Origin of the sequence: Mesorhizobium sp. ISC15 (assembly GCF_037162615.1) — a bacterium.
In the GTDB taxonomy this organism is placed as follows: Bacteria; Pseudomonadota; Alphaproteobacteria; order Rhizobiales; family Rhizobiaceae; genus Mesorhizobium; species Mesorhizobium mediterraneum.
Map to the genome: position 1 here is coordinate 2,916,485 of NZ_JAVSPX010000001.1, position 115,343 is coordinate 3,031,827.

Genomic DNA, 115,343 nt, shown 5'->3' on the forward strand with positions numbered 1-115,343 from the left:
CCGATCTGATTGCGGCAGCCGATGATATCGCCGGGATTCGCGGCCATACCGGCCGCGTCAAGCCGAGCGTGATTACTTGAGTTTGGTTCACAGCCGGCCGTCTGAGTTCGGCCTGCGTCGCGAGGCTCCCCCTTCTCCCCTTGAGAGACCTTTGCACAGAAGCCGAACGGTGATTCTGTGGTGAAGGTTGGAGCAGGGAGATTCGGGATGGCGGATCGTGTTTTGGGTCAGTTGAGTCTGGCGGACGGTCTGGCGGCGTCGGATGAGACGATTTTCGACCTAGTATCGAAGGAACTGGACTGGGCGCCGATCCGAACATTGCTGGGTCAGCGCAGCGGTCCTGGCTCGGGCAACACCAGCTATCCGGCGGAACCGCTGGTGCGCTGTCTTTTGCTGGGCATGTGGCATGGGCTGAGCGATCCGGCGCTTGAGGCGCAGATCCGGGACCGATTGTCGTTCCGCCGCTTTGCCGGTTTCAGCCTTTCGGACCGCACGCCCGACCATTCGACACTGTGGCGCTTCCGCGAGGAGCTGACGCGTGAGCGACTGATCGACAAGGTCTTTGAGGAGATCAACCGTCAGCTGGAGGAGAAGGGCCTGATCGTCAAGCGCGGCACCTTGGTCGATGCCACGTTCCTGCAGGCTCGTGGCCGTCCGCCCAAGCAGCCGAAAAAGGGCCACCAAGGTCCGGTCAAGCCGTCGGCCGACAAGGATGCGCGTTGGGGCAAGAAGGGCAAGAAGAGCACCTTCGGCTACAAGATGCACATCGGCGTCGACCAGGAGCACACCTTGATCCGGCGTGTCGAGGCGAGCGACGCCTCGGTCACCGACACCGAGCCGGCCGACCAGTTGATCTGCGGCGACGAGAAGGCGGCCTATGGCGATCAAGCCTATTACACCCACGCCCGCCATGCCCGGCTCGCCGCCGCCAACATTAAGGACCGGCTGATGCGGCGGCCCAACAAGCATCACCCCGAGTTGCCGCCGCGCCACAAGCTGCGCAACCGGCTGATCGCCAAGGTGCGGGCGGCAGTGGAGCGGCCTTTCGCCGTGTTCAAGGAGCGTTACGGCATGCGACGCCTGCGCTTCTTCAACCTCGCCACCAACCGCACGCAGTGCATACTGGCCGCCTGCGCTTACAATCTGCGCACCATGATTGGCGTCCTCTATCCACCCGATGAGAGGCGGACATGAGGGAGGAGTGCGTCCACAATCCGGCAGGATGGCTGCCTAAACCGACAAAGGCCCCGCAAGGGCCGCGGAAAACCGCTCTGCCGGCCTTCAAAAAGGCCCTCACTGACCACCGAAATCCACTTCGCTCCCCGTGCAAAGCCCTCCTTGTGGGAGAAGGTGGCCGAGCGAAGCTCGGTCGGATGAGGGGTGTTCCAGCTTGGCGCACACCTTTGCTCAAACCGCCCACGCCTTGTTTCTTCCAGCACCCCTCATCCGTCTCGGCGCTGCGCGCCGATCCACCTTCTCCCACAAGGGGAGAAGGGCTCGCCGCATGAGCCAGCTCGGCGCTACCATTACCCCCGAAGGTATCCGCTTCGCCGCATGGTCGTCTGCGGCCAGCCGGCTCTGGGTCTCGATCTTTGACGAACGGGGAAACCGCGAGATCGACCGGCTCGAACTCCGGTCGGAAGGCGAGGGCGTTCACGCGCTTTTCGTTGCCGGCCTCGCTGCCGGCACCCGATACGGCTTTCGCGCCGATGGCGACTATGCGCCCGAGCGAGGGCTCTGGTTTGATCCCGACAAGCTGCTGGTCGACCCCTATGCCGTCGAGATCGACAGGCCGTATGTCTATGACGACCGGCTCGCCGCTCGCCGGGGCGAGGGGACCGACACCGCCCCGCTGCTGTCGAAGGCGATTGCCGGCGCCTTGGCAGAGCCGCTGGCTGCTTTGCCGCCGCTGTTCCAGCCCGGTGGACTGGTCTACGAAGTGCCGGTGCGAGCCTTCACCATGTTGCATCCGGACATCCCGAAGCAGCAGCGCGGCACGATTGCCGCCCTTGCCCATCCGGCCGTCGTCGAGCACTTGAAAAAACTCGGGGTCGGCGCGGTCGAATTGATGCCGGTGACGGCGTCGATCGACGAACGACATCTGCCGCCACTCGGGCTCCGCAACGCCTGGGGCTACAATCCCGTGACCTTCATGACGCTCGATCCGCGCCTCGCGCCCGGCGGTCTCGCGGAATTGCGGCAGACGGTCGCCGCACTGCGTGAGGCCGGCATCGGTGTTATCCTCGACTTGGTCTTCAACCACACCGGCGAAAGCGACAGGTTTGGACCGACGCTGTCGCTGCGGGGCCTCGACAGCCGCGCCTACTACCGGCATTGGCCGGACGGCAGCTTGGCTAACGACACCGGCACCGGCAATACGGTCGCTTGCGATCATCCGGTCGTCCAGGAAATGGTCCTCGACACGCTTCGTCATTTTGTCCGCCATGCCGGCGTCGACGGTTTCCGTTTCGATCTGGCGCCCATTCTAGGGCGGGTCGAGGGCGTTTTCGACACCGATGCGCCGTTGCTGAGAGCTGTTCGGAACGACCCGGTTCTTGGCGACAGGGTGCTGATCGCCGAGCCTTGGGATATCGGGCCGGACGGCTATCAGCTCGGCAACTTCCCGCCGCCTTTCCTCGAGTGGAACGACAGATATCGCGACGATATCCGCCGCTTCTGGCGTGGCGATCGCGGCATGATCGGCGCGCTGGCAACGCGGCTCGCCGGCTCGTCCGATGTCTTTGCCAAAGCGGGAGAGCGAACAAGCCGCAGCGTCAACTTCATCGCCGCGCATGATGGCATGGCGCTGGCCGATATCGTTGCCTACGAGCACAAGCATAACGAGGCCAATGGCGAGCAGAACAGAGATGGCCACAACGAGAACCTGTCGTGGAACAACGGCGTCGAAGGCGAAGCCGGCGATGAGGCCATCGCCAAGGCCCGCTTTGATGATCAATGCGCGCTGCTGGCGACGCTGTTTGCCTCGCGTGGAACGATCATGCTGACCGCAGGCGACGAATTCGGCCGCACGCAAAAGGGCAACAACAACGCCTATGCGCAGGACAACGAAATCACCTGGCTCGACTGGGCCGGCCGTGACCAGACGCTGGAGCATTATGCCTCTGGACTTGCCGCGATGCGTCGCGCCGCGCCGGCACTTTCCGACACGCGCTTCCTGACCGGAGAGCCGCGGCCCGGGTCGGAAGTACCGGATGTTGCCTGGCTGACCGAGACCGGGGCGCCAGTCGATGAGAGAAGCTGGCAGAACCCTGAGCGGCATCGCCTGGCCATGGTGCTCGGCGGCACTGGCGACGGGGGCTGCCGTCTTGCGGTCGTCGTCAATGGCGATCGTCGGGCCTGTATGTTCACGCTACCGGAGCGCGAGGGATTTTTCTGGGGCCCGGCCATGGAAACATCGGCTGGCGCTTTCGACATCTCGCAGCCGGTGCCTGGGCGAACGGTCGTTTTCATGATCGAGCGCAAGGTCGGGCCGGCCCGCATCGAGGAGAACCCATGATGGCTGATGACAATGCCGAGTGGTGGCGCGGCTGCGTCATCTATCAGATCTACCCGCGCTCCTTCCAGGACACGACGGGGGACGGCGGCGGCGATCTGCGTGGCATTGCCTCAAGGCTGGCTCATGTTGCATCGCTTGGCGTCGACGCCATCTGGCTGTCGCCCATCTTCAAATCCCCGATGGCCGATATGGGCTACGACGTGTCCGACTATACAGCCGTCGATCCGATGTTCGGCACATCGGAGGAATTCGACGCGGTGGTCGCCGAGGCGCACCGTCTCGGCCTGAAAGTCATCATCGACCAGGTCCTGTCGCATTCGTCCGATCGGCATGAATGGTTCGTCGAAAGCCGCTCAAGCCGCGATAACCCCAAGGCCGACTGGTATGTCTGGGCCGATCCGAGGCCTGACGGCACCGCGCCCAACAACTGGCTGTCGGTCTTCGGCGGCCCTGCCTGGGAGTGGGATGCGACCCGCAGGCAATATTACATGCACAATTTCCTCGCCTCGCAGCCGGACCTGAATTTCCACAATCCGGAGGTTCAGGACGCCTTGCTGGAGACGGTGCGGTTCTGGCTGGAGCGCGGCGTCGACGGTTTCCGGCTGGATACGGTCAACTACTACGTCCATGACCGCTGGCTGCGCAGCAACCCGCCGCTGGCATCGAGCGTCGCCTGCACCAACACCGAAACCAATCCCTACCTCTACCAGGAGCATCTGTTCGACAAGACGCAGCCTGAAAACCTCGCTTTCCTCAGGCGTTTTCGGGCGCTACTCGATGGATATGAGGGTCGCGCCGCTGTCGGTGAGGTCGGCGACGAGGACCGTTCATTGCAGACGCTCGCCGCCTACACCGCCGACGGCGACAAGCTTGACATGTGCTACACTTTCGACCTGCTCGGCCCGCAATTCTCGGCAGCACACGTACGTGGCTGCGTCGAGGCTTTCGAGCGCGCAGTATCCGACGGCTGGGTCTGCTGGGCGTTTTCCAACCACGATGTCGTTCGCCACGTGACGCGCTGGACAAGACCCCACGGCGATCCGGAGAGGGTCGCGAAATTCTCGATCGCGCTGCTGTCGTGCCTGCGTGGATCGATCTGCCTCTATCAGGGCGAGGAGCTTGGGTTGGAGGAGGCGGAACTGGCGTTCGAGGATCTGCGCGACCCCTACGGCATCCGCTTCTGGCCCGGGTTCAAGGGCAGGGATGGATGCCGCACGCCGATGGTCTGGGAGAAAGGCGCCGAGAATGCCGGTTTTTCCACCGGCAGGCCGTGGCTTCCGGTGCCGGATAGCCATCGCGCCCGCGCGGTTGATGTCCAAAACGGCGAGGAGAAGTCGGTTCTAGCCAGCTACCGGGCGATGCTCGCCTTGCGCAAGCAGCATGTGGCCCTGGTACAGGGCTCGATCCGGTTTCTCGATGCAGAGGGTGATGTCCTTGCCTTCATTCGCGAAGGCGGCGGCGAGAAGCTGCTCTGCGTCTTCAATTTCGCCGACGAGCCGGCCAACTGGCCGTTGCCTCAGGATGCAGATGTTGCAGAGACAGTCGATCTTGGCGGCACTGATGCCGTCTTGCAGGATAAGATGCTGTCGCTGCCGCCCTTGGGCTGCTTCCTGGGACGAGCCGGCTGACCTCTCACCTGGCCGTCATTGAACGAGCACGGAGCGCCCGCAAGTCGCGCCCAAGACCCGGACATCGGCCTCGCCGACACGCACGCCCAGTGCCGCAAGCACGTTATAAACCAATTCGTCGACAGGTGCAGTCACACCGTTCAGCAGCGCCACAACTGCTGGCTTCACCGTTCCAAGCAGCGCGGTTACATCAAGCCCGAGGCCCAGCGCACTGACCGAAAGCGACAAATTGTTGACCAGCGACGTGGTAAGAGATTGCGTCAGGTTTTTCGTGGAAGCGGTCTTTATCGTCTTGTTTGCGATTTCGGTGCTGTTGAAGGTCAATGCCGTCGGCTCGGTGTTGGTGATCTCGAAGGCCGCAGAGCCATTCACGCCGATCAGATTTAGGGTGAGAAACAGAAGCTTCACGCTGACCTGCGCGATTTCGGCATTTTGAAACGACTGTGGGTTGCTGAAATCGGCGAAGGCGGAGGGGCTGTTGTCGGCATCGCTGGCGCCAAGGTGCAGCGATGCTAGGCTCGGCCGTGCGGCAATGGAAACCTTCAAACTGTCGGGATGCCCCGTCGGGCAGCTGATGTCGGTCAGCTTGGCTTCGGCAGAGGCCACCTCGACATGCAGCGGCAGTTTGACGGCCAGGAGGCTGATGCCGCCACCGAGAGTCGCATTGCTGCCGCCGACCGACGCCACCAGCTTGATCCGTGTCTGCGCCGTTCGCACCACGGCGCCCTTCTCGCCAATTGTCAGCCATGGCGAGAATTGCGCAGGTTCGCCGATAGCAACGGCAAGCGTGGTGGAGACAAGCCCCGGAATCGTGGCTCCGAGATTGAGCTCGACCTGCTTCGAGCCGTTGGCCAGTGCGGCGGCGGTAGTCAGTATGCCCATGGCGCTAGCGTCGACCGAGAAACCGGCCGACTTTTGCCCGAGGCCCAGTTGGCCAATTGATCCAAGGTCGACAAGATGATTGAGCGGTATCTTGACCGTGCTGGTGGTCCTTGAGGCGATTGTCTGCAAAGCAAGCTTGCTGGTGCTGCCAACGGGTGAAACATCAGCCATGGCCGTCGCTATCTGGCCCACCGTAGCTTTCGAAGCCAGCACCTCCGAATAGCTGACACCTGTCAGCTGCAACTGAACGGCAAGTGCGTCAAAGAACGAAAGCAGGTTGACGTCGGCGGCGATCAGAGCGTTGTAGTCCATGACGCTGAGCGAAATGTTGCCGCCCAGGAGGCCGCTGAGAAGCGAGTTCAGGATGCCGCCATTGACGCTGAGAAGCCTGGACCCGACCGAAAACATCGCCTGCGGCGCTATGCTGGCAACGGCTTGGGTGCCGATCACCGGAGTCGCGATAAGCGAACTCGCGAAATAGCGGGCGGGTATCTTTTGCAGCGCGACATGGACGGCGTTGTAGGGCGTCTTGCCGGCCTCGAAGCGCTTGTCAACGCCGAGCGACGACTCTGGTGAATATCGGCCGGCGGTGACCGACACCACGGTTTTTCCGAGAGTAGGAACGATTGTCTGTCCTGCCTTCTGAACAACAATACCCGGCATTCCGTTATCGCCGAGCGTGGTCACCACCGCGGCCTCTATGTTGTTGATGTTGGAAGCCGCCGTGATCGCGGCAAGATCGACCAGTGACTGCGCCTCCCGGCGCTCCACATAGATCGAACCTTCATCGATGGCGAAGGCAGCCAGCGCCAGCGCGAACGGTGCGCACAGCGCCGTCATGACGGTGAAGTTCGCCTTCGGGTCGCCAAGCATTGAGCGAGCAACCCGGCCGATCCTCCCCAGTAAAGGTTCCGACATTCAGATGCCCCCGACCCGTATTGTCGACTTGCGTGAGATCGTGCTTCCCGGCATGGGCAGCGCCGGGAATAGATTCCAGACGGGCAGGTTGCTGGCATCGTATTGGATGGAGACCACGAACTGTTTTCCGTCGGCCGTGCTGTCTTTAGCCTGATAGGTCAGCTTGTCGGAATCGACAAAGGGATATCCACTGGCGTTGTTGTTGACGAAGCTGGTCACCAGCGCCTGGCGCTCGGTTTCGTTCAGCCCGGCAATTGCCGTGCGTGCGGCATCCGCCGCGATCTGCTGCACGGAGTTGCTTGCACCAAAATAGATACCATATGCAACCATACCGAGCAAAAGCAGGATGAAAATGGGCGAAAGCAGTGCAAACTCGATTGCAGAGGTGCCGGAATTTTCTCTACATAGACGCCAGATTATTCTTAAGTGGAGTGTTTTTTGGCACTTTGTGGCGGCTGCCTTACTTTCTGTGCTGTTCATACCCTTTGCCCGTTGGGAGATGTGTGAGATCTATCGAAGCCCATCGTGCAATGTAACCCATGGTTGCTTAAAGGCGGCTTAAGACATTTCGACAAAGTGGAATCGACGACAGGTTTCTTGCCGGAAACGAAAATCTCGAAGTGAGAAAACGCAGCCAAGCCTATGGTTTCAATTACTGTTCTATCGGCCACGAGGTAGCTCTCGGCGCGCCTTACTTTGGGTGACCCCTAGAGCCTGTTGAAATAAAAATTCTCCACGTTACTGTCTGGCCACCAGCTGCCGGAAAGGGAACCGGCGGCGCGCTCAAAGGGGCCATCTAATCGGTTTCGGGGCGTCAACACTCAAGAGGCGTAGCTGTAGGGCCGTCTCGACAGGGAGAACTTCATGCTGAAAAATATGCTGAAGGCGACGGTATTCGCCACAACCATGACGTTGGCCGCGGGCACGTTCTACGCGCCGGCTTTCGCCGAGGTCGTCTATAACAGAGGCAGCGCCGCCGAAGTGGAGTCGGTCGACCCGCACAAGACCTCGACAGTCTACGAAGCCAATGTTTTGCGTGACCTGTTCCAGGGACTGGTCATGCAAGATCAAAAGGCGAATGTCATTCCGGGCGCCGCCGAGAGCTGGACGGTATCGGACGACGGCACCGTCTATACCTTCAAGCTGCGCAAGGACGGCGTCTGGTCGGACGGCAGCCCGGTGACGGCAGATGACTTCGTCTACTCTTTCCAGCGGCTGGAAGACCCGGCCACCGGCGCCGAATATGCCTCGATGCTCTATCCCGTGAAGAACGCCGAGGAGGTGAACACCAAGAAGGCCAAGCCCGAGGAGATGGGCGTCAAGGCAATTGACGCAAGTACCCTGGAAGTGACGCTGAAGGCGCCCACGCCCTACTTCCTCGAAATGCTGACCCACCAGGCGGCCTATCCGGTCAACAAGGCTTCCATCGAAAAGCTTGGCGCAGATTGGATCAAGCCGGGCAACCTGGTCTCCAACGGCGCCTTTACGCTGGCGGAGTGGGTTCCCAACGACCACATCAAACTGGTCAAGAATCCGAAATTCTGGGATGCTGCGACCGTCAAGATCGACACCGTCAACGTTATCCCGACCGAAGACCGCTCGTCGGCGATGAAGCGCTTCGAGGCCGGCGAACTCGACAGCTACGATGATCTCCCGACCGAACAGCTCGCCGATCTCAAGGCCAAGTTTGGCGATCAAATCCGCGTCGGGCCGTATCTCGGCACCTACTATTATGCGATCAAGACCGACAAGGCCCCATGGGATAATGTCGAGCTGCGCAACGCCATCTCCATGGCAATCGACCGCGACTTCATTGCCGAAAAGGTCTGGCAGAACTCGATGCTGCCCGGTTATTCGATGGTGCCTCCGGGCATCGAGGGTTACACGCCGGCAATGGCCAAGTATGCTGAGATGTCGCAAATCGACCGCGAGGACGAAGCCAAGAAGGTGCTTGAGAAGCTTGGCTACACGCCCGAGAATCCGCTGAAGATGGAAATCCGCTACAACACTTCGGAAAACCACAAGAACACCGCGGTCGCCATCCAGGAACAGTTGAAGCCGCTCGGCATCGAAATCACGTTGCTCAACACCGACACCAAGACCCACTACTCCTTCCTGGAGCAGAAGGGCGACTATGACGTCGCGCGTGCCGCCTGGATTGCGGACTACAAGGATCCGGAAACCTTCCTCGGCATCACCCGCAAGGCCAGTGGCAACAACTATTCGGTCTACAACAGCCCGAAATACGAGGAGGCCATGGACAAGGCGGCAGCCGCCGGCGGCAAGCCCGAAGAGCGCATGAAGGAACTCGCCAAGGCCGAGCGCATCCTCGTCGATGAGGTCGGCAACATCCCGCTTCTCTACTATAGTTATCACGATATCGTTTCTCCGAAGCTTCATGGCTTCGAGGACAACGTCATGGACGTGCATCCGTCGCGCTTCATCTCCAAGGACTGATTTTCCTTGGCCGAACTGCCGCTCTTTTGCAGCGCCGCGCGTCCTTCGGGACGCGCAAAGGACGCTGTAACGCTTTGATTTTGCGCATGGCCCCTTCCGAACCTTCGGTTCGGTTCGGGGTCATGAGTTAGGGCGGCGGTTCCGGTTTGCTAGCAAAGCGGGGAACCGATGCTGCGTTACGTATTTCGGCGGCTCCTGACCGCCATTCCGACGCTGTTCGTCATCGTGACGATGGCGTTCTTCCTGATACGCGTCGCGCCGGGCGGGCCATTCAATCAGGAGCGGGGCCTGAGTCCGGAGATCAAGGCCAATCTTGAAGCGCAGTTTGGCCTGAACGATCCGCTCTGGCTGCAATATGTCCACTATCTCGGCAATCTGCTGCGCGGCAATTTCGGGCCGAGCTACAACATGCCGGATTTCACCGTCACCGAATTGTTTGCCAAGGGGCTGCCCATTTCGATTCAGATCGGCGCCTCGGCCCTGATCCTGGCGCTGCTGCTCGGCAGTCTCCTCGGCACCATTGCCGCGCTCAATCAGAACAAGCTTGCCGACTATTCGGTGATTGCGCTGGCTGCCGCTGGCAGCACTATCCCGACCTTCGTCATCGCACCAGTGATCCAGCTTTTGTTCGGTCTGACCTGGAAGCTGCTGCCGATCGGCGGCTGGGGGGATGGCGCTCTCCTCAACAAGGTCGGGCCTGTGCTGACCCTCGCTTTGCCGCAGATCGCCATCGTCGCCCGCCTGATGCGCGGCTCGATGATCGAATCGTTGCGCTCGCACCACATCCGCACCGCACGCGCGCTCGGTCTGTCGGACTGGTCGGTGGTCGTCAAGCATGCGCTGCGCGGCGCCATTCTGCCGATCGTCTCCTTCACCGGCCCGGCGGCGGCGGCATTGCTCACCGGCTCGATCATCGTCGAGACGATTTTCGCCGTTCCCGGCATCGGCCGCTATTTCGTCGAGGCTGCGCTCAACCGCGACTACACGCTGGTCATGGGCACCGTGGTGGTCATCGCTCTGTTCACCATCGTCTTCAACCTGATCGTCGACATCATGTACGCCTTCGTCGATCCGAGAGTGCGCTATGACTGACATCGCAGCCACCGTTCCGGCCGTCGTCGCCGCTCCCTGTGGGCCGATGCCTGGGCGCGCCTCAAGGCCAATCGCGCCGCCATGTTCAGCCTGTATTATCTTGCCTTCATCGCGCTCCTCAGCGTGTTCGGGCCCTCTTTGGTGCCGCATCGATACACCACCATCTACGCCGACTATGTGCGCACGCCGCCGAGCTTCTCGGCCTATCCGAAGGCCGACAAGATCGAAACGGCGCTCAATGAGGCGATCAAGCGTATGCGTGTCGACATCAAGGAGTGGCGGCAGGAAGACAATCGCATCTTCGTCACCGTCACATCTTCCAAGCCGATCGACGACCGCAATGTCCGCTACCTCGACCGTTCCGATGCCTTCGACAACACGAAGATCGAGAGCAAATCGCCTGACGGCCTTGAAGCGGTGATGAGCGCTTCGATCAGGCAGCAGTATTTCCTGTTCGGCACCGACAATACCGGCCGCGATCTCCTGTCGCGGACGCTGATGGCCGGGCGCATCTCGCTGGCCATCGGCCTGCTCGCCGGGGTCGTCGCCGGCGTCATCGGCGTGCTCTATGGCGCTACTGCCGGCCTTGCCGGCGGCAAGGTCGACGAGGTGATGATGCGCATCGTCGATGTGCTTTATTCGCTGCCGTTCATCTTCTTCGTCATCATGCTGGTGGTCTTCTTCGGCCGGAACTTCGTGCTGATGTTCCTTGCGGTCGGCGCCGTGCTCTGGCTCGACATGGCGCGCATCGTGCGCGGTCAGGCGCTGTCGATCCGGCGGCAGGAATATGTCCAGGCGGCGGAGGCGATGGGCATCGGCCAGCGCGGCATCCTGATCCGCCACGTCATTCCCAACCTGCTTGGCCCAGTGGTCATCTACATGACGCTGCTGGTGCCGCATGTCATCATCCTGGAGAGTTTCCTGTCCTTCCTCGGGCTTGGCGTGCAGGAACCGATGACCAGCTGGGGCGTACTGATCTCGACCGGCGCCAAGAACATCGGCACCGCCAACTGGCTGCTCTTGTTCCCTGCCTTCTTTCTCGTCTCGACGCTGTTCGCGCTGAACTTCGTTGGCGACGGCCTGCGCGATGCGCTCGACCCTAGGGATCGTTGAGATGGACGCTTCCGAAACGATCCTCAACGTTAAAGACCTTCGCGTCCGCTTTCGAACGCTCGACGGCGTGGTCGAGGCGGTCAAGGGCATCAACATCCACGTCAATGCAGGCGAAACCGTCGCCGTGGTCGGTGAATCCGGGTCCGGCAAGAGCCAGACGATGATGGCAGCGATGAGCCTGCTGGCCTCGAACGGCGAGGCGACAGGCGTCGTCGACTATCGCGGCCGCAACCTTTTAACCCTAAGCAAGCCCGAGTTGAACAAGGTCCGCGGCCGCAAGATCAGCATGATCTTCCAGGAGCCGATGACCTCGCTCGATCCGCTCTATTCGATCGGCAATCAGCTGATCGAACCGATCCGCCGGCATCGCGGGCTTAGTGCGGCGCAAGCACGCGAAGAGGCGCTCAAGCTCTTGCGGCTGGTTCATATTCCCGATCCCGAACGGCGGATGAAATCCTACCCGCATGAAATGTCGGGTGGCCAGCGACAGCGGGTCATGATCGCCATGGCGCTGGCCAACGATCCCGACATACTGATCGCAGACGAACCGACGACGGCGCTCGACGTGACGATCCAGGCGCAGATCCTCATGCTGCTCGCCGAGCTGCAGCGCAAGCTCGGCATGGCGATCGTCTTCATCACCCATGATCTCGGCATCGTCCGGCGCTTTGCCGACCGCGTCTACGTCATGCGCTACGGCGAAGTCGTCGAGGAGGGTGATGCGGAAGCGATCTTCGTCAACCCGCAGCATGCCTACACCAAGATGCTGCTGGCCGCCGAGCCGACCGGAACCAAGGCGCCGCCACCGCCAAACGCGCCTGTCCTGCTCGAAGGCAGGAATGTCGAGGTGAACTTCAAGATCGGCGGCGGGTTTCTTGCCGGAGAGCCGCTGGTGCTGCGCGCGGTCGATCACATTTCGATCCGCCTTCAGCGGAACCAGACCATCGGCATCGTCGGCGAATCCGGTTCGGGAAAATCGACGCTCGGCCGGGCTTTACTGCGGCTCCTGCCAAGTGATGGCCTCATCCGCTTTGGCGATCGCGATATCTCCTCCGCCGACCGTCAGGCCATGCGGCCGCTGCGGCGTGAATTGCAGCTCGTGTTCCAGGACCCTTTCGGTTCGCTGTCGCCGCGCATGACCGTCGGCCAGGTCATCACCGAAGGGCTTCTGGTGCATGAGCCGACCCTGTCGGGCAGGCAGCGCGATCTGCGCGCGGTCGAGGCCCTGCGCGAAGTCGGACTCGATCCGAATGCGCGCAATCGCTACCCGCACGAATTCTCCGGCGGCCAGCGCCAGCGCATTGCCATCGCGCGCGCGATGATCCTCAAGCCCAAGGTGGTCGTGCTCGACGAGCCGACCTCGGCGCTCGACCGCTCCGTCCAGAAGCAGATCGTCGAGCTGCTGCGCAAGCTGCAGGCCGACCATGAATTGTCCTATCTGTTCATCAGCCACGATCTCGCCGTCGTGCGCGCCATGGCCGACTACATCATCGTCATGAAGCAAGGCAAGATCGTCGAGGAAGGGCCGACCGAGGCGATCTTCAGCAATCCGCAAGCTACCTACACGCAGACGCTCATGGCCGCGGCCATCGACGTCACTCGGTTTCGCTTAAGCGCGTAACGCGATCAGTCAGGCCTGCAGCGGAGGGAGATTTTTTCGGGAGCAAAACAGCCAACCACTGGCCGTTCCGGGAGAAGGGAGACAGTTCATTCCGGCTAGGTGATTAGTATCAAGTCTGACCACACAAACCCTGAAGAGTGGGACCCACGTGATTGACCTTTCGGGATCAACGCCGACAAAAGCGTAAATGCGCAATGGGGATAAACCACGCATGCTTTGAGCTTGCATTCCAGACAGAGCACCCGCCTGATTTGCGCGACAGTTGGCTGTTGTTAACGAACATCCAGCGCAGGTCGATGTAGGAAAACGTCGCTAGTCGGGTCGAGCGCGGCAGATGCCGGCGAGAATGGTTCAGTCGAAGAAGCCCGCGTCCTCTTCCCTGAGGTACTTCCTGGTTGCTTCGGCGTCGATATCGAGGCCCAGCCCCGGCGCTTCCAGCAGGTCCACCATGCTGTCCTTCACGACCTGCTCAGGCAGGCCAATGACGATGTCGCTCCACCACGGGTCCGAAGCGCTGGGATATTCGAAAGCCACGTAGTTGGCGGGCAACGTGGCGCAGACATTGATCAGCGCGCCGAGGCCGAGCAGGCCGTTCGCCGTGCCGTGCGGCGCCATCAGGATCGAGTGCATATAGGCGTGCTCGGCCACCCATTTGAGCTCGGCTATGCCACCGATATCGGCAGGATCGGGACCAATGACGCGCACCGCCTGCGTCTCGATCAGCTCCTTGAAATTGTGCCGCAGGTAGATCTGCTCGCCGGTATGGATTGGCGTCGAGGTGGAGGTGGTCAGCTCCCGATAGGCCTGCGGATTGACCCACGGCACATAGTCGCCGGTCAGCATGTCCTCGAGCCACATCAAATTGTATTTCTCGACCGCGCGAGCGAACTTGATCGCATCCGGCAGCATCCAGCCCGGGCCGCAGTCGAGCGCCAGGCTGACCTTGTCGCCCAGCACTTCTTTCATTGCGATCACGCAGTCGAGCATGTGATTGAAACCGCGCTCGCTGATCATGCCCTGATCCATGGCGCCGTGATAGCCTGCCTTCTTCTGCGTCACGCCGTAATGGAAGCCCTCGATAGTGTCCTTCATATTGGAGTGGAACGAGATTCCTTGCTTGACCATGAAGAAGTTCTGAGGCTGCTCCATCATCCATTTGACATCAGCGGCGTAGTCCTCCGGCCGGTCGCCCGTGCGTTTCTGGCGGATCGAGCCGTTGTAGACGCGCACCTTGTCGCGCACTTTGCCGCCGAGCAGTTTGTAGGCCGGCACGCCTGCAGCCTTGCCGGCAATGTCCCATAGCGCATGCTCGATAGCGCTCACCGCCGCGCCATAGGGCTTGAAAGAGCCGCGTTGGCGGATCTTCAGCATCACCCGCTCGACGTCGGTTGGGTCCTCGCCGATCAGGGCCTCGCGGAAATGCAGCACCCAGGGCTTGAGGTAGGGCTTGGTGTACTCGACCTCGCCCAGGCCATAGAGGCCCTCGTCGGTGACGACGCGAACGATGGGGTGCTTGCCGATGACGGCACAGCGGAGATCGGTGATCTTCATGGCGCAGTCCTATTTCACAGACGAGAAAGCTGTCGGCGTGAGCAACTGGCTGCTGATATTGGCAATGATCTGCCCGTCGCGCTCAGACTCGTCCCGGGCTCTGTGCCATGCCGGATCGGTGACGAAAGCCGCCCATTTCGCCTCACGCTCGGCCAGCGATTCCCAGGCGAGGAAATAGGTGAGGCGATTGCTGTTTTCGCCGATCGCCGTGGTGAAAAACCCGGCTTGGCGGATGCCATGCCTCTCCCAGATGGCCAGCGTTTGGTCGGAAAAGCGCTTGAGCAAAGCCGGCAGCCTGCCCGGCAGGCAGTCATAGATACGCAGTTCGTAGATCATGGTTTCGTCCGTTTCTTTCTTCGCCTCTCCCTTGGGAGAGGTCGACACGAATGGTCGGTCGTTGGCCCTGTGAGCCCGGGGGAATGAGGGAAGGGGTCTGGGCTAACTCCAGGTCCGGTCCCAGCTATATTCATTGTCCCAATGCTCGGTGGATTGCCATATCCCCGTGACCCCCGGTTGCAGGTGCAGCGAGATTACCTCGTCGACTACGTCGTCAATCCCCAGGCCCGGCTTGTCCAGAACAGTGATAAAGCCGTCCTTGACGAGCGGCTTGGGAACGCCGGTGACGATATCGTCCCACCAGTCGACATCGGCGGAGTGATATTCGAGCGCCATGAAGTTTTCGGTCGCGGTCGCGACATGCGCCGCAGCCATTGCCGCGATTGGACTTTCCGCCATATGGATCGCCATGGCGACACCATGGTCCTGTGCCGCGTCGCCGATCTTCTTGGTCTCGAGGATGCCGCCGGTGGTCAGCAAGTCCGGATGGATGGCCGAGATGCCTGAGTTGAGCAGCGGCTCAAAGCCTTCCTTGAGGTAGATGTCCTCACCCGTGCAGATCGGCACGGACGTAGCCTGCTGCAACTGCCGATACTGCTCAGTGTACTGCCAGGGGATCACGTCCTCGAGCCAGGCCGGTGCATATTTCTCGATCCGCCGGGCGAGACGGATGCCGTCTTGCAGCGAGATGTGGCCGACATGGTCGATGGCGAGCGGGATCTCGTATCCGATCACCTCGCGGACCTCGTGGATATACTGCTCGAGCAGGTCGATACCCTTTTCGGTGAAATGCAGGCCCGTGAACGGGTGCTGCACGTTCTGCGCATCGTAGGCGAGATTGCGCGCCTTGCGCTCCTCGAGCGCGCCGCCACGGCCGCGTGGATTGGCGTGAAACCCTTCAAGCGCGCCGGCGGGCGCGGCCACGGCGCCCGGGACATGGGCGATCTGCATCAAACCCAGGTCCATCTTGAGGAAGGTGAAACCACGGTCCATGCGCTCCTTGAGACGCTTTCCGGTTTCGGTGCCGCTCGGTTTCTCGGCGTCGGTATCGCAATAGACGCGCACCTTGTCGCGAAACTTGCCGCCGAGCATCTGGTAGATCGGGACGCCATAGGCCTTGCCGGCGAGATCCCACAATGCGATTTCCACCGCAGAGACGCCGCCGCCTTGCCGGCCGTGCCCGCCAAACTGCTTGATACGGCGAAACAGGCGATCGATGTCGCAAGGGTTCTCGCCAAGCAGCCGGCTTTTCAGCATCAGCGCGTAGGTCGCGCTGGCGCCGTCGCGCACCTCACCAAGCCCCACGATTCCCTGGTTGGTGTAAATCTTGAGCAGCGCCGAGGTGAACGGCGCGCCGACGATTTCGGCAACCCGCATGTCGGTGATGCGAAGGTCGGACGGCTTGGAGTCCGTGTTCACCCGATTGAGCGCCTCGTCGGCCCCATCTGTTTTTGGCATGATCAGTCCTCGTTCTGGTCAGCTGGGCTCGTGGGCAGGCCTAAACTAGCCCAGCTCGATCTCGTGGGCCTGCAGGTAGTCGCGGTCCATCTCAACACCCAGACCAGGCTTCGATGTCAGCTTCAGGCTGCCGTTCGAAACGTCGAGAGGTCTGTCGATGAGGTGATCGTATTTGCCCAGGTTCCACTCCGACGTTTCGAGCTTGTAGAAGTTGGGAACGGTCATCATCACCTGCGCTCCCGCAACCACGTTGATCGGCCCAGCGGCGTCATGCGGCGAGACCGGAATGTAGTAGGCTTCGCATAGGGCGGAAATCTTCTTGAGTTCGGTAATGCCGCCGGTCCAGGTCACGTCAGGCATAATGTAGTCAGCGAGCTTGTTCTCGAGTACCGGCACGAAATCCCATTTCGTGTGGCCGCGCTCGCCCCACGAGATCGCGGCACTGACCTTCTCACGCACCTGCTTGAGTGCGTTAAGGCTCTCGGGCGGACAGGGCTCCTCAAACCAGTCGATCTGGCCGGCTTCCTCTAGGCTCCGACAGAGGCGAATGGCGGAGGGAACGTCGAAGCGGCCATGCGCATCGATAAGAATGTCGATGTCAGGCCCCGCCGTTTCGCGGATCAGCGCCGTGAGTTCGGCCGCTTCGCGCTCGTCCTTGCGGGTCATGCTGCCATCGAGGTAACCGTCCCGCTGTTCGCGGGACAGGCCATCGGCGGTGCGGCCCTGGTGGGGGAAAGGATCGAACTTGAGCGCTGTGTGTCCGGACTCGACGATGTCCAAAATTTCGCGGACCACAGCCTCCTTGCTGGTGAATTTGGCCTGGTTAGGATGGGTATAGAGTGCGATTTCATCGCGCACCGGTCCGCCCAGCAGCTCGTAGATCGGCTTACCGAGGACTTTGCCCCGGATATCCCAGAGGGCTATATCGATGGCGCTCACGCATTCGACGGCGGCGCCGCGGCTGCCCATGTAGGTGAAGCTGCGGAAAATCTTGTGCCAGAGACGCTCGATATGAGCTGGATTCTCGCCTGTCACGGCGATGCCGATCTGCCGCAGGATCGTGCACAGGGCGCGGTTGGCGAGCCTTGTGGTTGTCGTGATCTCTCCCCAGCCGCTCACCCCTTCGTCGGTCGTCACCTCGACGAACAGGAACTCTCCCCAATAGGAAGCATCGGACTTGATCAGCCACGGCCGAATGCTCGTGATTTTCATCTCAACTACCTTTTTCGAAAGGGTCGGGCTAACGATGTTTTGGACTGGACATTCTATCCGGCCCGAGCGGCGTTGCGCGCTCGCATCTGTTCGAGAATATGCCGGCCCGAACCCTCGACATGGCGAGAAACGAGTTCGGCCGCCTTGTCGGCCTCTCCCGCCTTTACGAGCGCGATGAGTTCGCGGTGCTCGCGAATGATCGCGGCACGCCGTGCAAGCGTGAAGTTGAAACGCCGGCTCACGGCTCGCAGCACTTCGCGATGCTTCCACCAAAGTTCGGCGGCATGGCGGTTATAGTGCCGCTGGTACATCACGGTGTGGAAAGCCGTATCCAGCTCGCTGTGCCTGAACGTGTCGGCGAAGTTGTTCTCTTCGATCAGGCCTTGGAGACGTTCGAGTTCGGCGATGTCCTCGCCGGTCGCCATATTCACAAACCATCGCGTCAAGGCCGGCTCGATCAGAACACCGATTTCATAGATATCCCGCACAAAATCCTGATCTATGGGTCGGACGCGCGCCCCGCGGTTGGGGAGAAATATGACAAAACCCTCCCCGCGCAAGAGTTGCAGGGCCTCGCGCACGGGGTTGGTCGAGGTGCCATGACGCCGGGCGAGGTCGGTGACCACAAGCCGTTCGTTGGCGACGAGCCGTCCTTCGATGATGTCTTCCCTAATCAGTTCGTAAACTGAGGCGCCCTCGCTGGAGGCCCCTATGGGGTCAATCTCAGCCGGTGGCATGCTTTAAAATCGCTTATTTCGGCCAAGGCCCGCTCCCCTATTCAGTACATACTCTGCCCGATATCACACACGGTTTCCACAAACAATGTACGATCCTATGCGTTGACAGGCAATCCACGATCTGAAAACGTACAAGGTGATCGAAGGGATACATAGAATAGGGAGGCGTCCCGCGGTCGTACGAGCTAGGCCGCTTTGCCTCGGCGCAGGGCGGCATGGAGAACCAGGGAGGATACCTATGACGAGGATTACGCTCGGCAGTGCGGTCCTGCGCGGCACTGTCGCCACTGCTTTGATGGCATCGCTGATGTCCACATCGGCACTCGGTGCGCCGCCGGTCGACCTGAGCAAGTGGTCGCCGGAATATGTGCGCTCCATTGCCGGCACACAGGATTTTGACACGGCAGCCGATTGCGCCAAGGTCACCCCGCTCGACTACAAGGGACGGCTGACTTTCTGGTATCAGGGCGTGTTCGAGGGTGACCCCGACCTCCTGCGCCAGTACTACAAGGAATTCTTCGAGACCTTCCGCAAGACCTATCCGAACATCCAGCTCGAGGAACAAGCCCTCACCTATAACGACCTTCTCGACAAGTTCCGCACGGCGCTCCTGGGCAATGCCGCGCCGATGGCGGTCCGCCTGCAAATCCTGGGTGGTACCGAGTTCGCGTCAAAGGGCTATCTGGAACCGCTCAAACCCGAAGATGTCGGCTATTCGACCGATGATTTCTGGCCCGGCGCCATGAAGGCCGTAACCTGGGAGGACGTAACCTACGGCATTCCGACCAACAACGAGACGATGGCGTTCATCTGGAACGCCGACATCTTCAAGCGGGCGGGCCTCGATCCGGACAAGCCGCCGGCAACCTGGGACGACGTCGTAAAATATTCCAAGCAGATCCACGACAAGCTCGGCATTGCCGGCTACGGCCTCGTGGCTCGCAAGAATGCCGGCAATACGCCGTACCGTTTCATGCCACAGCTATGGGCTTATGGCGGCGGAGTCTTCGACGAAGCAACCGCGAACCCGACCTATGAGGAGGTCGAGCTCAATAGCCCGCAGAGCAAGGCGGCGCTGCAAGCCTCCTACGACATGTACGTTCGCGACAAGTCGGTTCCGGTTTCGGCACTCACCAACCAGCAGGCCGATAACCAGCCCCTGTTCGTCGCCGGCCAGCTTGGCATGATGATCTCGCACCCGTCCGACTACGACGTGATGCTCGACCTGCAGAAGAAGGCGACGGGCACCGACAAGGACAAGGCGCAGACCGTCATCGACAACATGCGCTACGGCCTGATTCCGACTGGCCCCGACGGCAAGCGCGCCGTCGTCTTCGGCGGCTCGAACATTCACATCCTGAAGCCCGAATATGTCGAGGGCGGCAAGGTAGACGAGCCGGCTGCAAAGGCTATCATCTGCATGTGGACGAGCCCTGAATGGTCGCTGAAGATGGCCTACGCCGGCTCGAACCCGGGCAATCTTAACGGCTTCAAGACCAAATGGATGAAGGAACGTCTGGACAACATCGAGTTCCTCGATGTGACGACCTCGATGCTACCATATGGCATCCCGTTCCCAGCGCTGCCGCAGTCCCCCGAGATCATGAACATCATCGTCCCGGACATGCTGCAGAATGCCCTGACCGGAGCGATGACCGTCGACCAGGCAGCGGACGACGCGGCCCAGAGGGTCAAAGACCTGATGGGCGGACTCTAGTCCAAGCCTGACCTGGATCTGGCCGGCTGCGCCGATAGTGCAGCCGGCTCGTTCCGAAGAACGAGGGCACGCCACAGTGACGATCGTGACCGGCAAGGCCGAGGCTCGCCGAATATTGCAACCCGGTAAATCCGGCCTGTTGCGGAAGATATGGGAGCATCGCGCCGACTACGCGTACGTGCTCCCTGCGATCGCCGTGATGCTCATCGTCATCGCCTATCCGATCTACTACACGATCGAACTGTCGTTCTTTAAGACGCCGCCCGGCCTACAGCTCCGCGACAAGACCTTTATCGGCTTCGACAACTACACGACCATCCTCGCCAGTCGTGTGTTCTGGAAAGTCACCTGGAACACTCTGATCTGGACACTGGGATCCACTTTCATCTCCTTTGTCCTGGGGTTTGCCGCCGCGCTGGCGCTCCACCGCGATTTTATCGGCCGTGGTGTCCTGCGCGCTATCCTGATCGTTCCCTGGGTCATCAGCGCGGTCGCCGCCTCCTATATCTGGAGGTGGATCTACCATTCGGACTTCGGGATCATCGGCGCAGTGCTGGTCGGCCTCGGATTGGCCGACCGGCCGCCGAATTTCATCGACAGCGTTAGCACGGTGCTGCCATCCCTGATCGTCGTCAATATCTGGCGCGAGTTTCCGTTTGCCATGATCATGATGATGGCCGGCCTGCAGACAGTCCCCGAACAGTTGCTGAGCGCTGCAAAAGTCGACGGAGCCAGTGCATGGCAGCGCTTCTGGCACGTCACCTTCCCGCATTTGCGCAACGTCTCGACAGTGACGATCCTGCTGCTCGCGGTGGCCAACTTCAATTCCTTCATCATCCCCTGGATCATGACCGGCGGCGGGCCGTCGAACGCATCGCATATCTGGATCACCCACATTTATGAGCTCGCCTTCGGCCGACAGCTCTGGGGCGTGGCATCGGCCTATTCGGTGCTCCTGTTCCTCATCCTGATGACGCTGGGCTACTTCTACGTCCGTGCGCTAAGCGGCAACGAGCGGAAAGAAGGGAGCGCATGAGCACGATTGTCGAGACAGCCCCTCGAGGTCAGACCCGGCGCCGCATGCGTGTCGACGGATGGCGGTGGGCCGGGCGCATCTTTCTCGTTTTCATGCTGCTTTACACCGCGTTGCCGATGATCTGGATGCTGATCACTTCGATCAAGTCCGGGTTCGCGGCGATGCAATTTCCCCCGCAATGGTGGCCGGACCAGCCTACCCTCGCCAGCTATCAAAAGCTGCTCGATCCGCAGAACAGCGTCGGTCAGGACTTCCTCCGCTTCTTCTGGAACAGCCTTTTCGTCTCGACCGTCACGACAATCCTTTCGGTGATCGTGGCTGTCCCTGCGGCCTACGCGTTTTCGCGCTTCAGTTTCCCCGGCCGAAACTTCCTGTTCTTCTCGGTGCTGCTGCGCAACATGTTCCCGGCGGTGATCTTTCTCGTGCCGCTCTTTATCCTGATGCGCGTGCTGGGGCTGGTGAACACGCATGGCTCGCTGATCCTCACCTATCTCACCTTCGGCCTGCCGCTGGCGATCTGGCTGCTCAAGGGCTTTTACGACAACATCCCGGTGCAGCTTGAGCAGGCGGCGCGCATCGATGGGGCAACGCGGTTCCAGGCCTTCATCCTGATCGTGATGCCGCTCTCGACGCCGGGAATCATTGCCACCGCGATCTATTCCTTCATCGGCGCGTGGAACGAGTACATCTACGCCTACACTTTCCTCTCCAAGAACGAACAGCTGACACTGCCGGTCGGCATCCAGCGCTTCTTCTCGGAAAATACGACGGACTTTCCGGGCCTGATGGCGGCCAGCTTTATGATGAGCGTGCCCGTCGTGGTGCTGTTCCTCGTCCTGCAACGATACTTCGTACGCGCCCTCACAGAAGGCGCGGTCAAGCATTAGGGAGTTGCCGATGGCCCACGTGGTCCTCAAAGATCTCGTCAAGACCTATGGCAGCTTCAAAGCCGTCAACGACGTTTCGTTGACGGTCAATGACGGCGAATTCGTTGCGCTCGTCGGCCCTTCGGGCTGCGGCAAGACAACCACGCTTAATCTCGTCGCGGGGCTGATCCCAATCACATCGGGCGACATCGTCATCGGGGAACGAGTGGTCAACGACCTCGACCCCAAGGACCGCGACATTGCAATGGTGTTCCAGAACTACGCGCTCTACCCGCAGAAATCGGTCTACAAGAACCTGGCGTTCCCGTTGCAGATGCGCAAACTCCCGAGGGACGAGATCGACAGGAAGGTCAAGGAAGCGGCGCGAGTGCTCGACATGACGCACTTGCTCGAGCGCAAGCCGCGCGAACTTTCGGGCGGGCAGCAGCAGCGTGTGGCCCTGGGCCGTGCCCTCGTCCGCGACCCCGCTGTGTTCCTGATGGACGAGCCGCTCTCTAACCTCGATGCCAAACTGCGCGTGCAGATGCGGTCCGAAATAAAGCGGTTCCATCAGGACCTGAAGGCGACGATCATCTATGTAACGCACGACCAGCTCGAGGCCGTGACCATGGCAGACAGGATGGCGGTGATGAACGGCGGCTATCTGCAGCAATACGATTCGCCGGCGCAGGTTTTCGCCCATCCCGTGAACATGTTTGTCGCGAGCTTCATAGGCAGCCCGGCGATGAGCCTTATTCCGCTGGAGGCATCGACGGCAAACGGCAACACCGTGTTGACTAGCGCGGAAGGCTGGAGCCTCGAGCTGTCGCAACTCAACGCGCGCAAGGTCCAGAGGGCGACGACCAAGAAGGTCGTGCTCGGAGCGCGACACTCGACGATCAAGCTGCACAACAGCGCGGTCCCCGGTGCCATTCCGGCCAAGGCCTTTACGGTGGAACCAACCGGAGACGTCACCTTCGTGCAGGCGTTCCTCTCCGGCGCCATCGTCAACATCAGCGTGCCTCCCAACATCGCCGTCGCACCTGACGAACAGATCTGGCTCGAGTTCGATCAGGAGCGGATGCATCTGTTCGACGGCGAAACTGAAATGGCCCTCACGGCCAACTGAGATAGGGCGGCGCGTGGAACGTGGGCGTAGATGACTGAGAAGCTTAAGATCACCGCGATCAAGCCCTATCCAGTATGGGTAGGAACGCGCAACCAGATGCTCGTCAAGGTCGAGACCGACCAAGGCATCTTCGGCTGGGGCGAGAGCGGCTTGAGCGGTCGCGAGAAGGCCGTGGCCGGCGCGGTAGAGCACTATCGCGAGTTCCTCATCGGCCGCGACCCGATGCAGATTGGCCGGATCTGGCAGGAGGTTTATCGCAGCCAGTACTTCGAAGGCGGCCGAGTTCTGCAGGCGGCGATTTCCGCCATCGACATCGCCCTTCACGACATCAAGGGCAAGGCGCTGGGGGTGCCTGTCTACGAGCTGCTGGGCGGCAAGCAGCGCGACCGCGTCCCCACCTTCGCCTCGACCGGAGACGAGGCCGAGGGGGATGTCGCCATAGAACGAGCCCGCGAACTCCGCGCGCAAGGGTGGCAGGCGATCCGCTTCTTCCCCGTCGGGCAAAACGGCAGGGACATCTTCGAGCCGCGCGAGTCGATCGGCGCCACCGCGAGTATGATGAACAAGGCGCGCGAGGCGCTGGGCGACGACGTCGTCCTCGGCATCGACTATCATCATCGGCTATCGGTGGCGGAGGCGGCGAGCTTTTGCAACAAGCTCGGCCGCGGCGTGCTTGATTTCCTCGAGGAGCCGATACGGGACGAGACACCGGAGGCCTACGAATCCCTGCGCACGATGACCGACATCCCCTTTGCCATCGGCGAGGAATTTGCCAGCAAGTGGCAGTTCCTGCCCTATATCGAACGCGGCATCCACCAGTTCAACCGGCTCGATGTTTGCAATGTCGGCGGACTCACCGAGGCGATGAAAGTCGCTGGCTGGAGCGAAGCGCACTACGTCGACCTGATGCCGCACAATCCGCTTGGCCCGGTGTGCACGGCCGCGACCATGCATCTCGCTGCCGCGGTCTCCAACTTCGCGTGGCTCGAGACCAGGGCGCCCGAAAGAAAGCTGGGCTTCGACAATTCCGACTTCTTCCCGGTGCAACCACAACTCGATGGCGCCGACTATCCGGTCAGTGACCTGCCGGGGCTAGGCGTCGAGGTCGACGAAAAGGCGGTCCAGGCGGAGAGCTTTCGTTTCTGGGAAGCGCCTCACCTTAAGCGCCGCGACGGTTCCGTTACGAACTGGTAGTTCTCTTTCAACCGGAGTCCACGATGACACATGCTCCTGACATCACGCGGCCGCCAAAAAACCTGATCGACGCGCTAAGGGAGATCGGCGCCGCGACGGTTGCCGGCACCCTTGGCCACATGGGATTTCGCAATCCGCACATGGTCGGACCGGTAGCCCAAAACCACGGGAAGTCGATCGTCGGGCCGGCGCTGACGCTGCAGTTCATGCCACAGCGGCCGGATCTATTCACCGAGGGAGAATATGCCGATCCGGAGACGCAGTTGCATCGGCACGTGCTCTATCACGCGCAGGAGGGCGATGTGGTCGTGGTCGACGCGCGCGGCGACATGAGCTCGGGCGTCTTCGGCGATATGATGTCGACGTATTTCAAAGGCAGAGGCGGCGCGGGTATCGTCATCGACGGGTGCATGCGCGACCGGCCCAATGTTGAAAAGCTCGATCTGCCCCTATGGCTGCGCGGCTGGACGCCAAATTATCATGTGCAGACCAGCATCTACCCCAATGCCGTCAACGTTCCGATTGCCTGCGGCGGGGTCACGGTGATCCCCGGCGACATCATCGTCGCCGACGACGATGGCGTGGTGGTGCTCCCCGTCGCGATGGCCGCAAAGGTAATCGAAGAATCGCAGAAGCATCACGACTGGGAGGAGTTCTCGCGAGTGAAACTCATGGGAGGCGGTTCGTTGCAGCGCTACTACCCGCTGCATGACGATGCCCGCGGGGAGTATGAGGAGTGGCGCAAAACAAACCGCTTGGAGAACCCGACTTAGCGCATGGATTACCCTGCGGCGGGCGGCAGACCGTCTGGCGGTATCGCCGGCGTCTACGAAAAAGTGGGGAGTCGAATTTCGCTTTGGGGCACCGCTTTCGATCTGGCAGCCGGGATTGACGTGATTCAGACTTCCCCGAAGTCCGCCGAATGTCGGCTCTTGACGGACTGTGTTGATTCTGGTTTCGGGTTTTCGAGAGTCACTTCTTGCCGACCTCGGCGAACAGGAGGGAGGGATCTTCGTTCTCGAAGCGAGGCGTTTGACGCGGTCCTAGAGGTCACGAGCGCGGTCGGACGAGTTGGTATTTGCTCGGCACACCAGGCCCCTAGTTTCCTACATCAAGAAACGCACAAGTCAGCGCTGAAGCGCGAGGCCGAAGCTCATGCTTTCCGCGTTAATGTTCAGGATGGTAAGGTGATCCTTGACGGCAACGTCAAGGTTTAGTCCGAGCGCCAGGCTCCCAAACTTGCTGCCTGGTTGTCGCAGGGAGTCCGGACTGTGGAAGATCGGATTTCGATCATCCGATGGCTCGACAAGCTGGACGCGGCGATTGCTTTGGAGGCTACCTCCCTTCGATCGATAGGCGCGGTACTCGACAGGCCCTGCATGAACATTGTGATGTTTACCAACACATTCAGCCCGCATGTCGGCGGCGTTGCACACAGCGTTGCGTCGTTGTCGGAAATGCTGCGTGAGTTGGGGCATGCAGTCCTGATCGTCGCGCCGGACTATGCGGAAGCAGCTCGATCAGAAAGCGACATCCTTCGTGTCCCTGCGATCCAGAATTTTAACGGCAGCGATTTTTCAGTGCCGATTCCGTTCACCCGCTCGCTCGAGAAGACACTGAACGCCTTCGAACCGGATGTCGTCCATTCGCACCACCCGTTTCTTCTCGGCGACACCGCCCTTCGCACCGCGGCGTCGCGAGCATTGCCGACGATATTTACCTATCACACCCGCTACGAACTCTACGGCCACTACGTTGCGCAGGATGCACCGGTCCTCCAACGGCTCGTGCTCAGCCTGGCGGCTGGCTACTGTGACCTGTGCGATCATATCATCGCTCCAACTCACAGCATTGCCGACCTCTTGCGCCACCACGACGTCACCAAACCGATCACCACAATCCCGACCGGCATTGATCTGGCCAGGTTCGCCGATGGAGATCGGCTGAGATTGCGGAGCCGGTTGGGAATAGTGGAAACCGATTTCATCGTCGGGCACGTAGGCCGGCTGGCGCCGGAGAAGAACCTGACTTACCTCACTGAAGCGGTTTGCCTGTTTCTTTTGCAAAATGAGCGCGCGCATTTTGTCGTCGCCGGCGACGGTGCGTCAGCGTCCGAAATGCGCCGCATGCTGGACGAGGCGGGTCTTCAGGACAGGTGCCATCTGCTAGGCGTGGTCGAAGGCGCCGATCTGGCCGACGTCTATGCCGCCATGGACGTCTTCGCCTTCTCGTCGCGTTCCGAAACCCAGGGTCTTGTGCTCGTCGAGGCGATGGCGACCGGCGTTCCGGTAGTTGGGCTTGATGAACCTGGAGTCCGTGAAGTGGTACGCACCGGAAAGAACGGCTATCTCCTGTCAGCCGATGCGTCCCCAGGCCAATTCTCCAAGGCTCTCGCCAGAGTCCGCGCGCTCACTCCGCCGGGCCGAGCAGCACTGCAAGAAGAAGCCAGACTTACTGCGGCCTCCTACTCACAATCTTCGACCGCGCAGCAGACCGTCGATCTCTATTCGCACGCTGTCGCGAGCCATGCCGGTGCCCGGGCTACCCGCACCCGTTCGTTTGAGGCGACGCTCGAAGGTCTCAAGCAGGAATGGAGAATCCTCGCCAACCTTGCGAATGCCGTCAAGGACGCGGTGGCGACGCGCAGTGACTCCACAAAGTGACGGCTGTGGGACGCTGCGTTCGCGCCTGGACTGCTGCATCCGTCTTCAGCCTATCCCTTCCGCTGAAAGGAAATTTCGTCGGCTCGGTTCGTGTACCTGCCGGTCTCTCGATGCATCATCGATGTCTCTTTAATCTGCTGGCGATCCAGTCCAGGCCGGTAAACAATCCGACGCGATGAAATTCTACCCAAAACTTCGTCGCGAATCCGTTGACGAGAAATGCCCTGACAACATGAAACCCTGTCACAAGCCCGACGGACAAGTGCAGCGTTTGTGCGGTGATGGCCATTTCGACCAGGCCGCCAGGCGAGGCGCCGAGGGTCGCACTGGCCAGGTCCAGTCCCGTTAGCCAGCACAGAAGGGCAGCATAACCGAAAAGCAAGGTGGCAAGGATCAGAATGAAAACCGCGCTGCTGACGAAGACGCGAGGAAGCCGCAAGACCACCTCCCTCTTGAAGCGAGAGCCAATCGAAATGCCGATGAGAAACTGTCCGAACCAATAAGGTCCGCAGGTTGATGCCGTCGGTTGCCGAGCCATGGATGTCAAACAATGAGTGGCGGCAGAATGCAGACCAGAAGCGCCTGGCTGATGCTATGGCCGATACCGTGGTCCTCACCTACTCGCTTTGCACGATCCCGCACCCGAACGGCGCGCTGGCTGAGTTCCGCCGCGTCCTGAAGGCCGGCGGGCGGCTGGTGTTCATAGAGCATGGCGGCGGCGAAACTCCGCTCCCCGAGCACGCTGCAAGGGCGTCTTGTCGGACTGTGGGGCTGGCTTGCCGGCGGCTGGCATCTGACGCGCGAGCCAGCGTGGCTGATCGCGGACGCCGGTTTCACGATCCAGCGCCAAGAAAGAAGGTGGTTTCCCGCGCCTCTGGCAGCTCGGAATTCACACCACCGGGGAAGCGCTCCTCGGCGCTGAAACAAACGAAACACTTCGCGTTCAGCGCGGAAAAACGCCTGAAACAGGGATGGTTTAAATGCAACGGCACCGCTGCATTCCGCGGCGTTAATCATGGAGCGTTGCAATGTCGATAATGCGAGCAGCTTACCGCTCTTTCCGGGACTACCGGGTTCACCGTATGGCGGAACGGACCCTTGCGGCAATGGAGGATGCCCTCCTGAAGGACATCGGGATCAGCCGGTCCGAAATTGGTTTGGTGGTCCGCGGCTTGAAGCGCGGCCAAGAAGACAAGGCGGGCTGAAACCATGAAGCTTTCATTTAGGCTCCCGCTACTGGCCTGTGCGAGCGTGGCCGCCCTTCTGGCGGCGCCCGCCGCCAATGCCCATGACTCGGGCCTTCCGCACCGCCAGGCCAAGGCGGCGGCGGTTGCCGAGGATTCGACAAGCGTCCCGCTGTTCGAAAACCTAGGCAGCCATTCCTACCTTGTCACCACCGCTAACCCGCTGACGCAGGCCTATTTCGACCAGGGCCTGCGCTGGGCGTGGGCGTTCAATCACTCTGAGGCGCAGCGCGCTTTCAGGGCCGCGCAGAAGCTGGACCCGACCTGCGCCATGTGTTTCTGGGGCGAGGCTTACGTGCTCGGCCCCAACATCAACGCCGGCATGGATCCGGAGGCAGCCGCGAACGCCGCCGAAGCCGTCGCGCAGGCGCGCAAGTTGGCGCACCTCGCCTCCAGCCGGGAAAAGGACCTCATCGCCGCGCTCTCCAAGCGTTACAGCGCCGACACTTCGACCGACCAGGGCGCCCTCAACCGGGCCTATGCCACGGCGATGGCGAAACTGGCCGAACGACATCCGCAGGACGACGAGATCGCCACGCTCTACGCCGACGCGCTTATGAACCTGATGCCGTGGGACTACTGGCTTGACAGCGGAGCAACGCCAAAGCCGGACACGATCAAGCTTGTGGCCTCACTGGAGCGGGTGCTGGGCCGCAATCCGGATCATGCCGGCGCGATCCATCTCTATATCCACGCCGTCGAAGCGTCCAAGACGCCGGAAAGGGCCGAACCCTACGCCGACCGGCTTGCCGCCCTCATGCCCGGCGCCGGACACATCGTGCACATGCCATCTCACATCTATCACCAGGTCGGCCGGTGGATCGACAGCCTGGAGATCAACCGCGAGGCGGTGGTCGCGGACGAGGCCTATTTCGAGCGCGTCAGCATAGCGCCGGAGAGCACGCCCGGTGTCTACACGGACGGCTATTATCCTCATAACCTGCATTTCTTGATGACCTCCGCACAGATGGCGGGCGACGTCGAGGCAATCGCCGGGGCGGCCAAAAAGCTCGAAGCGCTGGTCTCCGACACCATGGCCAGAAAGGTGGCTGGGCTGCAGCCGATCAAGGCGGCCACCTATTTTGCGCACGCCCAGTACAGCGATCCCGAGGTCATACTCGCGCTGCCGGTGCCGGCAAACGCCCTGCCGTATGTCGAGGCAACCTGGCGATATGCGAGGGGTCTCGCCTTCGCCGCAACGGGTGCGAGCGAGGCGGCGCGCGCAGAAGCCACCGCAATCCGCAAGCTCGCCGCCGAGACCGATTTTTCCACGGAGACGGCGGGAGGACTTCCGGCGCCGGACCTGCTGGAATTGAGCGCGCTAATCGTGGAGGCCCGCATTGCCCAGCACCAGGGTGACCTACAGGAAGCGCGCAACAAGCTTGAGGCGGCGGTCGCGATCGAGGACGGCCTTGCCTATATGGAACCGGCCTACTGGTATTATCCGGTCCGACAGACGCTCGGCGCGATCCACATGGCCATGGGCGAGCACGAGGCGGCCGCGGCAGCTTTCGAGCACGTCCTGGAGCAGACTCCAAACAACGCCTGGGCGTTGTGGGGCCTGCGCGAGGTTTTCCGCAGGACCGGCAGGGCAGCGGACGCCGAAGAGATGGATGCACGCCTCAAGGCCGCCTGGGTGGGAGCGCCGGACTTTCTCGGCATCGAACGGCTCTGAGCCGCGCTTAAGGTGCCGGCGTCGTTGTCGGCTCAGGAAACGTGTCGCAGCCTCGCAACCCGGCGGCTGCGGCACACAATTCCAGGTGTCGAGAAGACAGGCTTGGCCTGCACGCCTGCCTTTCAGTGCCCACACGTCATAGTGGAACCGCAACCCAACGCAGCATGGATCCCGAAAATCAGAAGTTTGAGCGGGGGAGCCACAAAATCGCAATACCTCGGCCGCAAGGGCTGCGCTGGTCCAACTAGGCAGCGGCGCGCTCAAGAGTAGAGGTAACCCATGCCGCGGATTGTCCTGATCACCTCCGGCTTGGAGGGATCGACCTCAATTTTCTTCCGCAGGCGCGAAACGCGAATGTCGATGCTGCGATCGAAGGGATCCCATCCGCGGTCGTGGGCGAGTTCGAGCAGTTGATCGCGGTTGAGTACTCGTCCGCGATGTTCGCTGAATACTTTCAGAAGCCGGAACTCCATCGCGGTGATCGCTATTTCGGCCCCGTCGGCGTTGTATAATTTGTGTGCGTCCGGGTCGAAGCGGCACTTGCCGAACTGGACCTGGTGGCCCGGAGTGCTCGCTTTCTCCGCAGCTCTTTCGCTCGCCGATGTTCTGCGCAGCACGGCCTTTACCCGCGCCAGCAGCTCCCGCAGGTCCACGGGCTTCGCGACATAGTCGTCGGCGCCAATCTCCAATCCGACAACGCGGTCGACGATTTCCGCCGATCCGGTCAGCATGATAATGGCAACGTCTGAGTGCTCTCGTAGATATCGCGCCAGGGAGAGGCCATCCTCTCCTGGCATTCGGATATCCAATATGACCACATCGACGTGCTGGCTATCAACAAGTTCACGCAGGGCAGGCCCTGCATTGGCCGGCGTCACGGCATAGCCATGATGCTCCAGATATTCCGCCACCGTGTCGCGGATATCCGGTTCGTCATCGCAGACAACTACGTGTGCGTGCGTCGTCAAAATCGACCACCGAGCAACTAGCCTAATGGAAAAGTTGCCTCTGGAGTGACGTGCAATTCAATGGATCTGTCAAGTATTGTTGTTAACCAAGTTCGAGACAAACGAAAGGAGCTCGTTAGGTTTGATCGGTTTCTCAAGATAGGGCCGTTTCGCGGCGCGCAGGAACATCTGCGCGTCCGGGCTGATCGTGTCCCCCGTCAGGAAGGCTAACCTGTCGAGCTCGGCCGGATGGAGCTTGGCAATCTGGTTGAACAATCCCCGTCCGTCCATGTTCGGCATTTTCAGATCGCTCAGGATCAGCGCGAAAGTGCGGTTCTGGAGGTGCAGCAGCGCTTCTTCGCCGGATCTGGCAAAGGTGACGTTGAAACCATCTCGTCTGAGCACCTCAGCGACCAGCTCACCCACTTCCTCTTCGTCGTCTACCACCAGACAAGCAATGCCGGTTGAATTCGGGAGCTCGTCTTCGGCCGTTTCGGCTCGTTCGTCGAGACGGTCCGAAGCAGGCAGCGAAAGTATGAAGGTCGAGCCACCCCCCTCGGGGGATTCGACCTCGATGGTTCCTCCATGGGATTGAACGATCCGATGACAGAAGGATAGCCCGATCCCGGTTCCTGCCCCAATCTCTTTCGTCGTGAAGAACGGCTCGAAAATGCGGGGAAGTATCTCTTTGGAAATTCCCGGACCCGTGTCGGCAACGCTGACGACTATGTTGCCGGTCGTGGGATGAAGCCGCGTTGAAACCGTGATTGTCCGTCGCCCTTCCCAGCCGTGCAGCGCCTGTTCTGCATTGACAAGCAAATTGATCAGCACCTGGGCAAGCTGATCGGGATCCGCCCAGATCGGGGGAAGACCAGGTTCAAGATGAACTGAAAGCCCGATGTCCGACGATCGAATCGAATAGCTCGCCACGTCCACCGCTTCGGAAATAATGTCATCGATCGCAACGTTTGAGGTTCGCGTCGGCTGCTGTCTGGCCATAGCCAGGAAAGTCTTGACGATCCTGGCGCAGCGTTCGGCTGCCTTGCTCATCTTGTCGGCGCGTTCCACGACCTTGGCGTCGGTTGCGGTCTCCTTCAACAGCGATGACAGGCCAAGCACCACCGAGAGCGGATTGTTGAGTTCATGCGCCACCCCCGCCAGCAATCCGCCGAGCGCCGACATTTTCTCGTTCTGGTGCAGCGTCTCGCGCTGCCGCTCCAATTCCTGCTGCATTTCGATACGGTCGGTAAGATCGTAGGCGTGGGAAACAATCACCTTCTCACCGTGGTAATCGATCAGTCGAGACGAAATCGAGCACCAGCAGGTTCCACCGTCCTTGCGTTTGAGCTGGGTTTCGAAATCGTCGACCAACCCCATCGCGAGCAGCCGCTCAACGTATCGCATCCGCGCTGAAGGATCGACATAGTAGTCGATGGCGCTGGTCACGTTGCCGAGCAGCTCAACGGTGGCGGGGCTGCGGTAAAGCAGCTTCCCGTCATGCGCGCGGGTCATCTGGATGTTGACGGGGCAGGCTTCGAGGACCTTGCGGACCATTTCATCCGCTTCCTTGGCGGCCTCCTCGGCCCGCTTGCGCTCTGTAATGTCGACACGGGTGACCACGAACCCGCCTTCGCGGGTCGGACAGTTCGAGACGAAAAACCAACCCCCGTCTGTGTGACGGAATTCCTGTTGCCGGAATTCGCGGCGGTCCCTTGCCCTCTCGGCAAGCCAGTCGTCGATCTTGTCCCGTGGAACCGGAAACTGGTTGCGCTCTGCGGTCACGCGGAGGAACTCGAACCAGTTCACGCCGGGAACGAGCACATCCGCGCTTATCGCGTGCATCTGGCGGTACCTGCTGTTGGCCAGCACCAGGCAATCGTTCCTGTCGTAGAGGGCAAACCCTTCGGCCAGAGATTCGATCGCGTCGATCAGCCGCTCGTTGGCCTTGCGCGTTTCTTGCTGGGCGGCGATCATGTCGGTGATATTCGTCGTGTTCGACACTATCACCTGCCTTCCCTGGAAATCGATCAGGCGAGCGGAAATCGAAGCCCAGAAGGCCTTGTTCTCGGTGTCGTACTGCTGGATCCGAAAATCATCGATCCTGCCCTTTTCGATCAGGGTGCGCTCCAATATTGCGCTATAGTCTGGATCGACATAGTGGTCGGTTATTCGAGGACGGTCGGCGTAGAGATCTCTGGTAGCAGGATTGCGGTAGAGCGTTTCTCCCTCGATCGTGGTCATGTGTATCGGCGAAGGGCAGGCATCGAGCACCTTTTGCAGCAGTGCCGTGGCGTCGCGCTCGGCAGCCTCGGCCTTCTTGCGCTCGCTGATGTCGGCGCGCGTTACGACGAAGCCGCCAAGATCGGTGGGATGTATCGATACCGAGTGCCATTTGCCGTCGGAGAGGGGGACTTCGAAATGGGAGTGAAACTCGATCCGGCCTTGAATCCGCTCGTCCAGCCACTCATCCTCGCGCCCAACCGCATTGCGGTACACGCCGCGCTTGGCGGATTCGCGAAGGAGTTCGGCCCATTCCACGCCCGGTTTAACGAGATCCCGCACCGGGTGGTTCAGCTCGCGGTAAAGGCTGTTGCACATGACCAGGCGGTGATCTTCGTCGTACAGTGCGAACCCCTCGGAGAGTGATTCAACGGCGTCTGCGAGCATCTCCCGCGCCGCAGCGACCTCGCCGTCACGCTTCTTCTGCTTGGTCACATCGGCGATGCCGGCGAGAACCACTCGCCGGCCCTGGAACTCGACGATCCTGAGATTGCCCGTGGCCCAGAACTCTTGGCCGTCGGGTCTTTTAAGAAGCACCTCGCAATTTTCGACGACGCCCTTTTGCATGAGCTCCCGATTGATTTCCCGGTGTTTCTCGGGGTCGACAAAGTAATCGCCGAGCCGCACCGTCTCGCGTTGCGCCTTTTTGCTCCATCCAAGCAGCCGTTCGGCAGCATTGCTCTGGTAGATGAGTTCCCCCGAACTCGCGTCGTTCATCCATACCGGCAACGGATGATGCTTGATCAAGAAACCGAACAGATCCTCGCGCTGCTTCCGTTCCGTGATGTCCAACACCCCGATGATGAGCGAGCGGCGCCCGCCATAAACACCGCGACGGCAGTTGGTCGAACACCAGACAGTCGATCCGCTCGCGTTTCTAAGCTGGATTTCGTGATCCCGCACGATGTCGCTGTTGTTGGCAAGAGACCTGATTTCATCGAATTCGCCAGTATTCACGAAATGATCCGTCAGGAATTGCGGTTCGTTCGACGTCCATTTTCGGCCAAGCAGGTTCGACGCATCGAGGCTTTCATAGAGGATTTGCCCGCTTCCCGCGTCCACCACCCAAACGGGCAGCGGGTGACTGTCCGTGATGCAGCGGAATATCTCGGCGTTTTCCAGGTGCGCGATCTGCGCTCGCTTCATGTCAGTAATGTCGACGCTTACCAGGGCGATGCCACCGTCCGGCCGAGGATGTGCCGTGAGCAACTTCCACCGCCCATCCAAAGTCTCCGCTTCAACAGGAGCGTCGTCGATTTGCATCCATCGCGCCGCAGCGCTTTCAGCGAACGCGTTGCCCGGCTCGATGGGGCGGCCGTCGAAACTTTTCAGACATGAGAGGGCTTCGGCGATTGCGGCAATGGCGTCCATCGGCTGCATCTCGCCGCGGTCGAGCCGCTGGCTTCCAAATATCTCCGGATTGCTACCAACGAGGACATTGTTGGCGTCAAAGAGGGCATAGCCTGTGGGTGTGGATGTAACCGGATTATCAGGCCGCATGGACGTTCCCTTTGTTCGCGTGATGTCCCGAGGGCGGATACTAGACCCTCTTTGTTTCAGCACACATTCAGACGCTGCGTGATTTGTTTCAACTGTTTCGGCGCGTGGGAGTCTTCGCCAGCGCTGGCGTGAAAACGAAATCTATCCAACGCTCCAGAAAAACGGCCGAAACATGAATGGCCTAGATTACACGGCCGAAACCACGGCTCGAGCTAACGACTCGGGATCTTAACCAGCCACAAAATGCCGCCTGTCATCCCCTTCGAGCGTGCCGCTGAAACAAACGAAACATTCCCACGGCGTCACAGAAAAACGTCTGAAACGAAGGCGGTGTATGACAAGAAGAGCCGCAGTGCGGCAGATTCAACCGGCGAAACGCAAATGTCCGGCGCCCAGGACGAACAATCTAGTCTTGGCGAGTTGCCGACGCGTCTTGCTCCGAAACCTGAGGGTTCAAAATGGATAAGCCAGTAACTTCGTATGATTTCCCCGACCGGCTCCGCGCGAGCCTTATTGACCAAAACCATCCGGTCTATGAAGAGGCTCGCGGGCTCTACAACGCTATGATCGACAAGAGGCCGCGCTGGATCATCCCTTGCGCCGAGGTCGCCGACGTCGTCGCGGCCGTCAATTACGCCCGAGAGAAGCATTTGCTTCTTGCCATTCGCGGCGGCGGCCACAACGGTCCAGGCTTCGGCAGTTGCGACGGCGGGATGGTCATCGACATGTCGCCGATGAAACGGGTCGATATCGATCCCACGACTCGAACGGTTCGCGTCGAGGCCGGCTGCACCCAAGGCGATGTCGACCGCGCCACCAGCGTTCATGGGCTGGCGGTGCCGGCGGGCATCGTCGCGACCACAGGCGTCGCCGGACTGACGCTGGGAGGCGGCACCGGCCATCTCACGCGCAAACACGGCCTCACCATTGACAATCTGCTTGCGGCCGAGGTCGTGCTGGCCGACGGCAGCGTCGTGACGGCAAGTGAGGACGAACACCCGGAGCTGTTCTGGGCGCTGCGCGGCGGCGGCGGCAACTTCGGCGTTGTGACGCGCTTCATATTTCAGGCGCATCCGGCGAAGGATGTCTATGCCGGGCCGATCTTCTTCGACATCGCAGATGCCGCGGAGATCATGCGCTGGTACCGCGACTTCCTGCCCGGAGCGCCGCGAGAGCTCGGGATGTTCTTCGGCATCAAGACGGTGCCCTCCTGCGACCCTTTCCCGCGCGAGATCTGGGGAAGGCGCATATGCGCGCTGATCAGTTGCTACAACGGCGCAGAGGAGGACGGCATCCGGGCGATGCAGCCCGTGCGCGACGCGCTTCCCAAGCCTTTGATGGACGGTATGGTGCAGATGCCCTTCGTCGATCTGCAGGCGCTGTTTGATCCGCTGCTGCCGAAGGGCTTGCAGTGGTACTGGAAGGGCGATTATGTCGACGAGCTGTCCGATGCGGCCATCGCTGCCCATGCCGAGCACGGCTCGAAGACCCCGAGCGAGCTGTCGCTGATGCATCTCTACCCCATCGACGGAGCGGTTCAGGACGTGGCTCCGGACGCCACCGCCTGGGGGGCGCGTCGAGCGCGTTGGTCCATGGTTATCGCGGGCATCGATCCCGACCCGACGAAGGCGTCGGAGCTGAGGCGCTGGGCAAGCGAGTATTGGGCCGCGGTGCACAAGCACAACCCGCATGGCGGCGCCTACATCAACTTCATGATGGATGATGAAGGTGAAGCGCGCGTGCGCGCCGCCTACGGTGCCAACTATGAGCGGCTCGTCTCGGTTAAGCGCAAATACGATCCGGCGAACCTCTTCCGCGTCAACCACAACATCCGGCCGTAAGCCGGGCTGAGCCTGTCCGTCTTTGGGTCACGCCGAGGCGGACAGGCTTGTGGCATGCGAAAGCCGGTGTCGCGTTCCATCGAGGGCTGACCGGAAAGCGGCCCTTACGAACTGGAAATGCAAGACAGCAATTGGCCTGCCATCATCAGCCCTCGCCGTCATCGTCGCGGGTAGTGGCGCGCCCCCATTTCGGTCGACAATCCCTCTAAGACGACTTTTCCCAACATGCGGCCGCCCTCAACAAGCCGATGCGCCTCCAGAAGACTGCTGGGCGTGAGCTTTCCAAGGTCGGTCGTCACTGTGGAGCGCAGGACACCGGAGTCAGCGAGCGCCGAGACCTCTTCGAGAATCCTGTGATGAGCGACCATGTCGGCACCGCCAGAATGAGGTCGCGTCACCACGTCCTCCCAATGCAACGAAGCGCTTTTCGACCGAAGCGGCGTCGCATCAAGGATTGCATGGTTGGTGATGACTCCGACCTTGCCGTAGGGGGCAATGATCGCTGCGATCGCAGCCCAATGCTGCTCTGTCTGGTTGAGGGCTGCGATGTGGGTGATTGCCGAAGCGCCTGTAGCGGCAAGCTCCTCGATCATCGATCGCGAATGATCGATGACATGGTGCGCCCCGAGCGACAGGCACCACTCCCGGCTCTCGGGCCGTGAGGCGGTCGCGATGACGGTCAGGCCGGTGAGGCGTCGCGCCAGCTGGATCAGCATCGAGCCGACACCGCCCGCCCCGCCGATGATCAGCAGCGTGCCGCCATCGTGCAGCCTTCCGGGCGTAACGTCGAGGCGGTCGAACAGTAACTCCCAGGCCGTCAGCGACGTAAGAGGCAGCGCTGCCGCCTGCATGAATGTGAGCCGGGCCGGCTTGCGACCCACGAGACGTTCGTCTACCGCGTGCAATTCCGCATTGGCACCGGGCCGATTGAGATTGCCCGAATAGAAGACTTCATCGCCTGGGCGAAAGAGCGTGACGTCGGCACCAACATCGACAACGACCCCTGCAACATCCCAGCCGAGGACGTCGATCTCTTCGCCTAGGAAAACCTGGCCGTTGCGGATCTTGGTATCGACCGGATTGACAGAGACCGCGCGTACCGAGACCAAGAGATCGCGCGGGCGCGGCTTGGGATACTCTTTGCTGATCTCTACGAAGCATTGAGGGTCGAACAAGGCGGAGCCTGGACGGTAGCCGATAGCCTGCATGGGAATTCCTTTTCGATGCTGAAACACCGAGCAAATTGCCATTGCGACAGACTTTGCCAATACGGCTGTTTGGCGTATTAACTTCCCAAAAGGGAACCGTCGGGATGAAGCTAAAGCACTATGTTGATGTGCCGGGGTGCCCGGTGGAGGTTACGCTCGACCTTATCGACGGGCGTTGGAAGGGCGTCGTGCTATTTCATCTGTTCGACGCCGGCTGCTTGCGCTTCAACGAGCTGCATCGCCGTGTACCCGGTATCACCGCACGGCTTCTCACCAAGCAACTTCGGGATCTGGAGGAGGCAGACCTGGTCAGCAGGACGGTCTATGCCGTAGTTCCACCGCGGGTGGAGTACCGCGTCAGCGAGGAAGGTGAAAGTCTCCGGCCTATTGTGGAGATGCTTTCGAAATGGGGCGAGGCGCGGCTCGAGCGCCAGCGTACGAAGCAGGCTGCAACTCACGCCCGCCGGACTGTTTCGCGGAATTCATAGATAGCGGCAGCATGCGGACTTTGAGATGGCGCAATGCGACCTTGAGGTTGGTGACCTCCGACACAAATTAATAATAACTGCAATATCAATAGCATAGTGGAAGTCGAGCTAGGGTCATGCTCCGGCGCCGGTCCACATGCACGAGGTCAGCCGCTGCGATGGCGAGCATGGTGTCTCGCTCGGCGGATGCACCAAGCAAGTATGAAATATATTTCTGCATATGAAGTTTATTGACAGTTGAGCGAACTCCTGCAAATGATCAACTGCTGGGCCTCGGGAGGAGGTTCGGTGTCAGCAACCATGAGCGGCGGCACGTAAGTGTCCGACCGTCCAATTGACCAGGCTTCGGCCGAGGGAGGATTCTTGCGCAAATTTTTGAGCATGCTCGCCATTTCGGCAGCAGCCACCACTGTGTTGGGGGCAAGCCACGCCGCGGCCCAGGCCGCGAACCCGTTCAAATGCGAGCCGGGTGAAAAATACGTCATGAACGTCATGGTTTCCGGCGTCGAATATTGGTTCCCGGTCTACGAGATGTTCAAGCAGGCTGGACAGCAGTTCGGTTGCGAGACCGAATACACCGGAACGCCGGAATACGACGTGAATAAGCAGATAGCGACATTCGACCAGGCGCTGGCTCAGAAGCCGGCTGGCATCCTGGTGCATCCGATGAACTCCGATCCATTCATCGAGCCAATCAATCGGGCCATAGACCAGGGAACGGCAGTAGTCACATTCGCCGCAGATTCGCCCAACTCCAGACGAGTATCCTACATCACCTCCGACAACGTCGCCGAAGGCACCTATGCCGCCGATGCCGTTGCCAAGGCGATGGACGGCAAGGGTGAATACGCGGTCCTCGAAAACCCCGGACAGGATAATCACGACAAGCGCATCGCCGCCTTCATCGCCCGCATGGAAGCCAAATGGCCGGATATGAAGCTCGTCGGCCGCGCGGCTTCGAACCAGGACGCGACGAAGGCCTATCAGGCCGTGCTCAGCCTCGCCCAGGCGCATCCCGAACTGGGCGCAGTGTTCATGCCGGAAGCCAACTCGGCAATCGGCGCAGCGCAGGCCGCGAAGGAGGGCGGCGGCAAGATCCGAGTTATGCTGGCCGACGTCAACGCCAAGATCCTCGATATGATCAAGGCGGGCGAAATCTTTGGCTCGGTCAACCCGAACCAGGGCATGCAGGGCTACATGGGATTCATGCTGCTGTGGCTGGCCAAGCATCCTGAGCTGATTGATCCGATGAACGACGCCCGGCGATCCGGATTCAACAGCATGGGCGTGCCTTTCGTCGACAACGGCTTTTCCATCGTCACTGCGGAAAACGCTGACGATTTCTATTGGGATGCCTACCTCACGCGGCGCGGCACCAAGGGCATCGAGGAGTAAGCCCCGCCGTCTTCGGAGTTCTCTCGGAAATGCTCGAACCGAACGGGGCGCGCTCGCGCCCCGTCGACCGGGCCATTATCGTCAATATCAACGCTGCAGGGGGACGGGGTGACTGCCGCCGCCATTCTTGAAATCCGCGACATCTCGAAATCCTTCGGCGCTATCAAAGCGCTGACCGGGGTCGATTTCACGCTGCAGCGGGGCGAAATTCACGCGCTGTGCGGCGAGAATGGCGCGGGCAAGTCCACGCTGATGAATATCATCGCCGGCATTGTGCAACCCGACGAAGGCACCATTCATCTCGAAGGCAAGGACATCACCATCGCATCGCCATCCGCCGCGCAGCGGCTTGGCATAGGGCTCGTCCATCAGGAAATCGCGCTCTGCCAGGATGCTACGGTCGCCGAGAATATTCTCATGGCGGCGATCAACAACCGGCGCGCGCCCCTGATGAATTTTCGTCGGCTCTACGCCGATGCGCAAAAGATAATGGACCTGCTGGCGCCGATCCCGGTCGAGACGCCGGTCGCCGAGCTTTCGATTTCCAACCAGCAACTTGTGGAAATCGCCAAGGCGTTGACGCTCGAATGCCGCGTGCTGATGCTCGACGAGCCGACAGCCGCCCTGACCGAGACCGAGGCGCGGCGCCTTTTCGCAATCGTCCGCGATCTCAAGGCGCGCGGAATTTCAATCATCTACATCAGCCACCGCATGGCCGAGATCTTCAGCCTGTGCGACCGCGTCACGGTCTTTCGTGACGGCAGATATGTGGCGACCGATTTGATCGCTTCGGTCACTCCCAATGATGTCGTTCGCAAGATGGTCGGGCGCGAAATCACGCAGCTCTATCCGCAAAAGCTCTCGCCTGAACGGCGCGGCGACCGTCCTGTGCTGTCGGTCGGGAACCTCTCCTATCGACAGGGTTCGGACGGCGTCAGCTTCGCGCTTCGTGCAGGCGAAATTCTTGGCATCGGCGGATTGATTGGCGCCGGCCGCAGCGAGATGGTTCAGACCGTTTGCGGCTTGCGCCCGAAAGTGTCGGGATCGGTCGAACTCAATGGCGAGCCGGTCTGCATCAGGACCTACAGCGATGCAGTGCGCGCGGGCCTGGTCTATCTCTCCGAGGACCGCAAGGCGTCGGGCCTGTTCCTGGACCTGTCGATTGCGTCGAACATCTCCGCGCTGGACCTTCGGAAACTGACCACACCCCTTGGGCTGCTCGATCGCCGCGCCGAGGCAAAGCAAGCCGTCGACCTGGTGGAGCGCCACGGTGTGCGGATGGGCGGCATCGAGACACAGGTGTCGACGCTCAGTGGTGGCAACCAGCAGAAAGTGGCCATCGCCAGGCTTCTTTCGGTTGGCCCCAAAGTGGTCATTCTGGACGAGCCGACACGCGGGGTCGATGTCGGCGCCAAAGTGGAAATTCATCGCCTGCTTCGCGACCTTGCCGAGCGGGGCGTCGGCGTCATCGTGATTTCATCCGAGCTTCCGGAATTGATCGGGCTCAGTGACCGGGTGCTTGTCATACACGAAGGGGCCATCGTTGGCGAATTAGGGGCGGACGAATTGACCGAAGAGGCGATCATGCTGCTGGCTTCGGGTGTCCGGCAGCAACGATCAAACGCAAGGCAGGCTCACAATGTCGCTTAGACAGACCGGAGGAACCCTCATGGACGCTGAAATCAAGGCGTGCGCCCCGGGGCTCGGCGGGCGCAACTGGCTGCGTCTGGGGTCAATGCGCGAAGCGGGGCTGATCGCAATCATGCTGGCGCTGTGCATCGCCATGACATTCGCCTCGCCGCATTTCCTGACCTGGGGAAATTTCCGGGCCATGCTGATGAGCTTCTCCATTGAAGGCATCGTCGTGGTCGGCATGACGATACTCCTCATTGTCGGCGGCATCGACCTTTCCGTCGGGTCGGTGGTCTGCTTCTCCATGGTCGTGTCAGGCGCTCTCTTCCTGATGGGACTGGACCCGTGGACCGCGAGCCTCATTGGCATAGGCGCGAGCGCGCTGATCGGCGCGGCGATGGGCTTCTTCGTGACCGTCATCGGGCTCAATCACTTCATCACGTCGCTGGCGGCAATGGTCATCGTGCGCGGTCTTTGCCTTGTCATCACCAAGGGAACCCCGCTTTCGCTGTTCACCCTGCCGCCCGGGTTCAAGGCGATCGGCCAGGGCAGCTTCGGCAACGTGCCTTATGTCATCGTCATCTTTGTCGTGGTCGTGGCCATCTTCGATTTCCTGCTTCGGCGCGCCACCGCGTTCCGCAAGGTCTTCTATACCGGCAGCAACGAGAAGGCGGCTCAGTTTTCGGGCATCAAGACCAAGCAGGTCAAATTCTGGGTCACGGTCCTCTGCTCGACCCTCGCGGGCTTTGCCGGCGTCATCTACATGTCGCGGTTTGGCGCTGCGACCCCGACCTTCGGCGCCGGCATGGAGCTCAACATCATCGCGGCGGCCGTGATTGGCGGGGCATCGCTCAATGGCGGCTCGGGCACCATCTTCGGCGCCATACTGGGCATGGCGCTGCTCTCCGTCGTCACAAGCTCGCTGATCCTGCTCGACGTCTCCGTCTATTGGCAGGACATGATCAAGGGATGCATCCTGCTCGCGGCGGTATCGATCGACCATTTCCTGCACAGCAGGAAATCCTGAGCAGCAGCGCTAGAATTGAGCATCCATCATGGCACCAACCAATTCGCGGGACGACATCACGATCGTCCGCCAGATGTATCAGGCGCTTGTGCTTCATTACATGGAAGCCAAGACCCAGGCTGAAATCGCCAAGGAGCTCGGCATCTCGCATGCGACCGTCAACCGGCTGATCAAGCGCGGTCATCAACTCGGGCTTGTCGAGATCAAGATCAAGTCGCCGATCGAGCAACTGGTCGACATCGAGGCGCGACTTGTCGCGATAGGCGGCATCCAAAGGGCCGTCGTCGTCCCTTCCGTATCGGACAATCCGCAGACCGCGCTCCAGCGCGTCGGCGAGGCCGCGGCCCGGCTGGTGCTCGAGACGATCAAGGACGGCGATACGATTTCCATAACCGGGGGCAAGGGGGTGAGTGCCGTCGTCGCCGGCCTCAAGCCGAACCGCAGCTATGACGTCGAGGTCGTTCCCGCGACCGGCCTGGTCCAGGGCAAGCATTACACCGACGTCAATCATGTCGCGTCGCTGATGGCCGACAAGCTCGGCGGGCGCGCCTATCAGATTCACGCGCCGCTGTTTGCCGACAGCCCGGCCCAACGCGACATGTTGATGGGCGTCCGGGCCGTATCGGACGTCTTCAGCAAGGCGCGGGAGGCAACGCTTGCGGTCGTCGGCATCGGTTCCATCCTGACCGACGATTCGAGCTACTACGATCTGCACCCGTCCTCAAGCGCCGACCGGCTGGCCATCGAGCGCTCGGGCGCGGCGGGCGAACTGCTCGCCCATCTCATAGACGGCAACGGCAAGCTCGCGGACTACCGCCTCAACCACTCACTCGTTTCGCTGACACTCGAGGAATTCGCGACCATTCCGCAGTCGATCGGGGTTGCAAGCGGCGCAAGCAAGGTGGTCCCGATCCTCAGTGCCATGCGCGGCTCCCACCTCGATATCCTCGTCACCGACGAAACCACCGGCTTGAAAATCCTCGAGCTCGCCGAAGGAAATGCAGCATGAATTCTCGACAAATCACCCGCTCGATCGGCAAGTCCGGCGTTGTCACTTCGGCAGTAGGGCTCGGCACCTGGGCCATCGGCGGCTGGATGTGGGGTGGCACCGATGAAGCAGAATCGATCGCTGCGATCCAGGCGTCCATCGATGCCGGCGTCTCGTTGATCGACACCGCGCCGGCTTACGGTCTCGGCCGCAGCGAGGAGATCGTCGGCAAGGCCATCAAGGGCCGGCGCGACCGCGCGGTCATCGCCACCAAATGTGGCCTGAACTGGCATACGAAAAAGGGCAACCACTTCTTTGATCAGGACGGAAAGCCGGTGAACCGATATCTGGGCGCCGACGGCATCGCTTATGAAGTGGAGCAGAGCCTGAGGCGGCTCGGCACCGACTATATAGATCTCTACATCACCCACTGGCAGGACCCGACGACATCCATTGCCGAAACAATGGAAGCGCTCGAACGCCTTAAATCAGCTGGCAAGATCCGCGCCATCGGCGCAAGCAATCTCAACGCCGCCGAGCTGCAGCGTTATGTAGGAGCTGGCCAGCTCGACGCGATCCAGGAGAGATATTCGATGCTGGATCGCGAGATTGAGCAGACATTGCTGCCGTTCGCGCGCCAGCGTCAAGTTGCTGCGCTCAGTTACTCGTCGCTTGCGCTCGGCCTGCTTTCGGGTGCGATCGATCCGGCGCGTGAGTTCAGCGGCGACGACCAGCGCAAAGACAATCCGCGCTTCTCTCAGGCCAACCGGCGCAAGGTAGCGGCTTTGAAAGATGCGCTGACTCCGGTCGCGGAGGTCCACCAGGCAAGCATGGCGCAGATCGTCATCGCTTGGACGCTGGCGCAGCCCGGCATCACCTTCGCGTTGTGTGGGGCGCGAAACGCGAAGCAGGCGGTCGACAACGCCAGGGCAGGGGAGATTTCGCTGAGCGCCGCGGAACTGGCGGCCGTCGATGCGGCGGTGGCCGGGCATCTCGTGGCGATAGATGCGTGATCGAAAGCGCATCCTGAGATGAATCGCATCCAGACGATCGCCGGCTTGCGCGAGAACCCCGATGTTGACGTGCTCGTCATAGGCGGCGGCATTAACGGCATCAGCGTGTTTCGCGAACTCGCTTTGCAGGGCGTCGATGTGCTGCTCGCGGAAAAGGGCGATTACTGCTCCGGCGCCAGCGCAGCCCTCTCGCGCATGGTTCATGGCGGCTTGCGTTATCTTGAAAACGGTGAGTTCAAGCTGGTCCGCGAATCTCTGCTCGAACGCGACCGGCTGTTGAAGAACGCGCCGCACTATGTCGCGCCATTGCCAACCACGGTGCCGATCTTCGACCTGTTCTCAGGCATAGCAAATGGCGCAGTCCGCTTCCTTGGGCTAAGCCGTCGTCCGGGCCGGCGCGGCGCATTGGTCATCAAGACCGGCTTGGCGATGTATGACTTCTTCACCGCCGCACGGCGTGTCGTCCCGATGCACAAATTCAGGAGCCGCGCTGAGACACTCAAGGTCTGGCCTGCAATCAATCCTGCTATTCGCAATTCTGCGACATACTATGATGCCTGGGTCAGCCACCCCGAGCGGCTGGGTACCGAGATGCTGTGCGATACCATGAAGGAAAAGCCGTCCGCTCGGGCGCTCAACTATGCACGCGTATCGCTCGGTGACGCGAGCCTGGTGCTTAACGACGGACTATCCGGCGAAACGGTAGCCGTGAAGCCGCGGCTCGTCGTCAACGCAACAGGCGGCTGGATCGACCTGACCAATTCAGCGATCGGAGCCGTTGCGCCGAAGCTTATGGGCGGCACCAAAGGTTCGCATCTGATCGTCGACAATCGCGAGCTTCATGACGCGCTCGACGGGCACATGATCTATTATGAGAACGAGGACGGCCGGATCTGCATCCTGTTTCCCTATCTCGGCAACGTGCTGGTCGGGTCGACGGATATCCGTGTCGACGATCCCGATCAGGCGCGCTGCATGGATGACGAGCGGCAATACATTCTTCAGTCCCTGTCCTTCGTGTTTCCTGGGATCGAGATCGCCGATGCCGATATCGTCTTTCAGTTCACCGGAGTGAGGCCGCTGCCGATAAGCCAGGACAGTTTTACCGGGCGCATCCCCCGCGATCATTTCTGCGAGCTTGTCGAGGGTGCCGGTATCGTGCCGCCGACGCTCTGCATGATCGGCGGGAAATGGACGACCTTCCGATCGTTCGGCGAATTGGCAGCCGATATCGTGCTCGAGCGATTGCGCCGGCAGCGCATCGTCGGCACCGAAAACATGCCGATCGGCGGCGGCCGGAATTTTCCGATTGCGCCGACAAAATGGTGCGCAGAACGCGCGGCGGCACACGGCCTATCGCTCGACCGTATGCGCAGCCTTTTCGAGCGCTACGGTACCGCGGCGGATACCGTCGCCGCCTATATGGCAGCGGGACATGACGAACTCTTGCCCGGCAGCGACTACTCGGCCCGGGAGATTCAATATCTCATCGCCAATGAATATGTCGAACAGCTGGGGGACCTGCTGCTCCGTCGCACGACAATCGCCATCACCGGTGCGCTCTCGGCCGACCTTCTCGATGCGGTTCTCGATATTCTCGCTGTCGAAAAGAACTGGGACGCCGCGCGCAAGGCATTCGAGCGCACCGATTTCCTCGCTTTATTGCAACGCCGGCACGGCGTCGATCTCGACCAGCTATCAAAAAAAGACCAAGGAAGGAGCGCCGAATGCGCATCAACAAGAAAGTCCGCATGAACCGGTTGTTCGGCGGAGCGCGCTGTCTCGACGTCGCAATCGACCATGGCGTGTGCAACGAGCCGTCGTTCCTGGAAGGGCTAGAGGATATGGCCGGCGTCGTCGCCCAGCTGGTCGCTGCGGGCCCGGACGCCATTCAGATGAATTATGGCCAGGCCGATCTGCTGCAGTCCTTGCCCGGCAAGGATAAGCCAGCATTGGTCATGCGCATAGACATGGGCAATCCATACAACAAAACCCGCCATCGCTCGATGTGGGCCATCCTGCAGAACGAAGCCGAGCCGCTGATCGGCGCGCTGGAAATGGACGCGGCTTGCGTGGTCGTCAATCTGTTCATGCTGCCCGATGAGCCGGACCTATTCCGGCAATGCGTCCACAACATTGCCCGCGTTCGCGCCGACTGCGAAAAATACGGCCTGCCGCTGATGATCGAACCGCTGGCAATGCTGCCCAACTCGGAGCGCGGAGGCTACATGGTCGACGGCGACCCCGAAAAGATCGTCACCCTGACCCGGCTCGCAAGCGAGATGGGCGCCGACATCATCAAGGCGGACCCGACCACCGATCCGAACGATTTCCACCGGGTCGTGGCGGCGGCGCGCTGTCCTGTCCTTGTGCGCGGTGGGGGCAGAGAGGATTTGCGCACCGTCTTCGATAAGTCGGCGGCGCTGATGGCGCAGGGCGCGGCAGGCATGGTCTATGGCCGCAACATATACCAGCATTCCAACCCTCGTGCCGTCGTGAGAGGGTTGATGGCGATCATCCATGAGAATGCGGACGGCGCGGCGGCCTGGGAGCTCTACCAACAAGAATAACCCTGGCGCTTAGGAGGAGCTTCGATGCAGCAATACATTCTGGGTCTCGATGCGGGGAATACCGTCATCAAGGCCATCATCTTCGACGCCGCCGGTCGCGAGCTTGCGCTCGCCGCTCGGGACGGCCGCTCCTGCATGCCGAAGCCCGGCCATGTCGAACGGGATCTCGGCGAATTGTGGCGCAACGCCGTCGAGGTCATCCGCCAGTGCCTCGACCAGTCGGGCATCGACCCCCGCGACATCGCCGTGATCGGCTGCGCCGGCCACGGCAACGGGCTTTATGCGCTGGACCGCAGCGGCGACCCGCTGCTCGGCATCCAGTCGCTCGACACGCGCGGCGTCGGCATCGTGAGCGAATGGGCCGCCGCAGGCGTTGGCGACCGGACCTATGTCCATTGCCTGCAACGGCCCTGGGCGGCGCAGACGCCGACTCTGCTCGCGTGGCTCAAGCGTCATGACCCGGCGCTTTTTGCCCGAATGGGCACGGTTTTCCTGTGCAAGGATTTTGTCGTCAACCGCCTCACCGGCGCGCGCTCGACCGACACCTCGGATATGTCGGGCTGCGGGCTTTTGCACATGCCCGGCCGACGCTACGAGCGTGAGTTGCTGGCCGCCTACGGTCTCGACGATTGCATGGACCTGCTGCCCAACGTGCTGGAGGCCTCCGAGATCGCCGGCCATGTCACGCGCGATGTCGCCGCCGCCACCGGCCTTCGGGCGGGCACGCCTGTGGTGGCGGGCCTGTTCGACGTCGTCGCCAGCGCCATCGGTTCAGGCGTCACCAGCACCGGCGCCGCCTCCATCATTGCCGGCACCTGGAGCATCAACCAGGTTATCACCGAAGAGCCGATCCGCGATCCGTCGATCTTCATGCTGTCGACATTCGATCCGGTGCGCTACCTCGCCATCGAATCGAGCGCCACTTCGGCCGCAAATCTCGAGTGGATCGTGCGTGAGTTCTTCGAGCATGCGCCGGCAGGCGCATCGCCATTCGAGATATGCAGCGAGCTTGTTGCTTCCGTCGATCCCGCGGGAGACATGCCGATCTACCACCCATTCCTTTACGGCTCGCAGCAGAATGGCAAGGCGCGTGCAGGTTTCTACGGCATCGCCGGCTGGCACACGCGGGCGCATATGCTGCGCGCACTGTTCGAGGGTGTCGTCTTCGAACATCGGCGCCATGTCGAGACGCTGCGTCGAGCGGGAGCCACTGTCAGCCAGGCGGTTCTTTCGGGCGGCGGCTCGCGCAGCGCCATCTGGCCGCAGATATTTGCCGATGTGCTGAAAGTGCCGGTGACCGTGGCGCGCAGCCGCGAGACTGGTGCGCTGGGAGCTGCAATTGCAGCCGGGACCGGCGTCGGCTTGTTTGCCGACTTCTCTGCGGGCGTCGCCGCGATGACCGCGCCCGACCGCTTCTACAAGCCCAATAGCGAGATCGCACCGTTCTATGAGCAGCGCTATCGTCTGTATGGCGAGATCAACCAGGCCATGGGTCCGCTATGGGACAGGATGGCAAGCGAACGGACCTCAAATTGACACAGACCGTTGCCGATTTTGGACAATACGACTTCATCATCGTCGGCGCGGGTTCAGCCGGCTGCGTGCTGGCCAACAGACTGTCGGCCAATCCAGGCATGCGCGTGCTGCTTCTGGAGGCCGGCGGCAGTGACCGCTACCACTGGGTCAACATTCCCATCGGCTATCTCTATTGCATGGGCAACCCGCGCACCGATTGGCTGATGAAGACCGAGCCTGAAGCCGGGCTGAACGGTCGTGCGCTTAACTATCCGCGCGGCAAGCTTCTGGGCGGCTGCTCGTCGATCAACGGCATGATCTACATGCGCGGCCAGGCGGCCGACTATGACGGCTGGCGGCAAGCCGGAAATCTTGGTTGGGGCTGGGATGACGTGCTTCCATATTTCCGCAAGTCCGAGGACCATTTTGGCGGTGCGAGCGACCTTCACGGCGCCGGTGGCGAATGGCGCGTCGAGCGCCAACGCCTGTCCTGGCCAATCCTGGATGCCTTCCGCGACGCTGCCGAGGAACTCGGCATCCCCCGGACCGAGGATTTCAACGGCGGGACCAACGAAGGGTCGGGCTATTTCGAGGTCAACCAGAGGAAGGGCGTGCGCTGGAATACCTCGAAAGCGTTCCTGCGGAGCGTGCTTCGGCGGCCGAATTTGCGCGTCGTGACCGGCGCCGAGACCGAGAACCTAAATTTCGACGGAGCTTGCGTCACCGGCGTTGTCTTCCGCATGGGCGGTCAGTTGCATCGTGCGCGGGCAGGCGAGACGATACTTGCTGCTGGCGCGATCAATTCGCCGAAGCTGCTCGAGCTTTCCGGCGTCGGCCGACCTGCCGTGCTTGGCTCAGCAGGAATCCCGGTTCGCCACGCATTGGGTGGCGTCGGCGAGAACCTGCAGGATCATCTGCAGATCCGCACTGTCTTCAAGGTCGCCAATGCCTCGACGCTAAACCAGCGCTACCACAATCTGCTCAGCCGCGCGGCCATGGGCGTCGAATACGCCGTCCGTCGCACCGGACCGCTGTCGATGGCGCCGAGCCAGCTTGGCATCTTCGCCAGAAGCGACCCACGCCTGGAGACGCCCGATCTCGAATACCATGTTCAGCCATTGAGCACCGACCGGCTGGGCGAGCCGCTGCATCGCTTCCCCGCGGTCACGGTTTCGGTCTGCAACCTCAGACCGGAAAGCCGCGGCACTGTCCACATAGAGACGCCCGATCTGCAGACTGCCCCGAAGATCCGGCCGAACTATTTGTCTACCGAGGGAGACCGGACGGTGGCTGTAGCATCGCTCCGCCATGTCCGCCGCTTGATGAAGGCGCGCGCCGTTGCCCGTTTCGCGCCTGAGGAAATGCTGCCCGGCGCACAATATGAAGGCGATGAAGATCTCGTCCGCAAGGCTGGCGATATCGGCACGACGATTTTCCACCCGGTTGGCACCTGCAAGATGGGCGCAGACCCGATGGCGGTTGTCGACGGCCGGCTGCGGGTGCACGGCATTTCAGGCCTGCGCATCGTCGATGCTTCGATTATGCCGACGATCGTTTCCGGCAACACCAACTCTCCAGTGGTGATGATCGCGGAGAAGGCATCGGAAATGATCTTGCAGGACGCAACCACAAGAATGATCCTCGGTGGCGCATCTGCGCCAACCTAGGCTGACACCTCTTGACTTGAGGATCAGGGTGCCGATGCGCCAATCGCGCCATCAGCGCCTTCGCGGCGATGGACCAAAGTAGCCAGCAGTGCCCAGTCCTGGGCTGGCACACCGCCGCGGGACGCCCGAATCGGCCAACAGCATCGGCGTATGGTCGAACTTCAGGTCCCTCAGAGGCTTCGCGGGCGACATGCCCAAACACTCATTGGCTGTTAAAAGCCGAGCGTCCCCTGGCGGATATCGGAGGGTGTCGCGCCGTAGAGCCGCCGGAAGGCGCGATGAAAGTAGGAGAGATCCCCGAAGCCGGCTTCGAATGCGATCGAGCTGATCGTCCAGTCGGCGTAACGTGGATCACTGAGGAGCCGACGGGCGCGCGCGAGACGCTGATCGAGCACGAAGGAGGAAAACGTCCTCCCCTCGGTCTCGAACAGCTTTTGAACGCAGCGTGGCGTGACGCCATGGCGCAGCGCCACGGCGCCGACGGTGAGGTCGTGGCAGCCGAGATTGCTGACGATATCGGCCTTGACAGCCTTGAGCCGTGCTGCACGCAGGCCGCGACCTTCGGTGATCGCCGCGGCATCCCGGGTCGCGCCGATCGCCAGCGCGACGAGGTCTTGGATATGGGTTGCCGCAAGGTTCGCAACCGCGGCGTTAAGGGCTGGTCCACATCCTCAAGTGTGGCAGCGTAGCTGACGAGCAATCGCAAGGAATCGACTGTCGACGGAATGGGTTTGCAGATCGCGTCCTCCACGTTGCCGACCATCGGGGCGAGCACATCGTGCGGGGTGCGAAAGGCGATCCGGCGTTGACGTTCACGAGGAATTGCAAGGCCCGGCTCAGCACATGCAAACACTGCGGCCTCGCCCGCACTGATCGTGCACTCGCGGCCGATTTGGTCGACCGTTTGGGCGCCGGATAAAGCCACAAACAGAACGATGTCGTCGCTGTCGATCAGCGCCGGTGTGCGCCTGTACTGCATGCCGGCAGCTGCTCCACTGGCAATGTCTACACCGGGCAGCGCACGCAGCGTGATGCTTGCGTCAGGCGAGCTGTCCGGCACGGGGTCAATCTCGAATTTCGTAATCGCGCGCCCGAGCACTTCGCGCCAAAACTCGAAGCGGTCCGGCTCTGGCAACCCCTCGGTTGAAAAGCAGATTGACGCAAACTCGGCGGCTGAGGAGGCCATTTAAACCCTCTCTGTGCTTCCCGATTTGTGCAGAATTGCAACTTATCGACGAGAAATACAACTTTCCAGTAAAAAATCACGTTTTCGCGCGAGTCCATAATCGCGTTCGCTTCTGCCCACGACTCGACGAGCCGGGTTCGGTAGCATCAACAAACATGGTGATCGCACACGGTGAAAAACGCCACGACCTTTCGAAGCGATAAACGAACGACGCTGCGATGGCCTGTTGATCCACGGCAGTTCTCCGAGTCTACGCAGCGCAGGAAGGAACCCGACGTTCCGTTTGGTGGCAGTATTCAACATGCGTTTGTCATGGCCGCCACAACTCAAGTCTCGCGGCGGCGAGGTTGCCCGGCCGTGCCTTGGCGCAAACGCCTTTGTGCTGCCTCTTTCCAGGGGGGCGCAGTGTCCTGATCCCAAGCGAACGCACGAGCCGACCCGCAAATGACTTCTGAGCAGAGGAGGAGCCAGATGATCTGGAAAATCCGAAGAGTGCACGTGGAATGGAGATTCGTCCACGAAGACGCTCTCAGTCCTCATTCATTCCCACCTCCCGTCAAGGCGTGCGGGGACGACGCTGCAAGATGGCGTCAGTGGTTGCGCGACCCACTCTCGCATCCAGATCTCGAGGTGATGTCGCTGACCCAACTCGCCGACCTCCCGTTCGACCCGCGTCGTTTCAGCCGGGAATGAGGCCGGCCAGTTCTGTTGTTTTCAAATGGACAACCGCCATAGGCAAAAGGCTCACCTGGCCGCGAGAGTTTCCACTTCAATGCAAACAAAGTGGCTCACGATGAAACATGACATGTCGAACACCCTTGCCGACATTTCCGACGTGCAAGACGTCCTGGCGATGACACTCGGCGTAGCGAAAACCCACGTACTTGGCGTCGCTGCAGAACTAGGCATTGCCGACCTGCTCAAGCACGGCCCCCGGTCGGTCGCGGAAATCGCCGCGACAACGAAGACAAATCAAGGCGCGCTGCTGCGTCTGATGCGCGTTCTGGCCAGCCTCGGTATTCTGGAAGAACCGACGCCCGGCATGTTCGTCAACACCAGCAAGGGGCGGCTCCTTCAGACTGGCGCGCCACGCTCGGTCCGCCACTATGCCATGCTGATGGCGCAGGAGTGCTTAGCCGCCTCGTGGCCGTGCCTGCTGCATAGTATGCGCACCGGCGAGAGCACGTTCGAGAAGACGAACGGCCATGGGATATACGAGTACTTCCGCATGAACCCAGCGGCGGGAGCAGTCATGAATCAGGCCATGAGCGAGATGTCCAGCCAGGAAGGCGTAGCCATTTGCGACGCCTACGAATTCGCACCGGACCTTTCGGTCGTCGACGTCGGCGGCGGGCGTGGCGGACTTTTGCTGAGCATTCTCGAAGCCCATCCGGGCATTAGGGGAACGCTGCTCGATCTGCCGCACGTGGCCACCGAGGCGCAGGAGATGCTGGCGGCGCGCGTCGTTGATCGGTGCAAGATCGTCGGCGGCGACTTCCTTCGTGAGGTCCCGGGTGGCGGTGATCTCTACATTCTGAAGCGCATTCTCGTAGACCAAACCGACGATACGGCAATGGCGGTGCTGCGGAACGTCCGCACCGCCATCGCCCCACAAGGCGCCCTGCTGATCGCCGACCCGGGCGTAGAGTCCCTCTACGGCCGGAGCTTCGACATGCTCATGCTCATGATTTTCGGGGGAAAGCTCCGCAGCGAGTCTGATGTTGCGGCGTTGTTGGAAAAAGCCGGCTTCCGGCTCACGCGAACGATGAAAACTGCATCTGCAATCCATCTGGTCGAAGCGGTGCCGATCTAGGCACTGAACTATCGCCAATATGGAAGAGGGCCCGGCATTTGCAGCTCATCGCCTGGGCGACGGCTCTCAGCGGGGGAGAGCGTCCTGCGTCCTGGTCCATCTATGACCGACTGCGACCTCAAGGCATCGCCGGTATTCTGATTCCGAGTTTTGCTCCGGGCGCCGAGACGGAGGACCGCAACCTGGTGCTGTGGGACTGGGGTCCGGATCTTTCGCACAAAGTGAACGTGTTCGATCCGAGCGGCCGGCTGCCGAAGGACTAGCTGTCCTGGCGATGAAGCATTCGCGGAAGGGCAGGGGCTTTGGCCGCAAGCGTCAGCGCCAGCCCAGGGCCGGGGCGACATGGGTCAGGATCGCCTCGATGACATGCGCGTTGTAATCGACGCCGAGCTGGTTGGGAACGGTGAGCAGCAGCGTGTCGGCCTCCGCAACGGCCTCGTCCTTCTTCAGTTCCTCGATGAGGTCGTCCGGCTCGGCGGCATAGGTGCGGCCGAACACGGCGCGCCTGTCCGCTTCGATGTAGCCGAAATGATCCTCGCTCTCATTGCTGCCGAAATAGGCGCGGTCGCGATCGTCCACCAGCGCGAAGATGCTACGGCTCACCGACACCCGCGGCTCGCGTTCGTGACCGGCGGCTTTCCAGGCCGCACGAAAGGCCCGGATCTGTTCGGCCTGCTGAATGTGAAAAGGCTTTCCGCCCTCGTCGAATTTGAGCGTGGAACTCTGCAGGTTCATTCCCAGTTTCGCCGCCCATTCCGCGGTGGCATTGGTCGCGGCGCCCCACCAGATCCTGTCGCGCAAACCCTCCGAGTGTGGTTCGACGCGAAGCAGGCCGGGCGGGTTTGGAAACATCGGCCGCGGGTTCGGCTGGGCAAAGCCTTTGCCGCGCAAGACTTCGAGCAGCACTCCCGTGTGCCGCCGGGCCATGTCGGCGTCGCTCTCACCCTCCTGCGGGGCGTAGCCGAAGTAGCGCCAGCCGTCGATCACCTGCTCGGGCGAGCCGCGGCTGATGCCCAGCTGCAGACGCCCGCCGGCGATCAGGTCGGCGGCACCGGCGTCCTCGGCCATGTAGAGCGGGTTCTCGTAGCGCATGTCGATCACCGCTGTGCCGATCTCGATGCGGCTGGTCTTGGCGCCGACTGCCGCCAACAGCGGGAATGGCGAGCCGAGTTGCCGTGCGAAATGATGCACACGGAAATATGCCCCGTCGGCGCCCAGCGCCTCGGCAGCAACGGCAAGCTCGATGGATTGCAGCAGAGCGTCGGAGGCTGATTGCGTCTGCGATTGCGGCGAGGGCGCCCAGTGTCCGAACGACAGAAACCCGATTTTTTTCATGAGAATGCCACGTCAGAGTGAAAGGCGTTCTCGTTATCTAGTTATTGAACCGCTCGCCTGCCACGCCAATTCCAGACCTGCGGCTTTGGAAGCGCCATACGCAAACGCGTATTTTCGTCTTTTATACGCCTTCGCGTATATCTAAATTTTAAACGCGAACGCGTATATTGACAGTTTATACGCTCTCGCGTATATTGATGTGTGGAGGACTGCTATGACCGATCAGATCGCCCGCACAGAAAAACAGCTTGGCGCCATCCTGCGCCGCGCGCGAAAACAGGCACGGCTGAGCCAGGGGGCGCTAGGCGAACAAATCCATCTGCGCCAGGGCACTGTCTCACGTCTGGAAGCGGGAGAGCCCGCTGTCCAGCTGCGCACTTTAATGGAAGCGCTTTCGGCTCTGAACCTTGAACTGGTCGTCCGGCCACGCACCCAAGGCAGTGCCGCCGATATCGAGGACCTGTTCTGATGGCACGGAAACGCGCTCACGCTCCTCTCAATGTCTTTCTGAACAACCGCCACGTCGGCGTCCTGCGCCGTGAGGCGACAGGTGCTATCGACTTCCAGTACGGACGCGACTGGCTGAACTGGCGCGGCACGTTCCCAGTGTCACTGTCGCTGCCCTTGCGCGAGGATCGGTATATTGGCACCCCCGTCATCAATGTGTTCGACAACCTGCTGCCTGACAGCGACCTCATCCGAAAGCGCGTCGCCGAACGCGTTGGCGCAGACGGCACAGACGCCGTCAGCCTGCTGACGGCCCTCGGTCATGATTGCGTCGGCGCACTCCAGTTTCTGCCTGATGGCATCGAGCCGGGGACCGCCGGCAACACCGACGGCAAACCGATCACTGACGACGAGATTGCCGACATTATCAAGAATCTCGCGGCAGCACCCCTCGGCATGGGCGAAGACGAAGATTTCCGAATTTCGATCGCCGGCGCTCAGGAAAAAACCGCGCTGCTGCGTAAGGACGGCCAATGGTTCAAGCCGATAGGAACGACGGCAACCACCCACATCCTCAAACCGCAGATTGGGCAGCTTCCCAATGGCATCGACCTCTCCAACAGCGTCGAGAACGAATATCTATGCCTCAGACTGCTGCATTGGTTTGGTATCCCCACACCCCCCGTTGAAATCGCCGTTTTCGGGGAACGCCGCACACTGATCGTCGAGCGCTTCGATCGTGTTTGGGCAAGAGATGGGCGACTGCTGCGACTGCCGCAGGAAGACATCTGCCAGGCGCTATCGATCCCGCCGACAAGAAAGTACCAGTCTGATGGTGGTCCCGGTATGCGCGAGATCATCAACCTGCTCAAAGGCAGCGACACGCCTGACGCCGACATCACGACTTTCATGCGTGCGAGCATCATATTCTGGTTGCTCGGCGCAACCGATGGGCATGCAAAAAATTTCAGCATTTTCCTCGGTCCCGGCGGGCGCTATCGCATGACGCCGCTGTACGATGTGTTGACAGCGCAGCCGAGCCTCGACCAGGGCCAAATTCAACGCAAGAAATTCAAACTTGCGATGTCCGTCGGAACAAATCGCCACTATGCCATCAGTGACATCGTGCCACGACATTTCATGCAGACGGCCGATATTGCTGGTGTCGGCACTCCGGCGATGCGGGCGATTTTTGAAGACATTGAAGCCAATGCCGATCGGCAAGTACAAGCTGTTGTCGGATCGCTGCCCGGTAGCTTCCCCGATCAGCTTGTGACCTCGACAGTGGCGGCCATCAAGCACCGCAGCCAGCTCGTCGCAAATTCTCTGGAGGCTTCTCATCTCTGAGTTGGGGCAACGCCCGCGGATAGCAATCCTTGGCTGGGGCTCTCTGATCTGGGACAAGCGCCCCGAATTCGATGAAACATGCCCCTGGGAAGATGATGGCCCGGCACTTAAACTGGAATTCTCGCGTATTTCCGATACCCGAAAAGGGGCTATGACCCTGGTGATCGACACTGACTACGGTCAGCAGTGCATCGTCCAATATGCGCTTAGTACCCGCGCAAACCCGGCCGATGTCGTCGCTGATCTGCGCTGCCGCGAAGGTAAGCTAAAGCAGACTGGCACCTATTCGTTGGCGTGTCGCCGCCCCGCTCCTTTGAGGCGACGAACGGCTTCAAACGAAGCAGGCATGGAGCGACCGACGCTGGCAGCGCCGAGGGAGTTTACTTCGGCTTTGTCGCGCAGATCGCGAAACGGTGTTGGGTGGCTCGCTCGATCGCCTTAGGCCAACTCATCTGTCGAGCCTGAGCGCGATGGATCGCGCCCAGTTTCCAGTCGGCGACGGGCTGATCGAACCCGGCTTCGGCCAGCAAGCGCCTTATCTCTCCCGCCCGTGCGCCGCCTGAGAAATGGACGCGGGCAAGAATGCGTTTGTGGCGTCCGGCCATGGCGGTGCATTCATTGTCTGCGACCCGCGACTTGCCTGCCGTCAGCTTCTCCCAAACGTCCCGCAATCTCGTCGCCCAGTTGCGGCTGACGAAATCCCCGTCGATGACCAGCAGCTTGCCGCCGGGCTTCAGCAGCGAGAACCATTCGGCAAAGGCCGCCTTCGGATCCACCAGCGTCCAGACGAGGTGACGGGTGACGATGACATCGTAGCTCGCCTTGTCCTCGAGCGTCCGTTCGGCATCCCTCACGATGAAGCGGATATCGGCGCCGCGGTTTTGTGCCTTGGCGCGCGCCTTGGCGAGCATGGCTTCCGACCAGTCGAGGCCCGTCACCACAAATCCCAACTCGTGCATCAGATGCGAAATCACGCCCGTCCCGCAGGCGAGGTCCAGAGATGTCCGCCCTGCGCCTTGCCCAAGGTGCCTGCTTATGAGCGCATGCCAGGCAGCGCGCTCGCGCTCGGAAAAAATCTCGTGGCCGACCTGCAGGTCGAACGTCTCGGCGCGGTCGGACCAGTAGTCCCGAATTTCGTCGCGCAGCGAATAGTTTGCGTGAGCCGTCATCGCCCGAAACGCTCTCCCCCAAAGCCGTACATTGGGAATTGCTCTAAAAGATAATTCTTGATTACACAACTCATGTTTTCTAAGCCGTGGCGGCAAACTAAATCACGAGAGCACAATGATTTTGAAGTCGATATTTGCGGCCGCGGTCGCCCTCGCGGCGTTCATGCCGCTTACCCTCGGCGCGCGCGCCGAAACCGTCACCGACATTAGCGGCCGCAAGGTCGAGGTAAAGACGCCGGTTGAGAAGGTCATCCTCGGCGAAGGCCGGCAGATCTACCTGATTGCCGCGCTCGATACCGACAATCCGTTCAAGCGGATCGTCGGCTGGCGCGAGGATTTCTCGCAGGCCGATCCCGACAATTACGCCGTCTATCTGGAAAAATTCCCCTCGATGGCCACGATCCCGACCTTCGGCGGTTTCAAGGACGGCACCTTCGACATCGAGCAGGCCATCGCGCTTCAGCCGGACGTGATGATCATGAATATCGAGTCCAAGCAGGCAACCGAGGACGCGCAATACATCGAAAAGCTCGCCGCCGTCGGCATCCCGGTGGTCTATGTCGATTTCCGCGAGCATCCCTTCACCAACACCGAGCCGAGCATGCGCCTCATCGGCAAGCTCTTTGGCCAGGAGGAGCGGGCGGAGGCGTTCATCGCCTACCGCGCGGCCCAGATCGCGTGGGTCACCGATGTTATAGCAAAGAATGTTCCCAAGCGCCCAACCGTGTTCATCGAGCGCGCCGGAGGCTATTCCGACGATTGCTGCATGAGCTTCGGCAACGACAATTTCGGCAAGTTCGTAGAGATGGCCGGCGGCCAGAACATCGCGGCGGACCTGATCCCGGGCACGTTTGGCGCGCTCAACCCCGAACAGATCATCGCAAGCGATCCCGACCAGGTGATTGTGACGGGCGGTAACTGGGAAGCGTATGTGCCGGGCGGCAAATGGGTCGGCGTCGGTCCCGGCGCGGACGAGGCGGAGGCACTGAAGAAGCTCAAGGGTCTGACGGAACGGCCCGCGCTAACCGGCGTCAAGGCGGTGGAAAACGGGCAGGTCCACGCCATCTGGCACCAGTTCTACAACAGCCCCTATCAGTTCGTCGCCATCCAGCAGATGGCCAAGTGGCTGCACCCCGACCTGTTCGACGATCTGGACGCCGAGGCCACCTTCAAGGAGTTGCACGAGAAGTTCCTGCCGGTCGAGTACAGGCCTGGCCATTGGGTCTCGCTCTCCAATGAGCAGTGAGCCAGCGGCATTGTCGGCAAAGGAAGGGCGCGGCCTCTACCGCGCCCTCGTCCTGCGCAAGCAGCTTATCCTCGCAGGCCTCGTCCTGGCGCTGCTCCTGAGCCTTTGCGTCGACCTCGCCCTCGGCCCTGCCAGCTACAGCCTCGACCAGGTGGTCCTCGCCCTCGTTTCTCCGGGCAGCGTGCCGCTTCAGGTGCGCGTGGTGCTGTGGGAAATCCGGCTTCCCATCGCGCTGATGGCGGTGGTCGTGGGCGCATCACTGTCGGTCGCCGGGGCGCAGATGCAGACCATCCTGAACAATCCGCTCGCCAGTCCGTTCACGCTCGGCATTTCGGCGGCGGCCAGCTTCGGCGCCGCGCTTGCGCTTGCCTTCGGCGTCGCGCTCATCCCCGCCGCGATCGAATATGTCGTGCCGCTCAACGCCTTCGTGGTTGCGATGCTGACCGCGCTCGTCATCCACCTGCTGAGTCTCAAGCGCGGCGTGACGGTTGAAACCATCGTGCTTCTCGGCATCGCGCTCGTCTTCACCTTCAATGCGCTGCTGTCGCTCGTCCAGTATCTTTCCTCAGAGCAGGCGCTCGCCGCGGTCGTGTTCTGGACGATGGGAAGTCTCACCAAGGCCACCTGGCCCAAGCTCATCATCACCAGCCTCATCCTTCTCGCAACGCTTCCGATATTCGCGCGCCGCGCCTGGGCGCTGACGGCGCTGCGGCTAGGCGAAGACAAGGCCGCGAGTTTCGGGATCAAGGTCGCGCGCCTGAGGCTCGAAACCATGATGATGGTGAGCCTGCTCGCCGCCATTCCCGTCGCCTTTGTCGGCACGATCGGCTTCATCGGGTTGGTCGGCCCGCACATCGCCCGCATGCTGATTGGAGAAGATCAGCGCTTCTTCCTGCCCGCTTCCGCGCTTGCTGGCGCCCTCATCCTTTCGGCGAGCTCGGTTGCCAGCAAGTCGCTCATCCCAGGCACGATCTTTCCGATCGGCATCGTCACCTCGCTTGTCGGCATTCCCTTCTTCATCTCGCTGATCCTCTCGAATGTGAGGCGCTCATGGTAACGATCAGGCTCGATGGTCTCGGAGCGTTTCACGGCGCGCGGCTCGTCCTTTCGGACGTTTCAACTCCCACTTTTCGGGGTGGCGAGGTGGTTGCCGTCATCGGGCCCAACGCAGCGGGCAAGTCGACGCTTTTCAAGCGCATCGCAGGACTTTTGAAGGGCCCGGGCCGCGTCTGCCTCGATGGAGCGGCCAAGGGACCGGACGGCATCTGCTACATGCCTCAGGATACGGCAGCCAACGCGGTGCTGACCGTCTATGAATCGATCCTGCTCGCCCGCAAGCAGGGCTCGGCCTGGTCGGTCGGTGACGGCGACCTCGCGCTCATAGACGGTATCCTGGCCGCGCTCAGCATCTCGGATATTGCCTTTCGCAATGTCGGAGAACTGAGCGGCGGGCAAAGGCAGGTGGTAAGCATCGCACAGACCCTCGCCCGCGAACCTGAAATTCTGCTGATGGACGAGCCGACGTCCGCGCTTGACTTGCACCGGCAGGTCGAGGTGCTGAGCTTCATGCGCGGGCTTGCACGCAAGCACGGGATTGCAGTGCTGATCGCAATTCACGACCTCAATCAGGCCCTGCGCTTCGCCGACAAATGCATCGTCATCGCCGACGGCCGGATGTTCGCCTGCGGTACGCCGGAAGAGGTCGTTACGCCGGCGCTCCTTCGTGACGTTTATCGCGTCGAGGCGCGGGTCGAGCGATGCTCGCGGGGCATCGGTCATGTCATGGTGGATGGGGTTGCGGATGAAACGGCAGCGGCTGCGTCGATAGCAGCTTAGCCATCAAACTTTAGGGTTGAAGTCGAATCGCCGAAGCGGAAGACTGATCACCCGCTATTTGCGCTGACCGCATCACGAAGCATTTTGGTGCGGGGCTGCAGGCGCGCGACGGCCGGCGCGAAGACCGAAATCGCCTTCGGGTGGACCTTGAAATGCGCCGGCGTCGAGGTGACGATCTCACCGTCAGTGTTCACCGGCATCGGCCTTTTCGTCTCGATGTCGAACTCGACGCATCTGGCCGTGCGAACCTCGCTCCAGGCGCCGTGTGTGCCTGAGCGGAACGAGCGCAGCATAAGCGCCATTTTCCAGAGATTCGTCATTTCCAGGCTGTACAGGTCGAGATGGCCGTCATCGATCTCCGCCGTCTCCTCGACGACGTTGCCGCCGCCATAGTGCCGGCCGTTGCCGACCGCTATCTGGTAGGTCTCGACTTCGGTCGTTACGCCCTTTTCGGTAATCCTTGCTTCGAAGTGGCCAGCCTTGGTCAACACTTTCATAGCCGCCAAGGCATAGCCAAACCTGCCGAAACGCTTCTTCAGCGCCGGATCGAGACCCTGGGCAAGGTCGGTGCTGATGCCGATGCTCGCAACGTTGAAGAAAGCGTGACCATTGACGGTCCCGACATCGATCAGACGCCTTCCGCCCTGTACAATCACGTCGGCAGCCTTCAGCAGATCCAACGGTATTTCGAGGGTGCGCGCCAGATCGTTCGCCGTCCCCATCGGAATGATGCCCATAGGCAGCCCGCTTTCCATGGCCGCGACCGCCGCCGAGGACACCGAGCCATCGCCGCCGCACACGATCACAAGGTCGGCCCTATGGCGAAGGCGCACGATGTCGCGTGCTATCTCGGGCAGCGCCTCAAACGTCTCGACGGTGACGCGAAGCCCACCGGCCTGCAGCCGCTCGACGACCGGTGCCATAGATTCCTGCCCGCGTCGCGCCTTTGAATTGACGAGCAGAAGCGCGCGTCTGGTCGTGATTTCGTTCATGCGGCGTAGATAGGGTGCTTGCCTGCGGATTACGACGCCAACAGGCGCGCCTGGGAAGACCCAGAGTTGAATTTTCGTAACAGCCCGAATTGCTGGTTGTCACATCCGATCAGGAATCGGCACAGTTGAGGACGCTGTGTGCACGTATCCACCGCGGCCAACTTGGCCGAACCTGACGCTCAAACATCCTTCGTAGGTCGACTTCTCAATCTCGACCGTCGATCAATCGAAATTTAGGTTTCATGACCTGTTCAGAGCGGTTTCCCGATCCATTTTGCCAGGATGCCAACGACGCCCTCCCGGAACAACAGCACTGCGACAACGAAGATGGTGCCCTGGGCGATCGTGACCCAGTCGCCAAATGTCGCGAGGTAATTCTGCATCGTGACGATAACTGCCGCGCCGACGATAGGTCCGAACACCGTGCCCATGCCACCCAAGAGCGTCATCAGCACGACCTCGCCGGACATGGTCCAGTAGACGTCGGTAAGTGACGCCAATTGGAACACGATCGCCTTGGTTGCGCCGGCAACGCCGGCGAGCGCGGCTGACAACACGAATACGGTGAGCTTGTAGCGGTTGACCCGATAGCCCAGCGATATCGCGCGGGGCTCGTTCTCGCGGATCGCCTTCAACACCTGCCCAAACGGCGAATGGATGATCCGGTAGATCAGCAATATGCCGGCGAAAAAGATGGCGAGCACGAAGAAATAGAGCAATTCGTTTGAGCGCAGGTCGATCAGCCCAAACAAATAGCCGCGCGGGACGGCCTGGATGCCGTCCTCACCGCCGGTAAACGCCGCCTGCAGCGAGAAGAAATAGACCATCTGCGCAAAAGCCAGCGTCACCATGGCGAAATAGATGCCGTGGCGGCGAATGGCGAGGGAGCCGATGGCGAGACCGAGCACGGCTGCCACCAACGTGCCCGCGATAATGGCAAGTTCGGGCGTCAAACCCCACACCTTTGCCGCATGGGCCGAGACGTAGCTCGCCATGCCGAAATAGGCAGCGTGGCCAAAGGATAGGAGCCCGCCATAGCCGAGCAACAGGTTGAAGGCGCAGGCAAACAGCGCGAAGCACAGCACCTTCATGACAAAGATCGGATAGAACAGAAAAGGCGCGGCGATGAGGAAGACGAAAAGCGCGGCGAAGATCGCAAGGTGATGGCGTGGCATGCCGGCGGCGCCAACGGACGTGACGGCCGTCATGGCAATCGGGTTGGTGTCGGTTACCATCACGCGCTCCGCCCAAACAGGCCGGCGGGCTTGATCAGCAGCACCAGCGCCATGATGACAAAAATCACCACGGCCGAGCCTTCCGGATAGAACACGCGGGTCAGACCTTCGATCAGCCCAAGCCCGAAGCCGGTGAGGATCGAGCCAAGGATCGAGCCCATGCCGCCGATGACGACGACGGCGAAGACGACGATGATCAGGTCTGCGCCCATGTTCGGATTGACTGCGTATATCGGTGCGGCGAGCACGCCGGCGAAACCGGCGAGCGCGACGCCGAAACCATATGTGAGCGTGACCAGCAGCGGCACGTTGATGCCGAACGCACCGACCATGGTCGGGTTCTCGTTCGCTGCCCTGAGATAGGCGCCAAGTCGGGTCTTTTCGATGATGAACCAGGTCGCGAGGCACACGATGAGTGAGGCCACAATCACCCAGGCGCGCGAATTGGGCAGGTACATGAAGCCGAGATTGTGCCCCCCCGTTAGAAGCGGCGGCGGCGGGTAGGGCAGGCCAGATACGCCGAAAAACTGGCGGAAGAAGCCGACGATGATCAGCGCCAGGCCGAAGGTGAGCAGCAGCCCGTAGAGATGGTCGAGGTGATAGAGCCGTCGGATCAACACGCGCTCGAGCACGATGCCGGTGAGGCCGACGATCGGCGGAACGATGAACACAGCCCACCAGTAACTGACGCCGAGATAGTTGAGCAGCATCCAGGCGCCGAAGGCGCCCAGCATGTACTGCGCACCATGCGTGAAATTGATGATGTTCAAGAGACCGAAGATGACCGCCAGCCCGAGGCTCAAAACCGCATAGAAGGACCCATTGATCAGCCCGAGCAGCAATTGGCCGAACAGGACCTGTGGCGGAATTCCAAGGAGTTCGAACATGGTCGCTCCAGTTGACTTGTCGACGAGAGGACGCGCCGAGCGGTTCGGCGCGTCGTTGGCGAGGCCCGCTTATTTGACGAGCGGACAGCCGCCGTCGGCGAGCGGGCGGAACGCCTTGTCGGCCGGAATGGTGGCCACGGTCTCGAAATAATCCCATGCCCCCTTCGATTGGTCCGGCTTCTTGACGCGGAACAGGTACATCTCGTGCAGCTTGCGCCCGTCCGCGCGGATCGTACCCTTGCCAAACAGCGGATCGTCCGTCGGCATTTCCTTCATCTTGGCCATCACCTTGGCCGCATCCTTGTCGCCAACGGCCTCGACGGCCTTAAGGTAATGCAGCACCGAAGCGTAGACTCCGGCCTCGATCATCGAAGGCTTCTGTCCGCTGTTCCGCTCCTGGAAGCGGGCAGAGAATTCACGCGTCTGATCGTTCTTGTCCCAGTAGAATGCGCCGGTAAGCACGAGGCCTTGCGCCACTTCGAGGCTCAGCGCATGCACGTCATTGATAAACATCAAAAGGGCGGCGAGCGACTGGCCGCCCTGCGTGATGCCGAATTCCGACGCCTGCTTGACCGCGTTGATGGTGTCGCCGCCGGCATTGGCGAGGCCGACGACCTTGGCACCCGACCCTTGCGCCTGCAGCAGGAAGGACGAGAAATCCTGGCCGGGGAAAGGATGACGCACGGCGCCGAGAACCTTGCCGCCCGATGCTTCCACGACCGCCGACGTATCGCGCTCGAGCGCATGGCCGAAGGCATAGTCGGCTGTGACGAAGAACCATGTATCGCCACCCTGCGCGACCATCGCCGAACCCGTGCCGTTGGCAAGCGCCCAGGTGTCGTAGGTCCAGTGGACGGTGTTGGGCGAACAGGCCTTGCCGGTGAGGTCGGACGAGGCCGGACCCGAGGCGAGGAAGATCTTGTTTTTCTCCTTGGTGATCTCGTTGACGGCGAGCGCCACCGACGAGGTTGGCACGTCGGCGATCACGTCGACATTTTCGGTGTCGTACCACTGGCGGGCGATGTTCGAGCCGACGTCCGGCTTGTTCTGGTGGTCCGCGGAGACGATCGATACGTTGATGCCCTTGTCGGTCGCCTTGAAGTCTTCCGCCGCCATCTGGGCCGCGATGACCGAGCCTTCGCCGGCGATGTCTGCATAGATGCCGGAACGGTCATTCAGAACGCCGATCTTGACATCCGTGGCGTAGGCTGCGCCGGCCGACAAAAGGCTCGCCAGTGAAGCCAGAATGAACCCTGTTGCTTTCATCACTACTCTCCTCCGATTGCGGCGCGACGCGCCCGTTGATGGCTGTCTCAGACACCGAGATAGGCGTGCAGCTTGTCAATGTTGGCGTCGAGTTCGCGGTTAGGAATCATGTCGATCACGCGCCCCTGCTCCACCACGTAATGACGGTCCGCGACCAATGCGGCGAAATGAAAATTCTGTTCGACGAGCACGATCGTGAATCCCTCGTCCTTGAGCCGGGCAATGGTGCGGCCGATCTGCTGCACGATGACGGGCGCAAGCCCCTCGGTCGGCTCGTCGAGCAGCAAGAGCTTCGCGCCCGTCCGCAAGATTCGGCCGATGGCCAGCATCTGCTGCTCGCCGCCCGAAAGCTTGGTGCCTTGGCTCGAAAGCCGCTCCTTCAGGTGCGGGAAGAGCTCGAAAATCTGCTCGACGGTGAGCCCGCCGGGGCGCACCTGCGGCGGCAGCATTAAATTCTCCTCGACCGAGAGGCTTGAGAAGATTGCGCGCTCCTCCGGGCAGTAGGCGATGCCCATCCGTGCGATCAACCGCGACGGCAGCTTGATCGTCTCCCGGCCGTCGTAGGTGACCGATCCCGAGCGCTTGGACAGGATGCCCATGACCGCCTTCAGCGTCGTCGTCTTGCCGGCGCCGTTGCGGCCGAGCAGCGTCACCACTTCACCTTCGCCAACCTCGAAACTCAGGCCGTGAAGCACATGGCTCTCGCCGTACCAGCCCTGCAGGCCATCGACACGCAGGAGGGGTCTCTCCGAGGGGGCAGCAGCCGGCCTGCTCGTAAGTCCAACTTCAGACATGTCCGGCCCCGATATAGGCTTCGATAACACGCGGATCTTTGGAAACCGCGGCATAGTCGCCTTCGGCGAGGACTTTGCCGCGCGCGAGCACGGTGATGCGGTTCGACAGCGAGGCTACGACCGACAGATTGTGCTCAACCATCAAAATAGTGCGGTTCTTGGAGATGCGCCGGATCAGCGCCGAGATCCGCTCGATGTCTTCTTGCGCCATGCCGGCCATAGGCTCATCGAGCAGCAGCATTTCAGGGTTCAGCGCCAGCGTCGTCGCGATCTCAAGCGCGCGCTTGCGGCCGTAGGACAGATCGCTAGCGCGGATATCGGAAAACTCGGTCAGGCCGACATCGGCGAGAAGAGCCGCGGCCTCGCTATTGAATGTGGACAGCAGTTTCTCGGAACGCCAGAAATCGAAACTGTCGCCGCGCCGGCGCTGCAGCGCGATGCGGACATTCTCCAGTGCCGTCATGTGCGGAAACACCGCCGATATCTGGAAGGAGCGCACAAGGCCCAGCCGCGCGATGTCGGCTGGCTGCATCCTGGTGATGTCCCGACCCCGGTAGCGGATTGCGCCGCGCGTCGGCTGGAGGAATTTGGTCAGCAAGTTGAAGAGGGTCGTCTTGCCTGCGCCGTTGGGGCCGATCAGCGCGTGGATCGATCCTCGCTCGACCGTCAGGTCGACATTATTGACAGCGACGAAACCCTTAAATTCCTTAGTCAATCCCACTGCTTCGAGGATCGCTCCGGAATTCATGCGCGGGAGCCTTCGCCGGTCATCGGCGTGAAACGTGGAACCGCGCTGCGAGGCTGTCCGCCCCCAGGGTGACTTCCATGGTTTCCTCCCGTGGCACTCCCACCCGCAACAAACGACCTAATGCACATCGCGTCAAGGCTGCAATTTTTCAGAAGGCTCGAACTTCGTGAAACGCTCAGTCACTGTCCTTGGCACAGGATTGCCTGGAGAAGCTGGCGAGCGGTTGGTATCACATCCGATCGGGAGGCAAATTGACCGCAGTCAACCTCGATATCCCGATCTCATCCGCGACGCGCTAGTGCGGGGTTAAGTCCAATGATGCCATTGAGAGCCTTCTGGTTCGGATCGTTCGCCTGCACCGCCGCAGCATCAATGTCGAAAACGTAGCAAATCCAGCTCAGTCGCTGGCGATCGTGCGATGTGGGCCTTGGACAGCACGGCTGCGGTCACGCGCCTATCAGCATCAAGCCCATTACCGATCGTGCGACATTGGCCGCAGGAAAGGGCTCGACGTTATCAAATCCAAGTGCGCTACGTGATCCGTAACTAAGATATAAATTCCATTGATATGGAATGTAGCGCGCGGGCATGGCGTGTTGGGAGTCAGCGAGTGTCTCGCAATCAAGACGCCCGCAAGCCATGGCCTCGCCTGAAGCTCCTTCGAAGCTATGGCTTACGAGCGAAACTGGTTGGTCAGGAGCCTAGTTGGTCTTCAACTGGCCGACACGGTTTTCGGCAATCCAGCGGGCGGCAAGCACCAATGCTCCCATACTGAAATCCTTGCCATGCTTGGCCACCATTTCTTCCGACAGTTTGGCGAGCCGGTCGAAAAATTCGTCCTTGCTCTCGTCCTCGGGGGTGGGTTCGGTTTGCATTTGGTGCTCCTGTTGCATGCGGCCTGCCTTTGCTATTTGAACATCGACGCGGGAAAGGTGACGATCGCGGCGGTGCCGTCGACGGTGCCCACCGCCAGGTGCTGTCCGTCACTGGACCAGGCAAGCGCGGTCACCGCGCTGCCCAGGGGTCTGACGAGGAGTTCGTCCCGCGCGCCGATCTGGGCGATGGTGATCCGACCGTTGGCATAGCCGGCCGCAATCAGTTTTTTCTCCGGGTGCGCAGCCACTGTCTCGACCGGAACCAGCCCGGCGCGACCAGTCTCCAGCGCGCCGGAGATTTCGCCGTCAAGTGGCGGCGCGGTCATCGACCAGCCGGCGATCCGGAAGGCGCCCGATGCAAACAGCGCATTCTCCGGCAGGCTCCAGCACACCGTCCGGACCGGGGATGGAAATCCCGCGATAATGCCAGTGCGGCCATCGGCTATGCACACCAGGGCAAAGCCTCCGGCTTCGAGCCCACAGGCCAGCCAGGTGCCGTCGCCACTCCAGCGGATCGATATCGGACGCGCTGAAAAGGCGATATCGCGTATCAGGGTGGTGTCGCCATCGACCATCCAGATCGACAATCCGTCGTCCAGGCTATGGGCGAGGCGCCTTCCGCCTGGCGAAAAGGCAAGCGCATCCGTGGACGGTGTCGTACCGTGTCGCAGTCGCACCGCATCGCCTTGGCCTCGTGCCAGGAAGACATCCTGCCCGTTGCTGACGGCTGTGATGGCTGTGCGGGGGCTGTGGTCGACGGCGACGACCGGCCCGTCGATCTTGACCAGCGTCTCCATCACATTGCCGTCCGCGGCCAGATGCACCGCTTCGCCAGCCGCCGTTCCAACGAGGAAGCCGGAGGAAAGGTAGTTGGCGAGCGGAACGTCGCCATCTCCCAACACAGCAGTGGCTATCAATGGCAACGGAAATTTTTCCCTTGGGCGGATCGTCGTCTGGCCGAGATCGCCGCTCACCCTGATCCGCGACTGCGGCGGTTCCTGGTCGGCGACCGCGGCTATGGCGACCGTTCCATCGACGCAGGCGAAGGCGACAGTCGAGTCATCGGCGCTAAAGCGCAGATCGGCGATCGCCGACGGACGACGCCAGCTTCTCGCCAGCAGGTCGAACAAGGTCAGGTTCTGTATCGCGTGCTGGTTCATGGCGATTCCCTTCGTCAGTTTCCATCCGTCGCCGCGAGGCTGCGATCGACGTCCTCGACGTCACCTTCCGCGGCGACGATGCTGTCCTCACATGCCGCGCATTCGTGCATGACTGCCGCGGCTTTCTCCTGCGCTTCATGCAAGTCCCGCACCAGTTGCGCGCTGACGCCGTTCCTGCCGATTTCGAGTTCCAGGCGCAGCACTTCCATCTCGATACCGGCGCGTTTCTGATTGAGCCGCAGCGCCTCGGCAGTGAGCGCGGAGACGTTGGCGACGAGATCGAGCCGGCGGGCGAGCAACGCGTCACGCCTGGTAGTTTGGCCCATCGGGTCCTCCTGTCATTTTTCGCCCAGCCATCGGTCAGGCTGGCTTTTCGAAAGCCGACAGCAATTTGGGCAATGTTCCGGCCTGCGAATGGAACTGTCTTTCAGCCGTTTCGATGTGGCTCTTGAGCTGATCCCAGATGTCGACCCGGATCATCGAAGTCGTATCGCCGGTGAGGCGCTCGATCTCGTCGACGCGGAACTGGCGTGACAGCGAAACGCCGGAAAACACGAATTCCCGCAACAGAATCGCGTGGTTCTCGATGAACAGATGGATCATCGGATGCGTTTCCGTGGTGACGCCGCCGGCGGCAAGCTCGGCCCGGATGAAGTCCTGGAAGTGGCTCTGGAGGCGATGTTGGCTCTCGCCCATGAAGCGCATCACAAAGACCAGATCGCGGGGCATCAGCCTGACAAGTTCGCTGGTGACGCCATCGGCTTGGCTGGACATTGGCTCGGTCGGTCTTCGGCTGTCTTTATCGTTCGGCACGGTCTCTCTCCAGCGCGAGGCCCGTCCATGGGCCGTCGCCTTCAAATAGTAGAGAAAGACGAATAATTGAATAGATGATATTTGTTTTCGAACTTGCTGCATCTGCGAACTAGACGTATTGCAATTGCGAATAGATATTAGATATTACAGGCGTACGTTACAAATGTAAAAGAACGTTACATTTGGCTATCTGCCGTATGCCGAAAGAGCAGCGATTTTGTTTTGAGCCCTTGCCATGGGTGCTATTTTCAAATTGGCACGGCGCTTGCTTTGTACATTTCCACAAGAAGCCCATCGCGCTTTGACGCGGTGCCAAAAGAACGAAGGAACGGAGGAAGCAGGGACAAGTCACGTCCGCTTCGATACGCCCATCGCACATGCGGTTGGCGCCGCGGGCCCTGCCAGCCGCCTAACACCTTTGCCGCGATCCACTTGAACGGCCGGACCATGAGTCGCGCCTGATGCGCAACCCTTTGTCGTGCCGCTCGCATTCTCACTGGCGGTGCTGTGCCGCCGCTTCATGCCGGGGTCAAGGGACCTGCGGCTCAAACCTGGTGGAGGCTTATGACCATGACGTCTCTGACGCTCAACAAGATTACCTCGCAACGCGGAATCTCCGTGGGCGAGGCAACCAAGAAGATTGCCGATCTCGGCTGGAACCCTTCCTACGTCCAGGAAGCGATGACGTTTCCGACGGACTACAAGATCAACAAGACGCCGCGCGACCCGATGAAACAGGTTCTGCGATCCTACTTCCCGATGCAGGAAGAGAAGGACAATCGTGTCTACGGTGCGCTCGACGCGGCGTTGCGCGGCGACATGTTCCGCAATGTGGAACCGCGCTGGGTCGAGTGGATGAAACTCTTCCTTGCGATCATTCCGTTCCCGGAAATTTCTGCTGCCCGCTCGATGGCGATGGTCGCCCGTATCGCGCCGGGCGAGGAGCTCAGAACCGGCTTCACCATGCAGATGATCGACGAGTTCCGCCACTCGACAATCCAGATGAACCTGAAGAAATGGTACATGGAAAACTACATCGATCCGGCCGGCTTCGACATCACCGAGGAAGCCTTCGGAAAATGCTACGCCACGACCATCGGCCGGCAGTTCGCGGAAGGCTTCATCACCGGCGACACCATGACCGCCGCCTGCATGTACCTGACCGTGGTCGCCGAGACCGCCTTCACCAACACGCTGTTTGTCGCCATGCCTTCGGAAGCCGCCCGTAACGGCGACTATGCGCTGCCGACCGTTTTTTTGTCGGTCCAGTCCGATGAGAGCCGGCATATCGGCAATGGCCATTCGCTGCTGATGGCGGCGCTCAAGGAGCCGGAAAACCACCTGCTGCTCGAGCGCGACCTGCGCTACGCCTTCTGGCAAAACCACGCGATCGTCGATGCAGCCATCGGCACCTTCATCGAATACGGCACCACCAACCGCGACAAGAACAAGGAGTCCTACGCGGAAATGTGGCACCGCTGGATCTATGAGGACTACTACCGCACCTACATGCTGCCGCTCGAGAAATACGGCATCAAGGTCCATCACGACGACGTCCAGGCGGCCTGGGAACGCATCACCAAGAAGAACTACGTCCACAAGGTCGGACAGTTCTTCGCGGTCGGCTGGCCGGTCAATTTCTGGCGTATCGAAGCCCAGACCGACAAGGACTTCGAGTGGTTCGAGCATAAGTATCCGGGCTGGTATGCCGAGTTCGGCGATTTCTGGAAATGGTACGCCAAGCTTAGCCACAAGGGCGAGAAGGTGCTGCTCTTCAACAGCGACGTGGGCTACGTCTATCCACACCGCTGCTGGTCCTGCCTTGTTCCCTGCCTGATCCGCGAAGACATGGTGGTCGGCGAGATCGACGGCCAGTTGCACACCTTCGCCCACGAACTCGACAAGTGGACCGCGACCGTGGCCTTCGCCGACGAGTATGAGGGCCGTCCGACACCCGCGATGGGCCGCTTCAGCGGCAAGCGCGAATGGGAGACGCTCTATGACGGCTGGGATTTGGCCGATGCCATCAAGGACCTGAACTTCGTCCGCTCCGATGGCAAGACGCTCGTACCGCAGCCGCATATGCGCTTCGACGACAAGGAGATGTGGACGTTGGACGACGTGCGCGGCAACACGCTGGGATCGCCGTTGAACGCGCTCCGCGGCATGACGCCGGAAGGACGCGCGCAGCACCTGGCAGACTACGCCAAGGGCTTCACCATCAATCCCTGCAACTGATCAGGCCAAGGGGGCGGGTTCGTCCCGCCCTCTCTTTCATTGGAGGTCCGTATGTCGGAAACCCACACGGTCAGGCTCAGCCCAGTCGGCGTCGAATTCGACGTCGAGCATGGCGAGACGGTGCTCAACGCCGCTTTCCGCCAGGGCATCGCCCTGCCGCACGGCTGCAAGGAAGGGCAATGCTCGGCCTGCAAGAGCGTGTTGCTCGATGGCGAAGTCGACATGCTCAAATACTCGACCTTCGCACTGAACGACATGGAGAAGGAGAGCGGCCACGTCCTTTTGTGCCGCTGCATCGCCTACTCCGATCTGGAAGTCGAGCTTCTCAACTACGACGAGGAGATTTTGACGAAAGCGATCGCCGTGAAGACGTTCAAGGGCCGGATTGCTCTGATCGAGCACCTGACCCACGACATTCGCGGCATCGAGATCGAACTCGGCTCGCCGATAAAGTTCTGGGCGGGGCAATATGTCGACATCACGGTTACCACGGAAAAGGGGGAGACGATTACGCGCTCGTTCTCCATGGCAAATACGCCGGACCAAACCCAAAAACTCTGCTTCATCATCAAAAAATACCCCGAGGGAAAGTTCTCCGGAGAACTCGATTCCGGAGGAATCAAGCTCGGAGCCGAAGTCACCGTCGTCGGACCCTACGGAACCTGTTTCCGACGCGACGAACGGCAAGGACCCCTGATCCTGGTCGGCGCCGGATCGGGCATGTCGCCGATCTGGTCGATCCTCAACGACCATCTGAAGAGCGGCGAGAAACGCCCTGTCTATTTCTTCTACGGTGCCAGGACGCGCAACGACCTGTTCTATCTCGACAGGATCGCCGAGCTGATCGGTCAGCATTCGGATGTCACTTTCATTCCCGTGCTGTCGCACGCGACAGACGACGCCGAATGGGAAGGCGAACGCGGTTTCGTGCACCAGAGTGTCGACGCCAAGCTCAAGCAATTGGCGGTCGACGGACAGGGCGATGTCCATGCCTGTGGCCCGCCACCGATGATCGATGCGCTTCAGCCGGTTCTGTTCATGAACGGGTTCGAGACGGAGCGGATCTTCTTCGACAAGTTCACCACATCGGCAGGTGCAACACCGGCCCACTGAGGGGCGGCAACGCAACTGCAACCACAACTGCAACAAGGGAGTGAAGACTATGCCAGCTACCTCGAGTTCAGTCGGGTCCGGAGCCGCCGGCGCGGCGATCTTTGCCGACTCCGACAGCCGGAAGTACCGGTATTTCGACCCGAAGGGCCAGCGCGCCACCCACTATGAGGACATGACAGTCGACGTGCAGCCTGACCCGGAGCGTTACCTGATCCAGGACTGGATCATCTCTTTTGCCGACGGCAAGGGCGCTTATGTCAAGCAGAACACCGCCGCTCAGAGCTCCAACTGGCATGCCTTCCGCGCCCCCGATCAGGAGTGGGAACGCACGCACTACCAACGCCAGTCGAAAATCGAGACGATGGTACAGAGCGTCATCAACAACGCCCGCAAGTCGGGGGCGCCTAAGACATTCGACAAGGCCTGGATCAAGATTCTGCAGACGCAGCTCGGCGCCTGGAAGCACGCCGAATTCGGGCTCGGCACCTCGTTGATGCAGGCGCAGCGCTACGGCTACACCCAGATGATCAACAACGCCACGCTGACCAACTCGTCTTACAAGCTGCGGCTTGCCCAGGACATCACGCTCTACCTTGCCGAGATCGGCATGGACCTTCCCGGCTGGGACGACGAACTCGGCAAGACGGCCTGGCTCGAGGACAACAACTGGCAAGGCACCCGCGAAGCGGTCGAGACCATCATGGGCGCGACCGACTATCTCGAACAGTACTTCGCCATCAACATCGTCTTCGAACCGCTGGTCGGGGAAGCATTCCGCTCAGGCTTCCTGATGCAGATCGCCGCCGCAAACCACGACTTCATCACGCCTGCGGTGATCTCGGCAGCCGAGGCCGACTACGAGCGCAATCTCGCCAACACGATCGACCTCATGCACATGCTCGCCAACGACGAGAAGCATGGCGCGGCGAACAAGAAGCTCTTCCAGGGCTGGGTCAAGAAGCACGGCGCGCTCGCCGACAAGGCAGCCATCGGCCTGCAGCCGATCTGGTCGATGCCGCATTCAAAGCCGGTCGCTTTCTCGGATGTCTGTGCCAAGTCCGAGGAACGGATTGATCAGATACTCGGCGAACTTGGCCTCAAGCGCTGACACAGGGAGAAACTGCCATGTCAACTGCAGCACGCGACGCATCGCAATCCAACATTTTCAGGTCGATGAAGGACATCACCTTCGAACAGACGATTTCGCACCAGTGCGGCGTCACCATGAACGACTCGGTGGAAGCCAGGGCCATCGCTGAATTCATGGGCTTGAAGCCGAACGTAACGGTTACCTACCAACCGGCGATGATCCGCATCGATGGCACCGGCAAGCTGATCTTCAAGATGGACGAGATCAGCGAATATCTCGGCCGCGAGATGACGGCGGAAACCTTCGAGGTCAACAGCTCGACCCACTACGGACGGATGGTGCGCATCGACGACAACACCGTGATCCTGTTCGGCAACATGGATGAGATGTTCGAATACATCGAATAGACGCTCCAGAAAATCAGGCGCGCCGCCTGGCTGCGGCGCGCCGAACCGATCAATCGCAGATCTTGTGGAGGTAGAAATGTTTAGAACACCAGAAGGCAAGGATATTTTCATTGTCGATGGCCATACCCATTTCTGGGACGGCAGCCCGGAGAACCAGAAAAATATCCACGGCAAGCAGTTCATCGAGTGCTTCTATGCCTATCACACCGGGCTGAGCCCCAAGGACCAGCTGTGGGAGAAGAGCAAGTTCGAGAAGTACAGCGCCGACGATCTCTATCGCGACCTGTTCATCGACGGCCCCGATGATGTGGCGATCGTCCAGTCGACCTATCTCAAGGACTTCTACAAGAACGGCTTCAACACGATCGAGCGCAACGCCGAGGTGGCCAAGCTCTATCCCGAACGGTTCATCGTCAACGGCGCCTTCGATCCGCGCGATGGTGAGAAGGCGCTTGAGTACATCCACTTCCTCAAGGAGACCTACGACGTCAAGGGCGTGAAGATGTACACGGCCGAATGGAACGGGGCTTCCAAGGGCTGGAAGCTCACGGATCCCGATGCCTACAAATGCTTCGAACTCTGCGACAAACTCGGCATCAGGAATATCCATGTCCACAAAGGGCCGACAATCCTGCCGCTCAGCAAGGATGCGTTCGACGTGCATGACGTCGACCATGCGGCGACTGACTTCCAGGGCCTCAACTGGATCATCGAGCATTGCGGCCTGCCGCGCCTCGACGATTTCTGCTGGATCGCAACGCAAGAAACCAACGTCTATGGTGGGCTTGCGGTAGCGCTGCCCTTCATCCATTCGCGCCCGCGCTATTTCGGCGAGGTCATCGCCGAACTGCTTTTCTGGATCGGCCCGGAAAAAATCCTTTTCGGTTCCGACTACGCGATCTGGACGCCGCGCTGGCTGGTCGAGAAGTTCTGGGCCTATCAGATCCCAGAGGACATCGCCGCCGAACGCGGTGTGCAACTGACCGACGAGATCAAGGAGAAGATCCTGGGCCTCAATGCGGCGCGTCTCTACAACATCGACATCGAAGCCAAGAAGACGGCGCTCGCCAGTTCGCCCTTCAGCATCGCGGCGGAGTAGGGGCCATGGCAACTGCCAGCCTTTCCGGCAACCGCGAGAAGGAACTCTGGCGGCGCCTTGGTGAGGTCAACGACCCGGAGCTCGACGAACCGATTACCGAGATGGGCTTCGTCGAGCGGGCCGAAATGACGAGCGATGGCAGTGTGGAGATCGACCTCCGCCTGCCGACCTACTGGTGCTCGCCCAACTTCGCGTTCCTCATGCTGGACGGCGTCCGCAAGGCGCTCGACCAGCTCTCCTGGGCGCCGGCCTATCGCGTCAAGCTGCACGATCACATGTTCGCGGAAGAGGTCAATCGCGGCATGGAAGCCGGCAAGACATTCGGCGATGTCTTCGCCGTACTTGCCGAGGATCAGGATCTTGGCGGCTTGCGTGAGACCTTCAGGATGAAGGCGTTCAAGCGGCGCCAGGAGGCGGTCCTGCGCGGCCTGCGGCAGCACGGCCTGACCGATCGAGAGATCCTCGGCATGGACCTGCCGGCATATGACGTCGCACGGTTCGAACCGGGCGAGGCGGCCAAACAGAAGCCGAGATACAGGGCGGCTCTGCTTGAGCGTTTTCCCGACCGCCAGGCGGATGATCCTGTCTTCGTGACTTGGGAAGGCCAGAAAATACCACCTGCGGCGCTCGGTGCCCATCTCGCCGAACTGCGCGGCGTACGCATCAACATGGAGTTCAACGGCGCGCTGTGCCGTGGGCTCAAGCAGACCAGATACAAGGAACTGGATGTGGTCGACGGCGAACCGACGCTGGTCGATTTCATCATGGATCGCGTGCCGGCACGAACCGCGCCGACCGCCTGAAGCAGAGCTGAAACAACGGCCTCCCTCGCACGAGGCCCCTAACCAACAACCCGCCCGTAAGGCGGAAGGAGAAACCATGCCCAAAATAATGCTTCACAATTCCGAAGCGCGCCGTGCACTTGCCCGTGGTGTCTTTCGGCTGGCCGCTGCCGTCGAGCCGACACTCGGCCCCAAAGGCATGAACGCCATGATCGACCGGCCGATCGGCACGCCGATGGTGACCCGTGACGGCGTCAGCATTGCCTCCGAGATCGAATTGCACGACCGTTTCGAAAACATGGGCGCGCAGGTCGTGCGCGAAGTGTCGATGCAGACCAATGAGGTCGCCGGCGACGGCACCACGACTGCCATCGTGCTCGCCAATGCGCTCATCCAGGGCGGTGTGGAGGCGAATGAACGAGGTGCGAAACCCGTCGATCTCTGCAAGGGCATCGATCTTGCCGTGGCAGCGGTGGTGGCGGCGCTCAAGGCTTCGGCCAAGCCCGCCAAGGGCAACGGCATTCTCGCTTCGGTCGCCAACATTGCGGCGACCGATACCAAGCTTGGCGCGCTGGTGGCGGAAGCCCATCAGCGGGTAGGGGCCGAAGGCGTCATCACCACTGACTTCAGCGTGACGACCGAGACCACGCTGGATGTGGTCGAGGGCATGTCCTTCGAACGCGGCTATCTTTCGCACCACATGGTCACCGATCAAGAGAAGATGGAGGCTGTTCTCGAACGACCCTACATCCTGATGACCGATCTCAAGATCAAGGAGCCTGAGGCGCTGGATGCGGCTCGTCGCATTGCCGACGAGGCCGGTCGGCCGCTGCTGATCGTGTCCGAGGAAATGTCGCCGGAAGTTGTGGTAACTCTGCTCGGCAAGCACGGACCGGGAAAATACCTCGTGGTCCATCCGCCGGAATATGGCCATTGGCGCAAGGCGATGATGGAGGATCTGGCGATCATCACCGGCGGCAAGGTGATCGCGCGCGACCTCGGCGGCCGGCTGGAGGACATCACCGCCGACGATCTTGGAACGGCTGACCGGGTGAAGACCAGTTCATCCTATACCTCGATCATCCGCGGGGGCGGCGACCATGCGGCAGTCGCATCGCGCCGCGCCCAGGTGCAGCGGCAGTATGAAGCCTCGCCGCCGAACATCGACCAGGACAAGTTGCGCGAACGCCTGGCCAAGCTCTCTGGTGGCACCGCGATCCTTAATGCCGGCGGTGTAACGCCGGTCGAGCAGAAGCGAACCATACAGCTTATCGAGGATTCGCTGAATGCGGTGCGCGCCGCATGCGAAGAGGGCGTGGTTGCCGGTGGCGGCTCGGCGCTTGCCCAGATCGCACCGCTGCTCGACAAGGTGGCGGCCGGCGTCGACGGCGATGTCGCCGAAGGCGTGCGACTAGTGCGGTCGGTGCTGTCGCGGCCGCTGTGGCGTATCGCCGCCAATGCCGGCGCCGATCCCGAGGCAGTCGTGGCGGAAGTCACGCGCATCAACGGCGGCTACGGCTACAACGCTTCTGTCGGCAGCTACCAGAACATGTTCGAGGCAGGGATCATCGATCCGGTCCGCGTCACCTACACAGCACTCGCCAACGCAGCTTCGGTGGCGACGCTGATCCTGACCACCGAAACGCTGATTGGTCATCTCGCCGAGGACGAGGACCCGACGGCCGGACCGGCGCGCGGCGGCGGCTCTGAGAAGCTCGGCCGCGCCTGAAGCAATCCGAACAATCTCGACGTTGAAAGGACACAGGCATGAAAGCCGCCAGACTGTACGAATACGATCCGCAGATGAACGTCCAGCTCAAGATCGAGGAGGTCAAGGCACCGACCATCACTGCTCCCGACGAGGTGATCGTGCGGGTGGGTGCCGCCGGCCTGTGCCGCACCGACCTTCACATCATCGAAGGTGTGTGGAAGCCGACCATGGACCCCGAAGGCACGCTGTTGCCCTACATCATGGGCCACGAGAATGCCGGCTGGGTCGAGGAGGTCGGCAGCGGCGTCAGATCGGTCAAGCGCGGCGACGCGGTGATCTGTCACCCGTTTCGCTCGTGCGGCATCTGCCTCAATTGCCGCCATGGCGAGGACATGTACTGCGACAATGGCCAGTTTCCCGGCCTTGGCATGAATGGCGGCTTCGCCGAATATTTCATCACCAGCGAGCGTTCGCTGATCAAGCTGAACGCCAACGTCACGCCGATCGAGGTGGCGCCGCTGGCCGATGCCGGCATCACTGCCTACCGCGCCGCCAAACGCGCCGCGAAGTTGCTCAGGCCAGGGAGTTACTGCGTCCTGCTCGGCATAGGCGGGCTTGGCCATATCGCGCTGCAATCGCTGCACGCGATTTCGGGTTGCCGCATCATCGCAGTCGATCGCGAGCCGGCGGCCCAGGTGCTGGCCAAGGACCTCGGCGCCGACTTTGTCCTCGATGGCGGGCCGAATGTCGTCGAGGAGGTCAGCCAGATCACCGGCGGCGGCGCCCATGTGGTCATCGACTTCGTCGGCGAACTCGGTGTCGAGAACATCTGCTGGAAGATGGTGCGCAAGGGCGGCCAATTGTTCGTCGTCGGCTATGGCGGCACGGTCAACGTGCCGACCGCGCATCTGGTCATCGAGGAGATCAACATCGGCGGCAGCCTCGTCGGCAACTTCACCGAGCTTGTCGAACTGATGGAGTTGAACGCCGATGGCAAGGTGAAGATGCATTACAATGAATACAACCTCGCAAGCATTAACACCGCGCTCGACGATTTCAAGAACCGCCGGTTCACCGGCCGCGGCGTCATCGTGCCGTGAAGCGTCTGGGTCGGGCCTGCACGGAGCAGGCCCGGCGTTTTGGTCCGCGTGCCGACATCGCCGTTTCCGAGTCGGTGTCGCCGAAGAGGCCGGTCTGGCTGCTTGCCAGCGTCGGCAAGCCGTTTTTCCTGAGCGCCGCGGCTGATGCCCTGGCTTTTCCGTATCGGGACGTAAGCGAAGCGTGGTCCTGAAACGAGTTCTTTCTTCGCGGTTTGAAAAAATGGGAGGACAATATGGATCTTATTACAGGATTGGCCGTCGTCATCGGCATTATGGGCGGCATTGCAACGTGGGCAGCGATCACGATAGGCAACCCCTATCTGCTGATCTGGGCGGTATTTGTGGGCTGGGGAAGTTTCTATCACTGTGGCGGCAAGGAAGCCGGGTTCAAGAATTCGGCGCTTGCAAACCTTTGGGGAGCGATCTGCGCCGCAGGCGCGTTGATAGCACTGACGTCGATAGGTGTTACGGCTCTCACGGCCGGCATTTGCGTCGGCGTCTCAATCGTAATCCTGATTCTCGCTGCCAAGCTGCCATTGCTGAGTGCCATTCCATCAGCGGTCTATGGGCTACGCAACGACCGCGGCACTTTTTCTGCTTGGCGCTGCCGCCTATGGCGAGGGTCCAAGCGGCATCAGCAAGGTCGCGGCGGCTGTGGTGATTTCGCTGATCATTGGCAACAGTCTCGGCTACGTTTCCGAGAAACTGACAGCTGCTGTCGTGAAAAGCTGATCTAACCCCCGCTACCGCTTCAGTGATTAACTTTTCCCAATCCCGTGGCGCGAATGCCGCGGGCTTCTTTCGTGCCGGTGACAGGCTCTGATCCTAGATGAAACCGCGCCGGATGCCGTATTGGTCGAGCTTGCGGTAGAGCGTTGGCCGGGAGATGCCGAGCCGCTTCGCGACCCGGCTGAGGTTGCCGCCTTCCGCCGCCAAGGCGTTCTTCATTGCCTGGCGTTCGGCCTCGACGAGCGTGCCTCCCGATTCATGCGCGGGTACACGGCTGTCCGACCCGGCTTCCGATCCAGAGCCGGACGCGGTGATCTCCTCGGGAAGGTTGTGAAGCCCGACGTCGCGGCCGCGCGTCAAGACATGCAGCCGCCCGACGAGGTTTTTCAGTTCGCGTACATTACCCGGCCAACCATAGGCGAGCAGGGCATCGAGTGCTTCGCGCGAGAATTCCAGCGGGTCTTCACCCGCTGCGGTGGCGATCTGCCGGTTGAAATGTTCGATCAGTAGCAGCACATCTTCGCCGCGCTCGCGCAGCGGTGGAACGATGATCGAGACCGCGCCAATTCGATAGTAGAGATCGCGGCGGAAGCGGCCTGCGGCAATTTCCTGCTTGAGATCGCGATTGGTTGAGGCGACCAGGCGCACATCAACCGGGCGACCCCGGCTGTCGCCAATACGGTGGACCACGCGCTCTTCCAGGACACGCAGCAGAAACGGCTGGATCTCGAGTGGCAATTCGCCGATCTCGTCGAGACTGAGGACGCCGCCATTGGCGAGCTCGAAAACGCCCGGTTTGCCTTCGCGCGAGGCGCCGGTAAAGGCGCCGGCGACATGGCCGAACAATTCGCTGCCGAACAGGTCCCTGGTGATCGCTCCGCAATTCATCGCAATGAACGGATCGTTTGCCGCGCGCCGGCTGCCGGCATGGACAAGTCGCGCAAACAGCTCTTTCCCGACGCCTGTTTCGCCTTCGACCAACAGCGATGTCACGCTGCCCGACCGGGCGACGCGGCAGGCGACGTCGATGGCGGCCTGCAGCGCTTCGCTTTCGCCGACGATCATGGCGACAGCATCCTGAAGATGCTTGTTCACTTCCTGGTGGACCACCGCGGTGCTGGAGACGGACGGCACGGAGGGGAACACAAGCGCCGCGCCGCGGAGGTCGCCATCGAGCTTGAGCGGCGTGATGTGGCAGGATCGCAGGTGGGCCGGCAGCGCCCTGGCAAGGTCGGCCTCGGAGCCGGAGGACGGAAGGTTCATCAGCCAGCGGCCACGACCTGGCTCCATCGGGCCGTCCATCATCTCGGTGGTCTCGCCGTCAGGCACATTGTTGCAGAAGATGGCACGGCCGCGATGATCGACGATTACCAGCCCGTCCTTTCGGCGGTAGCTGGGAGCCGATGAAATGAAAGCTTCGAGCAGGCGCGTGCGCTGTTCCTGCTGCTGTTCGGCCAATGCCTTTTCGATCTGCCGGGCTGTGGCGGCGACGAGCGCGGTGTTGTGTGGCCTGAAGATCGGCGAATAGCCTGACAGGTCGACCACACCGATGATCTTGCCGTCCAGCGGGTCGCGAATCGGCGCGCCGGCGCAGGTCCAGGATTTGATGCCGGCGCAGAAATGCTCGGCCGCATGCACGAAAGTCGGCTCGCCCGTCCACAACGCCGTACCAATGCCGTTCGTCCCGACGGCATCCTCGTTCCATTTGCCGCCGATGGCGAGGTGGATATCCATGCCGTCATGCAGCGTCTTCTTGTCGCCGATAGCGTCGATCAGCACGCCGTCGCTGTCGGCCAGAACCAGCATCGCGCCGGTCCCGTCCAGCAACTGGCCAAGCGAGGCGAACGACCGCCGCGCCGCCGAAAGCAGTTCTGCATTGGCTCGGGTCAGATATTCGATCTCGTCGCGATCACTGCTCAGTGGCGCTTCAATGCCTTGAGCGTTGATGCCGCCGGTGGCGCTGCGATACCAGGAATCGTGAATGAGGGAGCGGACGTGGCTTGGGTGGACCGGATCGCGGGCACATCTGGGTTCGTCAGCCAGAAAACTTTCCCAGGCGCGCATGGTGGCGCGCTCGTCATAGTCGATGTTGCCCAGAACCATTTGCCCAGTGGCCAGCGACGTACGCGCCGGAAGAGCATTGATCTTCATGTGATTGGGGCCTATCTCGCGTTTCATTCCGTCATCACAAGAACCTTTGAGGCATGCCATTGCTGTATGCTGTCATGCATTGGACGTGCACACGTCCAAGCGTCTGCCCGTCAGTTGATGCCGAGTTTCGCGCCGATGTCGAAGGCAAGCTGTTCTTCGGTATAGGCGGCGGCGAGGCGGGAGCCGTCCAGGTCGGCAAGGGCCTCCGCTACGGTTTCGTCGACCGGCGAGAAGAAGCCATTTTGCTTCGTCGCCAGGACGAAGATCTGGTCGTCACCCCGATTGCGGATGTCGCCGATATGGTGAAGCTGGCGGCCTGTGTTCTGGTCCTTTGAGATCACCCGGCCGTTCATGGTAACCTGGATGGATGGCCTGGCTTCGGCCACGGGTGCCGTGCTGCCGCCAACATGGATGATCAGGCCTTTCGTCTTCGGTTGCTGGCGTGGCTTCCTGGAAGCCGAATAGCCGCCGCCGCTGATCTGGTCGGCAAGGCGAACGATAGTCGAACGGTTCTGCTCGATCAGTCTTTTGACTTGTAGGTCCTCGCGCCGCGGGCCATCCCGCTTGGAGATGATTTCGACCATGAATCCTCCCAGATTCGCTCAGCGTTGCCGTTGATACGGCTCATTCTTCTTCTTGTTAGGCCAAGCCTACACCGCCTCAGTCAGATCCGCCATTCATATTAGATAGCGCCAAAGTTCGTGTTGTTGGTAGCAGGTGGCTGCTACAATCGTGCGCAGCAACACCATGAAAAAGCGCTCTAGTTTGCGACAAAGCCGAACGGCCGCGACCAGCGGCGCGGTGTCCTCGCAGGCACCTTTGGATCATGAGATCGCAGTGTCGAAGTACGAACTGCGCTGCTGGAAGCCAGGCAACAAGCGCTTTCGATCAGGGGCGATATGTCGAGACGCTGATGGCATTGGATGAACGGTCGCGCATTGCGCCTGAGCGCACCGGCCTGATGGTGTTGCGCGCCTATGCGTATCTGAAATTGCGGCGTTTCGGCCATGCGGAACAGGTCTTCCGCGCCGCTGCAGGGACAGGAAATCGCAATGCCCTAAAGGGGGTGAACGACGTCAAGGTGACCCGCGACGCGAAAATTCAATAACGACGCATCAGAACGTCGCCATTGGATCGAGCATATTTGATACGAGGCGTCGCCCGCCCTGCTTCGCTGCGTGTTCCTGCTCATGCAGCGGGCGAGGGCGCGTAGCGGCTGCCCAGCGAATAGCGGCTGCCGACATAGGTTAGCTTGTTGACAGTGGCGACCGCCGCGCCTGACCAGGTGCGCCGATGCAGGAGAAGACAGGGGTCGCCGGGCCGGATCATCAAACGATCGGCGGCCACCTCGTCGGCGGCGATCGCCGAGATCACGTGCTCCACCTCCGTCAGCGGCGTCGCCTGCTGCAGATAATCGTAGGTGGTGGTCGCAACGAAATTTTGCCGGTGGTAGTCCGGTGCGAGAGCCGGATTGACGAAGCGCTCCTCGAGCTGGACGGGCACATCGTCCTCGAAATGCACGATGATCGAATGGGCGACCGGCCTGCGGCGCGTGAACTCGAAGGCGACGACGAGATCCAGTGCCGGGTTGCGGATTTTCTCGAGAACGACGACCTCGGCCCTGTGGCGTGCGCCGCGCGCGGCGATCTCGCCGGCGATGTTCCTGATTTCAATGAGCGCGGATTGTGGCTTCGGCGGTGCCACGAAGGTGCCTACGCCCTGGATACGCAGGAGGTGGCCTTCCGAAGTCAGTTCCCTCAGTGCCCGGTGCACGGTCATGCGCGAGACGCCGAGCGTGCTGACCAGCTCGTTTTCGGAAGGCAGTCTCCGGTCCTTCGGCCATTTGCCGCTGCCGATGTTGCCGAGCACGTAGTCCTTGACCTTTTCGTAGAGCGGCCCGGCGGTTTCAGGAAGCTTGATCATCGTCCTCTCTCCATTCGGACGATGGTCTTCAGGCCGCCGCTCGTGCCTGCGATCAGGCGCTGGTAGGCGGCGGGAATCTCGCCGATCGCGATCTCCTCGGCCACGAAACGCGACAGCGCGGGGGCGAGATCGCCAAGCATGGCGACGGCCGGCGCAAGCTCGTCGGCGAAGGCGTGGCAGCCAACCAGCGCGATCTCGCGCTCGACCAGGAGGTTGGGATCGAGGTCGAGGCGGCCATGCGAAATGCCGACCAGCGCCAGCGTGCCGCCGCCCGCCAAAAGATCGAGCAGCCGCGCCATGACCGCCACGCTTCCCGTCGCATCGACGGCATGACGCAGGTTGGGATCGTGGGGTAGGGCGTCCAGGTCGACGACGGTCGCACCGCTCACCTCCGCCACAAGTTCCGCACGCGCCGCATTGCGGTCGGCGACGAGGACCGGTCTCTCGCCGGGCCGCGACAGGAGCAGCGCCGCCAGCCCGCCGATCGGGCCGCAACCGGCGATAAGCACCGGCGCCCCGGCCGGCGCCGACAGACGCCGCACTGCGTGCAGGGCGACCGCCAGCGGCTCCGTCATGGCGGCAATTGCGGGATCGAGCGCGGGGTCATGGCGCAGGAGCAGCCGCGCCGGCAGCTCCGTCTCTTCCGCGAAGCCGCCATCGCAGACCTCGCCTACAAAGCCCAGTATGGCACAGACATTATGCAGGCCGGCCCGACAAGCAGGACACTCGCCGCACCAGAAACGCGAATCGGCGACGACTCGGTCTCCGAGGGCCAACTCGGACACGCCGGCGCCCACGGCGGTCACTTCGCCGGCGAACTCATGCCCGGCGACGCTCGGCGCGCGGCTGATCCACTGACCGGTGCGGAAATTGTGGAGATCGGAGCCGCAAATGCCGGCGGCCGTCACCCTGAGCCGCACCCAGCCAGGCGCTGGTTCGCCGGGAGATGGCACGTCCTCAACCCGCAAATCGCCTGCCGCATGGAGTCTGGCCGCCTTCATCGTCCGTTACCGCACCAGATATCGATCGCGCACGTCGGAGACGGCGTGCTCATGCGAGGAGAAGCCTTCATAGCGAGCAAGTGTGCGGGCATGACGTGCGAATTCGGGATAGGCCGCGGCCGTGACGTAGCCGATGGAAGAGCGCTTGACGAAATCCGTGACCGAGAGCGGTCCGCAGGTACGCGCCCAGCGGCTGGTCGGCAGGACGGCGTTGGGGCCCAGCCCGAAATTGCCGATCGAGACCGGCGTGTGCGGCCCCATAAGGATCTCGGCAGCTTCGGTGATGTGGCCAAGGTGCGCGAAGGGGTCGGTGGAGAGGATCTCCAGATGCTCCGGCGCGTAGTCGTTGATGAAGCGGTAGCTCTCCTCGATCGACCCTGTCAGCACGATGCCGCCACAGGCGCCGGTCAGCACCGCGGTGGAGAACGCTACCCGCTGCTCGGTCATGCGCGCCCAGTGCTCGGGCAGCGCGGCCAATGCCTCCTCCGCCACGCGGCGGCTGTGGGTCACCAGATAGGCCGATGAGTCCGGTCCGTGCTCAGCCTCGATGAGGAGGTCGAGCGCGGCCAGTCCGCCATGCACGCTGTCGTCGGCGAGGATGATCGCTTCCGACGGACCGGCGGGAAGACCTGGATCGATCACTCCGGCAAGCAGCCGCTTGGCCGCAACGACCCAGGGGCTGCCTGGACCGACGATCTTGAGCGCGGGCCTGATCGTCTCAGTGCCATAGGCAACCGCGGCAACCGCCTGCGCGCCACCGCATTTGTAGATCGTTTCGACGCCGGCGAGGCGCGCCGCAACCAGCGTTGCTGCGTCCACCGAACCATCGGGCGCTGGCGGCGTGACGATGGCAAGCTCCGGGACACCCGCCACCACGGCCGGCACTGCGGTCATCATTGTGACCGAGGGGAACGCGCCCTTGCCGCGCGGGACATAGAGCGCCACCGAGCGGATCGGTGTGAAGCGGTCCCCGGCATAGGCGCCGGGCCGCATTTCCTTAAGCCACATCGCTTCCGGCTTCTGCTCTTCGTGAAAATGCCGGATATTGTCGATGCCGAAGCGGATGGCGGCGACCACGTCCTCATCCACCATGCCGAAGGCGGCATCGAGCTCGGCGGGGCTGACCTTGAGCCGCGCGGCATCGAGATCTGCCTTGTCCAAGTCGCGGGCGAAGCGAACGAGCGCTGCGTCGCCTTCTGTTCGCACTGCCTCGATGATCGGTGCGGCCTTCTCCATAAAGCTGGAGAGATCGGTCTCGGAGCGCCGCATTAATGCCGCACGACCAGCGGCGTCGAGCTGGCTCAAGTCATGGAATGATACGTTTGGCATAGGATTTCCTTTGCGGCCCCGGCGGGCCGGCATTCCTCATTTCGATTTCAGGAAGATGTCGAGCCCGACCAGCCTGTCGAGCAGGAAGATGGCGACAGCCGAGCAGGCGATGAAGACCACGGAGATCGCGGCAAGGTCCGGCGTGATGATCGAGCGGATGGAATTGTAGATCAGCACCGGCAGCGTCACGATGCGCGCATCGACGAGCAGCAGGCTGACCAGGAACTCGTTGAGCGCCAGGATGAACATCAGCAGCGAGCCGGTAATCACCCCCGGCGTCACCGCCGGCAGGGTGACGGAGAAGAACACCTGGAGCGGCGGCGCGCCGCAATTGGCGGCGGCCAGTTCCAGGTCCGGGTCAAGCCCGGTGGCACTCGCCGTGACCGCCCAGATCATGAAGGGAAGATTGATGACGCAGCACGCGATGCCGACAGGCCAGAGCTGGCCGAGAAAGCCGGCCTTGCCGAAGATCAGCATGAGGCCGATGCCCGATCCGATCAGCGGGATGGTGAAGGGCAGCAGCAGATAGATCTGGATCGTCTTCTCGAAACGCACCGCATATTTCGCCAGCGCGATGCCGGCCAGCGTGCCCACGGGAATGGCAACGAGCGTGCAGACCGTCGCGACTTGGAGCGTGCGCAGGAAAGCATTGCGCAGGTCGGAGGCCTGCGAGATACGCGCGTACCACCGCAGCGACAGCCCGTCCGGCGGAAACGTGATGATGTTGCCGCCGGTGAAGGAAGCGCCAAGCACCACGACCGTCGGCGCCGAAAGCGTGATCAAGGCGATCGTCACCAGGGTCCACAGGACAACCGATTTGCTGCGCGAGCCGCTCACGCCCGGGACCTCCCCATGGCGAGTGTTCCGGCCCCGAACAGCGCGAACACGAGGCCTACAAGGATTGACCCGAGCGCAACCAGCATAAGCGCCAGCGTCGCGCCGAGGCCCTGGTCGGACGTTCGGAAGAACTGGTCGTAGATGGCGTTGGCGATGAAGTCCTGAGAGCCGCCGCCAAGGATCGCGGGGACTGCAAAATCGGTGAGAGAAAGCGTCAGCACCACCACACCGGCGCCGATGAAGCCCGGACGAGCGAGCGGCAACACGACATGGATGAATGTGCGAACCCAGTTTGCGCCGAGCGACCCGGCGGCCGCCTCCAGCTCTTCGGGAATGGCTGTGAGTGCCGGCGCGAGCATCAGTACGGCAAACGGCAGCATGTACTGGACGAGGCCGAACAGCACGGCGGGATAGTTGTAGATGAGCCGCATCGGCGCGACCCCGACAAGACCGAGCGCCTCGTTGACCATGCCCTGGTTGCCGAGGATGATCAGCCAGCCATAGGCACGAACAACCTGGCCGATGAAGAAGGGCAGGAACAGTGCAATCAGCAGGAACTTGCGCAATCTTGGCGACCGCGTGCGCACCATCAGATAGGCGTAGGGAAAGGCAAAGACGAGCGTCACCGCAGTGACGATCAGGGCGGCGATGAGGCTGCGCTGCGCGACAACCAGGAACAGCGGCTCCGTCAGCGCCCGCCGGAAATTGGCGATGGAATAGTCGTCCGAGAACTGGAAGGTGGTGGTGTCGAGCGTGCGCAGGCTCGCATCTGCGATCTGGATGAGACCGAGCACGAGCAGTCCGACGAGCAACACCGCCGGAAGCAGCATCAGATAGGGCGTCGCGCGCCGGAACCGCGCCGGCCAGATGGCGGCCGCAACGCCTTCCAGCGCATCCATGATGCGCCATTTCAGGGGATAGGCTGTCCTGGCTGCCCGCATGAAAAATCCCTATCCGACGTCGTGAAGGAGCCGGTGCCGCACTTGGGCGGCACCGGCCGATCTGGCGTCAACCCTGCATGATCGCCTTGAACTTGGAAAACCACTCGCTCTCATTCTCGACCTGGATCTTCGACGAGATGCGGATGAGGCGCTGGAAATCTTCTTTGGTGGTCGGGTAGGACGGATCGCCCACCAGATCCTTAGGCGGTGTGAGGCCCGGCACCACGCCCGGCAAGCCGAGGCCATCCAGCCATATCTGCTGCGCTTCCTTGGTCAGCGCATGGTTGATGTACTGCTTGGCCCAGTAGAGTTCGTTTTCCGGCAGGCCCTTGGGAATCCACAGACCATCCGTGTCGAACTTCGCGCCTTCTTCCGGCACGACCCATTCGATTTTCACACCGTTCTTGCGGGCTTCCCGGGCGTTGGTCGAAATGGTGCAGGCGGCGTCGATCTCACCGTTCTGGAACCAGGTGGTGAAGTCGGGATCCTCGCCGAGCAGCGGTTGCTGCGCCTTCATCTTGGTGATGAAATCCCAAGCCGGTTGCATATTGCCGGGGATGTCCTCCAGCTTGCCACCACCGGCGACCTGCGCGGGGAAATGGAAGCCGATGCCGTCATTGTAGAAGGCAAGCCGGCCCTTGAACTTCGGGTCGAGCAGATCCTTCCAGGATTTCGGCGGCCCATCCGGGAATGCCGCAGGCCGATAGGCAAGCACATAGACGTAGCCGTAGGTATTGACGATCGGGAAACCTTCCAGGCCGGCCGGCTTGGCTAGGTCCGTCACATTGGCGAGGTTCGGCAGGTCTGAGAGGTCTTCCGTCACACCGCGCAATGCCGACTTCGTGGCATTGGTGGTGGTATCCCAGTTGATGTGGATCGGCGGGACGCGGTTCTGCGCCACGGCGGCCCAGACCTTGGGCTGAATCTCGTTGTCTTCGGTCAGGTCGTGACGGACGGCAATGCCCGTCATTTTGGTGAAGCTGTCGGACACGCCGGCCTTCAGGCTGTCCACCCAGCTGCCGCCCCAGGCGCGCACGATGATCTCGGCCGGCTTTTCCGGTTCCTGCGCATAGGCACCGCGCAGGCCGAGCGCTGAAGCGCCGCCAAGCGCGGCGGTAGCTTGAAGGAAGGTTCTGCGGGAAAGATGGGATAATGTCGGCTTGAAGCGCTTCATCTGCATTCTCCTCTGGGTTTGACCGGTTTCCGGTTCTATCGAAAAACAAGCATGTCCCTGGCGTTCCACCCCAGGAACACGCTTTCGCCTATGTCGAACTGCGTGTGCGCGGCGGCATCATGGTCGAAAACGCGAATGACTTCTTGGCCAATCGCGGCGCAGGCTACCTCGTAGACCATGCGCTCGCCTTCGAAGATCGTGTCGGTCACAGTCCCGGCCAGCACGCAATCGAGCTTCGACAGCTGGGCAGCATCGCTGGCGAGACGTATCTGTTCGGCGCGGATTGCTCCCGACGCGTTGCCACCCTCCGCAGGTGGATTGGCCGGATCGCCGATCTTTCCGGCAAGCATCAGATCACCCCGAAGGATGGAGACGTCGCCGGCTTCAGAGACGACCCGTACCGTACCGGCAATGAAGTTGGTGACGCCGATGAAGTTAGCGACGAAGGCGTTGCGGGGTTGGCGGTAGGTCTGGATCGGCTGCGCTTTCTGCTGGATCTCGCCCTGATCCATGACGACAATGTCGTCGGAAACCACCAACGCCTCGCGCTGGTCGTGGGTGACGTTGATCGTGGTGACGCCGAGCTCGCGCTGGATGCGGCGGAATTCGAGCTGCATTTCCTCACGCAGTTTTCGGTCGAGCGCAGCCAGCGGCTCGTCGAGAAGCAGCAGGTCGGGCTCGAACACCAGCGCACGCGCGATCGCGACGCGCTGCTGCTGCCCGCCGGAAAGTTCGTGAATGCGCCTGCCGCCATAGCCCCCGAGCCGGACCAGCGCGAGATATCGCTCGACGCGTTCGGGAATGGTGCGTGCGTCGCGCCGACGCATCTTCAGCGGGAAGGCGACATTCTCGGCCGCCGTCATATGTGGAAACAACGCAAGCCTCTGAAAGACCATGCCGATCGACCGCTTGTGCGGTGGCACTGCGCTTACCGCTTCGCCATTGATGAAGATCTCGCCGCTGCTCGGGGTCTGGAACCCGGCGATCATTCGCAGGAGGGTTGTCTTGCCGGACCCCGAAGGTCCCAGAATGGTGAGGAACCGGCCCTTCGGCAGATCGAAGGACGCATTCTTGACGGCATGAACTCCATCGAAGTCCATCCCGACGTTGCGGACCGCAACTGCGATTTCCCTGCCGCCTTCTGCTTCGCGTGAAGCTACGGCCCGGAAAGCCTCCTCCTGCATTGTGGTTTCCCCTTTTTGTCGCCGGTCGCATGCAAGAACGATCAGCGTATCAGGTGGTATATACAACCATATACAAGTCGGGTCTACACGGTCCTTGTTGCACCGCACTTATATCGTTCAGATGGATGCGAGATAGCCTCCGTCGACGGGAATGCAATGCCCGGTGACATAGGCGGATGCCCCGCTCGCCAGGAACACAACGGCTCCGGCCAGATCCTGCATCGTGCCGAAGCGCCGCTGCGGGATCTTGGCCAGCATTGCCGTCTGCCAATCGGGATCCTCATAGAAGACATCAGTCATCGCCGTATGGAAATAACCCGGAGCGATGGCATTGACGCGAATACCGAGCGATGCCCATTCCGTGGCAAGCGCGCGCGTCATGCCTAGAAGGCCAGATTTGGATGAGCCGTAAGGCACCGCGGTCGGAATACCGACATAGGAGGTCAGCGAGCAAAGATTGATGATCGCGCCGCCGCTCTTGCCGGCAGCCATCCGTCGCGCCGCAGCCTGCGCGCAGAAGAAGGCGCCCTTCAGGTTGGTCGATACGATGCGATCCCACACCGCCTCGTCTACGTCGAGCGAGGGCTGGACTTGCTCATAGCCGGCGTTGTTGACCAGAATGTCGAGCCCGCCAAAGACTTCCGCGACCTCGTCGACCGCCACGCGGATGCGATCTGTGTCGAGCACGTCGAGAGACCGGCAAAGCGACCTACGCCCGAGTGCGCCAATTCGGTCCGCCGTCTCACGAAGGGATGTTTCGTCGCGGGCGGTCACCGCGACGTCGGCACCAGCCGCACAGAGCGCCTCCGCAATAGCCTGGCCGATGCCGCGGCTGGCGCCCGTCACCAGTGCCTTTTTTCCCGTCAGGTCGAATAAGCGAGCGGCGTCCATGGCGTCACGGTTCCTGCATTCTCGAAAATTGCATGCGGGAAACGAACACCAGTTGCGGCCGGTTGTCTATACATCTTGCGCTATTGCCCGGGGGCGGTCGCCACCAAAATGGCGCGGCGCTGGATCTTCCCTTGCCAGGACCTACGGAGCGTGGAGGGAATCTACGGGTCGGCAGCAATCAACCGACCGTCCTGCAGGGGAGAAGCCAGTCTTCCTTGGCGGTACGATTTTCTAGCGCCGCCTGTCCAACCACCCTCGTTGCATGGAGGGTGATTGGACAATTTTGCATCGGGCAAGTTCAGTATGTTAGCGGCCCGCCCATGGTGCACGCTTCCCATGGACCTTGCCGAGTTGCGTTTGTCCTTCTTTCGGGGGTGCTTCGGATACGGGCAAGGAAGCGGCATGATTGGTATCCAAGGTCATTTCGCTTTTGTCGGCATCAGTGGCGAACCCGCGGGTCGGGTCGCGGTCTGGGTTTTGATTGGCAGCGAGAGAGACCCCTGTCGACAAGGCGAGGAGGGCCAAGACTGTTACAAGCTTGTTCATCGTATTTTTCCTTTCTTAGAATGAGCAGACTTGCCAATCGGCGCCTCGCGCGCGGTGCCGTATTGACTCCTGCTTGCGAAACCGCGGTCGGCTTTCTGTCTCGTCACCATGACGAGACTTCCTGCTCACGATTGAATTTACGCTACGCCTGTCGCAGAGGTTTGCCCGAGCTCCATCGAAATGTAACCGAATGTATGCGAGAGCCTCGTGGCTCCCCGGATTTCCGTCGCTTCGACAAATTTGGCTACAATTTTTATTCGGTCGCTTGTCCGCGTTTGGGCCGCCTATGACCGAACTTCGCCGATGCGGCCATGCGACAACAGGCGAAGGTCATGACCTTCCAGTGGCTGTGGAAGTTCTCCAGCGACGGCCGCGCGGTGCCCAGCGTCAGGCCGCTGGTGGCTCGCGATCGCGGCTTTAAGCCGCGCGTCGGCTGCGTTGATGTGCTCATGAAAAGATGGTAACGCAATATTAAATAGTGTTTCGGGTCGTTACTTTGGGCGGGGCGAATGGGATTAGTGTTACCGCGGGCATGGCTGTGTGCCGGCCTACTGATAGGCTTGATGATGTCCGCGACGCCGATCGAGCAAGCTTCGGCCGATGCGGTGCATGGTGCCATGGCCATCGGGCAACGGACTTCCGTCCCGGTCGGCTATATCGAATTCTGCCGAAGGCAGGCCGCAGAATGCAGAATACGATCAGGCAAGGCTCCGCCAATCCTTATGAGCAGAGGAATGGAAGACAAGCTCGCGTCCGTCACCAAGCTTGTGAACAGATCGATCAGGCCCGTGAGTGATCTTGCCGTTCACGGAACGATGGAATTCTGGTCCTATCCTGACAGCGCGGTCGGCGACTGCGAGGACTACGTCCTGCTTAAGCGCCAGATGCTCAATTTGGCGGGCGTATCGCTCTCGAACCTTCTGATCACTGTCGTCAAAAAGAAGGACGGCGAGGGGCACGCAGTGCTGACGGTCAAGACCGACAAAGGCGACTATGTGCTCGACAACCTCAACGACGAGGTGAAGCTTTGGTCGGAAACTGGATATAGATTTCTAAAAAGGCAATCGTCCACAGACACAGGGCGCTGGGTTGCGATACTTGAACACCCCGATGTCCTGGTCGGGGCAGTCGACTAAGCCTTGAGAATCGCGCCTGGACTACACTTGGCACCTCCCATGCCATGTCCGAGAATAGCAGAGTTGGACAGAGGTCGTGTGAAACGCGATTTGCGTGACAGGCCTAGACGGCCTCCGCTCGCTAGCATGGCTCGGGTTCAGGCGATGGGCGCTGCAGTCGACCGGCGCAGACCTCATGCCACAACTCGTACAAGCGGAGATGGGAATTCAATCTAAACTTGCACTATGTGGCGCACGAAGCGCGATTTGTTTGCGTCCCGCTACATTGATGCCAACCGCAATTTCGCCGGCCTTGCCAAGATCGGCTGCATAGCGGAGGAGAATCCTTTGTGCCTCCACGGTATCTTCTTCCGTGAGTACGCTTTGTACCCCCGGCAGATGGCGCGCGCGTCGAAACTCTGCGGGGCTGCACCCGAAACGGCCCCTGAACTTATTGTAGAACACAGCAGGATTGCCGAAACCGTTTCGCTCCATGATCACACCAACAGTATGATCTGTCCGGTGGAGTTCGTCCGCTGCGGTGTCCAAGCGCAGGCTTTGGCAATAGTCGCGGTAACCAATGCCCAAATGGCGCTTGAACAGGCGGGAAAGGTGGCTCAGCGTCAGTCCCTCAGCCGCGGCAATCGCACTCAGTCGCTGATTGTCTAATTGCCCTTCGACTGCACCCATAATCCTCAGGATTCGGTCTCGACTGTCGGACCGCAGGGGCGCTGCATCGCTATCTGCTTTCAGATGCGGGATCTGCCGATAGATGAAACAGGCAAGAAGATTGGCAACAGTCTGCCGAACTATGACCTCCTCGGGGCGACTCGTCTGATCAAGGATCAGCCGGGCCATGAAAGCCTTTATCGGCGCGATCCGATTCATGAACGGACGGCTATGGAGGAAGGAGCGGCAAAGGTAATGCCGGGATGCAAAACCGGGCAGGCCCATGCGCTCGAAATATCCAACATCGAGATGCGCGCCGCAGATCAGAGCATCGCGCGAAATCGAAGTCGAATTGTGCGGGACGTCGCTATTTATGATGATCACATCATCCTGCTTCATCTCGCAAGCCTGCTCGTCAACGACTAGGCGGAAGCTGCCTCGCAGCACGAAAAGTATCTCCATTTCACGATGCCAATGATAGGGCACATTGGCACGGCCATGCATGAAGGCACGGCAGTGAAAATCCTCCGCAGGCGCATGATCCTCGAAGCTACTGTCGCGGATTTGCAGTTCGCCGTCGGTTTTGAGATAAGCGATATTCATCATGGTTCCCAGGCCAACCTGCTTACTAGACATCAAAAACTGTCGTAGTTCCAGCGCAAGTTTCGCGGCTAGAAGAGAGCCGTGGCCTCGTGTCATCAATAGATCATCTCTTGGCGCAGCGGCGATGCCGCAATGGTGAGGCGAACCACCAGAGATGACCGGCGCGCGTCCGCAACAGCATATGGAATGACGATGACCTGGAATATTTCCGACAAGGAGCTGACTGGTCTGCTGGCGCAGATGAGCATCGAGGAAAAGGTCGCGATGGTCAGCGGCCACGGCCTCTGGCGGACGGTCGCCAACTACCGTCTTAACATTCCCGAACTGCTGATGACGGATGGCACATACGGTGTTCGCTATTCGATAGAACAGATCGACGGAGCGCATGACGCAGACAACCAGCTCGCCTCATTCCTGAGTGTCGTCAACACCGATCTCTCGACAGGGGTCGACAGTGCATTCGGCTCCACCCGTCCAGCAACATGCTTTCCGAATGGTTCGTCGTTGGCCTGTTCGTGGGATCTCAATCTCGCATATGAACTTGGCGAAGCGCTCGCTGCCGAATGCCAAGCGTTCGGCGTCAACATATTGCTCGGCCCAGGTGTCAATATCCGGCGTACGCCGCTGGCAGGGCGAAGCTATGAATATTACGCGGAGGATCCTCTGCTGACGGGTGATATTGCCGCCGCGGTCATCAACGGCCTTCAGCACAACGGGGTAGGGGCTTCGCTCAAGCATTTCGCGTGCAACAATTCCGAGGTCCAGCGCACGACGATGAGCTCGGTCGTCGAGGAACGTGCCCTGCGCGAGATCTATCTCGCCGGCTTCGAACGGGCGATCCGCAAGAGCGATCCCTGGACCGTCATGAGCTCCTATAACCGGCTCAACGATGTTCAAACCGCCGAAGATCACTGGCTGCTGACCGAAGTGCTGCGCGACGAGTGGGGATATGATGGCGTCGTGGTGTCCGACTGGCACGGCATCAAGGACCGGCCTGCTTCGATGAATGCGGGCAACGACCTCGACATGCCCGAAAGCGGCTCCCGCAAGCAGGAACTTCTGACAGCGGTCGAAGACGGCCAGGTGTCAATGGAGACGCTTGATCGCTCGTGCCTGCTCATCTTGAAGCTTGTGCGTCTGGCACGAAACGGTGTGAAGCCGAATGCCGAGGCCGACTTCCAAAAGCATCATGCCTTGTCCCGGCGCATGGCGGCCGAGTCGATCGTGCTCCTGAAAAACGAGAACGCCAGCCTTCCCTTGCTCCCCGAGAAGCTCAAAAGGATCACGGTCCTTGGAGCCGCCGCCGTGGAACCGGTCATCCAGGGTTCTGGTTGCGCCACGACGAGGCCGACCGAGGTCGACATCCCGCTGGAGGAAATCCGCAAACGCGCACCCGGCGTGGACATCGACTATCACACGGTCGCGGATTTCGAGGCCGGTGGCAGCTCCGAGGCGGTGGCGCTTGCGGCGGTCGACGCCGCCGACGCTGTCCTGTTTTTCGCCAACACCGAGGTCGGTTATGACGGCGAGGGCTCTGACCGCAAGCATCTCAATCTGCATGACGGCCAGGACGCCCTGATCGAGCGACTATCCGCACGTAAAAGTAAAGTCGTGGTCATTCTCGCGACGCCGGACGCCGTGGTCATGCCCTGGGCCGATCATGTTGCAGCCGTGCTTGCGGCTTTCTTCGGCGGGCAAGGTGCTGGCAGCGCGATCGCCGATGTTCTGTTCGGCAGCCGCAATCCGTGCGGCAAGCTGACCGTGACATTCCCCGTCCAGGTCGAGGACATACCGGGCTACCTCACCTATCCCGGCGAGGGCAATCGCCACATTTATTCGGAGGGCATCCACGTTGGCTATCGCTTCTACGACAAGCGCAAGCTCACGCCGCTGTTTCCTTTCGGTTTCGGGCTGAGCTACACCAGCTTCGAATATTCCAACCTGTCGGTCGATGCCGATCGGATTGATGCGTCGAGCTCGATCACGCTCGCGTTCGATATCACCAACACCGGCAGTGTGGCCGGCAACGAGATCGCGCAGGTTTATGCGCGCCCGCACCAACCGCGGCTGATCCGCCCGATCCGCGAACTCAAGGGCTTCGCGAAAGTCTCTCTCGAGCCGGGCGAAACCAAGCGCGTCGAGATCAAGATCGAGAGCCGCGATTTGCGGTATTATGACCCGCAGTATCGCCGGTGGCTGCTCGATGCCGGCAGCCTGACCTTCGAGGTCGGCGCGTCCTCTCGCGACATCCGTCTGGAGCGGACGGTCGAGGTCGAAGCCGCGGCACTCGCCTCCACCGTCCTCAATGTCGAAAGCCAGCCCTTCCTGGTCTTCGAGCACGAATTCGCCCGCCAGCGCTTCCGTGCCTTCCTCAAGCAGCGGCTCGATCTCAGCGATCAGGAGGCCGACAAGATGCTCGAATACTGCGCCGGCTCCTTCCTCGGAATCCACAAGACCGTCACCTGGGTCGCGGGCGAGACAATCTCCAAGGCCGAAATGGCCGCATTCCTCGACAGCCTCAACAAGGAGATGGGAATGACGCTCACCAAGGCTGCATAGACACCTGGGCGCCGCCTTGCGCGGTGCCGGACCGAGCGTCTCGGGAACAGAGACCGTGCAATCAATGCCAACCAAGGGGAACTGCCATGAAATTTCGCCACCTATTGTCCACGATGAGCATCCTGGGCGCGTTCGCTGCCTCTAGTCCCGTGCTCGCCCAGACCGTCGACGTGCAGCACTACTGGACGAGTTCGAGTGAATCCAAGGCGATGAACACGATCGCCGACAGCTTCAAGCAGCGCGGCGGAAAATGGATCGACAGCCCGTCGGCCGATTTCGACGCGGCGCTTGCGGCGGCAACCAGCCGGATTGCCGGCGGCCAGCCGCCATCGGCGATCCTGATGACGCCAAGCTCGGCGCTGCGCGACCTTGCCAGCTCCGGTCAGCTTCGAGATTTCGACGATCTCGCCGCCAAGGGCGGTTGGCAAAAGGTGATGGCGCCGATTGTATGGGACAAGCTCAATGTCGACGGCCACCTTGTTGCCTTACCCGTCGGGGTGCATGCGCAGAACTGGGTCTGGTATTCCAAGCCCGTTCTGGAGAAACTCAAAATCAGCGAACCGAAGACCTTCGACGAGCTTTTCGCGGCCGCCGATAAGATCAAGGCGTCGGGCGGCATTGGCATCGCTACCGGCGGCGAACCCTGGCAGCAAGTCGGCATCCTCTACAGCGTGTTTCTCGCTCTCGGCGGTCCCGAGTACTGGAATGAATTGATCGTCAAGCGATCCCCCGAGGCGCTCAAATCGCCTGTCCTGACCCAGGCTTTCGATATCTTTCGCAAGGTATCGACCTATGCGGATCCGGCGAGCCCCGGCCGCTCCTGGAACGACACGACGAACCTCGTCGTGACGGACAAGGCCGGTTTCCAGTTCATGGGCGACTGGGCACGGGGCGAGTTCCTCGCTGCCGGCAAGGTCGCGGGTAAGGACTTCGGGTGCTTCCTGACGCCGGCTGAAAAGCCAGGATACGCGATCCTGATCGATGTCTTTGCATTCCCGGTGAACACCGACGACGACCGAATCAAGGGCCAGACGCTGCTCGCGGACTCGATCATGGAGCCCGCTGTCCAGGAAACGATCGCCGAGGTCAAAGGCTCTGTCCCGTCGCGGACGGATGTGGATACGTCCAAGCTCGACACCTGCGCGCAAATCGGATCCAAGGCGCTTGCCACGCCGGGCGCCGCGGTCCAGGCAGCCTATGATGCGCTCGCAGGCGACCTTAACGGCCAGGTGACGGATCTGGCCGGGCAGTTTTGGACCGACAAGTCCATGACCACGCAAGCGGCCGTCGAGAGCTTTAGCAACATTCTGCAGAGCGAGTAAGAATCACGCAACCGGCTGGCGGCATCGCTGGCTGGTTGCCAACCCTTGCACTCGCGGGTCGCTCGGCATGACGCACCTATGATCCTGAAAGCGGTTTCATGAGAACCTGGTTGCATCGGCAGACGTTCAGGCCGGACATGACGGTCGTCTTCTTCTTCGGCATCGTGGCGGTGTTTTTCTACGGATCGATCTTCTGGACCGGCTACATGTCCCTGACGCGGTCGACGCTGATGCCCAATTACAATTTCGTGGGCTTCGACCAATATATCAAGCTCTTCACGAACCACCGCTGGCTGGTGTCTTGCCTGAACATGGTGATTTTCGGCGTGCTCTACATCGTTGGCACGCTCGCCTTCGGCACGTTGCTTGCCGTTTTCGCCGACCGCCGCATCAGGGCCGAGTCGCTGTTTCGAACCATATTCCTCTATCCGCTCGCCGTATCGCTGATCGTCACCGGTCTTTCCTGGCGTTGGGTGCTCGACCCTGTGAACGGCTTGCAGGGGCTTGTGCGCGGCATGGGTTGGGAGAATTTCAGCTTCGACTGGCTCACCGATCCCGACCGGGCGATCTACACGCTGGTGATTGCCGGCATCTGGCATTCGGCCGGGTTGATCATGGTCATCATTCTCGCCGGCTTGCGCGGCGTGGACGAAGACCTCTGGAAGGCGATCCGCATGGAGGGCATTCCCCTCTGGCGTGCCTATCTGCAAGTCATTTTTCCCGGTATGCGGCCGGTCGTGGCTTCCTGCGTCGTGCTTTTGATGTCGGACGTTATTCGAGGCTACGACCTTGTCATCGCCATGACCAAGGGAGGGCCCGGCATTGCCACGGAAATGCCGGCGAAGTTCGCTGTCGACTATTATTTCGCACGGGTCAATCTCGGCCTGGCTTCCGCCGCCTCGATCGCGATGCTGGTCCTCTCGCTCTTGCTGTTGGCACCTTATTTCTACAGTGAGTTCAGGAGGCGCACGTGACGCGAAGCCTTCCTGGCGAACGCTCCGTGTTCGGCCCACGCGCGGCGCGTCTCGGTCTCTATGCGTTTCTCTTCGCTTCGGCCGCCTTCTTTCTCCTGCCGCTGCTGCTGGTGATCAGCAACTCGCTGAAGCCGATGGAGGAAATCCGCCAGGGCAATCTTCTCGCTCTCCCCGTCAAGCCGACTTTCGATGCGTGGCTGACGGCATGGAAAAGTGCTTGCACCGGGCTCGAATGCGGCGGGGTGCGCCCAGGCCTGTGGAACTCGATCAAGATCACCGTTCCAGCCGTCGTGATCTCGACGCTGGCAGGCGCGCTCAACGGCTATGCGCTGGCGCAGTGGAAGTCACGCCACGCCAACCTGATCATGCTTCTCGTCATGGTCGGCCTATTCATCCCCTATCAGGCGATGCTCTATCCGACGGTGAAGATCCTGAGCAGCCTCAGTCTGTTCCGCACCTATAGCGGTATCATTCTTGTCCATGTCGTCTACGGCTTGCCTTATACGACGCTGCTGTTCCGAAACTTCTACGTTGGCGTGCCGGAGGAGATCAGCCGGGCCGCGCGCATGGAAGGCGCCAGTTTTCTCAGGACGTTCCGGTCCGTCATTCTCCCGCTGTCGACCAACATCCTGGTCGTCGTGGCGATCCTGCAATTCACCGGCATATGGAACGATTATCTGCTCGGGCTGATCTTCGCCGGCAACGACAATTTGCCGATGACGGTTCAGCTCACCAACATCGTCAACAATGCTCGGGGTTCGGCCTCGCCCAATGTCAACATGGCCGCCGCGGTCATCACCGCCATTCCGACGCTCATCGTCTATTTCCTCTCCGGCCGCTATTTCGTGCGCGGCATCGCCGCCGGTGCTGTGAAGGGTTAGCCATGTCCAGTGTATCCATCCGGAAAATCAGGAAATCCTTCGCCGGTCTGACCGTCCTGGATTCGGTCGACATGGAGATCGCTCCCGGCGAATTCATCGTCATTTTAGGTCCGTCGGGGTGCGGAAAGTCGACCCTGCTCAACGTGATCGCCGGACTTGACGATTGCGACTCCGGCCAGATCGTGATCGACGCAGTCGATGTCAGCGGCCTGGAGCCAAGCCAGCGGGGACTGGCGATGGTGTTTCAATCCTATGCGCTTTTCCCTGCCATGACCGTGCGGCGCAATCTCTCCTTCGGCATGAAAGTCGCTGGCACGCCCAAGCCGACGATCGTGCAAAAGGTAGACTGGGTGGCGAAGCTCCTGCAAATCGAGGCGCTGCTCGACCGCAAGCCGGGCCAGTTGTCAGGCGGTCAGCGCCAGCGGGTCGCGATCGGCCGAGCGCTCGTGCGCTCATCCAGCATCTGCCTTTTCGATGAGCCGCTGTCGAACCTCGATGCCAAGCTGCGCGCCGAGACGCGCGTCGAGCTCAAGCAACTGCACGAGACGCTGAAGTCCACCATGATCTATGTGACGCATGACCAGATCGAAGCCATGACAATGGCCGATCGCGTGGCCGTGATGCACAAGGGCAGGGTCGAGCAGTTCGCTCCTCCGCAGTCGATCTACGAGAAGCCGGCAAGCCTCTTCGTCGCCGGCTTCGTGGGATCGCCTGCCATGAATCTTCTTGAGGGCAGCCTGGACGGCGCGGGGCGCTTTCTGGTCGGCCAGCGCAGCATCGGCTCTTCCGCCTATCCTTTCGAAGATCCGTCAACCGCGGGCGAGGCGGTGCTCGGCATTCGGTGCGAGGACATCGACGTCGTCGAGCCGGGTTCGCCTGACAGCATTCCCGCCAAGCTCGCCTTCACCGAACTTCTGGGCGCCGATGCCCTCGGCTGGTTCGACTGCCTGGGCAAACGCATGAGCGTCAGGCTCGGCGTCGATGCCGCCCGCTCGATGCGCAAGGAGGTCGGCCTTCGGTTCGACATGGCGAAGGCTTCCTTCTTTTCAGCGTCGACCGAACGGCGGCTGTGAGGAACACGAGAACTCAATCAACCGGCGGCACAAACGCCGCCGAGGCATCCATGGAGACTTCGGTTGTCGTATGAAAAGCTGATGGATGGCGCGTTCGATGCGCTGATCGAAGAGATGACGGATGCGGAGAAGGTGTCGCTTGTTTCGGGCCACCGCATGTGGAAGACGGCAGCGATCGAGCGTCTGGGCATCCCGCAGATCGTCATGACCGACGGCACCTACGGGGTGCGTTACTCCATCCCGCAGATCGATCAGGATGAAGCCGGGGGCCAGGATTTCGCGGCGTTTCTCTCCGTCGTCGACCAGAAGGCCGATGACGTGCAGATTGCCTGGGGGCAGGTCAGACCCGCGACCTGCTTTCCAAACGGATGCAGCATCGCCTGTTCGTGGGACACAGACCTTGCGCGTGGGTTGGGCGAGGCTCTCGCCCGCGAATGTCAAGAAGCCGGCGTTCATCTGCTGCTCGGACCGGGGATCAACATCCGTCGCACCCCGCTCGGCGGCCGCTCCTACGAATATTATTCCGAAGATCCGATCCTTACGGGGGATTTCGCGGCCGGCGTCATCGGCGGGCTGCAGGACAACGGCGTTGGCGCATCGCTGAAGCATTTCGCCTGCAACAATTCCGAAGTCGAGCGGACGACCATGGATTCCGTGGTCGAGGAACGCGCTCTGCGGGAGATATACTTGAGCGGCTTCGAGCGGGCGATAGCCAAGAACAATCCTTGGACCGTCATGAGTTCCTACAATCGCTTGAACGGCGGCCAAGCTGCCGAGAACCCTTGGCTCCTCGACGAGGTGTTGCGAGGCGAGTGGGGCTATGACGGCGTGGTTGTCTCCGATTGGCACGGCATCAAGGATCGACCCGCCTCGCTGGCGGCCGGCAACGACCTCGACATGCCGGAAAGCGAGACGCGCAAGGCCGACCTGCTGGAGGCGATCAAGGCGGGCAGGATAGACTGCGCCGTGCTCGACAAGGCCTGCGCACGCATGCTCGGTCTGATCCGGCGCGCCAAGCGCGGGGAAGCCCGGGGGCGGGTTTTCGATCGTGCCGAGCATCATTCGCTGGCCCGCCGGATGGCGGCCGAATCCATCGTTTTGCTGAAAAACGAGGGCGCACTCCTGCCGATCTCGCCAGCGAAGGTGAAGCGTATTGCGATCGTGGGTGAGGGAGCCCGCACCCCCGTTATCCAGGGCTCCGGCTGCGCCACGACGCCACCGACCTCGGTGGACGTGCCGTTGGACGAAATCCGCAAACTCGCCGGCGCCGATATCCAGATCGAAATCTTCCGGGGCACGAGCGGGATCGCCGAGGACCGCGAGACGCTGATTGCTGAAGCCGAGACGGGCGCCGCCGGGGCCGACATGGTCATCGTGTTCGTCAATGTCGAGAGCGGCTATGACGGCGAGGGCTCCGACCGCCGCACGCTTGATCTCGCGCACGGCCATGACGAATTGATCGAACGGCTTGCCGCCGCCAATCCAAATCTGGTTGTCGTCATTGCCAGCCCCGACGCCGTTGTCATGCCGTGGATCGACAAGGTGCAGGCCGTGGTCGAAACCTTCTTTTCCGGTCAGGCCATGGGCGGCGGCCTCGCCGATATCCTGTTCGGCCGGGTTAACCCGTGCGGCAAGCTTACCACGACCTTCCCGAAACGAATGGAGGACATGCCGGCCTATCTCACCTATCCGGGCGAGAATGGGCGCCACCTTTACAGCGAAGGCATCCATGTCGGCTATCGGTGGTACGATGCCCGCGACATCGAGCCGCTTTTTCCGTTCGGCTTCGGATTGAGTTTTACCGAGTTCGCCTACTCCGATCTCTCGCTGGACCGGTCGGAAATCCGGCGTGGTGAACGCGTTTCCGCGAGCTTTACCGTTACCAACACCGGAGCGGTGGAAGGCAAGGAAATCTGCCAGCTCTACGCCCGTTACGGCAAGCCCCGCCTCAAACGGCCAATCCGCGAACTGAAGGGCTTCTGCAAGGTTGCGCTGCGCCCCGGCGAAAGCCGCAGGGTCAGCATCGAGTTGACAGCGCAGGATCTCTGCGCCTTCGACCCGGCGCGCGGAGACTGGACGCTCGATAGCGATACGATCGGGATCGAGGTCGGTTCGTCATCGAGGGATATCCGGCTGGTGGCGCCTCTGCGAACCATTTCTTCCGTCTCGGAACATCGGCCCATCGAATGGGACACACAGCCGGTCTTCGTGCTTCGAAATCCGATCGCACGTCGAAAATTCGTCGCCTTTCTGCAAGGCCAGCTCGGCATCTCAGCGCAGGAGGCGGATACGATGCTGGAGCACTGCGCCAATTCCTTTTTCGGCATATTCACGACCTTCGACCGCCGGTTTCGCCGCAGTTTTCCGAAAGCCGACATCGAAAGACTGCTCTGCGAGATCAATGGCGAGACAGATGAGCGGGACTATCAAGCCGCGTAAGCTCTGCACGGGTGCTCCCCTGCCGCAACGACCCAATCGTCTTTGATCTCTATTGGTCAGTGCGCCGCTGAAAAGGTGGATCGTCGGAGTCGGGCGGACGTGCGGTCTACTGGGAATGGCTGACGCCGGAAGAGCGGAAGGCTGTTGCGGCGATCAAGGCCGCCTTCGACCCGCTGGGCATCATGAATCCTGGCTGCCTAATGCATGTCGCGCAAAAGTGCGCAGCGGTTTTGCGATAACGACATGCATAAAAACAAGAACTTAAAGCGCGCCGCATGAATCCGTTCAAACGCGACGCACTTTAGTGTCCGGCTGATATTTGTGCCGATTCCGCTCGACGCTACGATTCCCGGCAGCGTTGCAACGGGACCCTCTGCCGCGTCTGGTGGGCCGCGCTCACCCGTAGCGGGAGCAAATCGCGTACACAGCGGCCAGATAGGTGAGTGCAATCGTGACGTAGGAGACCGCGAGTTCGACTGCGATAGAGGTGATTTGAAACAGCATCACCGAGAAAGCCTTTGTTAACCCTAACTTATTAATACGCGCTAATTCTGACTCTTACCACCCTCCAAGAACAAGATACGCAACTACTGTCGGCAGCTTTGCCGTTCAGCATGGGACCACACATTGTGCGCACGCTAGCACCTGCGCGGCGCGGCAGGCGCCAAGTCCGATGCGTTGTATTTTCTAACGCTGAGACCAAAAGCGGCGTTTACTGGCCCAAGATCATGTCTGAAGCTCTCTGTCCGATCATCATACTGGGCGCATTGGTGTTGCCGCCGATCAATTTCGGCATGACAGACGCATCCGCGACCCGCAAGCCTGCGATGCCGCGCACCTTGAGCGTTGCCGGATCGACGACAGCCATCGCATCCGTCCCCATCTTGCAGGTTCCAACTGGGTGATAAACGGTCAGCGCTTCGGCGCGCAGATAGGCCAGGATTTCGTCGTCGCTACGCACATCCTTGCCCGGCAGCATCTCCCTGCCTCTGATCTCGTCGAACTCGGGTGCAGCAAAGATCTGACGCGCAATCTTGATGCCTTCGACCAGCACCTTGGCGTCCTCCTCGTCGGAGAAGAACCGGTGATCGATCAAGACATCCCGGCTCGATGCATGGCCGGACAATTTGAGTTCGCCAACGCTTTTGGGCCTAAGGACGCAGGTGTGAATTGCGTACCCATGCCCATACTCCAGAAGTCTGCCGCGATGGCTGCGATAGCCGGGCACAAAGTGGAACTGAATGTCGGGAATGTCATCTGCGTACTTCGTTTTGGCAAAGCCGCCGGCCTCGACATAGTTCGTGCTGAGCATGCCCTTTCGGCCGACGAAATACTGAAAAGGCGCTGCTAACATGCGGGGGAGATTCAGCAGCGACAGGCCCAGCGTCTTGGTGCTTGAGGAGCGGACTGTGATCATGCCGTCCACATGGTCCTGCAGGTTCTTGCCCACTCCCGCCAGATTAAGGATCGGATCTATGCCGATCTCTCGGAGCTCGGCCGCCGGGCCGATCCCGGAAGCTAGCAAAATCTTCGGTGAGCTGATCGCGCCGGCCGAGAGCACGATCTCGCGGTTAGCAGATAGCGTCTTCTGCTCGCCCTGGTGCCGCACCCTTACGCCCGCTGCACGCGCCTCCGTTATTTTGAGGTCGATAACTTCGCATTCGCTCAGAACGGTGAGATTTTTGCGATCGAGCACCGGGCGCACGAAAGCGGTGAAACTGCTGAAGCGCTGACCGCGATCTTGCGTGACATTGTATATCCCGAGGCCGAACTGGCTTTCGGCATTGAAATCGTCGTTGACAGGGAGGCCCGAATCGTTCCCGGCTTTGACGAACATCTTTGAAAGCACGTTCGGATCGCGTGGGCTGTCGACCAGCAGCTCTCCGCTTGTGCCGTGGTACTGGGGGTTTTGGCCAAGCAGATTGCGCTCGAGCTTCTTGAAGACGGGAAGCACGTCGCTATACGCCCAACCTGTGCAGCCGAGCCGCGACCACTCGTCATAATCTTGGGCGGCGCCCCTGATATAGACCATCGAGTTGATCGAGCTCGAACCGCCCAGCGCCTTGCCACGATTGACCGGAATCCTGCGGTTATCGAGGTGCGGCTGAGGCACGCCGACAAAGCAATAGTCATAATTCGGATTGCCGTAGAGCGAGAGGATTCCCGCCGGCACTCTCACCCGCACGCTGTTGTCGCTTCCGCCGCCCTCGACGAGGCAGACCCGCACGGATGGGTTCGCGCTCAGGCGATTGGCGAGGACGCAGCCTGCCGAACCTGCGCCAACCACGACATAATCATAAGTATCGGCCGACATTCACCGCGCCTTCAAAGAAAATGGAACGGGCCGGAAATCTTGGTAACCGGCCCGCCGACCTTACTGGAGGAGTTGCGTCCAGACTTTCGTGACAAGTTCCTGCGCTGCAGGCGAACACGCTTCGCCCATTTTCACCGGAACGGTTGGGAAAAGTTCGGGAGCGTTTTCCTTGGAGTAGAGCGCTTTCGTCTCGTCGATCTTTACCGGGGAGGAATGACCGTAGTAGTTGTACTCGGCCGTCGCGTTGTCGATCTCAGCCATAAAGTCGATGAACTTCTTGGCATTGTCGATATTGGCCGCACCCTTCGGCACGACATAGGAGTCCAGCCAGCCGACCAGGCCTTCCTTAGGCATCGCGTACTCAACGTTGGCCTTGTCGTTGCGGCGAACGCGCATGGTATTGCCGTCCCACCAGAAGTGGGCGCCAACCTCGCCGCCACCGATCCGGTTCTCGATATTGTCGCTGGAGTAGGCCGCGACGTAGGGCTTTTGCGCTTGTAGGAGATCGAGAACGCGCTTCATTTCCTGAGGATCTTCGCTGCAGTATTTGATGCCGAGATAATTCTGCGCAGCCGAAACGACTTCGTCTGGCTGCGCAAGGCTGGCGATTTTACCTTGCAGTTCGGCCGGCGGCTCAAAATAGGTCTTCCAACTATCGACCGGACCCTTGTAGACGTCGCGGTTGACCGTGTAGCCGGCGTTGCCGAAGGCAAGCGGGATCGAATGATTGCCGGTCGGATCCCACCATGGCTTCTGCCATTCCGGCAGGATTTGCTGATAGGCAGACATGCTGCTGGCTCCGATGTCCTCGAGCAGCCCGCTGTCTATCATGATCTTCACAAAATGCTGCGAGGGCGTCACGATGTCGTAGCCGGAGGAGCCGGCTTGCAGCTTGGTCAGCAGGTCCTCGTTGGAGGAGAAGGCGTCGACGGTGACGTCGATACCCGTTTCCTTTTCGAATTTTGCGACGACGTCCGGAGCGATGGAGTCGGCCCAAGCGTAGATCGAAAGCTTGCCTTCAGCATGAGCCGAGACGCTGAAGGCCAGTCCTAGCGCGCTGGCGACGACGAGTGATGTGACACGCGGATTTTTGAACATGTCGTTCCCCTTAATTTCTTGTTCTCCAAGGCAACGATAGCCCACATGCGCCAGCAATAAATTTGAATTCGCCGATGTGGTGGTTAGGTAAAAACTTGCTTCGCTATCTCTGCCGCTGCAGCAGAAAAGCGACCGTCGCCAGCGCGATAGAGGCCAGCATTATCAATGTCGATATTGCGTTGAGCTGCGGCGACACGCCTTGCTTGATCAGCGAGAAGACGTAAACGGGCAGAGTGGTCGCGCCGCCGGAATTCAAGAGATTGCTGGTGATGAAATCGTCCATCGAGATGACGAACGCAAGCATCGCGCCGCTGAGCACTCCCGGTAGAATGAGCGGCAGAGTTACGCGTCGGAAAGCGATCCATGCCGACGCGTAAAGATCGCGCGCGGCTTCTTCCAGATCAGCATCCATGCCCTGCAGGCGGGCACGTATGGGCAGGAATGCGAACGGGATGCAGAAAGTCGTATGCGCGATGATCAGCTTTACGATGCCATTCGCGAGGCCGATCTGGGAAAACAGGATCAGCGTGGCAACGGCAACGACAATTTCCGGCAGCAGCAGAGGCAGATTGACGACTGTCTCGGAAAGGCCGCGGAAACGAACGTCCCTTCCGCGCACGATTACCAATGCGGCCATTAGAGCCACGATTGTCGAGATCGTGGTAGCGATGACGGCGACGATGAGTGACACCTTCACGGCGGAAACCAGCGCTGAGTTGGATAGCGCCGCCGTATACCAATGAAGCGAAAAACCGCCCCAATTGGAAACGATGCGATTGGCGTTGAACGAGTAGAATACCACCACCGATATGGGCAGATAGAGATAGACGAAGAAAAGCAGGCTGAAGAGCCCGAAACCGGGGTAGCGCCTGACATCGGAACCGTTTGTCATAGTGCGAGCTCCGTCGTTTCCCTCCGTACGGCCCGCAATCCTCTGGCAACAAGGAATATCAGAACTGCCGTCATCAGAACGATGGATATGGCAGCGCCCAACGGCCAATTGCGCGCCGCGCCGAATTGCAGTTGGATCAGATTTCCCATCATCATCGACTTGCCGCCGCCGAGCAGCGTCGGCTCCAGCACTGCGCCGAGGCACGGAACGAAGACCAGAATAGCGCCAGCCAGCATTCCCGGCTGACAGAGAGGCAGGATGACACGGTGTAGCGTGACGAGGCGGCTTCCGTAAAGATCGTGCGATGCCTCGATAAGCGCCGGGTCGAGTTTCTCGATGGAGGCGAAAATCGGCAAAATCATCAGCGGGATGTAACTGTAAACGAGGCCGATCAGCATGGCGGTGTCACCGAACAGCAAACTGTCCATATCATCGATCAACCCGAGCGCGCGCAACGTCTTTTCGATCACGCCTTCATTGCCGAGAATGATGATCCAGGAGTAGACGCGCACGATCATCGAGACCCAGAACGGCAAGGTTACGAGATAGATCAGAGCGACCTTGAGCGACGGCTTTTGCAACGAGATGAAATGGGCGACCGGGAAGCTGAGACCAAGCAGATCAGCGTCGTCCCGGCCGAAAGCAGGAGAGTTCTCGCAACGACGATCAGATATTGTGGATTAAATTCGAGCTCGCCCGCCCAGCCTTCATTGAACAGTATCTGCTTGTAGGGTGCGGTGGTGAAAACATATTCGAAACCACCATACGGTCCACGGGTAGAGAACGAGACGAGAACGATGATGCCGACCGGTATGATCAATGTGAGGAACATGATCAGATGCGTCGGCAAAAGCCCCAGCACGTTCCAGCCCGGGCTCTTGATATGCCGCGTCATGCACCGAGGATCCGCACGGATTCGGCGGCAAAGCCGACTTTCACCGACTGCCCGATCTCGAACATCTGGCCGCGGCTGACACTGTTGCGCTTGGAAATGCGCAGCCTGGTGCCGCCCGTTTCAACGAGATAGTATGTGTAGCCGCCGAGATAATTGGTGCCCATGATCGTGCCATCGACAGCTATCGGGTTGTCCTGGGCAGGCAGGCTGATTTTCTCCGGGCGTATCGACATGAAGGCCTTCTGGCCGGCGACTGCTTTCTTGTGAGAAGCCGTCAAGGTCATGCCGAGCTGCGTTGTCACGGTCGCCTGCTCGCCGTCGACGGCAATCACCTCGGCGTCGAGGAAATTGGTCTCGCCGATGAAGTCGGCGACGAAGCGGTTTGACGGCTCCTCGTAGATCGCGGCAGGCGTGCCAAGCTGCTGGATTTCGCCATCGCCGAGAACGCAGATGCGATCCGACAGGTCGAGAGCTTCTTCCTGGTCATGGGTGACGAAGACGAAGGTGATACCGGTCTTGCGCTGCAGGATGCGCAGCTCGTCGCGCATAGCCTGGCGTAGCTTCAGGTCGAGTGCCGAGAGGGGTTCGTCGAGCAAAAGGACTTCCGGTTCGGGCGCCAATGCGCGGGCGAGCGCGACGCGCTGGCGCTGGCCGCCCGACAATTGCTGCGGCTTGCGCCCGGCAAATGCCTCCATATGGACCAGACGAAGCATGTCAGCGACGCGCGCATCGCGGCGGTCCTTTGACCAACCCAGGTTTTCAAGCCCGAAGCCGATGTTCTGTTCAACGCTCATGTGCGGAAACAGGGCGTAGCTCTGGAACACGGTGTTGACCCGCCGCTTATGCGGCGGCAGTCCCTGTATATTTGATCCGTGCAGGAAAATTTGCCCCGTCGTTGGCTGCTCGAAGCCGGCGATCATGCGCAACAGGGTGGTCTTGCCGCAGCCGCTCGGGCCAAGCAGCGTAAAGAACTCATTGTCGTAGATGTCGAAGGAAACGGGCTTCAACGCCTGATAGGTGCCGAATACCTTGGACACGCCCTTGATCTCGACAGCCTTTCGAGGTGCGCGCAGGCAGGCCTCGTCATTCATGGTCTGGGCGCTCCGGTAAGTCTTTGCGAGCTCGGGCGATGAAGGATTTTCACCGCCGCGCCACCAAGGGTGGGCGCGGCGTCGATCAGCGGCTACATCTTCTCCCATTTGCCGTTGCGGACGACGAACATGTCGACGTCGATGGCCATGTTTGTTTGTCCGTTCGCGTCGAACGAGACTTCTCCCAGAATGCCGTTGTGATGGATGTCACGAATGGCTTTGCTCAGGGCCTCCTTGTCGTCGATGCCCTTTTCCTTGATGACATCGAGCAGGATCTGCGTGGCCTCATAGGCATATTTGGCGTAGGAACCGGCAGGATCGGTGTAGCCCTTGGTTTCATAGGCCTTGCTGAATTCGTCGAGCTTCGGGTTCGACTGTACGGCCGGGGTTCCCGCAATCGTGCCCTCGGCGGCTGCGGCTGCGATCTCGATGAACTTCGGATCGTATATGCCCGAAATTCCGTACATGGGCACACTGCCCATTCCAAGGTCGGCCATCTGGCTGCGCACAAGCGCTGCTTCGGTGACAACGCCACCGAAGTAGACAGCATCAGGCGCCGCCGCCTTCGCCGTGGTCAGCATGGCACGGAAATCGGTGGTGCCGACCGCGGCTGCGTCCGACGAGACGATCTCTCCGCCAGCAGCCTTGAAGAAATCGCCGAACCACTTGGTGTTGGCCGCGCCGTAGTCGGTCGTATCGGAGATGATCGCGATCTTCTTGACCTTGCCTTGCTTGACAATGGCTTCGGCCAACGGCTTGTTTTCGTTGACCAACGTTGGCGTCACGCGGGTCACGTTCGCGAAATTCTGCTCGGTGATCTTCGGGCTGACCGCGCCCCAAACGATGAACGGCATCTGCGCGCGATTGAAGACTGGGATCGTCGCCAGGGCGACCGAGCTGTTCCAATGTCCGGTCGCGGCAATCACCGACGGATCGTTGACCAGCTTTTGGGCCGCCGAGACGCCGACGGCCGGATCGGAGGCGTCATCGAGGACGATGCCTTCCACCTGGTGCGGATAGCCGCTGGCATTGGCTTGCTCGATCGCGAGCAGGAAACCGTTGCGGGCGCCGAGGCCCTGCTGGGCGTTTCCGCCGGAGAGCGGTCCAATGAAGCCGAGTTTGATCTGGTCGGCCTGAGCCTGGGCGGCACCCAGCGCAATGGCGAACAGAGACCCAGCCAGAATTGACGATACGCGGATAAGCGCCCTGCGCCTGTTTTGCATGGTTCCACCTCAATAGAATTATCTGCCGCCATCGTAGCGACCCGGCCGATCGTGATCGTCGGCTGATCATCAGTGTATTGGCGCGTATTCAGTGATGAAATTCGGAAATTGTGACTCGTGAGTTCGGAGATTCGTTCTGTCCGCCCGGCATGGCGGTTGATACCCGTCTGCTCCCGATGGAGGCGAGCACAATGACGGAACTGCTTGTCCAGCAGCTGGTGAACTGGATAACCCTTGGCTGCATCTATGCCTTGCTGGCTATCGGATTCAGTCTGATCTTCGGTGTCCTGAACGTCATTCATTTCTCTCACGGCGATGTCGCAACGACGGCGCCGTTTATCTCGCTGGCGCTCGCCCAGGCGTTGGCGACGGCGGTTGGGGCTTCAAGCCCCGCTTGGCTGGTGGTTGCGGTACCGGCAGCCGTGTTCGCCGTCGGATTGATCGGCGTCTTGCTGGACAAGCTGGTTATCAGGCGCTTTCGCGACGCCCCTGCCATGATGGCGCTGGTCGCGACGGTGGCGCTGGGCATCGTCATCCGCGAGCTGATCCGTCATCTCTATCCGCAAGGCTCGAACCCGCATGCCTTCCCGCGCCTGGTGTCGGGCATGGCTTTCGAAGTCTCCGGCGTTGCCATCAGCTGGTTCGCGCTGCTTGTGGTCGTACTGACCATCGCGCTGGTGGCCATGCTGTTCGTCTTCCTGCGCTTGACCCCGCTCGGCCTGCGCATCCGGGCGGCCTCGGAGGACCGGATCGTGGCGCGGATGATGGGCATCCGTGATGCACGTGTCTTCCGGGCGACTTTCTTCATCGCCTCAGCGATCGGCGCCACTGCCGGCCTTTTGTTCGCAAGCTATGCCGGCGTGACACGGTTCGACTTCGGTGTCATGGCCGGCCTGCTCGGCTTTTCCGCTGCGGTAATCGGCGGCCTCGGCTCGATGCCGGGCGCCATACTGGGCGGACTGATCATCGCTGGCATCGAGGTGCTTGCGCAGACATTTGTGCCCGATGGTGCTTCCTATCGATTGGTGTTCGTCTTCCTGCTCGTCATCGCCGTGCTCATCTTCCGCCCGGCCGGCCTGCTTGGGCGCACCGTCATGGAGAAAGTCTAGCATGCAGGGTAGCGCTTCACTTGCTGCGCCGGGCAAGGCGGCGGCCGCAGTCTTCGCCATCGCCTCGCAACTTTGCGGGGCAGCGTTTCTCTACCTCATTTTGAAGGTTGACGGCGGCTGGCAGGTGGTCGGCCTGCTGGCTTTGCTCGGCTTCGGCTTCTACCTGTTGGAGAGGCTGCCGTGGATCGGCGACTACGCGTTGGCCAGCTTTGCCCGTGCTCCCCTTGTGGCGATGGCTACCGCGGCGGTCATCGTTGTGGCTTTTCCATTCGTCATCGGCTCGAATACCTATATGCTGCATCTGCTGATTGTCGCCCAGCTCTATGCCGTGCTCGCGCTGGCGCTCAATTTCCAGCTCGGCAGTGCCAACATTCCGAACTTCGCCACCGGCGCTTCCTACGGCATCGGGGCCTATGTGTCGGCGTTGCTGGCGATCAACTTCGGTATCAGTTTCTGGCTGACACTGCCGGTCGCGGCGCTGGCTGCAACACTGTTCGGTTTCATCATCGGCATTCCTTCGATGCGCACGCGTGATACCTATCTGGCGCTTGTCACCATCGCCTTTGGCGTCGTGGTCCAGCAGTTGCTGAACAATTTCGGCTGGACCGGCGGGCCCAACGGACTGGTCGGCATTCCTGCGCCCAGCCTGTTCGGGCATTCCTTCGCCGACCCGCTGGTGATCTTCGGTTGGAAACTACCGAGCCAGGCGAACTTCTATTATCTGTCGGCGGCGCTGGTCGTCGTCGCCATCGTCACGGCGCATCGGTTGCATGGCTCGCGCATCGGGCTGGCCTGGAACGCACTGCGCGCCGACGAGATCGCCGCCAAGGCGCAAGGCATCAATGTGGCGTGGTTCAAGGTGTTGGCGTTCGCGGTCGATGCCTTCCTGGCCGCCTTTGCCGGCACGATCTACGCCTTCTACGTGTCCTACATTTCCCCCGACAATTTCACCTTCCTCGTCTCCGTCACCATCATGACCATGGTCATCGTCGGCGGCATGGACAACATTTTCGGCGTCATCGTCGGTGCGTTCCTGCTGACCATCCTGCCCGAGAAACTGCGCGCCTTCGCCGACTACCGCCTGCTGTTCTTCGGCGTCGTCATCATCGGCTTCCTGATGATCCGGCCGCAGGGGTTGTTCCCGCAACGCATGCGGCGATACGGGGGCGATCTGTGAGCGCGCTTCTCAAAGTCGAGAATTTGACGATGCGCTTCGGCGGGTTGGTCGCGCTCAACGATGTCAGCCTTTCGATCGACAAGGGCGCGGTGCTCGCCGTCATCGGCCCGAATGGCGCCGGCAAGTCGACGCTGTTCAACGTCGTGACTGGCGTCTACCGGCCGACCTCCGGCCGGGTGACGTTCAACGGCACCGAGATCACCAGCCGCCCGTCCTATGAAGTCGTCGATCGTGGCATCGCCCGCACATTTCAGTCGTCGCGGCTGTTCTCGGACCTCAGCGTCCTCGACAACGTCATCATCGGCATGCACACCCGCACGAAGACCGGTGTGCTGGATGCGCTGTTCCGGCCGGGCGCGTCGCGCCGCGAGATGGCGGCCTGCGTGGAAAAGGCCGAAACCCTGCTCAAGCTCGGATCCGGCGGCCTGTTCGAACAGCGTTATCGGCCAGCGGGAACGCTGGCGCAGGCCGACCGGCGCCGGCTGGAGATAGCCCGCGCACTGGCCTCGCAGCCCAAGCTTTTGCTGCTCGACGAACCGTCGGTCGGCATGGACGATACGGAGACGGACGCATTGGTGGCCGACATTGTGCGGCTGCGTGCGCAAAACCCCGAGCTGTCGGTGGTCCTGATCGAGCACGACATGCGCGTGGTCGAGGCATTCCCGCACCACGTCGCGTGCATCGACTATGGCAGCAAGATCGCCGAGGGTGACTTTGCGGCGGTGCGCGCCGACCCGCGCGTCCAGGAAGCCTATCTCGGGAAGGCGGTCGCCCATGCTTGAGCTGAAGGGTGTCGATACCAGCTACGGGGCGGTCCCGATGCTGCGCGGCGTGGCGATGAGCGTTCGTCCCGGCGAACTGGTCTGCCTGCTCGGGCCGAATGGCGCCGGCAAGACGACAACCTTCATGACCGTATGCGGCGTTGTGCGCGCCCAGCGCGGCAAGGTCGAGGTGATGGGCCGGGACATGGCGACGCTTGGCACGGAAAACCTCGCGTCGCTTGGTGTCGGCCTTGTTCCGGAAGGGCGCCGGCTGTTTCCCAGCCTGACCGTGATTGAGAACCTGCGCCTGGGCTACGACGCGGTGTCCGGCCGGGGTCCCGATTTCGAGGCGCAGCTGGACAAAATGGGCAATCTGTTTCCGCGTATCCAGGAGCGTTTGCGCCAGGTGGCTGGCACTCTGTCCGGCGGCGAACAGGCGATGGTCGCGCTGGCGCGCGCGCTGATCGGCGAACCCAGGCTCGTGATCATGGACGAACCGTCGCTTGGTCTCTCGCCCAAGCTCATCGGCGAGTATTTCGAGATCACCCGGGAGATCCATCGCCGCGGCACGACCATCCTGCTGATCGAACAGAATGCGGAAATGGGACTAGGCATCGCCGATCGTGGCTATGTCCTGGTCAAGGGCAAGGTCGCCCAGGAAGGACCGGCAAAGGAGCTACTCTCGTCCAAGGCGGCCAGAAGCCTTTATCTCTGAGCCTCCCGGTAATTTCGTCTGTCGCAGCGGCGATGATCCCACGTTCACTTCTTTGGCGATGGCATCCAGCATTTAGGGACAAGCTAACCACTGCCACATGAAATCGTAATTTTCGCTACCGGGCCCCTTCAGTAAACCAACGATCAGACCTCCGTCGCATCCGCAGAAATTCTCAGGGAGAGCCAGAAAGGGCCGCTGAAATGTCAGTTGAAAAAGTAGACACGCTCGTTGTTGGCGGCGGCCAGGCGGGATTGGCTATGAGCGAGCATCTGAGCAAGTGCGGCGTGCCTCATCTTGTGCTCGAGCGCCGGCGTATCGCCGAACGCTGGCGCTCCGAAAGATGGGACTCTTTGGTTGCCAATGGTCCCGCCTGGCACGATCGTTTTCCGGGCATGGAGTTTCCGGACACCCATCCCGATGCCTTTGTCTCCAAGGAGAAGGTTGCGGACTATTTTGTCGCTTATGCGGAAATGATCACGGCCCCTATCCGCTGCGGCGTCGAGGTAAAGAAAGTGCACCGGCTCGTCGGCCGTCCCGGTTTCCAGGTCGAAACCTCCGATGGCGTGATCGAGGCCAGCAATTTGGTTGCCGCCACCGGAGCTTTCCAACATCCCGTTGTCCCGGCCATCGTTCCCGCAGATGCCGGGCTCATGCAGACCCATTCCAGCGCCTATCGTAATCCCGGCCAACTGCCCGACGGTGCGGTGCTGGTGGTCGGTTCGGGATCCTCGGGGGTGCAGATCGCGGACGAACTCTTGTGTGCGGGAAGGCGCGTCTACCTCTCGGTCGGGCCGCATGATCGCCCGCCGCGGGCCTATCGCGAGCGTGACTTCTGCTGGTGGCTGGGGGTTTTGGGCAAGTGGGACGCCCAGGCGCCGGCGCCCGGCACGGAACATGTCACCATCGCGGTGAGCGGTGCGC

The 115,343-nt window shown here is 61.1% G+C and carries 101 protein-coding genes and 4 pseudogenes (2 of these 105 running past the window's edge); 62 read left to right on the forward strand and 43 right to left on the reverse strand.

Going from position 1 to position 115,343, the window contains the following annotated elements; all coding sequences use genetic code 11:
• From RPG13_RS13980 to bglA, 4 genes are all read left to right on the forward strand, one after another.
• Positions 1-80 carry the 3' portion of an alpha-D-glucose phosphate-specific phosphoglucomutase gene (locus RPG13_RS13980; RefSeq protein ID WP_337125327.1) on the forward strand. Its footprint begins 1,549 nt before the window's first position, so the window shows 80 of its 1,629 coding nt (coding positions 1,550-1,629); its start codon lies off the left edge, out of view; its stop codon occupies positions 78-80.
• A 127-nt stretch (positions 81-207) separates the two neighbouring features.
• Positions 208-1,194, forward strand: coding sequence for an IS5 family transposase (locus RPG13_RS13985; protein WP_126103272.1), 987 nt, complete (start codon positions 208-210; stop codon positions 1,192-1,194).
• Between the two features lie 310 nt (positions 1,195-1,504).
• Positions 1,505-3,517, forward strand: coding sequence for a glycogen debranching protein GlgX (gene glgX, locus RPG13_RS13990; protein ID WP_337125328.1), 2,013 nt, complete (start codon positions 1,505-1,507; stop codon positions 3,515-3,517).
• A complete protein-coding gene (gene bglA / locus RPG13_RS13995; protein ID WP_337125329.1) occupies positions 3,517-5,145 on the forward strand; it encodes a beta-galactosidase BglA in 1,629 nt (542 codons plus the stop codon). The genes glgX and bglA overlap by 1 nt, the downstream gene beginning before the upstream one ends.
• Before the next feature lie 15 nt (positions 5,146-5,160).
• Here the strand turns inward: bglA and RPG13_RS14000 are convergent, their stop codons facing one another.
• Complete coding sequence (locus RPG13_RS14000) at positions 5,161-6,945, reverse strand: pilus assembly protein TadG-related protein (RefSeq protein ID WP_337125330.1); 1,785 nt, start codon at positions 6,943-6,945, stop codon at positions 5,161-5,163.
• On the reverse strand, positions 6,946-7,425 hold the full coding sequence (locus RPG13_RS14005; RefSeq protein ID WP_095486238.1) for a TadE/TadG family type IV pilus assembly protein: 480 nt from the start codon (positions 7,423-7,425) through the stop codon (positions 6,946-6,948).
• A 384-nt stretch (positions 7,426-7,809) separates the two neighbouring features.
• Here RPG13_RS14005 and RPG13_RS14010 point away from each other — a divergent pair, with 384 nt between their 5' ends.
• From RPG13_RS14010 to RPG13_RS14025, 4 genes and pseudogenes are all read left to right on the forward strand, one after another.
• Complete coding sequence (locus RPG13_RS14010; protein WP_095486239.1) at positions 7,810-9,402, forward strand: peptide ABC transporter substrate-binding protein; 1,593 nt, start codon at positions 7,810-7,812, stop codon at positions 9,400-9,402.
• A 168-nt stretch (positions 9,403-9,570) separates the two neighbouring features.
• Positions 9,571-10,494 (forward strand): ABC transporter permease subunit, encoded by a 924-nt coding sequence (locus RPG13_RS14015; protein WP_095486240.1) that lies wholly within the window; start codon positions 9,571-9,573, stop codon positions 10,492-10,494.
• A pseudogene (locus RPG13_RS14020) lies at positions 10,487-11,607 on the forward strand (ABC transporter permease). The gene RPG13_RS14015 and the pseudogene RPG13_RS14020 overlap by 8 nt, the downstream one beginning before the upstream one ends.
• A 1-nt stretch (position 11,608) precedes the next feature.
• On the forward strand, positions 11,609-13,228 hold the full coding sequence (locus RPG13_RS14025; protein ID WP_128241565.1) for an ABC transporter ATP-binding protein: 1,620 nt from the start codon (positions 11,609-11,611) through the stop codon (positions 13,226-13,228).
• A 351-nt stretch (positions 13,229-13,579) separates the two neighbouring features.
• On the opposite strand, the gene RPG13_RS14030 is transcribed toward RPG13_RS14025, so the two are convergent.
• The 5 genes and pseudogenes from RPG13_RS14030 to RPG13_RS14050 all read right to left on the reverse strand — a co-directional run bounded on the left by RPG13_RS14030 (position 13,580) and on the right by RPG13_RS14050 (position 18,548).
• Positions 13,580-14,779: a mandelate racemase/muconate lactonizing enzyme family protein gene (locus RPG13_RS14030; RefSeq protein ID WP_128241564.1), complete on the reverse strand. Its 1,200-nt coding sequence runs from the start codon at positions 14,777-14,779 to the stop codon at positions 13,580-13,582.
• Between the two features lie 9 nt (positions 14,780-14,788).
• Positions 14,789-15,115, reverse strand: coding sequence for an NIPSNAP family protein (locus tag RPG13_RS14035; protein ID WP_095486584.1), 327 nt, complete (start codon positions 15,113-15,115; stop codon positions 14,789-14,791).
• Between the two features lie 102 nt (positions 15,116-15,217).
• Positions 15,218-16,573 carry a mandelate racemase/muconate lactonizing enzyme family protein gene (locus tag RPG13_RS14040; RefSeq protein WP_128241563.1) on the reverse strand — a complete coding sequence of 452 codons (1,356 nt, stop codon included), beginning with the start codon at positions 16,571-16,573 and terminating at the stop codon, positions 15,218-15,220.
• A gap of 45 nt (positions 16,574-16,618) precedes the next feature.
• Positions 16,619-17,785, reverse strand: coding sequence for a mandelate racemase/muconate lactonizing enzyme family protein (locus tag RPG13_RS14045; RefSeq protein ID WP_337125331.1), 1,167 nt, complete (start codon positions 17,783-17,785; stop codon positions 16,619-16,621).
• A 53-nt stretch (positions 17,786-17,838) separates the two neighbouring features.
• Positions 17,839-18,548 (reverse strand): annotated as a pseudogene (locus tag RPG13_RS14050) (GntR family transcriptional regulator).
• Positions 18,549-18,760: 212 nt separating this feature from the next.
• Between RPG13_RS14050 and RPG13_RS14055 the strand changes: the two are divergent.
• The 7 genes from RPG13_RS14055 to RPG13_RS14085 all read left to right on the forward strand — a co-directional run bounded on the left by RPG13_RS14055 (position 18,761) and on the right by RPG13_RS14085 (position 27,127).
• Positions 18,761-20,239 (forward strand): ABC transporter substrate-binding protein, encoded by a 1,479-nt coding sequence (locus RPG13_RS14055; RefSeq protein ID WP_126103148.1) that lies wholly within the window; start codon positions 18,761-18,763, stop codon positions 20,237-20,239.
• A gap of 76 nt (positions 20,240-20,315) precedes the next feature.
• Complete coding sequence (locus RPG13_RS14060) at positions 20,316-21,275, forward strand: carbohydrate ABC transporter permease (protein WP_126103147.1); 960 nt, start codon at positions 20,316-20,318, stop codon at positions 21,273-21,275.
• Positions 21,272-22,162, forward strand: coding sequence for a carbohydrate ABC transporter permease (locus RPG13_RS14065; RefSeq protein WP_126103146.1), 891 nt, complete (start codon positions 21,272-21,274; stop codon positions 22,160-22,162). Before RPG13_RS14060 ends, RPG13_RS14065 begins: the two co-directional genes overlap by 4 nt.
• 10 nt (positions 22,163-22,172) lie before the next feature.
• The gene (locus RPG13_RS14070) at positions 22,173-23,270 is read left to right on the forward strand and encodes an ABC transporter ATP-binding protein (protein ID WP_128284675.1); all 1,098 of its coding nucleotides are present in this window, start codon (positions 22,173-22,175) and stop codon (positions 23,268-23,270) included.
• Positions 23,271-23,300: 30 nt separating this feature from the next.
• Positions 23,301-24,464, forward strand: a complete 1,164-nt coding sequence (locus RPG13_RS14075; RefSeq protein ID WP_126103144.1) for a mandelate racemase/muconate lactonizing enzyme family protein — start codon at positions 23,301-23,303, stop codon at positions 24,462-24,464.
• A gap of 23 nt (positions 24,465-24,487) precedes the next feature.
• Complete coding sequence (locus RPG13_RS14080; RefSeq protein ID WP_128284676.1) at positions 24,488-25,237, forward strand: ribonuclease activity regulator RraA; 750 nt, start codon at positions 24,488-24,490, stop codon at positions 25,235-25,237.
• Positions 25,238-25,735: 498 nt separating this feature from the next.
• Complete coding sequence (locus tag RPG13_RS14085; protein WP_095486253.1) at positions 25,736-27,127, forward strand: glycosyltransferase; 1,392 nt, start codon at positions 25,736-25,738, stop codon at positions 27,125-27,127.
• A gap of 115 nt (positions 27,128-27,242) precedes the next feature.
• Here RPG13_RS14085 and RPG13_RS14090 read toward each other — a convergent pair whose 3' ends face one another.
• On the reverse strand, positions 27,243-27,665 hold the full coding sequence (locus RPG13_RS14090) for an AbrB family transcriptional regulator (RefSeq protein WP_095486254.1): 423 nt from the start codon (positions 27,663-27,665) through the stop codon (positions 27,243-27,245).
• Between the two features lie 2 nt (positions 27,666-27,667).
• On the opposite strand from RPG13_RS14090, the gene RPG13_RS14095 reads away from it, so the two are divergent.
• The 3 genes from RPG13_RS14095 to RPG13_RS14105 are packed head-to-tail and all read left to right on the forward strand — an operon-like array spanning position 27,668 to position 30,046.
• A complete protein-coding gene (locus RPG13_RS14095) occupies positions 27,668-28,165 on the forward strand; it encodes a methyltransferase domain-containing protein (protein ID WP_245467696.1) in 498 nt (165 codons plus the stop codon).
• Positions 28,165-28,332, forward strand: a complete 168-nt coding sequence (locus RPG13_RS14100) for a DUF1127 domain-containing protein (protein ID WP_280953381.1) — start codon at positions 28,165-28,167, stop codon at positions 28,330-28,332. The genes RPG13_RS14095 and RPG13_RS14100 overlap by 1 nt, the downstream gene beginning before the upstream one ends.
• A 4-nt stretch (positions 28,333-28,336) precedes the next feature.
• Entirely contained in the window at positions 28,337-30,046 is a 1,710-nt protein-coding gene (locus RPG13_RS14105) for a tetratricopeptide repeat protein (protein WP_292501391.1), read from the forward strand.
• Positions 30,047-30,306: 260 nt separating this feature from the next.
• On the opposite strand, the gene RPG13_RS14110 is transcribed toward RPG13_RS14105, so the two are convergent.
• On the reverse strand, positions 30,307-31,014 hold the full coding sequence (locus RPG13_RS14110; RefSeq protein ID WP_095486258.1) for a response regulator: 708 nt from the start codon (positions 31,012-31,014) through the stop codon (positions 30,307-30,309).
• A 69-nt stretch (positions 31,015-31,083) separates the two neighbouring features.
• Positions 31,084-34,773 carry a PAS-domain containing protein gene (locus RPG13_RS14115; RefSeq protein ID WP_095486259.1) on the reverse strand — a complete coding sequence of 1,230 codons (3,690 nt, stop codon included), beginning with the start codon at positions 34,771-34,773 and terminating at the stop codon, positions 31,084-31,086.
• A 563-nt stretch (positions 34,774-35,336) separates the two neighbouring features.
• On the opposite strand from RPG13_RS14115, the pseudogene RPG13_RS34945 reads away from it, so the two are divergent.
• Positions 35,337-35,744 (forward strand): annotated as a pseudogene (locus tag RPG13_RS34945) (FAD-binding oxidoreductase); the annotation flags it as partial.
• 621 nt (positions 35,745-36,365) lie between these two features.
• The gene (locus RPG13_RS34950) at positions 36,366-36,614 is read left to right on the forward strand and encodes a BBE domain-containing protein (protein ID WP_370453269.1); all 249 of its coding nucleotides are present in this window, start codon (positions 36,366-36,368) and stop codon (positions 36,612-36,614) included.
• A gap of 158 nt (positions 36,615-36,772) precedes the next feature.
• Here the strand turns inward: RPG13_RS34950 and RPG13_RS14125 are convergent, their stop codons facing one another.
• Positions 36,773-37,822 (reverse strand): zinc-binding alcohol dehydrogenase family protein, encoded by a 1,050-nt coding sequence (locus RPG13_RS14125; RefSeq protein WP_337125333.1) that lies wholly within the window; start codon positions 37,820-37,822, stop codon positions 36,773-36,775.
• A 104-nt stretch (positions 37,823-37,926) separates the two neighbouring features.
• On the opposite strand from RPG13_RS14125, the gene RPG13_RS14130 reads away from it, so the two are divergent.
• The 10 genes from RPG13_RS14130 to RPG13_RS14175 all read left to right on the forward strand — a co-directional run bounded on the left by RPG13_RS14130 (position 37,927) and on the right by RPG13_RS14175 (position 50,117).
• Positions 37,927-38,310: a winged helix-turn-helix transcriptional regulator gene (locus tag RPG13_RS14130; RefSeq protein ID WP_337125334.1), complete on the forward strand. Its 384-nt coding sequence runs from the start codon at positions 37,927-37,929 to the stop codon at positions 38,308-38,310.
• 363 nt (positions 38,311-38,673) lie between these two features.
• A complete protein-coding gene (locus tag RPG13_RS14135; protein ID WP_337125335.1) occupies positions 38,674-39,705 on the forward strand; it encodes a substrate-binding domain-containing protein in 1,032 nt (343 codons plus the stop codon).
• A 108-nt stretch (positions 39,706-39,813) separates the two neighbouring features.
• Positions 39,814-41,355: a sugar ABC transporter ATP-binding protein gene (locus RPG13_RS14140; protein ID WP_337125336.1), complete on the forward strand. Its 1,542-nt coding sequence runs from the start codon at positions 39,814-39,816 to the stop codon at positions 41,353-41,355.
• Between the two features lie 19 nt (positions 41,356-41,374).
• Positions 41,375-42,364, forward strand: coding sequence for an ABC transporter permease (locus RPG13_RS14145; RefSeq protein ID WP_337125337.1), 990 nt, complete (start codon positions 41,375-41,377; stop codon positions 42,362-42,364).
• A gap of 28 nt (positions 42,365-42,392) precedes the next feature.
• Complete coding sequence (locus tag RPG13_RS14150) at positions 42,393-43,373, forward strand: sugar-binding transcriptional regulator (RefSeq protein ID WP_337125338.1); 981 nt, start codon at positions 42,393-42,395, stop codon at positions 43,371-43,373.
• Positions 43,370-44,365, forward strand: a complete 996-nt coding sequence (locus RPG13_RS14155) for an aldo/keto reductase (protein WP_337125339.1) — start codon at positions 43,370-43,372, stop codon at positions 44,363-44,365. The genes RPG13_RS14150 and RPG13_RS14155 overlap by 4 nt, the downstream gene beginning before the upstream one ends.
• Before the next feature lie 18 nt (positions 44,366-44,383).
• Positions 44,384-46,120 (forward strand): glycerol-3-phosphate dehydrogenase/oxidase, encoded by a 1,737-nt coding sequence (locus RPG13_RS14160; RefSeq protein ID WP_337125340.1) that lies wholly within the window; start codon positions 44,384-44,386, stop codon positions 46,118-46,120.
• Positions 46,093-46,935, forward strand: a complete 843-nt coding sequence (locus tag RPG13_RS14165; protein WP_337125341.1) for a class I fructose-bisphosphate aldolase — start codon at positions 46,093-46,095, stop codon at positions 46,933-46,935. Before RPG13_RS14160 ends, RPG13_RS14165 begins: the two co-directional genes overlap by 28 nt.
• 24 nt (positions 46,936-46,959) lie before the next feature.
• Positions 46,960-48,471 (forward strand): FGGY-family carbohydrate kinase, encoded by a 1,512-nt coding sequence (locus RPG13_RS14170; RefSeq protein ID WP_337125342.1) that lies wholly within the window; start codon positions 46,960-46,962, stop codon positions 48,469-48,471.
• Positions 48,435-50,117, forward strand: a complete 1,683-nt coding sequence (locus RPG13_RS14175) for a GMC family oxidoreductase (protein ID WP_164897480.1) — start codon at positions 48,435-48,437, stop codon at positions 50,115-50,117. Before RPG13_RS14170 ends, RPG13_RS14175 begins: the two co-directional genes overlap by 37 nt.
• A gap of 212 nt (positions 50,118-50,329) precedes the next feature.
• On the opposite strand, the gene RPG13_RS34955 is transcribed toward RPG13_RS14175, so the two are convergent.
• Positions 50,330-50,590: a helix-turn-helix transcriptional regulator gene (locus tag RPG13_RS34955; protein ID WP_442921338.1), complete on the reverse strand. Its 261-nt coding sequence runs from the start codon at positions 50,588-50,590 to the stop codon at positions 50,330-50,332.
• Here RPG13_RS34955 and RPG13_RS34960 point away from each other — a divergent pair.
• From RPG13_RS34960 to RPG13_RS14190, 3 genes and pseudogenes are all read left to right on the forward strand, one after another.
• Positions 50,576-50,806, forward strand: coding sequence for a hypothetical protein (locus tag RPG13_RS34960; RefSeq protein WP_442921339.1), 231 nt, complete (start codon positions 50,576-50,578; stop codon positions 50,804-50,806). The genes RPG13_RS34955 and RPG13_RS34960 overlap by 15 nt on opposite strands.
• Before the next feature lie 1,302 nt (positions 50,807-52,108).
• Positions 52,109-53,116 (forward strand): methyltransferase, encoded by a 1,008-nt coding sequence (locus RPG13_RS14185; RefSeq protein ID WP_337125344.1) that lies wholly within the window; start codon positions 52,109-52,111, stop codon positions 53,114-53,116.
• Positions 53,107-53,379: pseudogene (locus tag RPG13_RS14190) on the forward strand (RES family NAD+ phosphorylase); the annotation flags it as partial. The gene RPG13_RS14185 and the pseudogene RPG13_RS14190, both read left to right, overlap by 10 nt.
• A 52-nt stretch (positions 53,380-53,431) precedes the next feature.
• On the opposite strand, the gene RPG13_RS14195 reads toward RPG13_RS14190, so the two are convergent.
• The gene (locus RPG13_RS14195; protein ID WP_095486275.1) at positions 53,432-54,451 is read right to left on the reverse strand and encodes an LLM class flavin-dependent oxidoreductase; all 1,020 of its coding nucleotides are present in this window, start codon (positions 54,449-54,451) and stop codon (positions 53,432-53,434) included.
• A gap of 214 nt (positions 54,452-54,665) precedes the next feature.
• Between RPG13_RS14195 and RPG13_RS14200 the strand changes: the two genes are divergently transcribed.
• Positions 54,666-54,920 carry a helix-turn-helix domain-containing protein gene (locus tag RPG13_RS14200; protein WP_095486276.1) on the forward strand — a complete coding sequence of 85 codons (255 nt, stop codon included), beginning with the start codon at positions 54,666-54,668 and terminating at the stop codon, positions 54,918-54,920.
• Positions 54,920-56,245, forward strand: a complete 1,326-nt coding sequence (locus RPG13_RS14205; protein ID WP_337125345.1) for a type II toxin-antitoxin system HipA family toxin — start codon at positions 54,920-54,922, stop codon at positions 56,243-56,245. Before RPG13_RS14200 ends, RPG13_RS14205 begins: the two co-directional genes overlap by 1 nt.
• Before the next feature lie 380 nt (positions 56,246-56,625).
• On the opposite strand, the gene RPG13_RS14210 is transcribed toward RPG13_RS14205, so the two are convergent.
• A complete protein-coding gene (locus RPG13_RS14210; protein ID WP_292501365.1) occupies positions 56,626-57,414 on the reverse strand; it encodes a class I SAM-dependent methyltransferase in 789 nt (262 codons plus the stop codon).
• A gap of 163 nt (positions 57,415-57,577) precedes the next feature.
• On the opposite strand from RPG13_RS14210, the gene RPG13_RS14215 reads away from it, so the two are divergent.
• Genes RPG13_RS14215 through RPG13_RS14225 form a run of 3 tightly spaced genes read left to right on the forward strand, consistent with a single transcriptional unit; the run spans position 57,578 to position 60,496 of the window.
• Positions 57,578-58,660: an ABC transporter substrate-binding protein gene (locus tag RPG13_RS14215; RefSeq protein WP_337127019.1), complete on the forward strand. Its 1,083-nt coding sequence runs from the start codon at positions 57,578-57,580 to the stop codon at positions 58,658-58,660.
• Positions 58,650-59,717, forward strand: coding sequence for a FecCD family ABC transporter permease (locus RPG13_RS14220; RefSeq protein ID WP_126103123.1), 1,068 nt, complete (start codon positions 58,650-58,652; stop codon positions 59,715-59,717). The genes RPG13_RS14215 and RPG13_RS14220 overlap by 11 nt, the downstream gene beginning before the upstream one ends.
• On the forward strand, positions 59,711-60,496 hold the full coding sequence (locus RPG13_RS14225; protein WP_095486281.1) for an ABC transporter ATP-binding protein: 786 nt from the start codon (positions 59,711-59,713) through the stop codon (positions 60,494-60,496). The genes RPG13_RS14220 and RPG13_RS14225 overlap by 7 nt, the downstream gene beginning before the upstream one ends.
• Before the next feature lie 47 nt (positions 60,497-60,543).
• On the opposite strand, the gene RPG13_RS14230 is transcribed toward RPG13_RS14225, so the two are convergent.
• The 10 genes from RPG13_RS14230 to RPG13_RS14275 form a co-directional block, all read right to left on the reverse strand.
• Positions 60,544-61,488, reverse strand: a complete 945-nt coding sequence (locus tag RPG13_RS14230; RefSeq protein ID WP_095486282.1) for a lipid kinase — start codon at positions 61,486-61,488, stop codon at positions 60,544-60,546.
• A gap of 251 nt (positions 61,489-61,739) precedes the next feature.
• Complete coding sequence (locus RPG13_RS14235) at positions 61,740-62,663, reverse strand: branched-chain amino acid ABC transporter permease (protein ID WP_245458253.1); 924 nt, start codon at positions 62,661-62,663, stop codon at positions 61,740-61,742.
• A 59-nt stretch (positions 62,664-62,722) separates the two neighbouring features.
• Positions 62,723-63,610 (reverse strand): branched-chain amino acid ABC transporter permease, encoded by an 888-nt coding sequence (locus RPG13_RS14240; RefSeq protein WP_337125346.1) that lies wholly within the window; start codon positions 63,608-63,610, stop codon positions 62,723-62,725.
• 69 nt (positions 63,611-63,679) lie between these two features.
• Complete coding sequence (locus RPG13_RS14245) at positions 63,680-64,876, reverse strand: ABC transporter substrate-binding protein (RefSeq protein WP_095486285.1); 1,197 nt, start codon at positions 64,874-64,876, stop codon at positions 63,680-63,682.
• 47 nt (positions 64,877-64,923) lie between these two features.
• Complete coding sequence (locus RPG13_RS14250) at positions 64,924-65,670, reverse strand: ABC transporter ATP-binding protein (RefSeq protein WP_292501358.1); 747 nt, start codon at positions 65,668-65,670, stop codon at positions 64,924-64,926.
• Positions 65,663-66,418: an ABC transporter ATP-binding protein gene (locus RPG13_RS14255; protein ID WP_292501356.1), complete on the reverse strand. Its 756-nt coding sequence runs from the start codon at positions 66,416-66,418 to the stop codon at positions 65,663-65,665. The genes RPG13_RS14250 and RPG13_RS14255 overlap by 8 nt, the downstream gene beginning before the upstream one ends.
• 701 nt (positions 66,419-67,119) lie before the next feature.
• On the reverse strand, positions 67,120-67,293 hold the full coding sequence (locus RPG13_RS14260) for a hypothetical protein (protein WP_164547015.1): 174 nt from the start codon (positions 67,291-67,293) through the stop codon (positions 67,120-67,122).
• A 32-nt stretch (positions 67,294-67,325) separates the two neighbouring features.
• On the reverse strand, positions 67,326-68,453 hold the full coding sequence (locus RPG13_RS14265) for a WD40 repeat domain-containing protein (protein ID WP_095486289.1): 1,128 nt from the start codon (positions 68,451-68,453) through the stop codon (positions 67,326-67,328).
• Positions 68,454-68,467: 14 nt separating this feature from the next.
• Positions 68,468-68,779, reverse strand: a complete 312-nt coding sequence (locus RPG13_RS14270) for a hypothetical protein (protein WP_095486290.1) — start codon at positions 68,777-68,779, stop codon at positions 68,468-68,470.
• A 34-nt stretch (positions 68,780-68,813) separates the two neighbouring features.
• Positions 68,814-69,266: a hypothetical protein gene (locus RPG13_RS14275; protein ID WP_337125347.1), complete on the reverse strand. Its 453-nt coding sequence runs from the start codon at positions 69,264-69,266 to the stop codon at positions 68,814-68,816.
• 564 nt (positions 69,267-69,830) lie between these two features.
• On the opposite strand from RPG13_RS14275, the gene RPG13_RS14280 reads away from it, so the two are divergent.
• The 9 genes from RPG13_RS14280 to RPG13_RS14320 all read left to right on the forward strand — a co-directional run bounded on the left by RPG13_RS14280 (position 69,831) and on the right by RPG13_RS14320 (position 79,543).
• On the forward strand, positions 69,831-71,504 hold the full coding sequence (locus tag RPG13_RS14280) for an aromatic/alkene/methane monooxygenase hydroxylase/oxygenase subunit alpha (RefSeq protein WP_206072969.1): 1,674 nt from the start codon (positions 69,831-69,833) through the stop codon (positions 71,502-71,504).
• A gap of 51 nt (positions 71,505-71,555) precedes the next feature.
• Positions 71,556-72,617, forward strand: coding sequence for an NADH:ubiquinone reductase (Na(+)-transporting) subunit F (locus RPG13_RS14285; RefSeq protein WP_337125348.1), 1,062 nt, complete (start codon positions 71,556-71,558; stop codon positions 72,615-72,617).
• Between the two features lie 49 nt (positions 72,618-72,666).
• Positions 72,667-73,725, forward strand: coding sequence for an aromatic/alkene monooxygenase hydroxylase subunit beta (locus RPG13_RS14290; protein WP_337125349.1), 1,059 nt, complete (start codon positions 72,667-72,669; stop codon positions 73,723-73,725).
• Between the two features lie 17 nt (positions 73,726-73,742).
• Positions 73,743-74,114, forward strand: a complete 372-nt coding sequence (locus RPG13_RS14295; RefSeq protein ID WP_095486293.1) for an MmoB/DmpM family protein — start codon at positions 73,743-73,745, stop codon at positions 74,112-74,114.
• A 76-nt stretch (positions 74,115-74,190) separates the two neighbouring features.
• Complete coding sequence (locus RPG13_RS14300) at positions 74,191-75,213, forward strand: amidohydrolase family protein (RefSeq protein ID WP_095486294.1); 1,023 nt, start codon at positions 74,191-74,193, stop codon at positions 75,211-75,213.
• Positions 75,214-75,218: 5 nt separating this feature from the next.
• The gene (locus RPG13_RS14305) at positions 75,219-76,016 is read left to right on the forward strand and encodes an iron-sulfur cluster assembly protein (protein ID WP_337125350.1); all 798 of its coding nucleotides are present in this window, start codon (positions 75,219-75,221) and stop codon (positions 76,014-76,016) included.
• Positions 76,017-76,092: 76 nt separating this feature from the next.
• On the forward strand, positions 76,093-77,724 hold the full coding sequence (locus RPG13_RS14310; protein WP_337125351.1) for a molecular chaperone GroEL: 1,632 nt from the start codon (positions 76,093-76,095) through the stop codon (positions 77,722-77,724).
• A gap of 38 nt (positions 77,725-77,762) precedes the next feature.
• A complete protein-coding gene (locus tag RPG13_RS14315; RefSeq protein ID WP_337125352.1) occupies positions 77,763-78,806 on the forward strand; it encodes an NAD(P)-dependent alcohol dehydrogenase in 1,044 nt (347 codons plus the stop codon).
• Between the two features lie 233 nt (positions 78,807-79,039).
• Positions 79,040-79,543, forward strand: a complete 504-nt coding sequence (locus tag RPG13_RS14320) for a DUF1097 domain-containing protein (RefSeq protein ID WP_126103113.1) — start codon at positions 79,040-79,042, stop codon at positions 79,541-79,543.
• 88 nt (positions 79,544-79,631) lie between these two features.
• Here RPG13_RS14320 and RPG13_RS14325 read toward each other — a convergent pair whose 3' ends face one another.
• Together RPG13_RS14325 and RPG13_RS14330 are read right to left on the reverse strand one after the other, a co-directional pair.
• Positions 79,632-81,713 carry a sigma-54-dependent Fis family transcriptional regulator gene (locus RPG13_RS14325; protein ID WP_126103112.1) on the reverse strand — a complete coding sequence of 694 codons (2,082 nt, stop codon included), beginning with the start codon at positions 81,711-81,713 and terminating at the stop codon, positions 79,632-79,634.
• 83 nt (positions 81,714-81,796) lie between these two features.
• Positions 81,797-82,270, reverse strand: coding sequence for a hypothetical protein (locus RPG13_RS14330; RefSeq protein ID WP_095486300.1), 474 nt, complete (start codon positions 82,268-82,270; stop codon positions 81,797-81,799).
• Between the two features lie 329 nt (positions 82,271-82,599).
• Between RPG13_RS14330 and RPG13_RS14335 the strand changes: the two genes are divergently transcribed.
• On the forward strand, positions 82,600-82,794 hold the full coding sequence (locus RPG13_RS14335) for a hypothetical protein (protein ID WP_095486301.1): 195 nt from the start codon (positions 82,600-82,602) through the stop codon (positions 82,792-82,794).
• An 80-nt stretch (positions 82,795-82,874) separates the two neighbouring features.
• On the opposite strand, the gene hutC is transcribed toward RPG13_RS14335, so the two are convergent.
• From hutC to RPG13_RS14380, 9 genes are all read right to left on the reverse strand, one after another.
• Positions 82,875-83,609, reverse strand: a complete 735-nt coding sequence (gene hutC, locus RPG13_RS14340; protein ID WP_337125353.1) for a histidine utilization repressor — start codon at positions 83,607-83,609, stop codon at positions 82,875-82,877.
• Entirely contained in the window at positions 83,606-84,610 is a 1,005-nt protein-coding gene (locus RPG13_RS14345) for a zinc-dependent alcohol dehydrogenase (protein ID WP_337125354.1), read from the reverse strand. The genes hutC and RPG13_RS14345 overlap by 4 nt, the downstream gene beginning before the upstream one ends.
• A gap of 6 nt (positions 84,611-84,616) precedes the next feature.
• Positions 84,617-85,939, reverse strand: a complete 1,323-nt coding sequence (hisD, locus tag RPG13_RS14350; RefSeq protein ID WP_128284786.1) for a histidinol dehydrogenase — start codon at positions 85,937-85,939, stop codon at positions 84,617-84,619.
• 36 nt (positions 85,940-85,975) lie between these two features.
• On the reverse strand, positions 85,976-86,776 hold the full coding sequence (locus RPG13_RS14355) for an ABC transporter permease (RefSeq protein ID WP_337125355.1): 801 nt from the start codon (positions 86,774-86,776) through the stop codon (positions 85,976-85,978).
• Complete coding sequence (locus RPG13_RS14360) at positions 86,773-87,717, reverse strand: ABC transporter permease (RefSeq protein ID WP_337125356.1); 945 nt, start codon at positions 87,715-87,717, stop codon at positions 86,773-86,775. Before RPG13_RS14360 ends, RPG13_RS14355 begins: the two co-directional genes overlap by 4 nt.
• A gap of 67 nt (positions 87,718-87,784) precedes the next feature.
• Positions 87,785-88,891 (reverse strand): ABC transporter substrate-binding protein, encoded by a 1,107-nt coding sequence (locus RPG13_RS14365; RefSeq protein ID WP_292217589.1) that lies wholly within the window; start codon positions 88,889-88,891, stop codon positions 87,785-87,787.
• A gap of 35 nt (positions 88,892-88,926) precedes the next feature.
• Complete coding sequence (locus RPG13_RS14370) at positions 88,927-90,075, reverse strand: ABC transporter ATP-binding protein (RefSeq protein ID WP_337125357.1); 1,149 nt, start codon at positions 90,073-90,075, stop codon at positions 88,927-88,929.
• A gap of 117 nt (positions 90,076-90,192) precedes the next feature.
• Positions 90,193-90,966 (reverse strand): SDR family NAD(P)-dependent oxidoreductase, encoded by a 774-nt coding sequence (locus RPG13_RS14375; protein WP_095486308.1) that lies wholly within the window; start codon positions 90,964-90,966, stop codon positions 90,193-90,195.
• A gap of 306 nt (positions 90,967-91,272) precedes the next feature.
• Positions 91,273-91,512, reverse strand: a complete 240-nt coding sequence (locus RPG13_RS14380) for a hypothetical protein (protein WP_126103104.1) — start codon at positions 91,510-91,512, stop codon at positions 91,273-91,275.
• A 332-nt stretch (positions 91,513-91,844) separates the two neighbouring features.
• Here RPG13_RS14380 and RPG13_RS14385 point away from each other — a divergent pair, with 332 nt between their 5' ends.
• Positions 91,845-91,976: a hypothetical protein gene (locus RPG13_RS14385; protein WP_280953378.1), complete on the forward strand. Its 132-nt coding sequence runs from the start codon at positions 91,845-91,847 to the stop codon at positions 91,974-91,976.
• 153 nt (positions 91,977-92,129) lie between these two features.
• Positions 92,130-92,648, forward strand: coding sequence for a transglutaminase-like cysteine peptidase (locus RPG13_RS14390; protein WP_245329938.1), 519 nt, complete (start codon positions 92,130-92,132; stop codon positions 92,646-92,648).
• Positions 92,649-92,855: 207 nt separating this feature from the next.
• Here the strand turns inward: RPG13_RS14390 and RPG13_RS14395 are convergent, their stop codons facing one another.
• Positions 92,856-93,899, reverse strand: coding sequence for an AraC family transcriptional regulator (locus tag RPG13_RS14395; RefSeq protein ID WP_337125358.1), 1,044 nt, complete (start codon positions 93,897-93,899; stop codon positions 92,856-92,858).
• Between the two features lie 192 nt (positions 93,900-94,091).
• Between RPG13_RS14395 and RPG13_RS14400 the strand changes: the two genes are divergently transcribed.
• The 7 genes from RPG13_RS14400 to RPG13_RS34965 all read left to right on the forward strand — a co-directional run bounded on the left by RPG13_RS14400 (position 94,092) and on the right by RPG13_RS34965 (position 103,386).
• Positions 94,092-96,458 (forward strand): beta-glucosidase family protein, encoded by a 2,367-nt coding sequence (locus RPG13_RS14400; RefSeq protein ID WP_337125359.1) that lies wholly within the window; start codon positions 94,092-94,094, stop codon positions 96,456-96,458.
• 86 nt (positions 96,459-96,544) lie between these two features.
• Complete coding sequence (locus RPG13_RS14405) at positions 96,545-97,780, forward strand: ABC transporter substrate-binding protein (RefSeq protein ID WP_126103100.1); 1,236 nt, start codon at positions 96,545-96,547, stop codon at positions 97,778-97,780.
• 98 nt (positions 97,781-97,878) lie between these two features.
• Entirely contained in the window at positions 97,879-98,754 is an 876-nt protein-coding gene (locus RPG13_RS14410; protein ID WP_245465492.1) for a carbohydrate ABC transporter permease, read from the forward strand.
• Positions 98,751-99,635: a carbohydrate ABC transporter permease gene (locus tag RPG13_RS14415; protein ID WP_095486314.1), complete on the forward strand. Its 885-nt coding sequence runs from the start codon at positions 98,751-98,753 to the stop codon at positions 99,633-99,635. Before RPG13_RS14410 ends, RPG13_RS14415 begins: the two co-directional genes overlap by 4 nt.
• Before the next feature lie 2 nt (positions 99,636-99,637).
• A complete protein-coding gene (locus tag RPG13_RS14420) occupies positions 99,638-100,708 on the forward strand; it encodes an ABC transporter ATP-binding protein (protein WP_337125360.1) in 1,071 nt (356 codons plus the stop codon).
• Between the two features lie 81 nt (positions 100,709-100,789).
• A complete protein-coding gene (locus tag RPG13_RS14425) occupies positions 100,790-103,147 on the forward strand; it encodes a beta-glucosidase family protein (RefSeq protein WP_442921389.1) in 2,358 nt (785 codons plus the stop codon).
• A 119-nt stretch (positions 103,148-103,266) separates the two neighbouring features.
• A complete protein-coding gene (locus tag RPG13_RS34965) occupies positions 103,267-103,386 on the forward strand; it encodes an FAD-linked oxidase C-terminal domain-containing protein (protein WP_127289199.1) in 120 nt (39 codons plus the stop codon).
• A gap of 473 nt (positions 103,387-103,859) precedes the next feature.
• On the opposite strand, the gene RPG13_RS14430 is transcribed toward RPG13_RS34965, so the two are convergent.
• The 7 genes from RPG13_RS14430 to RPG13_RS14460 form a co-directional block, all read right to left on the reverse strand.
• The gene (locus tag RPG13_RS14430) at positions 103,860-105,461 is read right to left on the reverse strand and encodes a GMC family oxidoreductase (protein WP_337125362.1); all 1,602 of its coding nucleotides are present in this window, start codon (positions 105,459-105,461) and stop codon (positions 103,860-103,862) included.
• Between the two features lie 60 nt (positions 105,462-105,521).
• Positions 105,522-106,559, reverse strand: a complete 1,038-nt coding sequence (locus RPG13_RS14435) for an extracellular solute-binding protein (protein WP_127288847.1) — start codon at positions 106,557-106,559, stop codon at positions 105,522-105,524.
• A 103-nt stretch (positions 106,560-106,662) separates the two neighbouring features.
• Positions 106,663-107,451, reverse strand: a complete 789-nt coding sequence (locus RPG13_RS14440; RefSeq protein ID WP_095486319.1) for an ABC transporter permease — start codon at positions 107,449-107,451, stop codon at positions 106,663-106,665.
• Positions 107,448-108,032: an ABC transporter permease gene (locus RPG13_RS14445; RefSeq protein ID WP_337125363.1), complete on the reverse strand. Its 585-nt coding sequence runs from the start codon at positions 108,030-108,032 to the stop codon at positions 107,448-107,450. The genes RPG13_RS14440 and RPG13_RS14445 overlap by 4 nt, the downstream gene beginning before the upstream one ends.
• Positions 108,002-108,346, reverse strand: a complete 345-nt coding sequence (locus RPG13_RS14450) for a hypothetical protein (protein ID WP_337125364.1) — start codon at positions 108,344-108,346, stop codon at positions 108,002-108,004. Before RPG13_RS14450 ends, RPG13_RS14445 begins: the two co-directional genes overlap by 31 nt.
• The gene (locus tag RPG13_RS14455; RefSeq protein ID WP_126103095.1) at positions 108,343-109,437 is read right to left on the reverse strand and encodes an ABC transporter ATP-binding protein; all 1,095 of its coding nucleotides are present in this window, start codon (positions 109,435-109,437) and stop codon (positions 108,343-108,345) included. The genes RPG13_RS14450 and RPG13_RS14455 overlap by 4 nt, the downstream gene beginning before the upstream one ends.
• A gap of 92 nt (positions 109,438-109,529) precedes the next feature.
• Positions 109,530-110,660, reverse strand: coding sequence for a branched-chain amino acid ABC transporter substrate-binding protein (locus tag RPG13_RS14460; RefSeq protein ID WP_292638870.1), 1,131 nt, complete (start codon positions 110,658-110,660; stop codon positions 109,530-109,532).
• A 191-nt stretch (positions 110,661-110,851) separates the two neighbouring features.
• On the opposite strand from RPG13_RS14460, the gene RPG13_RS14465 reads away from it, so the two are divergent.
• From RPG13_RS14465 to RPG13_RS14485, 5 genes are all read left to right on the forward strand, one after another.
• On the forward strand, positions 110,852-111,769 hold the full coding sequence (locus RPG13_RS14465) for a branched-chain amino acid ABC transporter permease (protein ID WP_126103093.1): 918 nt from the start codon (positions 110,852-110,854) through the stop codon (positions 111,767-111,769).
• Between the two features lies 1 nt (position 111,770).
• Positions 111,771-112,946: a branched-chain amino acid ABC transporter permease gene (locus RPG13_RS14470; RefSeq protein ID WP_337125365.1), complete on the forward strand. Its 1,176-nt coding sequence runs from the start codon at positions 111,771-111,773 to the stop codon at positions 112,944-112,946.
• Positions 112,943-113,728 carry an ABC transporter ATP-binding protein gene (locus RPG13_RS14475; protein WP_337125366.1) on the forward strand — a complete coding sequence of 262 codons (786 nt, stop codon included), beginning with the start codon at positions 112,943-112,945 and terminating at the stop codon, positions 113,726-113,728. Before RPG13_RS14470 ends, RPG13_RS14475 begins: the two co-directional genes overlap by 4 nt.
• Positions 113,721-114,422 carry an ABC transporter ATP-binding protein gene (locus RPG13_RS14480; protein ID WP_126103091.1) on the forward strand — a complete coding sequence of 234 codons (702 nt, stop codon included), beginning with the start codon at positions 113,721-113,723 and terminating at the stop codon, positions 114,420-114,422. The genes RPG13_RS14475 and RPG13_RS14480 overlap by 8 nt, the downstream gene beginning before the upstream one ends.
• A 200-nt stretch (positions 114,423-114,622) precedes the next feature.
• Positions 114,623-115,343: the 5' portion of a flavin-containing monooxygenase gene (locus RPG13_RS14485; protein WP_337125367.1), read on the forward strand. The gene runs 554 nt beyond the window's last position; only the first 721 of its 1,275 coding nucleotides appear in the window; its start codon is at positions 114,623-114,625; its stop codon lies beyond the right edge, outside the window.

What these genes read in the sequence shown, in the direction of transcription:
- RPG13_RS14225 (WP_095486281.1), top strand. Translation starts at nt 59,711, where the DNA reads ATGGTAACGATCAGGCTCGATGGTCTCGGAGCGTTTCACGGCGCGCGG.
- RPG13_RS14100 (WP_280953381.1), top strand. Translation starts at nt 28,165, where the DNA reads ATGCGAGCAGCTTACCGCTCTTTCCGGGACTACCGGGTTCACCGTATG.
- RPG13_RS14325 (WP_126103112.1), bottom strand. Translation starts at nt 81,713, where the DNA reads ATGAAACGCGAGATAGGCCCCAATCACATGAAGATCAATGCTCTTCCG.
- RPG13_RS14045 (WP_337125331.1), bottom strand. Translation starts at nt 17,785, where the DNA reads ATGAAAATCACGAGCATTCGGCCGTGGCTGATCAAGTCCGATGCTTCC.
- RPG13_RS14200 (WP_095486276.1), top strand. Translation starts at nt 54,666, where the DNA reads ATGACCGATCAGATCGCCCGCACAGAAAAACAGCTTGGCGCCATCCTG.
- hisD (WP_128284786.1), bottom strand. Translation starts at nt 85,939, where the DNA reads ATGCCAAACGTATCATTCCATGACTTGAGCCAGCTCGACGCCGCTGGT.
- RPG13_RS13985 (WP_126103272.1), top strand. Translation starts at nt 208, where the DNA reads ATGGCGGATCGTGTTTTGGGTCAGTTGAGTCTGGCGGACGGTCTGGCG.
- RPG13_RS14465 (WP_126103093.1), top strand. Translation starts at nt 110,852, where the DNA reads ATGACGGAACTGCTTGTCCAGCAGCTGGTGAACTGGATAACCCTTGGC.
- RPG13_RS14205 (WP_337125345.1), top strand. Translation starts at nt 54,920, where the DNA reads ATGGCACGGAAACGCGCTCACGCTCCTCTCAATGTCTTTCTGAACAAC.
- RPG13_RS14250 (WP_292501358.1), bottom strand. Translation starts at nt 65,670, where the DNA reads ATGTCTGAAGTTGGACTTACGAGCAGGCCGGCTGCTGCCCCCTCGGAG.
- glgX (WP_337125328.1), top strand. Translation starts at nt 1,505, where the DNA reads ATGAGCCAGCTCGGCGCTACCATTACCCCCGAAGGTATCCGCTTCGCC.
- bglA (WP_337125329.1), top strand. Translation starts at nt 3,517, where the DNA reads ATGGCTGATGACAATGCCGAGTGGTGGCGCGGCTGCGTCATCTATCAG.
- RPG13_RS14075 (WP_126103144.1), top strand. Translation starts at nt 23,301, where the DNA reads ATGACTGAGAAGCTTAAGATCACCGCGATCAAGCCCTATCCAGTATGG.
- RPG13_RS14090 (WP_095486254.1), bottom strand. Translation starts at nt 27,665, where the DNA reads ATGGCTCGGCAACCGACGGCATCAACCTGCGGACCTTATTGGTTCGGA.
- RPG13_RS14390 (WP_245329938.1), top strand. Translation starts at nt 92,130, where the DNA reads ATGGCCATCGGGCAACGGACTTCCGTCCCGGTCGGCTATATCGAATTC.
- RPG13_RS14145 (WP_337125337.1), top strand. Translation starts at nt 41,375, where the DNA reads ATGGACGCTGAAATCAAGGCGTGCGCCCCGGGGCTCGGCGGGCGCAAC.
- RPG13_RS14000 (WP_337125330.1), bottom strand. Translation starts at nt 6,945, where the DNA reads ATGTCGGAACCTTTACTGGGGAGGATCGGCCGGGTTGCTCGCTCAATG.
- RPG13_RS14040 (WP_128241563.1), bottom strand. Translation starts at nt 16,573, where the DNA reads ATGCCAAAAACAGATGGGGCCGACGAGGCGCTCAATCGGGTGAACACG.
- RPG13_RS14010 (WP_095486239.1), top strand. Translation starts at nt 7,810, where the DNA reads ATGCTGAAAAATATGCTGAAGGCGACGGTATTCGCCACAACCATGACG.
- RPG13_RS14015 (WP_095486240.1), top strand. Translation starts at nt 9,571, where the DNA reads ATGCTGCGTTACGTATTTCGGCGGCTCCTGACCGCCATTCCGACGCTG.
- RPG13_RS14470 (WP_337125365.1), top strand. Translation starts at nt 111,771, where the DNA reads ATGCAGGGTAGCGCTTCACTTGCTGCGCCGGGCAAGGCGGCGGCCGCA.
- RPG13_RS14170 (WP_337125342.1), top strand. Translation starts at nt 46,960, where the DNA reads ATGCAGCAATACATTCTGGGTCTCGATGCGGGGAATACCGTCATCAAG.
- RPG13_RS14245 (WP_095486285.1), bottom strand. Translation starts at nt 64,876, where the DNA reads ATGAAAGCAACAGGGTTCATTCTGGCTTCACTGGCGAGCCTTTTGTCG.
- RPG13_RS14315 (WP_337125352.1), top strand. Translation starts at nt 77,763, where the DNA reads ATGAAAGCCGCCAGACTGTACGAATACGATCCGCAGATGAACGTCCAG.
- RPG13_RS14260 (WP_164547015.1), bottom strand. Translation starts at nt 67,293, where the DNA reads ATGCAAACCGAACCCACCCCCGAGGACGAGAGCAAGGACGAATTTTTC.
- RPG13_RS14300 (WP_095486294.1), top strand. Translation starts at nt 74,191, where the DNA reads ATGTTTAGAACACCAGAAGGCAAGGATATTTTCATTGTCGATGGCCAT.
- RPG13_RS14215 (WP_337127019.1), top strand. Translation starts at nt 57,578, where the DNA reads ATGCCGCTTACCCTCGGCGCGCGCGCCGAAACCGTCACCGACATTAGC.
- RPG13_RS34960 (WP_442921339.1), top strand. Translation starts at nt 50,576, where the DNA reads ATGGCGCAGCGCCACGGCGCCGACGGTGAGGTCGTGGCAGCCGAGATT.
- RPG13_RS14330 (WP_095486300.1), bottom strand. Translation starts at nt 82,270, where the DNA reads ATGGTCGAAATCATCTCCAAGCGGGATGGCCCGCGGCGCGAGGACCTA.
- RPG13_RS14070 (WP_128284675.1), top strand. Translation starts at nt 22,173, where the DNA reads ATGGCCCACGTGGTCCTCAAAGATCTCGTCAAGACCTATGGCAGCTTC.
- RPG13_RS14400 (WP_337125359.1), top strand. Translation starts at nt 94,092, where the DNA reads ATGACCTGGAATATTTCCGACAAGGAGCTGACTGGTCTGCTGGCGCAG.
- RPG13_RS14380 (WP_126103104.1), bottom strand. Translation starts at nt 91,512, where the DNA reads ATGAACAAGCTTGTAACAGTCTTGGCCCTCCTCGCCTTGTCGACAGGG.
- RPG13_RS14285 (WP_337125348.1), top strand. Translation starts at nt 71,556, where the DNA reads ATGTCGGAAACCCACACGGTCAGGCTCAGCCCAGTCGGCGTCGAATTC.
- RPG13_RS14235 (WP_245458253.1), bottom strand. Translation starts at nt 62,663, where the DNA reads ATGCCACGCCATCACCTTGCGATCTTCGCCGCGCTTTTCGTCTTCCTC.
- RPG13_RS14310 (WP_337125351.1), top strand. Translation starts at nt 76,093, where the DNA reads ATGCCCAAAATAATGCTTCACAATTCCGAAGCGCGCCGTGCACTTGCC.
- RPG13_RS14065 (WP_126103146.1), top strand. Translation starts at nt 21,272, where the DNA reads ATGAGCACGATTGTCGAGACAGCCCCTCGAGGTCAGACCCGGCGCCGC.
- RPG13_RS14030 (WP_128241564.1), bottom strand. Translation starts at nt 14,779, where the DNA reads ATGAAGATCACCGATCTCCGCTGTGCCGTCATCGGCAAGCACCCCATC.
- RPG13_RS14455 (WP_126103095.1), bottom strand. Translation starts at nt 109,437, where the DNA reads ATGAATGACGAGGCCTGCCTGCGCGCACCTCGAAAGGCTGTCGAGATC.
- RPG13_RS14425 (WP_442921389.1), top strand. Translation starts at nt 100,790, where the DNA reads ATGGATGGCGCGTTCGATGCGCTGATCGAAGAGATGACGGATGCGGAG.
- RPG13_RS14230 (WP_095486282.1), bottom strand. Translation starts at nt 61,488, where the DNA reads ATGAACGAAATCACGACCAGACGCGCGCTTCTGCTCGTCAATTCAAAG.
- RPG13_RS14430 (WP_337125362.1), bottom strand. Translation starts at nt 105,461, where the DNA reads ATGTCGGCCGATACTTATGATTATGTCGTGGTTGGCGCAGGTTCGGCA.
- RPG13_RS14185 (WP_337125344.1), top strand. Translation starts at nt 52,109, where the DNA reads ATGTCGAACACCCTTGCCGACATTTCCGACGTGCAAGACGTCCTGGCG.
- RPG13_RS14335 (WP_095486301.1), top strand. Translation starts at nt 82,600, where the DNA reads ATGGCATTGGATGAACGGTCGCGCATTGCGCCTGAGCGCACCGGCCTG.
- hutC (WP_337125353.1), bottom strand. Translation starts at nt 83,609, where the DNA reads ATGATCAAGCTTCCTGAAACCGCCGGGCCGCTCTACGAAAAGGTCAAG.
- RPG13_RS14005 (WP_095486238.1), bottom strand. Translation starts at nt 7,425, where the DNA reads ATGAACAGCACAGAAAGTAAGGCAGCCGCCACAAAGTGCCAAAAAACA.
- RPG13_RS14255 (WP_292501356.1), bottom strand. Translation starts at nt 66,418, where the DNA reads ATGAATTCCGGAGCGATCCTCGAAGCAGTGGGATTGACTAAGGAATTT.
- RPG13_RS14080 (WP_128284676.1), top strand. Translation starts at nt 24,488, where the DNA reads ATGACACATGCTCCTGACATCACGCGGCCGCCAAAAAACCTGATCGAC.
- RPG13_RS14320 (WP_126103113.1), top strand. Translation starts at nt 79,040, where the DNA reads ATGGATCTTATTACAGGATTGGCCGTCGTCATCGGCATTATGGGCGGC.
- RPG13_RS14150 (WP_337125338.1), top strand. Translation starts at nt 42,393, where the DNA reads ATGGCACCAACCAATTCGCGGGACGACATCACGATCGTCCGCCAGATG.
- RPG13_RS14035 (WP_095486584.1), bottom strand. Translation starts at nt 15,115, where the DNA reads ATGATCTACGAACTGCGTATCTATGACTGCCTGCCGGGCAGGCTGCCG.
- RPG13_RS14195 (WP_095486275.1), bottom strand. Translation starts at nt 54,451, where the DNA reads ATGAAAAAAATCGGGTTTCTGTCGTTCGGACACTGGGCGCCCTCGCCG.
- RPG13_RS14115 (WP_095486259.1), bottom strand. Translation starts at nt 34,773, where the DNA reads ATGCGGCCTGATAATCCGGTTACATCCACACCCACAGGCTATGCCCTC.
- RPG13_RS14095 (WP_245467696.1), top strand. Translation starts at nt 27,668, where the DNA reads ATGTCAAACAATGAGTGGCGGCAGAATGCAGACCAGAAGCGCCTGGCT.
- RPG13_RS14265 (WP_095486289.1), bottom strand. Translation starts at nt 68,453, where the DNA reads ATGAACCAGCACGCGATACAGAACCTGACCTTGTTCGACCTGCTGGCG.
- RPG13_RS14125 (WP_337125333.1), bottom strand. Translation starts at nt 37,822, where the DNA reads ATGCAGGCTATCGGCTACCGTCCAGGCTCCGCCTTGTTCGACCCTCAA.
- RPG13_RS14370 (WP_337125357.1), bottom strand. Translation starts at nt 90,075, where the DNA reads ATGCAGGAGGAGGCTTTCCGGGCCGTAGCTTCACGCGAAGCAGAAGGC.
- RPG13_RS14395 (WP_337125358.1), bottom strand. Translation starts at nt 93,899, where the DNA reads ATGAATATCGCTTATCTCAAAACCGACGGCGAACTGCAAATCCGCGAC.
- RPG13_RS14435 (WP_127288847.1), bottom strand. Translation starts at nt 106,559, where the DNA reads ATGTTCAAAAATCCGCGTGTCACATCACTCGTCGTCGCCAGCGCGCTA.
- RPG13_RS14295 (WP_095486293.1), top strand. Translation starts at nt 73,743, where the DNA reads ATGTCAACTGCAGCACGCGACGCATCGCAATCCAACATTTTCAGGTCG.
- RPG13_RS14410 (WP_245465492.1), top strand. Translation starts at nt 97,879, where the DNA reads ATGAGAACCTGGTTGCATCGGCAGACGTTCAGGCCGGACATGACGGTC.
- RPG13_RS14345 (WP_337125354.1), bottom strand. Translation starts at nt 84,610, where the DNA reads ATGAAGGCGGCCAGACTCCATGCGGCAGGCGATTTGCGGGTTGAGGAC.
- RPG13_RS14405 (WP_126103100.1), top strand. Translation starts at nt 96,545, where the DNA reads ATGAAATTTCGCCACCTATTGTCCACGATGAGCATCCTGGGCGCGTTC.
- RPG13_RS14375 (WP_095486308.1), bottom strand. Translation starts at nt 90,966, where the DNA reads ATGGACGCCGCTCGCTTATTCGACCTGACGGGAAAAAAGGCACTGGTG.
- RPG13_RS14160 (WP_337125340.1), top strand. Translation starts at nt 44,384, where the DNA reads ATGAATCGCATCCAGACGATCGCCGGCTTGCGCGAGAACCCCGATGTT.
- RPG13_RS14210 (WP_292501365.1), bottom strand. Translation starts at nt 57,414, where the DNA reads ATGACGGCTCACGCAAACTATTCGCTGCGCGACGAAATTCGGGACTAC.
- RPG13_RS14450 (WP_337125364.1), bottom strand. Translation starts at nt 108,346, where the DNA reads ATGACGCGGCATATCAAGAGCCCGGGCTGGAACGTGCTGGGGCTTTTG.
- RPG13_RS14165 (WP_337125341.1), top strand. Translation starts at nt 46,093, where the DNA reads ATGCGCATCAACAAGAAAGTCCGCATGAACCGGTTGTTCGGCGGAGCG.
- RPG13_RS14360 (WP_337125356.1), bottom strand. Translation starts at nt 87,717, where the DNA reads ATGCGGGCAGCCAGGACAGCCTATCCCCTGAAATGGCGCATCATGGAT.
- RPG13_RS14385 (WP_280953378.1), top strand. Translation starts at nt 91,845, where the DNA reads ATGACCTTCCAGTGGCTGTGGAAGTTCTCCAGCGACGGCCGCGCGGTG.
- RPG13_RS14055 (WP_126103148.1), top strand. Translation starts at nt 18,761, where the DNA reads ATGACGAGGATTACGCTCGGCAGTGCGGTCCTGCGCGGCACTGTCGCC.
- RPG13_RS14420 (WP_337125360.1), top strand. Translation starts at nt 99,638, where the DNA reads ATGTCCAGTGTATCCATCCGGAAAATCAGGAAATCCTTCGCCGGTCTG.
- RPG13_RS14155 (WP_337125339.1), top strand. Translation starts at nt 43,370, where the DNA reads ATGAATTCTCGACAAATCACCCGCTCGATCGGCAAGTCCGGCGTTGTC.
- RPG13_RS14460 (WP_292638870.1), bottom strand. Translation starts at nt 110,660, where the DNA reads ATGCAAAACAGGCGCAGGGCGCTTATCCGCGTATCGTCAATTCTGGCT.
- RPG13_RS14290 (WP_337125349.1), top strand. Translation starts at nt 72,667, where the DNA reads ATGCCAGCTACCTCGAGTTCAGTCGGGTCCGGAGCCGCCGGCGCGGCG.
- RPG13_RS14025 (WP_128241565.1), top strand. Translation starts at nt 11,609, where the DNA reads ATGGACGCTTCCGAAACGATCCTCAACGTTAAAGACCTTCGCGTCCGC.
- RPG13_RS14175 (WP_164897480.1), top strand. Translation starts at nt 48,435, where the DNA reads ATGGGACAGGATGGCAAGCGAACGGACCTCAAATTGACACAGACCGTT.
- RPG13_RS14105 (WP_292501391.1), top strand. Translation starts at nt 28,337, where the DNA reads ATGAAGCTTTCATTTAGGCTCCCGCTACTGGCCTGTGCGAGCGTGGCC.
- RPG13_RS14480 (WP_126103091.1), top strand. Translation starts at nt 113,721, where the DNA reads ATGCTTGAGCTGAAGGGTGTCGATACCAGCTACGGGGCGGTCCCGATG.
- RPG13_RS34950 (WP_370453269.1), top strand. Translation starts at nt 36,366, where the DNA reads ATGGTTATCGCGGGCATCGATCCCGACCCGACGAAGGCGTCGGAGCTG.
- RPG13_RS14365 (WP_292217589.1), bottom strand. Translation starts at nt 88,891, where the DNA reads ATGAAGCGCTTCAAGCCGACATTATCCCATCTTTCCCGCAGAACCTTC.
- RPG13_RS14280 (WP_206072969.1), top strand. Translation starts at nt 69,831, where the DNA reads ATGACCATGACGTCTCTGACGCTCAACAAGATTACCTCGCAACGCGGA.
- RPG13_RS14305 (WP_337125350.1), top strand. Translation starts at nt 75,219, where the DNA reads ATGGCAACTGCCAGCCTTTCCGGCAACCGCGAGAAGGAACTCTGGCGG.
- RPG13_RS14130 (WP_337125334.1), top strand. Translation starts at nt 37,927, where the DNA reads ATGAAGCTAAAGCACTATGTTGATGTGCCGGGGTGCCCGGTGGAGGTT.
- RPG13_RS14440 (WP_095486319.1), bottom strand. Translation starts at nt 107,451, where the DNA reads ATGACAAACGGTTCCGATGTCAGGCGCTACCCCGGTTTCGGGCTCTTC.
- RPG13_RS14220 (WP_126103123.1), top strand. Translation starts at nt 58,650, where the DNA reads ATGAGCAGTGAGCCAGCGGCATTGTCGGCAAAGGAAGGGCGCGGCCTC.
- RPG13_RS14240 (WP_337125346.1), bottom strand. Translation starts at nt 63,610, where the DNA reads ATGTTCGAACTCCTTGGAATTCCGCCACAGGTCCTGTTCGGCCAATTG.
- RPG13_RS14270 (WP_095486290.1), bottom strand. Translation starts at nt 68,779, where the DNA reads ATGGGCCAAACTACCAGGCGTGACGCGTTGCTCGCCCGCCGGCTCGAT.